93 protein-coding genes and 2 pseudogenes (1 of these 95 running past the window's edge) are annotated in these 115,343 nt (G+C 52.1%); 42 read left to right on the top strand and 53 right to left on the bottom strand.

Features of this window, described 5'->3' with window-relative positions; all coding sequences use genetic code 11:
• Nucleotides 1-192: 192 nt before the first annotated feature.
• Nucleotides 193-465 (bottom strand): YkgJ family cysteine cluster protein, encoded by a 273-nt coding sequence (locus tag HMPREF3119_RS02915; protein WP_170927038.1) that lies wholly within the window; start codon nt 463-465, stop codon nt 193-195.
• Nucleotides 447-1,181, bottom strand: a complete 735-nt coding sequence (gene dnaQ / locus HMPREF3119_RS02920) for a DNA polymerase III subunit epsilon (protein WP_024472710.1) — start codon at nt 1,179-1,181, stop codon at nt 447-449. Before dnaQ ends, HMPREF3119_RS02915 begins: the two co-directional genes overlap by 19 nt.
• 61 nt (nt 1,182-1,242) lie before the next feature.
• Between dnaQ and rnhA the strand changes: the two genes are divergently transcribed.
• Nucleotides 1,243-1,713 carry a ribonuclease HI gene (rnhA, locus tag HMPREF3119_RS02925; RefSeq protein ID WP_032097832.1) on the top strand — a complete coding sequence of 157 codons (471 nt, stop codon included), beginning with the start codon at nt 1,243-1,245 and terminating at the stop codon, nt 1,711-1,713.
• Nucleotides 1,714-1,716: 3 nt separating this feature from the next.
• On the opposite strand, the gene HMPREF3119_RS02930 is transcribed toward rnhA, so the two are convergent.
• Nucleotides 1,717-2,448, bottom strand: coding sequence for a methyltransferase domain-containing protein (locus HMPREF3119_RS02930; protein WP_070578377.1), 732 nt, complete (start codon nt 2,446-2,448; stop codon nt 1,717-1,719).
• A gap of 40 nt (nt 2,449-2,488) precedes the next feature.
• Here HMPREF3119_RS02930 and gloB point away from each other — a divergent pair, with 40 nt between their 5' ends.
• Nucleotides 2,489-3,244 carry a hydroxyacylglutathione hydrolase gene (gloB, locus tag HMPREF3119_RS02935; RefSeq protein WP_004235953.1) on the top strand — a complete coding sequence of 252 codons (756 nt, stop codon included), beginning with the start codon at nt 2,489-2,491 and terminating at the stop codon, nt 3,242-3,244.
• Nucleotides 3,245-3,327: 83 nt separating this feature from the next.
• A complete protein-coding gene (mltD, locus tag HMPREF3119_RS02940) occupies nt 3,328-4,725 on the top strand; it encodes a murein transglycosylase D (RefSeq protein ID WP_070578380.1) in 1,398 nt (465 codons plus the stop codon).
• 227 nt (nt 4,726-4,952) lie between these two features.
• On the opposite strand, the gene HMPREF3119_RS02945 is transcribed toward mltD, so the two are convergent.
• The 8 genes from HMPREF3119_RS02945 to dgt form a co-directional block, all read right to left on the bottom strand.
• On the bottom strand, nt 4,953-6,338 hold the full coding sequence (locus HMPREF3119_RS02945) for an SLC13 family permease (RefSeq protein WP_070578383.1): 1,386 nt from the start codon (nt 6,336-6,338) through the stop codon (nt 4,953-4,955).
• A 334-nt stretch (nt 6,339-6,672) separates the two neighbouring features.
• Nucleotides 6,673-7,971: a phosphopyruvate hydratase gene (gene eno, locus HMPREF3119_RS02950; RefSeq protein ID WP_004235956.1), complete on the bottom strand. Its 1,299-nt coding sequence runs from the start codon at nt 7,969-7,971 to the stop codon at nt 6,673-6,675.
• Nucleotides 7,972-8,044: 73 nt separating this feature from the next.
• A complete protein-coding gene (gene pyrG, locus HMPREF3119_RS02955) occupies nt 8,045-9,682 on the bottom strand; it encodes a glutamine hydrolyzing CTP synthase (protein ID WP_004235957.1) in 1,638 nt (545 codons plus the stop codon).
• A gap of 223 nt (nt 9,683-9,905) precedes the next feature.
• Nucleotides 9,906-10,694 (bottom strand): nucleoside triphosphate pyrophosphohydrolase, encoded by a 789-nt coding sequence (gene mazG, locus HMPREF3119_RS02960; RefSeq protein ID WP_004235958.1) that lies wholly within the window; start codon nt 10,692-10,694, stop codon nt 9,906-9,908.
• A gap of 86 nt (nt 10,695-10,780) precedes the next feature.
• Nucleotides 10,781-13,015 carry a GTP diphosphokinase gene (gene relA / locus HMPREF3119_RS02965; protein WP_004238882.1) on the bottom strand — a complete coding sequence of 745 codons (2,235 nt, stop codon included), beginning with the start codon at nt 13,013-13,015 and terminating at the stop codon, nt 10,781-10,783.
• 9 nt (nt 13,016-13,024) lie between these two features.
• The gene (gene rlmD, locus HMPREF3119_RS02970) at nt 13,025-14,407 is read right to left on the bottom strand and encodes a 23S rRNA (uracil(1939)-C(5))-methyltransferase RlmD (RefSeq protein ID WP_083297242.1); all 1,383 of its coding nucleotides are present in this window, start codon (nt 14,405-14,407) and stop codon (nt 13,025-13,027) included.
• Nucleotides 14,408-14,754: 347 nt separating this feature from the next.
• Nucleotides 14,755-15,876: a glutamate-cysteine ligase family protein gene (locus HMPREF3119_RS02975; protein WP_070578386.1), complete on the bottom strand. Its 1,122-nt coding sequence runs from the start codon at nt 15,874-15,876 to the stop codon at nt 14,755-14,757.
• Nucleotides 15,877-16,085: 209 nt separating this feature from the next.
• Nucleotides 16,086-17,597 carry a dGTPase gene (dgt, locus tag HMPREF3119_RS02980; protein ID WP_070578389.1) on the bottom strand — a complete coding sequence of 504 codons (1,512 nt, stop codon included), beginning with the start codon at nt 17,595-17,597 and terminating at the stop codon, nt 16,086-16,088.
• A 115-nt stretch (nt 17,598-17,712) separates the two neighbouring features.
• Here dgt and mtnN point away from each other — a divergent pair, with 115 nt between their 5' ends.
• The 4 genes from mtnN to HMPREF3119_RS19625 all read left to right on the top strand — a co-directional run bounded on the left by mtnN (nt 17,713) and on the right by HMPREF3119_RS19625 (nt 20,392).
• Complete coding sequence (gene mtnN, locus HMPREF3119_RS02985; protein ID WP_004235964.1) at nt 17,713-18,414, top strand: 5'-methylthioadenosine/S-adenosylhomocysteine nucleosidase; 702 nt, start codon at nt 17,713-17,715, stop codon at nt 18,412-18,414.
• On the top strand, nt 18,411-19,217 hold the full coding sequence (gene btuF / locus HMPREF3119_RS02990) for a vitamin B12 ABC transporter substrate-binding protein BtuF (RefSeq protein ID WP_036417981.1): 807 nt from the start codon (nt 18,411-18,413) through the stop codon (nt 19,215-19,217). Before mtnN ends, btuF begins: the two co-directional genes overlap by 4 nt.
• Before the next feature lie 347 nt (nt 19,218-19,564).
• Nucleotides 19,565-19,906, top strand: coding sequence for a macro domain-containing protein (locus tag HMPREF3119_RS19620; RefSeq protein WP_230679324.1), 342 nt, complete (start codon nt 19,565-19,567; stop codon nt 19,904-19,906).
• 78 nt (nt 19,907-19,984) lie between these two features.
• Nucleotides 19,985-20,392, top strand: a complete 408-nt coding sequence (locus HMPREF3119_RS19625; RefSeq protein ID WP_046024692.1) for a hypothetical protein — start codon at nt 19,985-19,987, stop codon at nt 20,390-20,392.
• Nucleotides 20,393-20,442: 50 nt separating this feature from the next.
• Here HMPREF3119_RS19625 and HMPREF3119_RS03000 read toward each other — a convergent pair whose 3' ends face one another.
• From HMPREF3119_RS03000 to erpA, 7 genes and pseudogenes are all read right to left on the bottom strand, one after another.
• Entirely contained in the window at nt 20,443-21,297 is an 855-nt protein-coding gene (locus tag HMPREF3119_RS03000; protein WP_070578392.1) for a dimethyl sulfoxide reductase anchor subunit family protein, read from the bottom strand.
• 11 nt (nt 21,298-21,308) lie between these two features.
• Nucleotides 21,309-21,850: pseudogene (locus HMPREF3119_RS03005) on the bottom strand (DMSO/selenate family reductase complex B subunit).
• 11 nt (nt 21,851-21,861) lie between these two features.
• Nucleotides 21,862-24,372 (bottom strand): molybdopterin-dependent oxidoreductase, encoded by a 2,511-nt coding sequence (locus tag HMPREF3119_RS03010; RefSeq protein WP_256389772.1) that lies wholly within the window; start codon nt 24,370-24,372, stop codon nt 21,862-21,864.
• Nucleotides 24,361-24,414 (bottom strand): annotated as a pseudogene (locus HMPREF3119_RS19935) (twin-arginine translocation signal domain-containing protein); the annotation flags it as partial. The gene HMPREF3119_RS03010 and the pseudogene HMPREF3119_RS19935, both read right to left, overlap by 12 nt.
• Nucleotides 24,415-24,469: 55 nt before the next feature.
• Nucleotides 24,470-25,156 (bottom strand): TorD/DmsD family molecular chaperone, encoded by a 687-nt coding sequence (locus HMPREF3119_RS03015; protein ID WP_015422495.1) that lies wholly within the window; start codon nt 25,154-25,156, stop codon nt 24,470-24,472.
• On the bottom strand, nt 25,146-26,495 hold the full coding sequence (locus HMPREF3119_RS03020) for a radical SAM protein (RefSeq protein WP_004235971.1): 1,350 nt from the start codon (nt 26,493-26,495) through the stop codon (nt 25,146-25,148). Before HMPREF3119_RS03020 ends, HMPREF3119_RS03015 begins: the two co-directional genes overlap by 11 nt.
• A gap of 714 nt (nt 26,496-27,209) precedes the next feature.
• The gene (gene erpA, locus HMPREF3119_RS03030) at nt 27,210-27,554 is read right to left on the bottom strand and encodes an iron-sulfur cluster insertion protein ErpA (protein WP_004235975.1); all 345 of its coding nucleotides are present in this window, start codon (nt 27,552-27,554) and stop codon (nt 27,210-27,212) included.
• 239 nt (nt 27,555-27,793) lie between these two features.
• Here erpA and hemL point away from each other — a divergent pair, with 239 nt between their 5' ends.
• Nucleotides 27,794-29,074, top strand: a complete 1,281-nt coding sequence (gene hemL / locus HMPREF3119_RS03035) for a glutamate-1-semialdehyde 2,1-aminomutase (protein ID WP_004235976.1) — start codon at nt 27,794-27,796, stop codon at nt 29,072-29,074.
• A gap of 57 nt (nt 29,075-29,131) precedes the next feature.
• Here hemL and HMPREF3119_RS03040 read toward each other — a convergent pair whose 3' ends face one another.
• The 5 genes from HMPREF3119_RS03040 to HMPREF3119_RS03060 form a co-directional block, all read right to left on the bottom strand.
• Entirely contained in the window at nt 29,132-29,368 is a 237-nt protein-coding gene (locus HMPREF3119_RS03040; RefSeq protein WP_004235978.1) for a hypothetical protein, read from the bottom strand.
• A 117-nt stretch (nt 29,369-29,485) separates the two neighbouring features.
• The gene (locus HMPREF3119_RS03045) at nt 29,486-30,058 is read right to left on the bottom strand and encodes a molecular chaperone TorD family protein (protein ID WP_004235979.1); all 573 of its coding nucleotides are present in this window, start codon (nt 30,056-30,058) and stop codon (nt 29,486-29,488) included.
• Between the two features lie 64 nt (nt 30,059-30,122).
• The gene (locus HMPREF3119_RS03050) at nt 30,123-30,971 is read right to left on the bottom strand and encodes a dimethyl sulfoxide reductase anchor subunit family protein (protein ID WP_246829235.1); all 849 of its coding nucleotides are present in this window, start codon (nt 30,969-30,971) and stop codon (nt 30,123-30,125) included.
• Nucleotides 30,968-31,609 (bottom strand): DMSO/selenate family reductase complex B subunit, encoded by a 642-nt coding sequence (locus HMPREF3119_RS03055; RefSeq protein ID WP_004238909.1) that lies wholly within the window; start codon nt 31,607-31,609, stop codon nt 30,968-30,970. Before HMPREF3119_RS03055 ends, HMPREF3119_RS03050 begins: the two co-directional genes overlap by 4 nt.
• Nucleotides 31,606-34,026 carry a DMSO/selenate family reductase complex A subunit gene (locus HMPREF3119_RS03060; protein ID WP_036413944.1) on the bottom strand — a complete coding sequence of 807 codons (2,421 nt, stop codon included), beginning with the start codon at nt 34,024-34,026 and terminating at the stop codon, nt 31,606-31,608. Before HMPREF3119_RS03060 ends, HMPREF3119_RS03055 begins: the two co-directional genes overlap by 4 nt.
• Nucleotides 34,027-34,414: 388 nt before the next feature.
• On the opposite strand from HMPREF3119_RS03060, the gene HMPREF3119_RS03065 reads away from it, so the two are divergent.
• The 5 genes from HMPREF3119_RS03065 to HMPREF3119_RS03090 all read left to right on the top strand — a co-directional run bounded on the left by HMPREF3119_RS03065 (nt 34,415) and on the right by HMPREF3119_RS03090 (nt 40,572).
• Nucleotides 34,415-35,200 carry an AraC family transcriptional regulator gene (locus tag HMPREF3119_RS03065; protein WP_004235983.1) on the top strand — a complete coding sequence of 262 codons (786 nt, stop codon included), beginning with the start codon at nt 34,415-34,417 and terminating at the stop codon, nt 35,198-35,200.
• A 271-nt stretch (nt 35,201-35,471) separates the two neighbouring features.
• A complete protein-coding gene (fdnG, locus tag HMPREF3119_RS03075) occupies nt 35,472-38,519 on the top strand; it encodes a formate dehydrogenase-N subunit alpha (protein ID WP_139144829.1) in 3,048 nt (1,015 codons plus the stop codon).
• Between the two features lie 9 nt (nt 38,520-38,528).
• Nucleotides 38,529-39,419 (top strand): formate dehydrogenase subunit beta, encoded by an 891-nt coding sequence (gene fdxH, locus HMPREF3119_RS03080; protein ID WP_004235986.1) that lies wholly within the window; start codon nt 38,529-38,531, stop codon nt 39,417-39,419.
• Nucleotides 39,412-40,068 carry a formate dehydrogenase-N subunit gamma gene (gene fdnI / locus HMPREF3119_RS03085; protein ID WP_062773070.1) on the top strand — a complete coding sequence of 219 codons (657 nt, stop codon included), beginning with the start codon at nt 39,412-39,414 and terminating at the stop codon, nt 40,066-40,068. The genes fdxH and fdnI overlap by 8 nt, the downstream gene beginning before the upstream one ends.
• A gap of 162 nt (nt 40,069-40,230) precedes the next feature.
• On the top strand, nt 40,231-40,572 hold the full coding sequence (locus HMPREF3119_RS03090; protein ID WP_062773067.1) for a hypothetical protein: 342 nt from the start codon (nt 40,231-40,233) through the stop codon (nt 40,570-40,572).
• A gap of 102 nt (nt 40,573-40,674) precedes the next feature.
• Here the strand turns inward: HMPREF3119_RS03090 and HMPREF3119_RS03095 are convergent, their stop codons facing one another.
• The 4 genes from HMPREF3119_RS03095 to hrpB all read right to left on the bottom strand — a co-directional run bounded on the left by HMPREF3119_RS03095 (nt 40,675) and on the right by hrpB (nt 48,510).
• Complete coding sequence (locus tag HMPREF3119_RS03095; protein ID WP_070578397.1) at nt 40,675-42,639, bottom strand: nuclease-related domain-containing DEAD/DEAH box helicase; 1,965 nt, start codon at nt 42,637-42,639, stop codon at nt 40,675-40,677.
• 359 nt (nt 42,640-42,998) lie between these two features.
• Nucleotides 42,999-43,349 carry a HigA family addiction module antitoxin gene (locus tag HMPREF3119_RS03100; protein WP_062773061.1) on the bottom strand — a complete coding sequence of 117 codons (351 nt, stop codon included), beginning with the start codon at nt 43,347-43,349 and terminating at the stop codon, nt 42,999-43,001.
• A 68-nt stretch (nt 43,350-43,417) separates the two neighbouring features.
• The gene (mrcB, locus tag HMPREF3119_RS03105) at nt 43,418-45,925 is read right to left on the bottom strand and encodes a bifunctional glycosyl transferase/transpeptidase (RefSeq protein ID WP_070578402.1); all 2,508 of its coding nucleotides are present in this window, start codon (nt 45,923-45,925) and stop codon (nt 43,418-43,420) included.
• A 134-nt stretch (nt 45,926-46,059) separates the two neighbouring features.
• Nucleotides 46,060-48,510: an ATP-dependent helicase HrpB gene (gene hrpB, locus HMPREF3119_RS03110; RefSeq protein WP_070578405.1), complete on the bottom strand. Its 2,451-nt coding sequence runs from the start codon at nt 48,508-48,510 to the stop codon at nt 46,060-46,062.
• A gap of 92 nt (nt 48,511-48,602) precedes the next feature.
• Here hrpB and sfsA point away from each other — a divergent pair, with 92 nt between their 5' ends.
• From sfsA to panC, 6 genes are all read left to right on the top strand, one after another.
• Nucleotides 48,603-49,313, top strand: a complete 711-nt coding sequence (gene sfsA, locus HMPREF3119_RS03115; RefSeq protein ID WP_070578408.1) for a DNA/RNA nuclease SfsA — start codon at nt 48,603-48,605, stop codon at nt 49,311-49,313.
• 187 nt (nt 49,314-49,500) lie between these two features.
• Nucleotides 49,501-49,956, top strand: a complete 456-nt coding sequence (gene dksA / locus HMPREF3119_RS03120; protein WP_004238923.1) for an RNA polymerase-binding protein DksA — start codon at nt 49,501-49,503, stop codon at nt 49,954-49,956.
• A gap of 55 nt (nt 49,957-50,011) precedes the next feature.
• Nucleotides 50,012-50,914 carry a tRNA glutamyl-Q(34) synthetase GluQRS gene (gene gluQRS / locus HMPREF3119_RS03125; protein WP_070578509.1) on the top strand — a complete coding sequence of 301 codons (903 nt, stop codon included), beginning with the start codon at nt 50,012-50,014 and terminating at the stop codon, nt 50,912-50,914.
• A gap of 100 nt (nt 50,915-51,014) precedes the next feature.
• Entirely contained in the window at nt 51,015-52,550 is a 1,536-nt protein-coding gene (gene pcnB, locus HMPREF3119_RS03130) for a polynucleotide adenylyltransferase PcnB (RefSeq protein ID WP_370531214.1), read from the top strand.
• The gene (gene folK / locus HMPREF3119_RS03135; RefSeq protein ID WP_004235995.1) at nt 52,547-53,047 is read left to right on the top strand and encodes a 2-amino-4-hydroxy-6-hydroxymethyldihydropteridine diphosphokinase; all 501 of its coding nucleotides are present in this window, start codon (nt 52,547-52,549) and stop codon (nt 53,045-53,047) included. The genes pcnB and folK overlap by 4 nt, the downstream gene beginning before the upstream one ends.
• Nucleotides 53,048-53,081: 34 nt before the next feature.
• A complete protein-coding gene (gene panC, locus HMPREF3119_RS03140; RefSeq protein ID WP_036413930.1) occupies nt 53,082-53,969 on the top strand; it encodes a pantoate--beta-alanine ligase in 888 nt (295 codons plus the stop codon).
• Here the strand turns inward: panC and HMPREF3119_RS03145 are convergent.
• From HMPREF3119_RS03145 to HMPREF3119_RS03175, 7 genes are all read right to left on the bottom strand, one after another.
• Nucleotides 53,941-55,284 (bottom strand): TolC family protein, encoded by a 1,344-nt coding sequence (locus tag HMPREF3119_RS03145; RefSeq protein WP_070578411.1) that lies wholly within the window; start codon nt 55,282-55,284, stop codon nt 53,941-53,943. The genes panC and HMPREF3119_RS03145 overlap by 29 nt on opposite strands.
• A gap of 5 nt (nt 55,285-55,289) precedes the next feature.
• The gene (locus HMPREF3119_RS03150) at nt 55,290-56,597 is read right to left on the bottom strand and encodes an HlyD family type I secretion periplasmic adaptor subunit (protein ID WP_049242431.1); all 1,308 of its coding nucleotides are present in this window, start codon (nt 56,595-56,597) and stop codon (nt 55,290-55,292) included.
• On the bottom strand, nt 56,587-58,293 hold the full coding sequence (locus tag HMPREF3119_RS03155; RefSeq protein WP_070578414.1) for a type I secretion system permease/ATPase: 1,707 nt from the start codon (nt 58,291-58,293) through the stop codon (nt 56,587-56,589). The genes HMPREF3119_RS03150 and HMPREF3119_RS03155 overlap by 11 nt, the downstream gene beginning before the upstream one ends.
• A 70-nt stretch (nt 58,294-58,363) precedes the next feature.
• On the bottom strand, nt 58,364-58,708 hold the full coding sequence (locus HMPREF3119_RS03160) for an AprI/Inh family metalloprotease inhibitor (protein WP_070578512.1): 345 nt from the start codon (nt 58,706-58,708) through the stop codon (nt 58,364-58,366).
• A 52-nt stretch (nt 58,709-58,760) separates the two neighbouring features.
• Nucleotides 58,761-60,215, bottom strand: a complete 1,455-nt coding sequence (locus HMPREF3119_RS03165) for a serralysin family metalloprotease (protein WP_070578417.1) — start codon at nt 60,213-60,215, stop codon at nt 58,761-58,763.
• A gap of 295 nt (nt 60,216-60,510) precedes the next feature.
• Nucleotides 60,511-61,281, bottom strand: coding sequence for an ABC transporter permease (locus tag HMPREF3119_RS03170; RefSeq protein ID WP_004236001.1), 771 nt, complete (start codon nt 61,279-61,281; stop codon nt 60,511-60,513).
• A complete protein-coding gene (locus tag HMPREF3119_RS03175) occupies nt 61,278-62,204 on the bottom strand; it encodes an ABC transporter ATP-binding protein (RefSeq protein ID WP_004238932.1) in 927 nt (308 codons plus the stop codon). The genes HMPREF3119_RS03170 and HMPREF3119_RS03175 overlap by 4 nt, the downstream gene beginning before the upstream one ends.
• A gap of 184 nt (nt 62,205-62,388) precedes the next feature.
• Here HMPREF3119_RS03175 and can point away from each other — a divergent pair, with 184 nt between their 5' ends.
• Complete coding sequence (can, locus tag HMPREF3119_RS03180; RefSeq protein ID WP_004236004.1) at nt 62,389-63,048, top strand: carbonate dehydratase; 660 nt, start codon at nt 62,389-62,391, stop codon at nt 63,046-63,048.
• Nucleotides 63,049-63,106: 58 nt separating this feature from the next.
• Here the strand turns inward: can and hpt are convergent, their stop codons facing one another.
• Together hpt and cueO are read right to left on the bottom strand one after the other, a co-directional pair.
• Nucleotides 63,107-63,646, bottom strand: a complete 540-nt coding sequence (gene hpt, locus HMPREF3119_RS03185) for a hypoxanthine phosphoribosyltransferase (protein WP_015422488.1) — start codon at nt 63,644-63,646, stop codon at nt 63,107-63,109.
• A gap of 153 nt (nt 63,647-63,799) precedes the next feature.
• Complete coding sequence (gene cueO, locus HMPREF3119_RS03190; RefSeq protein ID WP_070578420.1) at nt 63,800-65,404, bottom strand: multicopper oxidase CueO; 1,605 nt, start codon at nt 65,402-65,404, stop codon at nt 63,800-63,802.
• 213 nt (nt 65,405-65,617) lie between these two features.
• Here cueO and HMPREF3119_RS03195 point away from each other — a divergent pair, with 213 nt between their 5' ends.
• The 7 genes from HMPREF3119_RS03195 to fbpC all read left to right on the top strand — a co-directional run bounded on the left by HMPREF3119_RS03195 (nt 65,618) and on the right by fbpC (nt 74,002).
• Nucleotides 65,618-65,962 carry a YacC family pilotin-like protein gene (locus HMPREF3119_RS03195; RefSeq protein ID WP_004236008.1) on the top strand — a complete coding sequence of 115 codons (345 nt, stop codon included), beginning with the start codon at nt 65,618-65,620 and terminating at the stop codon, nt 65,960-65,962.
• Between the two features lie 144 nt (nt 65,963-66,106).
• Nucleotides 66,107-66,736: a response regulator transcription factor gene (locus HMPREF3119_RS03200; RefSeq protein WP_004236009.1), complete on the top strand. Its 630-nt coding sequence runs from the start codon at nt 66,107-66,109 to the stop codon at nt 66,734-66,736.
• Nucleotides 66,737-66,739: 3 nt separating this feature from the next.
• Nucleotides 66,740-68,287: an MASE1 domain-containing sensor histidine kinase gene (locus HMPREF3119_RS03205; protein ID WP_004238936.1), complete on the top strand. Its 1,548-nt coding sequence runs from the start codon at nt 66,740-66,742 to the stop codon at nt 68,285-68,287.
• An 86-nt stretch (nt 68,288-68,373) separates the two neighbouring features.
• Nucleotides 68,374-69,702 (top strand): MFS transporter family glucose-6-phosphate receptor UhpC, encoded by a 1,329-nt coding sequence (gene uhpC / locus HMPREF3119_RS03210; protein ID WP_070578423.1) that lies wholly within the window; start codon nt 68,374-68,376, stop codon nt 69,700-69,702.
• 17 nt (nt 69,703-69,719) lie between these two features.
• Nucleotides 69,720-70,751: an ABC transporter substrate-binding protein gene (locus HMPREF3119_RS03215; protein ID WP_070578427.1), complete on the top strand. Its 1,032-nt coding sequence runs from the start codon at nt 69,720-69,722 to the stop codon at nt 70,749-70,751.
• A gap of 106 nt (nt 70,752-70,857) precedes the next feature.
• On the top strand, nt 70,858-72,936 hold the full coding sequence (locus HMPREF3119_RS03220) for an ABC transporter permease (RefSeq protein WP_032097807.1): 2,079 nt from the start codon (nt 70,858-70,860) through the stop codon (nt 72,934-72,936).
• A gap of 16 nt (nt 72,937-72,952) precedes the next feature.
• The gene (gene fbpC, locus HMPREF3119_RS03225) at nt 72,953-74,002 is read left to right on the top strand and encodes a ferric ABC transporter ATP-binding protein (protein WP_032097806.1); all 1,050 of its coding nucleotides are present in this window, start codon (nt 72,953-72,955) and stop codon (nt 74,000-74,002) included.
• A 69-nt stretch (nt 74,003-74,071) separates the two neighbouring features.
• Here the strand turns inward: fbpC and HMPREF3119_RS03230 are convergent, their stop codons facing one another.
• Complete coding sequence (locus HMPREF3119_RS03230; protein ID WP_004238940.1) at nt 74,072-75,688, bottom strand: amidohydrolase family protein; 1,617 nt, start codon at nt 75,686-75,688, stop codon at nt 74,072-74,074.
• 204 nt (nt 75,689-75,892) lie between these two features.
• Between HMPREF3119_RS03230 and HMPREF3119_RS03235 the strand changes: the two genes are divergently transcribed.
• Nucleotides 75,893-76,375, top strand: coding sequence for a hypothetical protein (locus tag HMPREF3119_RS03235; RefSeq protein WP_036413911.1), 483 nt, complete (start codon nt 75,893-75,895; stop codon nt 76,373-76,375).
• Here the strand turns inward: HMPREF3119_RS03235 and HMPREF3119_RS03240 are convergent, their stop codons facing one another.
• On the bottom strand, nt 76,376-77,404 hold the full coding sequence (locus HMPREF3119_RS03240; protein ID WP_070578430.1) for an AbrB family transcriptional regulator: 1,029 nt from the start codon (nt 77,402-77,404) through the stop codon (nt 76,376-76,378).
• Between the two features lie 149 nt (nt 77,405-77,553).
• The gene (locus HMPREF3119_RS03245; RefSeq protein ID WP_062773040.1) at nt 77,554-78,204 is read right to left on the bottom strand and encodes a TetR/AcrR family transcriptional regulator; all 651 of its coding nucleotides are present in this window, start codon (nt 78,202-78,204) and stop codon (nt 77,554-77,556) included.
• Nucleotides 78,205-78,423: 219 nt separating this feature from the next.
• Between HMPREF3119_RS03245 and HMPREF3119_RS03250 the strand changes: the two genes are divergently transcribed.
• Nucleotides 78,424-79,638, top strand: a complete 1,215-nt coding sequence (locus tag HMPREF3119_RS03250) for a Tm-1-like ATP-binding domain-containing protein (RefSeq protein WP_046024708.1) — start codon at nt 78,424-78,426, stop codon at nt 79,636-79,638.
• An 11-nt stretch (nt 79,639-79,649) separates the two neighbouring features.
• Complete coding sequence (locus HMPREF3119_RS03255) at nt 79,650-80,477, top strand: phosphoenolpyruvate hydrolase family protein (protein ID WP_024472758.1); 828 nt, start codon at nt 79,650-79,652, stop codon at nt 80,475-80,477.
• Nucleotides 80,478-80,613: 136 nt separating this feature from the next.
• Here HMPREF3119_RS03255 and mtr read toward each other — a convergent pair whose 3' ends face one another.
• The 4 genes from mtr to HMPREF3119_RS03275 all read right to left on the bottom strand — a co-directional run bounded on the left by mtr (nt 80,614) and on the right by HMPREF3119_RS03275 (nt 84,844).
• A complete protein-coding gene (mtr, locus tag HMPREF3119_RS03260) occupies nt 80,614-81,858 on the bottom strand; it encodes a tryptophan permease (protein ID WP_070578433.1) in 1,245 nt (414 codons plus the stop codon).
• An 81-nt stretch (nt 81,859-81,939) separates the two neighbouring features.
• Nucleotides 81,940-83,337 carry a tryptophanase gene (gene tnaA / locus HMPREF3119_RS03265; protein WP_015422483.1) on the bottom strand — a complete coding sequence of 466 codons (1,398 nt, stop codon included), beginning with the start codon at nt 83,335-83,337 and terminating at the stop codon, nt 81,940-81,942.
• 134 nt (nt 83,338-83,471) lie between these two features.
• Nucleotides 83,472-83,570, bottom strand: coding sequence for a tryptophanase leader peptide (gene tnaC / locus HMPREF3119_RS19330; protein WP_015422482.1), 99 nt, complete (start codon nt 83,568-83,570; stop codon nt 83,472-83,474).
• A 380-nt stretch (nt 83,571-83,950) separates the two neighbouring features.
• Nucleotides 83,951-84,844 carry a diaminopimelate dehydrogenase gene (locus tag HMPREF3119_RS03275; RefSeq protein WP_046024710.1) on the bottom strand — a complete coding sequence of 298 codons (894 nt, stop codon included), beginning with the start codon at nt 84,842-84,844 and terminating at the stop codon, nt 83,951-83,953.
• Between the two features lie 199 nt (nt 84,845-85,043).
• On the opposite strand from HMPREF3119_RS03275, the gene HMPREF3119_RS03280 reads away from it, so the two are divergent.
• Complete coding sequence (locus HMPREF3119_RS03280; protein ID WP_004236027.1) at nt 85,044-86,390, top strand: MATE family efflux transporter; 1,347 nt, start codon at nt 85,044-85,046, stop codon at nt 86,388-86,390.
• A 422-nt stretch (nt 86,391-86,812) separates the two neighbouring features.
• Nucleotides 86,813-88,120: an L-cysteine desulfidase family protein gene (locus tag HMPREF3119_RS03285; RefSeq protein ID WP_070578436.1), complete on the top strand. Its 1,308-nt coding sequence runs from the start codon at nt 86,813-86,815 to the stop codon at nt 88,118-88,120.
• Nucleotides 88,121-88,232: 112 nt separating this feature from the next.
• On the opposite strand, the gene yjiA is transcribed toward HMPREF3119_RS03285, so the two are convergent.
• Complete coding sequence (yjiA, locus tag HMPREF3119_RS03290) at nt 88,233-89,192, bottom strand: GTPase (protein WP_015422481.1); 960 nt, start codon at nt 89,190-89,192, stop codon at nt 88,233-88,235.
• 139 nt (nt 89,193-89,331) lie between these two features.
• Entirely contained in the window at nt 89,332-91,482 is a 2,151-nt protein-coding gene (locus HMPREF3119_RS03295; RefSeq protein WP_004238953.1) for a carbon starvation CstA family protein, read from the bottom strand.
• A 343-nt stretch (nt 91,483-91,825) separates the two neighbouring features.
• On the opposite strand from HMPREF3119_RS03295, the gene HMPREF3119_RS03300 reads away from it, so the two are divergent.
• On the top strand, nt 91,826-92,341 hold the full coding sequence (locus HMPREF3119_RS03300; protein ID WP_004236033.1) for a DUF3592 domain-containing protein: 516 nt from the start codon (nt 91,826-91,828) through the stop codon (nt 92,339-92,341).
• On the opposite strand, the gene HMPREF3119_RS03305 is transcribed toward HMPREF3119_RS03300, so the two are convergent.
• The 4 genes from HMPREF3119_RS03305 to HMPREF3119_RS03320 all read right to left on the bottom strand — a co-directional run bounded on the left by HMPREF3119_RS03305 (nt 92,336) and on the right by HMPREF3119_RS03320 (nt 96,888).
• Nucleotides 92,336-92,857 (bottom strand): hypothetical protein, encoded by a 522-nt coding sequence (locus tag HMPREF3119_RS03305; protein ID WP_015422480.1) that lies wholly within the window; start codon nt 92,855-92,857, stop codon nt 92,336-92,338. The genes HMPREF3119_RS03300 and HMPREF3119_RS03305 overlap by 6 nt on opposite strands.
• 81 nt (nt 92,858-92,938) lie before the next feature.
• The gene (gene purT, locus HMPREF3119_RS03310; RefSeq protein WP_070578515.1) at nt 92,939-94,117 is read right to left on the bottom strand and encodes a formate-dependent phosphoribosylglycinamide formyltransferase; all 1,179 of its coding nucleotides are present in this window, start codon (nt 94,115-94,117) and stop codon (nt 92,939-92,941) included.
• Nucleotides 94,118-94,218: 101 nt separating this feature from the next.
• Nucleotides 94,219-95,127, bottom strand: a complete 909-nt coding sequence (gene rarD / locus HMPREF3119_RS03315) for an EamA family transporter RarD (RefSeq protein WP_004236036.1) — start codon at nt 95,125-95,127, stop codon at nt 94,219-94,221.
• A gap of 762 nt (nt 95,128-95,889) precedes the next feature.
• Nucleotides 95,890-96,888: a LacI family DNA-binding transcriptional regulator gene (locus tag HMPREF3119_RS03320; protein ID WP_070578438.1), complete on the bottom strand. Its 999-nt coding sequence runs from the start codon at nt 96,886-96,888 to the stop codon at nt 95,890-95,892.
• Between the two features lie 406 nt (nt 96,889-97,294).
• Here HMPREF3119_RS03320 and HMPREF3119_RS03325 point away from each other — a divergent pair, with 406 nt between their 5' ends.
• A complete protein-coding gene (locus tag HMPREF3119_RS03325) occupies nt 97,295-97,924 on the top strand; it encodes a response regulator transcription factor (RefSeq protein WP_004236038.1) in 630 nt (209 codons plus the stop codon).
• Nucleotides 97,925-98,501: 577 nt separating this feature from the next.
• Here the strand turns inward: HMPREF3119_RS03325 and HMPREF3119_RS03330 are convergent.
• Both HMPREF3119_RS03330 and HMPREF3119_RS03335 read right to left on the bottom strand, forming a co-directional pair.
• Nucleotides 98,502-102,047 carry a hypothetical protein gene (locus HMPREF3119_RS03330; protein WP_070578441.1) on the bottom strand — a complete coding sequence of 1,182 codons (3,546 nt, stop codon included), beginning with the start codon at nt 102,045-102,047 and terminating at the stop codon, nt 98,502-98,504.
• Nucleotides 102,044-102,505: a hypothetical protein gene (locus HMPREF3119_RS03335; RefSeq protein WP_004236040.1), complete on the bottom strand. Its 462-nt coding sequence runs from the start codon at nt 102,503-102,505 to the stop codon at nt 102,044-102,046. The genes HMPREF3119_RS03330 and HMPREF3119_RS03335 overlap by 4 nt, the downstream gene beginning before the upstream one ends.
• 945 nt (nt 102,506-103,450) lie before the next feature.
• On the opposite strand from HMPREF3119_RS03335, the gene xdhA reads away from it, so the two are divergent.
• The 3 genes from xdhA to xdhC are packed head-to-tail and all read left to right on the top strand — an operon-like array spanning nt 103,451 to nt 107,117.
• On the top strand, nt 103,451-105,757 hold the full coding sequence (gene xdhA, locus HMPREF3119_RS03340; RefSeq protein ID WP_032099130.1) for a xanthine dehydrogenase molybdenum-binding subunit XdhA: 2,307 nt from the start codon (nt 103,451-103,453) through the stop codon (nt 105,755-105,757).
• Nucleotides 105,758-105,762: 5 nt separating this feature from the next.
• Nucleotides 105,763-106,641 (top strand): xanthine dehydrogenase FAD-binding subunit XdhB, encoded by an 879-nt coding sequence (gene xdhB, locus HMPREF3119_RS03345; RefSeq protein ID WP_049240861.1) that lies wholly within the window; start codon nt 105,763-105,765, stop codon nt 106,639-106,641.
• The gene (xdhC, locus tag HMPREF3119_RS03350) at nt 106,638-107,117 is read left to right on the top strand and encodes a xanthine dehydrogenase iron sulfur-binding subunit XdhC (protein ID WP_004236043.1); all 480 of its coding nucleotides are present in this window, start codon (nt 106,638-106,640) and stop codon (nt 107,115-107,117) included. The genes xdhB and xdhC overlap by 4 nt, the downstream gene beginning before the upstream one ends.
• A gap of 27 nt (nt 107,118-107,144) precedes the next feature.
• On the opposite strand, the gene HMPREF3119_RS03355 is transcribed toward xdhC, so the two are convergent.
• The gene (locus HMPREF3119_RS03355; protein WP_036417952.1) at nt 107,145-107,516 is read right to left on the bottom strand and encodes a winged helix-turn-helix transcriptional regulator; all 372 of its coding nucleotides are present in this window, start codon (nt 107,514-107,516) and stop codon (nt 107,145-107,147) included.
• A 97-nt stretch (nt 107,517-107,613) separates the two neighbouring features.
• On the opposite strand from HMPREF3119_RS03355, the gene nfsB reads away from it, so the two are divergent.
• Nucleotides 107,614-108,267, top strand: coding sequence for an oxygen-insensitive NAD(P)H nitroreductase (nfsB, locus tag HMPREF3119_RS03360; protein WP_070578444.1), 654 nt, complete (start codon nt 107,614-107,616; stop codon nt 108,265-108,267).
• A 70-nt stretch (nt 108,268-108,337) separates the two neighbouring features.
• Here nfsB and HMPREF3119_RS03365 read toward each other — a convergent pair whose 3' ends face one another.
• Nucleotides 108,338-110,188, bottom strand: coding sequence for a sigma 54-interacting transcriptional regulator (locus HMPREF3119_RS03365; RefSeq protein WP_004236047.1), 1,851 nt, complete (start codon nt 110,186-110,188; stop codon nt 108,338-108,340).
• 535 nt (nt 110,189-110,723) lie between these two features.
• Here HMPREF3119_RS03365 and ygeW point away from each other — a divergent pair.
• The 4 genes in view from ygeW to hydA are tightly spaced (at most 59 nt apart) and all read left to right on the top strand, a layout consistent with a single transcriptional unit that may run on beyond the window.
• Nucleotides 110,724-111,911: a knotted carbamoyltransferase YgeW gene (ygeW, locus tag HMPREF3119_RS03370; protein WP_004236048.1), complete on the top strand. Its 1,188-nt coding sequence runs from the start codon at nt 110,724-110,726 to the stop codon at nt 111,909-111,911.
• A 59-nt stretch (nt 111,912-111,970) separates the two neighbouring features.
• The gene (gene dpaL / locus HMPREF3119_RS03375) at nt 111,971-113,173 is read left to right on the top strand and encodes a diaminopropionate ammonia-lyase (protein WP_004238966.1); all 1,203 of its coding nucleotides are present in this window, start codon (nt 111,971-111,973) and stop codon (nt 113,171-113,173) included.
• Nucleotides 113,174-113,192: 19 nt separating this feature from the next.
• The gene (locus tag HMPREF3119_RS03380; protein WP_004238967.1) at nt 113,193-114,410 is read left to right on the top strand and encodes a YgeY family selenium metabolism-linked hydrolase; all 1,218 of its coding nucleotides are present in this window, start codon (nt 113,193-113,195) and stop codon (nt 114,408-114,410) included.
• A 54-nt stretch (nt 114,411-114,464) separates the two neighbouring features.
• On the top strand, nt 114,465-115,343 hold the 5' portion of the coding sequence (hydA, locus tag HMPREF3119_RS03385; RefSeq protein ID WP_070578447.1) for a dihydropyrimidinase. The gene runs 513 nt beyond the window's last position; 879 of the gene's 1,392 nt are visible here — the first part of the coding sequence; its start codon is at nt 114,465-114,467; its stop codon lies off the right edge, out of view.

A 115,343-nucleotide genomic window follows, 5' to 3' on the forward strand; every position in this document is an offset into this window, starting at 1 on the left:
ATTCTAACCAACTGAACTACCGCTCCGTGTGTTCCTTTTCGGGAACGGTGCGGATAATACGATGCCGGTTCCCGTTCGTCAATACCTGATTTGTGTAAATCCATGCAATTGCACAGTTTTTCACCTGAATATACTGTTTTATACGGGTCACCGCACACGACACACGGTCTCCCGCAACGCGCTCATCCGGTTTCAGGGCGCGGTTTGTTTTTCCAGATCAAGCAGATAAATCATGGCCTCATCCCGGCTATCCCCGCACATTTCCCGCGAGGGCTGTAGTCCGCAGCAAACCGCCGGACGCAGCGGTGAGCCGAAAATCAGGCACAAATTCTGCTCCGATAACTGAACGCAGCGGGTATTGGCAGGTTTACCGTCCGGCATCCCCGGAATCGGTGATGAGATGGATGGCGCAGTACAGCAGGCACCACAGTCACTGCGGCAGGCAGTCAGCTCCGCCAGATGCACGGGTTCGCCCCTTTTTTCTCCGCCAGATCCAGACGCGCCTCGTGCGCGGCAATTTCCTCATCCGTGGCATATACCACCCGCAGACCGCTCTGCGGGCGGGTAACGCGCTGAATAGTCTGAACGTTCTCTTCGCCGCTGCTCTCATTATCCGCTGAAAAAGCCAGTGATGTCTGGCCGCCGGTCATTGCCAGATAAACATCCGACAGAATCTCGGCATCGAGTAACGCGCCGTGCAGCAGACGTTTTGAGTTATCTATCTGATAGCGGTCACATAAGGCATCGAGGTTATTACGCTTGCCGGGGAACAGCTGTCTGGCGAGCGTTAAGCTGTCAGTGATGGTACAGAATTCCGCGGTCGGCGGGATCCCCCGGTTCAGCTTGCGGAATTCATAATCCATAAAGCCGATATCGAAGGGCGCGTTATGAATAACCAGTTCTGCGCCACGGATAAATTCAATAAATTCATCCGCAATGTCAGCAAAAACCGGTTTGTCCATCAGGAATTCATCGCTGATCCCGTGCACGCCAAAGGCTTCCGGGTCCACCAGCCGGTCAGGCCGGATATAGAGATGGAAGTTACGGCCGGTCAGGCGCCGGTTGATCACTTCAACCGCACCGATCTCAATAATATTGTGCCCCTCGTAGTGGGCACCCAGTTTGTTCATACCGGTGGTTTCGGTATCGAGAACAATTTGTCGTGTAATATCAGTGCTCATAATGGCGTTTTGTGTCAGACTCAGGTAATTGCCAATCAATCAGAGGAAGAGTCTACCAGAGATGAGTGACAAGGTAGAAATTTTCACCGACGGCTCCTGCCTCGGAAATCCGGGCCCCGGCGGCTACGGCGCGCTGCTGCGTTATAAAGGCCATGAGAAAGCACTCAGTGAGGGCTTTTTTCTTACCACCAATAACCGGATGGAGCTGCTGGCCGCTATTGTGGCGCTGGAAACCCTGAAACGTCCGTGTGATATCGTGCTGACCACCGACAGCCAGTATGTCCGTCAGGGCATCACGCAGTGGATCCATAACTGGAAGCGGCGCGGCTGGCGCAAAGCGGATAAATCCCAGGTGGTGAATGTCGATTTGTGGCAGCGCCTGGATGCCGCCATCACCCGCCATCAGATTGACTGGCAGTGGGTGAAAGGTCACGCAGGGCACCCGGAAAACGAGCGCTGTGATGAACTCGCCCGTGCAGCGGCAGAATCTCCGTCACAGGACGATACCGGTTATCAGCCGGCAACGGAGTAATCCTCAGCGCCGTTTCAGACAGCGCGGCGGCGTCTGCTGGCGTGTCGCGCCCACCACATTGTTCAGTTTCGGCCGCAGCAGGCGCAGCTTCTGCGGTGTGAACGTCAGCGGCACCGTACGTTTACGGGCCACAATCACCCCCAGACAGCCGAAAATCCGCGCATGCCGGTTGCCGAAACTTGCCGGATCACACCAGGGGATCGGCGTGGTCAGCCGGTGATACATAATTTCGTAATTAAGCAGACTGAGCCAGTCGAGCATACGGAACTGTGAAAACATCCGGCTGCACTGCGGCTCCCGGTTCAGACGCCACGGGATCAGTTTGCGTGCCCCCAGCAGGCTCAGCGGGTTAAATCCGCTGATAATCAGCCAGCCGTCCTCAATCAGGACACGGTCAGCCTCACGCAGCAACCGGTGCGGATCACAGCTGTAGCCCAGATTATGTGCCAGCACACAGACATCCGCAGATTTGTCCAGAAACGGCAATTGCGCCGCCTCCCCGAATACCTGTAAGGTGTTACCCTGCGGTGCCACATTCACCTGATGCGGGATCATGCAGCTGCTGCTGTCAATTTCACAGCTCAGCGCGCCGATCTTAATCAGATGAAAACCAAACATTTTCGGCCACCAGGGCGCCAGCTGTGCTTCCAGCGATTGCCGGAAGCGGCGCCCGCAGGGAATATCGCACCACGAGTCCGGCATCATCAGAGTTTTTGTCGCTCGTGCAGAAAACATGGCTTTATCCTTGATTCACACTCAGAAAGGTGAGGTATCTATGGAGCTTATCAGAATTTCCGCGTTATCAGATAACTACATTTGGCTATTACGGGATAATGCGCACACCTGTATTATCGTTGACCCCGGCGTCAGTGAGCCGGTACTGAATACACTGCGGGAGCGGGGACTGATCCCTTCAGCCATCCTGCTGACACACCATCATGCGGATCACACCGGCGGCACGGCAGAGATTGTTTCACATTATCCCGGCCTGCCGGTTTACGGCCCCGCCGAAACCCAGCCGAAAGGCGCAAATCACTGCGTGCAGGATAATGACACGATTACCTGCGGCGGGCTGACATTTCAGGTCATGGCAGTGCCGGGGCATACACTCGGTCATGTGGCTTATTATTGCGAACCTTATCTGTTTTGCGGCGATACGCTCTTCTCCGGTGGCTGCGGCCGTATTTTTGAGGGCACACCGGCACAGATGTTCCGTTCAGTCAGCCGCCTTGCGGCGCTGCCGGATGAGACGCTGGTCTGCTGTGCGCATGAATATACACAGTCTAACCTCGCCTTTGCGCGCGCTGTCTGGCCGGAAAACCGTGATATTCAGGCATATCAGCAATATATTGCAGAATTACGTCAGAATCATGAAGCTACACTGCCCGTCACACTGAAAACAGAAAGGAAAATTAATGTTTTTCTTAACTGTGATAATATTGATCTGCAACATAATTTATCAGTAAGTAAACATACGGCGACGGCTGAGGAAACTTTTACGTCTTTACGCGCAAAAAAAGATCAATTTTAGCCGTAATCGTTGTCAGGGCGGAATAACACCAGTATGATTGCAAAACCTACAGACTGAAGAATAATAATGCTGATTCCGCCAACATGAAAATCAAAGCTACACTCCTTGCCGCCGCAATTTTGCTGGCGGGGTGTCAGACTGCGCCGCAGAAAACTGCACAGGACCCTCATTATCCTTCCGGTAACGGTTTTTTACTGACGGCCCGGCAGATGAACGCAGCAAAGGCATCCTCCGTCAGTCCCGAAGATGATATCTGGGGTTATATCCGCGATGAAATGAAAATGAACATCCCGGACAATGACCGCATACGCGCCGAAGAACTTTCTTACCTCGCCAAAAAGAGCTATCTCCACGATGTGACACTGCGCGCAGAACCTTACATGTACTGGATCATCGGTAAAATCGATGAACGTAACATGCCGATGGAACTGGTTCTGCTGCCCATAGTGGAGAGTGCTTTTAATCCGCATGCCACCTCACCGGCCCAGGCTGCCGGGTTATGGCAGATTATCCCGAGTACCGGCAAAGCAAGCGGGCTGAACCAGAACCAGTGGGTTGATGACCGCCGTGATGTGGCTGCCTCCACCACTGCCGCGCTGGATTTACTGGAGCGCCTGAATACTATGTTCGGCGGAGACTGGGCACTGACCCTGGCCGCGTATAACAGCGGTGAAGGCCGCGTGCTGCGCGCGATGGAAGCAAATGCCGCCGCCGGAAAACCAACAGATTACTGGTCATTATCCCTGCCGAAAGAAACCATGGATTATGTGCCGCGTATTTTTGCCCTGAGTAATGTTATCCGCAACAGTGACCGTAACGGTGTGAATTTACCGGTACCGGATGCAGAGCGCGCCCTGGCACGGGTGAATATCGGTCAGCAGATTTCCCTGGATGTCGCGGCACAGTTGCTGGATATGCCGGTTTCCAGACTGAAAGATTACAACCCGAGCCTGAAACGCGGTGTAACCTCACCGGCCGGTCCTCACTATCTGATGCTGCCGAAAACCAAAGTCGACCAGCTGATGAGCGCGTTATCTGATGACGCAGTACTTGATGATATCCGCACAGCGGTCGCAAGAAACAATCAGCGAACTGAACAGCTGAGTTCGCCGGCTGGCCGTGCACAAGCTGCGAAATATAAAGTGAAAAGCGGTGATTCGTTCTACGCCATTGCCAACCGCCATAAGATGACCGTCGCTGAACTGAAAAAGCTGAACGGACTGAAAAGCGCTGCGGTTCTGAAACCGGGACAAACGTTGCAGGTGAAAGGCAGCCCGGTGGTGAAACCATCTAAAGCCGCCACCAAAAATGCTATGCGTCTGGCGAAGTATAAAGTGCGTCAGGGTGATTCTTACTACAGTATTGCGCAGCGCCATGGTGTGACACTGAAAGAGCTGATGTCCTGGAACAGTAAAGTCAAAATGAAGGACTTGCATCCGGGTATTGAGCTAACGGTTTATGTTGCCAATAAACGCGGCTGATAATCACTGAATCACCACGCTTTATCTGAAGCCCTGCATGACGCAGGGCTTTTTCATATCCGGTGATACCTGAATGTCTTTCCGGGTGCTCTTCTTCTTTCCCGCACTTCTGCGATATCAGTACATCCGCACCGATATTCTTTGTTGCCGGTATAAAAAAACCCGCTGATAAATCAGCAGGTTTTCTGTGTTGAACTTTGCTTTCGTGTTTATTATCAGCTGTGCTGTTATACCCAGAACAACCAGGCAAAGGCTGAGATAACAATGATACAGGCGATATTCAGCACACCACCGACCCGCACCATCTCAGACTGTTTGATAAACCCGGTCCCGAACACTATCGCATTCGGCGGCGTCGCCACCGGCAGCATAAAGGCACAGGATGCACCGATACCGATAATCATGGTCAGTGCCATCACCGGCATTCCCAGACCATCTGCCACACCGGCAAAGATAGGTACCAGCAGTGCAGCACTCGCGGTGTTACTGGTGAACTCCGTCAGCACAATAATAAAGGTGGTGACAGCGATAATAATCACCAGCCAGCTGCTGTTACCAAAGGAGGTTTTCATCCAGTCCGCCATCACTTCACTGGCACCGGAATCTTTCAGGATCATACTCAGTGTCAGACCGCCGCCGAACAGGAACAAAACTCCCCACTCGGTGTTGTTCTGAATCTGTGACCAGCTGGCCACCCCGGTAATACCAATCAGGGCTGCGGCACTCAGGGCGATAATAGTATCGAAATCTTTAATTTTACCCAGCAGATCACTCAGTGGTGCACTGCCGATCCAGCAGATAACAGTCAGACCGAAAATACCAAGTGTCAGCAGACGTTTTGGTGTCCACTGAACCTGTTCCACTTCAATTTCAAAACGGGCATCGAGCTTCGGACGTAACATCAGGTACATAATACCGAACATAATCGGCATCAGGATCAGTACCATCGGAATGCCGTATTTCATCCAGGTGAAGAAGTCCATTCCCAGCTGGTTTGCGGCAATAATGTTCGGCGGGCTGCCGACCATGGTTCCCAGACCGCCGATACTGGCGCTGTATGCCACGCCCAGCAGCATAAACACGAACGTGTTACGGTCGTGACGGATATCGAGGTTCCCCAGAATACCCAGCACCAGCGGTAACATCATCGCGGCGGTTGCGGTGTTACTGATCCACATGGACAGCGCACCGGTCACACTGAACAGCAGAATCACTGCCGCCCATAAACGACCACGGGCAATCAGCAGCAGGCGGTTGGCAATCAGGCGATCCAGTCCCTGAATATGCAACGCCGTCGCCAGCGCAAAACCGCCGAAGAACAGGAAAATAGTCGGACTGGCAAAAGACTGTAATGCCTTACCTGCGCCCAGTAATCCGAGAAACACGGCCAGAATCGGGATCAGTAACGCGGTCAGCGTGACATGAATCGCCTCAGTCAGCCATAAAACAGCGACGAACACCATCAGCGCCAGCCCGGCGTTCTCTTTGTCGCTGTAGGGCAGGTATTTCAGCAGCAGTATCAGCACCACGATGTCCAGAGCCAGTATGATGAGTCCCTTTGTATTAAAAGAACCCAGCCCGGTGGATTGGGTGAGCGTTTCTGAAGCGTCCATGATAATTCCCTCAGTAGGATGAAAAAGTATTCACGAAACCGATTGCTGTCATAGTTTAATAACCGGCATTTTTGCGTGAATGCTAAAAATGTTAAACAATTTATCTTCATGTGAAATATAAAAAGTATTAATAACAAAATACATCACAAATCGTCCGTTTTGCGATCTGAGGCAACAGAATAAGTAAAAAAACTTGTCATAGCATGGTAAATGACCAGTTTTAGTCATTGAGAGAACGGATAGAAAGCGGGGGAATATTCGTAAGATAAGATAACGCGGTCATAAAAAAAGGTGTGCCCGCCGGACACACCTTTTTTAACATTCACAGTAACAATTACTGACCTTTGATCTCTTTGCGGCCGTGGAACGGAGCACGTTCGCCCAGCGCTTCTTCGATACGGATCAGTTGGTTGTACTTGGCAACACGGTCAGAACGGCTCATAGAACCGGTTTTGATCTGGCCTGCTGCGGTACCGACAGCCAGGTCGGCAATCGTGGCATCTTCGGTTTCACCGGAACGGTGAGAGATAACGGCAGTGTAACCGGCGTCTTTTGCCATTTTGATAGCAGCCAGTGTTTCGGTCAGTGAACCGATCTGGTTGAATTTAATCAGAATGGAGTTAACGATACCTTTTTCGATACCTTCTTTCAGGATCTTGGTATTGGTCACGAACAGGTCATCACCGACCAGCTGGATTTTATCGCCCATGACTTTAGTCTGATACGCGAAACCATCCCAGTCAGATTCATCCAGACCATCTTCGATAGAGACGATCGGATACTCTTTGGTCAGCTCTTCCAGGTAGTGAGTGAATTCCTGAGAGGTAAAGGTACGGCCTTCGCCTTTCAGTTCATACATACCGGTTTCTTTGTTGTAGAACTCAGATGCTGCACAGTCCATCGCCAGGGTAACGTCTTTGCCTAACTCGTAGCCTGCTGCTTTAACGGCTTCTTTGATGTCAGCCAGCGCTTCTGCGTTAGAACCCAGGTTTGGTGCATAACCACCTTCATCACCCACAGCGGTGTTCATGCCTTTAGCTTTCAGCACTTTTGCCAGGTGATGGAAGATTTCAGAACCCATGCGGACAGCTTCTTTCAGAGAAGGCGCGCCGACAGGCTGGATCATGAATTCCTGGATGTCCACGTTGTTATCAGCGTGCTCACCACCGTTCAGGATGTTCATCATCGGCAGCGGCATAGAGTATTTGCCCGGAGTGCCGTTCAGTTCTGCGATGTGTGCGTACAGAGGTAAACCTTTTGATGCGGCAGCAGCTTTGGCGTTTGCCAGAGACACAGCCAGAATCGCGTTTGCACCGAAGTTGGATTTGTTTTCAGTGCCATCCAGGTCGATCATGATCTGGTCAACTTTTGCCTGATCTTTGGCATCCTGACCCAGCAGCGCCTGTGCGATCGGACCATTTACCGCGCCGACTGCCTTCAGAACACCTTTACCCAGGAAACGTGATTTATCACCGTCACGCAGTTCCAGCGCTTCACGGGAACCGGTAGATGCGCCTGACGGAGCAGCCGCCATACCCACAAAACCGCCTTCCAGGTGTACTTCAGCTTCTACAGTAGGGTTACCGCGGGAGTCGATGATTTCACGGCCGATCACTTTAACGATTTTGGACATTAGGTTTTCCTCAGTACAAGTTAAATTTTCAGATAAGTAACCGGCACTTACAGCCGGTCACTCACCTCACATCTTATTTTAGCAGACCTTTCTGGTTATCAGAGGCTGCCTTGACAAAACCTGCAAACAGCGGATGACCATCACGCGGGGTAGAGGTGAACTCCGGATGGAACTGACAGGCCACAAACCACGGATGGTTCGGGTTCTCGATGATTTCCACCAGTTTGTTGTCCACTGAGCGGCCCGCAACCAGCAGACCCGCATCTTCAAGACGCTTCAGTAACATGTTGTTCACTTCATAACGATGACGGTGACGTTCAGTAATCGCATCTTTGCCGTACAACCGGCGAACCAGGGAATTGTTCGTCAGGTGGCATAACTGACCGCCGACACGCATTGTACCGCCGAGATCACTCTCTTCGCTGCGGACTTCAATATTGCCGTCTTCGTCGCGCCATTCGGTGATAAGCGCAACGACCGGGTACTTACAATCAGCATCAAATTCCGTGGAGTTCGCGTCATCCATACCGGCCAGGTTACGGGCAAAGTCAATCAGTGCCACCTGCATTCCCAGGCAAATGCCCAGATACGGAATGTTGTTCTCGCGGGCATAGCGGGCAGTCATAATCTTACCTTCCACACCACGGGAACCAAAACCGCCCGGCACCAGAATCGCATCCAGACCCTGTAACAGTTCTGTACCGCGGGTTTCCACATCCTGAGAATCAATCAGTTTGATGTTCACAGTGACGCGGTTTTTCAGGCCGCCGTGTTTCAGTGCTTCGATAACGGATTTATAGGCATCCGGCAGTTCAACATATTTGCCGACCATCCCGATGGTGACTTCACCTGACGGATTGGCTTCCTCATAAATCACCTGCTCCCATTCGGAGAGATCTGCCTCAGGAGCATTAATGCTGAATCGTTTACAGATATAATCATCTAATCCCTGGGATTTCAAGAGGCCGGGGATTTTATAAATGGAATCTACGTCTTTCAGACTGATCACTGCTTTTTCAGGAACGTTACAGAAAAGCGCGATTTTGGCGCGTTCGTTAGCAGGAATCACTCTGTCTGAACGGCAAATCAGCACATCCGGCTGAATACCGATGGATAATAATTCTTTCACTGAGTGCTGAGTCGGCTTGGTTTTTACTTCACCGGCAGCCGCCAGATACGGAACCAAAGTCAAATGCAGATATAAGGTGTGTTCACGGCCGACTTCCGCCGCCATCTGACGGATAGCTTCCAGGAACGGCAGTGATTCGATATCACCGACAGTCCCGCCGACTTCCACCAGCACCACGTCATGACCTTCACCGCCACGGATGATACGATCTTTGATTTCGTTGGTGATGTGCGGGATAACCTGAATGGTGGCACCGAGATAGTCGCCGCGGCGCTCTTTGCGCAGAACTTCAGAGTAAACACGTCCGGTGGTGAAGTTATTGCGGCGGGTCATTTTGGTGCGGATGAAGCGCTCGTAGTGACCTAAGTCGAGATCAGTTTCAGCGCCGTCGTTGGTGACGAAAACTTCCCCGTGTTGGGTCGGGCTCATGGTTCCCGGATCGACGTTGATGTACGGATCCAGTTTCATCATGGTGACATTGAGTCCACGGGCTTCGAGTATAGCCGCTAAAGAGGCTGCGGCAATGCCTTTACCCAGAGAGGATACGACCCCGCCGGTCACAAAAATATAATTAGTTTTCATGCTGAACCTGAAAGTTTAGGTGTAATAGATGATGGATATAACAGGACGGGAAAATAGTATACCCTAACCTTATTTTGGCGACAAATAATCTCGTCACCTCTTTTCGGTTATGCGTCGCTCCCGGGGCGGTAAAAACCGCCTTTTTACACTAACTAATCAACGTCTTACATTTTATAAAAAACTTTTCATTCTCCGGTAAAATCATTAGCTGAAAGCATTAAGCTTACCCCTCACGGGATTTAACATCCTGCCAACTTTTCTCCATTTCATCAAGTGTTGCTGATTCCATGGTCAGTCCGCGGGCGGCAATATCGCTCTCCACCTGACGAAAACGGTTCTCAAACTTACGGCAGGCTTTTTGTAACACCATTTCCGGTTTATGTCCCAGATGACGGGAAAAATTCACCACTGCGAACAGCAAATCACCCAGCTCTTCAGCCACGCGCTCATCATTCACCTGCGGCTGATTCACTTCCTCCATCACCTCATCCAGTTCCTCATACACCTTGCCGAGCACCGGCGGAAGTGTGTCCCAGTCAAATCCGGCAGACGCACAGCGTTTCTGGATTTTATAGGCCCGCATCAGGGCAGGCAGTGTTGCCGGGATATCATCCAGCAGGGAATACTGTGATTTTTCAGCGCGTTCGGCACTTTTTCGCTGCTCCCAGCCGGAAATGGCCGCTTCCGCGCCGATCCCCTGCTCACGGGCAAAAATATGCGGGTGGCGGCGGGTCAGTTTGTCACTGACAGCGGCGGCGATATCCTCAAAATCAAAACGCCCTTCTTCTTTCGCCATCTGCGCGTAAAACACCACCTGGAATAATAAGTCACCTAACTCACCTTTCAGATCGTCAAAATCCGCCCGCTCAATAGCGTCCAGAACCTCATAGGTCTCTTCCAGGGTGTAAGGGGCGATAGTGGCATAGGTTTGCGCTTTGTCCCACGGACAGCCGTTTTCCGGGTCGCGTAACTGCGACATGATCGCCAGCAGGCGCTCAACTGATACAGACATGTGATTAATTCCTGAATATGATTTCCGGGAGTGATAAAAAAAGCAGACCGGAGTCTGCTTTTCAGTGTAACCGATTTCCGGCCGTTTTACTGAGTGTGACGTTTTGCCTCAATCACATCCGGCAGCTGGTTCAGTTTTGCCAGCACACGGCTGAGGGTCTGGATATTGTAGATTTCCATATCCATATCGATGGTGGCAATCTGCTGTTTTACATCACTGTGGCTGCGCACCCCGAGAACATTCACTTTCTCGTTGGCCAGAATGGTGGTGATATCGCGCAGCAGGCCGCTGCGGTCATTTGCCACCACCCGCACCACCAGGGAATAGCCGCTGGAGTAACTCGCACTCCAGACCGCTTCCACCAGACGTTCCGGTGCCTGCTCCTGCAATTCCGCCAGCTGTTCGCAATCCGCGCGGTGGATAGAAATTCCCCGGCCTTTGGTGATAAAGCCGACGATATCATCCCCGGGAATCGGCTGGCAGCAGCGGGCGATGTGATGCATCAGGTTACCGACGCCCTCAACCACAATACGGCCGCTGCTCTGGTGAGCCGGTGCCGGTTTGGCCGGCGGGGCTTTTTCCAGGGTTTTCAGCGCTTCACGATCGGCTTCTTCCGCAGTCGGCTTGTTCAGTTTGCTTTGCAGGTAGTTCGACAGCTGGTTAATGCGGATATCACCCACACCAATACCGGCCAGCACTTCATCCAGCGAGTGAACGTTATAACGGGCGATCAGCAGTTTTTCCGCCTCTTTCAGGCTGATATCCTGCGCGGCCAGTTCGTTGTCCAGCATCTGCCGGCCGGCGATAATATTTTTATCGCGATCCTGCTTGCGGAACCAGTTATGGATCTTGGCACGGCCCCGGCTGGTGGTAACATACCCCAGGTTCGGGTTCAGCCAGTCACGGCTCGGGTTCGGCTGTTTCTGGGTGATCACTTCAATCTGATCGCCCATCTGCAACTGGTAACTGAACGGCACAATACGGCCGCCGATTTTCGCGCCGATGCAGCGGTGACCCACATCGCTGTGGATATGGTAGGCGAAATCGAGCGGAGTGGAGCCTGCCGGTAAATCCACCACATCCCCTTTCGGGGTAAAAACGTAAACGCGGTCATCAAATACCTGACTGCGCACTTCATCCAGCATTTCGCCGGAATCGGCCATCTCTTCCTGCCACGCGATCAGTTTACGCAGCCAGGCGATACGGTTCTCGTAACTGCCGGTTTTGCCGCCGCCTGCGGTACCTTCTTTGTATTTCCAGTGCGCGGCAACGCCGAGTTCCGCATCCTCATGCATCTGCCGGGTGCGGATCTGAATCTCCAGGGTTTTACCCGCCGGCCCCAGTACCACGGTATGAATCGACTGATAGCCGTTCGGTTTCGGGTTCGCCACATAGTCATCAAACTCATCCGGCAGATGACGGAAATGGGTATGAACAATCCCCAGCGCGGCGTAGCAGTCCTGAAGACGCTCCACCACAATCCGCACGGCACGGACATCAAACAGCTCATCAAAGGAGAGCGATTTTTTCTGCATCTTGCGCCAGATACTGTAGATATGCTTCGGCCGTCCGTAGATCTCGGCCTGAATGCCCTCTTCTTTCATATCGTTGCGCAGGGTCGTGACAAAGTTATCAATATACTCTTCGCGGTCAAGACGGCGCTCATGCAGCAGGCTGGCAATGCGTTTGTAATCATCCGGGTGCAGATAACGGAAGCAGTAATCCTCCAGCTCCCATTTAAGCTGCCCGATCCCGAGGCGGTTCGCCAGCGGGGCATAAATATTGAAACACTCTTTGGCGGCCAGAACGCGCTCATCCTCACCGGCATCTTTCACTTCGCGCAGATGGGCTATCCGCTCTGCCAGTTTGATAACCACGCAGCGGAAATCTTCCACCATGGAGAGCAGCATACGGCGGATGTTATCCACCTGCACCGAACTGGTTTCGTCGTTATGGGTGGCTTTCAGCTGACGGATAGCATCCATATCCATCACACCTTTGACCAGCAGCCAGATAGCGGAACCAAAGGCTTCGCTTATCTCTTCCTCTCCGAGGATCTCCGCTTCGGCCAGCGGAAAAAGCAACGCTGCGCGCAGACTGTCGAGATCCATACTGAGGGTGGATAAAATCTCCACCATCTCAATACCGCGCCCGAGCAACAGCGCCGCATCCTGATGTCCATCAACCTTCTGATGACAGTAATGCCAGACCTCTTCCAGTTTTTCACCCGTCACCGGGTTATGCAGCCCGAGGCTGTTAATCCAGTGTGCCGGGTCAAACTCACCGGCCGGTGTTAAATGCGCACTTCTTACCGCGACCATACATTCTCCCTACTGACTGACCGGTGGTGTCTTTGTGAAAAGCACCATCGACTCCAAATGGCCGGTTTGCGGAAACATATCCAGCATACGGACAGCATTCCGGTGATACCCGGCACCATGCAGAACCTGACTATCCCTTGCAAGTGTTGTGGGATTACAGGAAACATAAACGATGCGCTCAGGGGAAAGCGCAACAATATGCGGCATAATCTCAGCCGCCCCGGCACGCGCCGGATCCAGTAATACTTTGTTAAACCCGGAAGCCGCCCACGGCTCCCCGGTAATATCCTGCGACAAATCCGCGTGATAAAATGCGGCATTCGCCAGATTATTGAGACGGGCATTCTCCCGTGCCGTGCGGACCAGCGCATCCACGCCTTCCACCCCGACAACCTCACCGGCGCGTTCCGCCACCGGCAGCGTAAAATTACCCATCCCGCAGAAGAGATCTAACACGCGATCGTGTTTTGTCAGCTCCAACCAGTTCAGCGCCTGTGCCACCATCAGCTCATTCAGGGCACCGTTCACCTGGATAAAATCCTGCGGACTGAACTGTAATTTTAACCCGGCTACCGCGTAATGCGGAGGATACGGCGCACAAACTGCCACAGGCGGTGTACCGGCACTGCCCTGCAGATAAAGCGCGGTATTGTGTTCAGCACAAAACGCCGTCAGTGCGGATAAATCCGCATCACTGAGCGGTGCCAGATGACGCAGCACCAGCAGCGGACCGCTTTCGGTATCTGCCAGTTCCGCGTGACCGAGTTCCGGTGCGGCGGCCAGAGACGACAGACAGCGCTGTAAGGGTACCAGTAATGCCTCCAGACGCGGAACCAGTACCGGACACTGTGTGACAGCAACCGTTGATTTGCTCTGCGCCTGACGGAATCCCATGGTCAGCTGTTTTGTTTTCGGGGAATACACCAGCGCCAGCCGCGCCCGGCGGCGGTAGCCGTACTCTTCTCCGCTCAGAACAGGAACCTCACCGCACGCCTCACCTGTTTCGCGGGTCAGCAGATACGCGAGATACGCCGCTTTGGTTTCCCGCTGCATGGCAACCGGAATATGCTGCTGCTGGCAGCCGCCGCACTGTCCGTAATGACGGCAGGCTGGTTTGCGGCGCGCCGGGTTATCAGACAGGCGTTTCACCACACTGCCTTTGGCATAGTGACGCTTTTCTTCCGTCAGCCTGACCTGTGCGGACTCACCCGGCATCAGATCCGGGATAAAAACAGTTTTTCCCTGAAGGCGGGCAATGCCCTGCCCGAGGGCATCGAGAGAGTCAGCGGTGACTGTGACAGTCCGGGACTGCCGCGGGGTCTGACGGGGCTGAGAATAAAATTGCGCCATAATGATAAAAAACGTTGTCTGTGAGGCCGGTGATTTTCCCATAAAGCAGCGTATTGACCAACGGATTCTTCGGATACACTGCAAATAACACGTCATGGACCGGTAAAAAATGCATGGCGCTGATTATACCATACTGCCGGATAGTGCCTCAGCACTATTTGTTAAAAGGATAAATGATATTTATCGTTACACATCAGTGCTGCCGGTTTCATTATTTATAATGCCTGATACCGCACCACCCGCTGAATAATACGCAATATCAGCCACTGATAAATAATAAATTTACATGAACTTACCGGTGCTGATTTTTTTGGCACAAAAAAAACCGTTATTTAAAAAATAACGGTTTATTGTTACCGGCAATAAAAATGTATCCTGATATGACAGCGTTATGCATCCTGCTCCAGCCACAATCCGCCGAAATGCATTAACTCCCCGCTGACCAGGAAACGGGTGATCATTTCATCCGCCGGGGTCATTCTGTTTGCCAGACGTTCACTGAGTAACTGCAGCCGCGCCGCTTCATTCAGCAGGCCATGCTGCTCCAGCGCGCGCCGGGCGGCGATAAGCAGTGTCTCAACCACCGTGGAAACAGTCAGGTCGGCAAACGGCTCGCGGGCAATCGCATTAAAGCGGGCGTCCGGCTGCACGCTGTAATTAAAGGAAATGGTGTCATCCAGCACCAGCCCGAGGATCCACGCACAGAATGCGCCCATCAGCGCCGGGTCCGGAACCGCATCGAACGCTTTGAATTCAATCCGACCGTGCTCACCCTCGTTACGTGCCGGATAAATAAAGTCATGCGGATACACCGCCGAGTTGGTCAGGAACCCTTTACAGGCCGGACGGTGACAACTGCGCAGTGCGGTACGGCGGGATAAACCGCCCCATAACTGCCCGTTTTCCAGCGGACCGTTCAGCGAAAGCGCCACCAGGTACGGTGCAAAGAACGTCAGTTTTTCAACCGCGTGCACAACACGGGCGTCACTCATTTCCGGCACGGAAATATTGATATCCGGCCCGCAGGTCTGCATTACCAGATCCGCGTGGCGGAAAGCAGCGTGCTCCTCACGGAACGCTTTTTCCCATGCATTCAGCGGCGGATTAAACTGATAGCGCGGCGAAACCGGATGATAAGCACTGATTGCCAGCCCCAGCCCGCACGCTTTCAGACGTTCACTCAGCTGCGCTTCAATAATCTGCAGGGAATCCAGTGCCGCTGTCACCGACTTTGCCGGTGGCGTGCGGATTTCTATCCCTTTGATAACCTGGGCAATGAGTTTGCCTTCCGGTGAAAACCGCTCATCGCCCTCAACATACCAGTAACCGGCTTTAATCCCCGCATCACCCTTATGCAGCGAGGCATCATCCATCCCCGGGCGGTTATTCAGTGCAGGCGCCAGCTCTGACAGGGTAATATTGTCAAAGGATTTAATACCGGCGGCACTTTTATTCCGGTACTGTGTCAGCCAATATTCAAATTCAATCCCGACCCGATACTCTTTTTGCATACGTGATGTAATCCCGGTTAATACTTTTGGTGCGACGGTATAGCCCCTGAAACGAATTCAGGCTGCGACAATATGATGAACAGATCCGCCGCCGAATACAGTGAATCTATTTCAGCAACACCTGCGGATTAATCGTAGCAACAATTCCGGTAATATTGAACCGGAATTGTCATGTCATTTGTGCGAAAGTGCTGTCATTTATCAGCAGCTTACTGACAAACGGAGAAACGCCGGAATTCTTCGTAAGCGTAATGGTCGGTCATACCGCTGATATAATCCTGAATCAGCCTGGCGCGGTAATAAAATTCCAGGATGGTCTGCTCTTCCGGCGGTTTATCTGCCAGTGCGGCAACGGCTTCCCCGTAGGCCGCCCGCTGCTTGCGTGACAGCTTATGTAACAGCCGGGTTTCGATAAAATAGTGTTTGTGGAAGTTTTCACGGACCAGATCGGCGAAATCCGCCTGCGGCATCATTAACAGCGGCCGGTAAAAATCCAGCAGGCCGTTGATGATCCGGAATCCCTGTAATTCAAGCTCTTCCACTTCGTGGTGGGTAAACACATATTTAAACGCGACCCGTTTCAGGGTTTTCAGCAGACGGTGCTCTTCACTTTTATCTTCCAGCAGCGCCTGATTGTAAGTACCCGCAAACACGGCGGGCAGATTATCGATAAAGCGCTGCGCGGTATACGGCACCAGTTTATTGGTGATATAGACCCGCAGATACATAAAAAACTGATCCTGCGGGCTGCGGTGCTGACTGCGGGTAAGCGACTGATACGCCTGCTCAACGGTATCGCGGAACAGCGCGGAATCCGCAGAGCCTTCCAGCGCCTGCCACTCCTGGCGCAGATAGGTCACCAGGGTATCCGGGGTCAGAATACCTTTCTCCACCGCATCATCCAGGTCAGCAATGCAATACGAGATATCATCCGCCGCTTCCATAATATAACTAAGCGGAAAACGGCAGAACTCACCGAGCTGTAATTCATCACGCAGCCGCTGAATCAGGGTATTTTCAGACCAGTAATAGCCCGGTTTTTTGGTGAGATAATCGAACTCCTCCGGCACCGGTTCTAACTGCCAGGCAGGACGGGTATATTTCAGCACACTGCCTATCTGGGCAAATGTCAGATTCAGTTTCAGCAGATGGTGTGCCATCCGCATTCCCTGGGCATTGCCCTCAAACAGGCACAAATCACGACGCAACTGACGGCGCAGATGATCCGATTGCGGTGAGCCGGTCAGGCGCAGTGCGGCAATCTGACAGTTATCCTCATCTCCGGTCTGCGGCTCGCCGAGCAGATTACTGAACCATTTCTGAATCGCCGCCTCCCCGAAATGCCCGAACGGCGGGTTGCCGATGTCATGCATCAGACACGCCATTTCAACCACACTTTCAAAGGCATCCGTACGCTCATCCAGGCCGTATTCTTCCAGTTTTTGTGATTGTTTCAGCTGACTGAGGATCGTTTTGGCGATATAGCGCCCGACCTGCTGCACTTCCAGGGAGTGTGTGAGACGGCTGCGGACAGCGGAATTCTGCTCCAGCGGAAACACCTGAGTTTTCTGTTGCAGACGACGGACAGCGGCAGAATTGATAATACGGCCGCGATCACTTTCAAATGCCTGATTCACCAGAAACTCTTGTGCAGATTCCTCCGCAGAAGCACCAAACTGGCGGTGAAAATTCAGCTTCTTTTTAAAATCAATAACCGGCACGTCGCCTCCGTCTTCTTATCCGCACGGGAAAAGACACCACCCGCCGGGATTCGGTGATAAACTGTTGCTAATCCGTTAATATGCAGTTCAATTTCTATTCAGGGAGTATGACATAATGAAAGTCGGTATCATAGGTGCGATGGAGCAGGAAGTAACCCTGCTGCGTGATCAGATTACCAACATGCAGACCCTCCGCCACGGCGGCTGCGAAATCTATACCGGTCAGATTAACGGTGTTGATGTTGCATTGCTCAAATCCGGTATCGGCAAAGTCGCCGCAGCGATCGGTACCACTCTGCTGCTGGAGCTGTGCAAACCGGACGTAGTGATTAATACCGGTTCTGCCGGTGGCCTCGCCCCGCATCTGAATGTCGGCGATATTGTTGTCTCCTCGGAAGTCCGTTATCACGATGCTGATGTTACTGCCTTCGGTTATGAACCGGGCCAGATGGCACAATGCCCGCCGGCCTTTATTGCTGATGCCGGTCTTATCGCACTGACTGAAAAATGCATTCAGACCCTCGGACTGAACGCCGTGCGCGGCCTGATTTGCAGCGGTGATGCCTTTATCAACGGCGCAGAGCCGCTGGCGCGTATCCGTACCACCTTCCCGTCAGTAATAGCCGTGGAAATGGAATGTGCGGCTGTCGGCCATGTGTGCCATCAGTATCAGGTACCGTTTGTGGTGGTCCGCGCTATCTCTGACGTGGCGGATAAAGCCTCGCACCTCAGCTTTGATGAGTTTCTGCCGCTGGCAGCAAAGCAATCATCTCTGATGGTGGCGGAAATCCTCGCCAATATTGATTCACTGAAATGATAAAATCGTCATTGCGCCTCGCCGGACTACTGCTTCTGCTGGCAGCCTGCGGGGCTCAGGCCGCGGCACAGCGGGTGATCGCACTCTCCCCGTCACTGGCGGAGATGGCGTATGCCGCCGGTCTGGGGGAGAACCTGGTCGGTGTCAGCGCCAATGCGGATTACCCGCCGGAAGCGAAAAACATCGAGCAGGTGTCCAGTTGGCAGGGACTGAACCTTGAGCGCATTATTGCCCTGAAACCGGATCTGATCATGGCCTGGCGCGGCGGCAACCCGCAGCGCCCGCTGAGCCAGCTGGAGCATCTCGGGATCAAAGTCGAGTATTTCGATCCGCGCAATCTTGATGAAATTGCGGATGATCTGGATCGCCTCGCGCCTTACAGCCCGCAACCGGCACTGGCGGAAAAAGCGGCTGCCGATATGCGCAGCGGGATTGACGCCCTGAAAACCCGCTACAGCGATAAACCGGAGAAACTGATTTTTCTCCAGTTTGGTCAGAACCCGATTTTCACCGCGTCCGGCACCACCCTGCAAAGTGAAGTGGTGACCCTGTGCCGGGGTAAAAACGTGTTTGCCGACAGCCCGGTGCCCTGGCCGCAGGTCAACCGTGAGCAGGTACTGACCCGCAGACCGGACATGATCCTTATCTCCGGGGATAACCGCGAAGTGGAGAATGTAAAGCGCTTCTGGTCTCCGCAGCTTGATGTGCCGGTGATTACGATTAATGCCGACTGGTTCCAGCGCGGCACGCCCCGGCTGTTAAAAGCTGCGGAAGAATTATGTGAGAAAATAAATAACACCTGATATGAATATATCATGTTAATAATATGCCGCTTATTATGTGGCATATTCTTTTTTTTATTTTTCTGTATTTAATTCAGCTTTATTTTTCCTGTTATTATTACTTATTTCCCCGTGACTATTATTATTCCGTAAACCCGAGAAGATTCCGATACCCGTCAGCGCCGGAGCAGGCGACAATGTTACAGACTGAATAAAGAAACGGACTGTAACGATGATTAAATACCTCAAAGGTGATTTACTGAGATCTGATGCTCAGGCGCTGGTAAATGCCGTTAATTGTCAGGGCGTTATGGGAAAAGGAATTGCCTATCAGTTCAGACTGGATTATCCGGTAAATGCGCGCGCCTATGAAGCTTTATGCAAAGAAAATAGGTGCCGGCCAGTTATCAGTGACTGATGAACACGGCCATAAAATTATTAATTTCCCGACCCGGAATAAATGGGATTCACCTTCCGGTTATGAATTTATCGAAAGTGGTCTGCGTGAACTGAAAGCTCTGATTAAAAAACAGGGGCTGAAATCCGTGGCAATTCCGGCACTCGGCTGCGGCAGCGGCGGACTGGAGTGGCGTCAGGTGGATAATCTGATCCAGACGCACCTCGGTGAATTAAGTGATACAGAAATAATGATCTATCCGCCGGTCAAATATATTGATGACAGCATCAGCCCGCATCATGTGCTGGTCTGATGGATTGATAACTGTCTGCTGATCCCGTCACGCTACAATCTTTATATTGCCATTTATATTCTGCAACGCCTGAACGACATGAATCTGTTTAATTTCAGCGGCACCATCAGTACCCTCTATTCCGATGATGTTGATCGCTATGTTAATGATCTGCGCGACCGGATTGCTCATTATGGTATTGATTTTAATACCGTGATCGACGTGCAGATTAAACTGAACCGCGAACATCCGGAAAACCCGCTGCCGGTCTTTGATCACTATCTCAACCGGGTTATGGGATCGCTCAATCCGCTGACCTACAGTGACCAGTCGCTGCTGCCGGCGATGATGATTGACGGATTACTGCAGGGTAAGGCGATCAAAGAGATCACCACCATTCTGCGTGAGCGCTATCAGGCGCGGGATATTGATTTTGTGCTGTTCCGGGCGAAAAACGGCGGCCTGCTGAAAGACAATATCTTAGGGGATGTGATTCTGACCCGCTGATAAAAAATCCGGACGCTCTCACGTCCGGATTTTCTGTTTCATACTGCGTGTTATGCGCCGAGTGAGAAGAACACCACACGACCAACCGCTTCACCGGCAAATACACAGATGGCCGCCAGAACCATCATCAGTGTACCGTTAGTGACCTGTTCGTTTTTCTGACACAGCAGACGACCGGCAAAGAACATCCCCAGCCCGATCAGCACCACGCGGATGATATTCAGGTTCAGCAGCCCTTCCGGCATGGTACGCGGTGTCATCCCGGCGTAAATCGGCTCACCGATATTACCGAGCAGTGACAATGCGCCCAGCAGCATCAGAAGCAGTCCGGCCACACCGGCAGCGAGGGAAATCTTCACCACACGCTGAATCAGCACATCCTCACGGGCAAAGCCCAGCGCTGTCACCAGCAGCAGACCTGCGATCATCCCGCCGGTCAGCAGCACTGTGCCGAAGAATCCGGCATAGGTAAACAGCCCGCCCCACAGGTTAAACAGGGTATTCGCATACAGTGCGGACATCGCATACATATATACCAGCCCCGCCGCCGCACTTAACAGCAGCAGGAAACCGTTCACCTTCTGTTTTAACAGCAGCAGCGCGACACTGAAGAACAGCAGCGCCATATAAATGGCGGTCGCCCAGACTTCACGGCTCATCCACGAGGTCGAGACGTGCAGCATGGTGTAAAACATATGGAACGGATTCCCCATATGGAACAGGGAGCCGAGTAACCCGACACAGCCCAGCAGGAAAGAAGCAACCAGCGGAACACGCACCCATTTCATCCCGGTGCGGGCATCCGTGCAGCCGAACAGACGGAAATAACAAAGCAGCGTGATCACCAGGCAGCCGACCGAAGCCTGCATAAATAAGGTGAATATAACAAGAGGCAGTTCATGCATGATAATTCTCCTTATCCTTTGGTGCCGACAACCAGGTTCGGCCGGGTAATGGATGAGCTCGGCAGACCGCCGATATCGGCATTGGTGCCGTATTTTTTGCGCAGTTCGCTGATAAGGCCGAACTCAATGGCGCGCATCGGACAAGAATCCACACACATCGGATTACCGCCCTGCTCCCGCAGATCCAGACAGGTATCACACTTGGTCATCATACCGATCGCCGGATCAAACTGCGGTGCTTCATACGGACAGGCCCAGGTACAGTAACGGCAGCCCACACACTTATCATGATCCACCAGCACCATCCGTCTTCTTCCCGCTTATGCATCGCGGTTGTCGGGCAATGACTGACGCACTGCGGATCGTCACAATGGTTACAGGCAATGGAGAGATGCCAGCGGCGCGGGCGCGGATATTCCCCGGCCTCGATATCATACACACGGCGGAAATTACGCCCGACTTCGAGATCGTTCTTATCCTTGCACGCCACAACACAGGTTTTGCACCCGATGCAGGCGGCGACATTTATATAAAATCCAACTTGGTTATCCATGTCTGTGCCCCTTATCCGATAATCCGCTGCGGCAGACGCGCATCGTCAGTTAATTGCTCACCGTGCCATTTTTCGATGTTACACAGCATCGTGTTCCACCCGGAGGTACCCAGTCCGGTCGGTACCTGAATGGTCAGGGTGTTATCCGCCCCGGCCATATCAATCCCGGTGGTTTCATCCACATTGGTCCAACTGCCGTGCGGCAGTGCAACCACACCCGGTTTCATCGTCTGGGTCACCAGCGCCGGACGCAGAATTTTACCCTGCGGGCTGGTCACCAGAACGGTTTCGCCCTGTTTAATATCCAGACGTTTCGCATCAGAGGTATTAATGTAGATCGGGCTCGGCCACTGTTCGCGCAGCCACGGCACGTTATCCAGGGTACTGTGTGAACGGCGCAGATAGTGCGGGTTATAAACCTGGAACGGATAATCCCCTTTCTCTTTTTTGCTGAAATCTTTAAAGCTGGCTTCATAGCCGCTCGCTGACGGGATGTATTCGGCGATCGGCGGTAATTCTGTCCAGCCGCACTCTTTCGCTTTCTCCACCAGAGTTTCGCAGTAGATTTCAAACTTACCGCTCGGTGTCGGACGCGGATTCGCCTCCGGATCGCGGATAAAGTCCTCATACGCGATATAGCCGTAATTATCATCCGGGGTGCGCTCCACCTGATACTTCCCTTTGGTCAGGAATTCATTCAGCGTGATGCGCCCTTCCTGCGGCGTACCGGTCACCTGCCACTCATCAATATCCGCCTGAGTGATGGTAAACAGCGGCGCTTTGGTGACACCATCCTCAGTAATGATGGTTGCACCGTTGAGTTTATTGAAGAACTGCTGTTTTTCGGAGATCGGGAAGATCTCATCCACATTGACACCCAGACGTTTACCCAGCTCTTTGGCGATCCACTGGTCGCTTTTCGCTTCATACAGCGGCTGAGTCACATTCACCGCAGCAATGATGACTTCACGGTTACTCGGGTTAAGAATGGTTCCCTCGCGCTCCCATTCGGTTGTCACCGGTAGGATCACATCGGAATATTTCGCGCAGGTATGCGGGACATACGCTGCGGTCGCGATAAATTCCACGCCGCTGCGGTAAGCCTCGATTCCCTGCATAATGTTGGCACGGGTCTGTAAAGTGGCGTTAAACGGGTGGAAAATCATCTGAATATTGGCATCCACATCCCCCACGCCACGCTGACGGAATTTTTTCTCCAGCAGGGCACGGTTCAGTTCGTTGTGGTTGATTTTCAGAGTGACCGGGTTTTTCACTGCCGGTAAGCCATTCGCACCGGCCATCACCAGACGGGTACCATTGTTCCCGGCGGCATAGTGACAACACGCGCCGGTCATGCGGCCCGGACGGCCCATATGCCCGGTCATAAACCCGAGTGTTGAGAATGCCTGAACCCATCCCTCACCGTTATGAATACGTGCCGGTGCCCAACCGGTTAACAGCGCCACACGCTGTGTGCCGCCGATCTGACGCGCCAGCGAGCGGATGTCCGATGCGGAAATACCGCAGATGTCTGCCGCCCATTCCGGGGTGGTTGGCTTGCCGGTGTAGGTGCCGAGCAGATAATCCTTAAAGTTTTTCTTCGGATCCGCCCCTGCCGGCATATTGCTCTCATCAAAACCGACAGTGCAGCGTCGCAGGAATTCCCAATCGATCAGCGGATTCTCCGGGCTGTCCATCTCCAGCAGTGCATGCATAATCCCCAGCGCCAGCGCGTGGTCTGTACCCGGGTTGATCGGATACCAGTCCGCATCCATCAGCTCTGCGGTGGCGGTATAACTCGGGTCAATACTGATAAAACGTGCCCCGGCTTTTTTCGCCTGATAATAGTTATAAGTCGGGCTGCCCGGGCTGGACCACGCCGGGTTTGCGCCCCACATCACAATCAGTTGTGAGTTGCGCATATCAAAACGGTCATTGGTGCCGAAGGTGTAGAACCCTTCCAGGAGGCCCAGATGGGCCGGGGTTTCAAACCATGCGCCCCAGGAGGTGGTGCCCCAGTCACCGGTAAAGCCCCCGGCGGCGGAGAACACACTCTGGAAATCCGTACCGTTACCGCCGGTAACCCAGAGGGATTCATTGCCGTATTGTCCGGTGATGCGTTTGGTTTCGGAGGCCACAATATCCAGTGCCTCATCCCAGCTGATACGCACCCACTGGTCACGTCCGCGCAGGGTTTTGTCCCCGCCGCCCGGCGCCCAGTTTTTGCGTTTCATCGGGTATTTCAGGCGGTCGGCCCCGAACACCTGTTTACGCTGGGAACGCCCGCGCAGACACCCGCGCTGCTGCGGGAAGTCAGGGGAATCCGCCACCACATCATCAGTTTTTTGTCTGACCACCACACCATCGGCCACCAATGCTTTGTTAACACAGCGCCCGCCGCAGTTATGCCAGCAGGCGACAGGTTTCCACTGCCCTTTGGCGGCAGGCGCTGCCGCAGAGGTGGCCTGTGCCGGTGCCGGGGTGGCCGCGTGAAGTTGTCTGCTTAACGGCAGTGCCGCCATGGCGGATGCCGCCGACGTCCATTTCAGAAATGAACGGCGGGTTACGCCGGTTTTCTGTCTGACATTGCTCTTACCTCATCATCAGGTTTTTAAATTATTATTGTAAGTTTATTAATTCATTGATTTTCTTATAATCACTCCGGACAAAGACTTCCAGAAGTGTGCTGAGCTGACGATAAAACGCGGTCTCCGCGTGATTATTCAGTTCACGGCAAAACGGCGTGATAAACGCCAGCAGATGTGCCTGCATAAAGTCAGAGGAAACGGCCAGCGGCGCAGTAATGCGCTCACACATCGCCTGTTCCCGGTCGAGCTCCTGTGACGCCTGTTCACTCAGTTTCCAGAGGAAATCAAGCTCATAGCCGATATGATCCGCCGCCTCATACTCCTTTTCCGGCAGATGAAAACCGTTCTGCTGATAAAAGGTTTTCACATTCAGGGTACTTTCCTGAAACAGCAGTTTGTCGCGGGAGACATAAACTGACTCCCACGGCGGTGCAGGCGGCGATTCCGGCCCGATAAACAGGCGTGTGAAATCCCAGTGCAGCGCCTCAAAATCGGCGGCACCGCGTTTAAGCATGCGGGTATTCAGATCATCCTGCATGGCATCGAGCGCACTCTGCATGGCGGGCAGTGCGTCATCTGCCGGAAACAGTGACAGCCCCTCATCACGCAGATAAACCAGCAGTTCCGCTGTCGGTTCGTCCGTCAGCAGACGGCGCAGGACGTCATAAGCAAACTGACGCGCATACAGATAATCCGGATCCCGGTTATCACTGTTCACACATACCTCCGTGGATATCGTCGGGCGAAAATTCAGCGGGTGTGGTGAATTCCACCCGCACTTCTTTAATCAGGGGATTGCCCTGTTCATCGGCTTCCGCAATGTGGGATGTCAGCAGAACAGGCAGTTCAGGGATGTCTGTCAGGCGCATAATCGATTCAGGACTGAATTGTAAAAAACCGTGCAGGAGATCCTCACGGAACGGGACACCCGCCTTACGCAATGCTGCCGCGACGGCAGCACAGTCCTCACCGAACACCTTGGCGCTTTTGAAAAAGTAATCACGGGAAGAAAACAGGTAATACGGCTCCGCGCTGATAAATGCATTACTCTGATACACCTGGCCGGTGTGTTTGTTCTCCAGCGAGCAGTAATGCACACCAACGGAAAGCTGATTTCCGAGGGCAAATTTCAGCACCCGCAGACAGGCCAGTTCACTGTCTGCCACCGCCAGACCGCCTGCGTACCAGTAGTTGTAATAGACTTCATAAGGGGGATTTTTCAGGGCAAAGCCCCGTTCCTGATAGGCAGGGCTGTTGGTCAGCGGGAAACAGAATTCCAGCAGATTGATGCCGTCCACGCCGATAGCATCCAGCTTCAGCAGCAGGTCATACATCTGCTCCTCGCTACCCGGGATCACCGGCATTTCCACCATCACATCCGGGAAAATCTCCCGTGCCAGCGCTATCCGGCTGAGAACCTTTTCAATTTTCTCCGGCGGATCATCAATTTTGATACTGAAACGCACCTCTTTCAGACCGGCTTTCGCCAGTGCCAGCGCAGTATTGCGATCCAGCGGATCACCGGCGGTGTACAGCCGGGTATGAACGCCGGGCAGTTTCGCCTGCACTGTTTCAAAAAAGCGGATACTCTCCTGACGAAACAACAACGGCTCGCCGCCGGTCAGGGCAATATGGGTGAGCGGATACCCTTCTGCGGCAATCGCATTCACCTCACCAATGGCATCCCGCATCTCATTCTGAAAACCGTCGTAATTTTCCTGATTCGGATTGAAGCAGAAATAGCAGTCACGGTGACATTTCAGGGATAAAAACGTGGTGTAACTGCCCTCGCCGGTGCGGCACTGCACACAGGCGGATGACAGCCAGCGGCTGTGGATGCTTTTACCGTTGTTGGCAAAAACCGCACCCAGTGCTTTCACCTCAAGGCGCAGCGCGTCCGTTTCGGCCTGACGCCGGTACGGCGATTCAAAAGACAATCCGTACTGTGCGATGGCCTGCTGTGTCTGTTTTTCAATATCGGCATAACGCCGGACATACCGCTGCAACGCCGCATTATGCTGTAAAACCGGGGTCTGTTCTGTCAGCGGGTAAATCATAGAAGATTCCTTAACGTACGCTGCCGGAAACTCTCCGGCGGGTATCACTGGCTGAGATAAAATAGTCCGGTATATTCCTGCATTTATTTCTCATATTTCAGGTGTGACCGATGTGAACAGGTAATATTTTTACATGTTCAGTGTAAATGAGTGAAATACCGGCATATTGAGCGGGATCAAGATGAAATCAACTTGCCGCTATATATATAAATATGCAGCGATAATATAATCAGACAATGATGAATATAATGGAGCTGACCGAATAAATAAAAATCATTACAAATCAAAGAAATAAACCAACCTCAGCACTATGTTAAAATGCCGTAAATGCGATTGATATTTAATAAATAATTAAATTAAAAACTATATGACAATAAAAAATCTGGATTAAAAATATTAAATAATATATTTTTGTTTCATTTTATTAACTCATCAGTTTATCTGACAAATAATATTAGTATTACACCGTTATATAATATAGTCCGCCGTATTTATATGCTCCTGTTTCAGCCGGAGATCCTGGTTTTTGCAGTGCAGCGGAATAAAATCATCCTGAATGACCGATTTTCTCTATCTGAGGCCGGATATACACAATTATCCTCTTTTATTGTATGTGATACAGGTTGCAGAAAATAACCCTTCTTTCTTTAATGATACTTATCGGCATAAAAACAAAACGGGCGCAAAAGCGCCCGTTTTTTGTCTGCGGATAAATCAGATACTGAAAGAAGAACCACAGCCACAGGTTGTTTTGGCATTCGGGTTGGTGACGATAAACCGCGAGCCTTCCAGCCCTTCGGTATAATCCACACAACCGCCGACCAGATATTGCAGGCTCATCGGATCAACCACCAGCGCCACGCCTTCTTTTTCGATGGTCATGTCGCCGTCATTGATGGCATCATCAAACGTGAAGCCATACTGGAAACCGCTGCAACCGCCGCCGGTGATATACACACGCAGACGCAGGTTCGGATTTTCTTCATCCGCAATTAAGATTTTTACTTTTTTAGCTGCCGCATCAGTAAATTGCAGGGGCATTGCTGAATCATCGCTCATTTATTACTCCAGACTGGCCGCGACCAGTAAACACACGCAGAAGCTGACCGCTTCCGGACACTACTGCTGATTATCCACCACCTCCGGCAATCGTTCAAGTTTCGCCACACAGAAAGCACAGTGTCCACACTATTAATAAGGATATAGTTATCATGAGGATAATGCGATAAGTTGGATTCACCGCCGCTCTCCTTTACAATAGCCGCAATTTCCCGCTCACCGACTGACAGGAGTCCTGCATGAGCCGTTCTGAAAATCTCTATACTGAAGCACAACATTTTATCCCGGGTGGTGTGAACTCACCGGTTCGTGCCTTTAACGGTGTCGGCGGTACGCCGCTGTTTATCGAGCGCGCCAACGGGGCCTATATTTATGATGTCGACGGCAAAGCCTATATCGACTATGTCGGCTCCTGGGGACCGATGGTGCTGGGGCATAATCACCCGGCCATCCGCACCGCCGTCATCAAAGCGGTGGAAAAAGGGCTGAGTTTCGGCGCACCGACTGCCGACGAAGTGGAAATGGCGAAATTTGTCACCGAACTGGTGCCGTCCATGGATATGGTGCGTATGGTGAACTCCGGTACCGAAGCCACCATGAGTGCCATTCGTCTGGCACGCGGCTATACCGCCCGCGATAAAATCATCAAATTTGAAGGCTGCTATCACGGACACGCAGACTGCCTGCTGGTCAAAGCCGGTTCCGGCGCACTGACCATCGGCCAGCCGAATTCACCGGGTGTGCCGGCAGATTTTGCCAGACACACACTGACCTGCACCTACAATGACCTGAGCTCTGTCCGTGAGGCGTTTGAAAAACATCCGCACGATATCGCCTGTATCATTGTCGAGCCGGTCGCCGGGAATATGAACTGTATACCGCCGTCAGCGGATTTCCTGCCGGGCCTGCGCGCTCTGTGTGATGAGTTCGGTGCGCTGCTGATTATCGATGAAGTGATGACCGGCTTCCGTGTCGCTCTCGGCGGTGCTCAGGCACATTATGATGTTGAGCCGGACCTGACCTGCCTGGGTAAAATTATCGGTGGCGGAATGCCGGTAGGTGCCTTCGGCGGCCGTAGTGAAATCATGGAAAAACTCGCTCCGACCGGCCCGGTTTATCAGGCAGGAACGCTGTCCGGTAACCCGATCGCGATGGCGGCGGGTCTTGCCTGCTTACATGAAATCGCCCAGCCGGGTGTGCATCAGCGCCTGACCGAACTGACGGATATGCTGGCAGACGGTCTGTGCGAAAAAGCCCGTGAAGCGGGTATTCCGTTTGTAGTTAACCATGTCGGCGGGATGTTCGGCCTGTTCTTTACCGATGCCCCGGCGGTCACCTGCTATCAGGATGTGATGAACTGCGACGTTGAGCGCTTTAAGAAATTCTTCCACCTGATGCTGCAACAGGGTATTTACCTGGCGCCATCCGCCTTTGAGGCCGGATTTATGTCTGTCGCGCACAGCGACGAAGATATCCGCAAAACCATTGATGCGGCCGCTTACGCTTTCTCTGAGCTGTAATGCCCGCATAACCAGTCACGCCCGGCATCGGTCCGGGCGTTTTTGTTTATGACGGCCTCAGAATTCCCGCTGCTCTGTCAGCCAGCCGTTAAAGTGCACCGAGCACTCATCTTTGTCAGCCAGTCCGGAGGCGATAAAGATATTCTTCTTATTATCTTTATTCACATACGTGATCCGCAAAACCAGGTTATACGGCGGATTAACAGAAAACAGTTTTTTATAGGATTCCGGTGAGCTTTTGGATTTATCTGTCAGGGAATCATAGGTTTCCTGCGCAAGCTGAGAAATCAGCAATTCCCCGGCCGGTGGATGCAGAAAGAAATACGTAATACAACAGATAAAAAAATACGCCTCCGGAGAAAGAGGCGTATAAGATACGGGCAATGTAATCAAACCTTATAACTGTGAATATTATGCTTTTATAAATGATTGCACGGTGGTCAGCGCCAGCCGGGTCAGCGCGGAATAAAACGGACTGTGTCCGTGTGTATCCAGACGCTGCGCATAACGCGGCAGCCAGTTCATCAGATGCTGACTGAGCAGTGTGTTAACCGCCGCGCTCCGCATTTCAGATGCCAGTACCGCCGCCTGGAATAAAATCAGCCCGATATGATCAGCCGGTTCCGGATACGGCGTCTTCAGTTTCAGCCGCTCCTGTTTTAAGAATGCGCTCAGTGCAAGGGTCGAATCCCCCTGCAGTAATCCCTCCGCATCCAGATACACTGAGCCCCAGGGCGGAGCCGGTAACGCTCCCGGCCCGGCAAACAGAGACTGCCATGCGGATTTCAGTACCTCTGTGCCCTCCGCAGCCGTGCGGCTCAGCTGTGAACACAGTGTATTGTCCACCTCACACGGCCACTGCTGTGCAAATCCCGGCAGGGTAAACAGGCGCATAGCGGCCCGGTTGCTGTCATCATCCGGCGGGAACAGATAGCAGATCCCCAGTACGTTAAACGCGGCCGCATAGTGAGCTGTTTTACTCATTACATCCCCCGTCAGATATGAATGTAATAGAACACATAACGCAGCATAAACTCTGCCGCGATGGTCAGCAGACAGCCGCTGATAAACCCGGCGCAGACCGGTAAACCGCTGCGTGCTTTTTTCTGTGCCCGCACCAGAGAGATACCGCAGAGTGCCACACCATCACCGCCGCACCCCAGACACCAATCCGCAGCCCGGCAATACTGTCATACGCTTCAATGGGTGACAGCGGGAATGTGATTGATTTGTGTGTCAGCTGTGTACGGGTCAAGTAATGCGCATAAAACGGCTGATACAGCAGGCGCCCGATCAGACTTACCGCCATCACTCCCCACAGCAGCCACAGCTGTGATAATGATAATGTGTCTGCGGGCAGTGTAATCCCGGCCCGGTGTCCGGCTTTCCGGATCACCATCACCACCGGCACAAACAGGACGGCACCGAGTGTCAGTGTTGTGCCGTAAAACATCAGATAGGTGTTGATGTCATTCCAGGTCAGAATCGAGGTGTAACGGTAAATCGATGCCATACAAAAAATATCAGCCAGCCCGACAGCCATGGCGCCACCGTATAACAGAAAAGAGAATTTTCCTGTCTTCCACAGCCAGAGAAAACTGACACCGAGCGCACCGACAAACGCGGCCGTTACCACCACTTCACGGCTGAGCCAGGCACTGAACACATTATTAACGGCATTCGGCGCATTAAGCGGCACGCCGAGGTGGGTAATTGATGCGACCGAGCCAGCCCCCGCAATGGTGCAGATAATAAAAATCGTCAGCATCATAAAGCGTTTGAAACTGTCCGCCGGGAGGCAGCGGCTGAGATGCACGGCAAACACCCCGCTCATAACGCACAGCCCCGCCGCCGCATTCATCATGTAAGTGAAAATTAAAAGTGACCACTCATTCATTTTTCTTTTCTCTCACTGTTCATGTCATCAAAATTTGCGCCCTGATGCGGATTGATCACCAGATTCGGATGCGTGATTGACGGATCCGGCAAACCTGTCACGTAATCGAGTGAGCCGTATTTCGCCCGCAGTTCCTCAATTGGTCCGAACTGAATCGCCCCGAGGGGACAGGTGCTGACACATACCGGCTGCTCACCTTTCTGCTGAAGATCAATACAGAAATCGCATTTCGACATCTGTTTCGTTTCCGGATTCATCTGCGGTGCGCCGTACGGACACGACCACGCACAGGCACCGCAGCCGACACATTTATCGGTATTGACCATCACAATGCCGTCCCCTTCGCGCTTATGCATTGCGGTTGTCGGGCAGTTGCGCACGCAGATCGGATCTTTGCAGTGGTTACAGGAGATGGAGAGTGTGCAGGCGAACACGTTATTAATCAGCGCACCGTTTTTATTGCGGCTGTAGCCGCCGCCGGTCATTTCATACACGCGACGGAAACGGCGGCCGACATCAAGATTATTTTTGTCCTTGCACGCCACCTGACACGCCTTGCAGCCGGAGCAGCGGGCGGAATCAATATAGAAACCTAACTGTTTGTCACTGACTGCCGGATAAACAATGAATTTACTCATGCTTTTTCCACCTCAACTAATAGTGTCTGGTGCGCGTTGCCGTGGGCGAGCGCGGTACTGCGTGACGAGGTGAGCACGTTGGCACATCCACCCTGATCAATGCCGTTGCTGTCCGGCTGCCACCAGGCGCCGGCCTGTAATGCCACCACGCCCGGCATAATGCGCGGTGTGATTTTCACCGGGATCATGGTGATACCGCGATCGTTATGCACTTTCACTTTCTCACCGTCACTGACGCCGCGATCAGCCGCATCCGCCGGGTTGATCCACAACTCCTGGCGCTGCACTTCCTGTAACCACGGGTTGGCAAACTGCGTGGAGTTCGCGCGGTTGCGCCCTTTCCAGGTGATCAGCTGTAACGGATATTTCGCGGTCAGACTGTCTTCCGGTCCTTCTGTTGCCGGAACATAGTGAGACAGCGCCGGGATCTCCGGATTGTGCATGTCATACAGGCGTTTGGAGAAAATCTCGATTTTGCCGGACGGGGTCGGGAACGGGTTGTTTTCCGGATCCTGAATATTCTGCTCAAACGCGACATTCTGCGTATGCGGACGATGCGTTAATAAATGGCGGCGTTTGACCAGCAGCTCATCAAAGGTTGGAATGTTATCTTCCGGGCGCTTCTGTGCCGCGTCATTGACGAGAAACTCTATCCAGTCGCGATCTGTTTCATGGCCTTCGGTGAAAGCATCACGGACACCCAGTTTCTCTGCCACTTCGCACAGCCAGTCATAATCAGTACGGCGTTCAAACTCCGGCTCAATGGCTTTTTCAGACAGGATCAGATAATCGCCGTAACTCCAGGTGCCGCCGATATTCCAGCGTTCCAGAAAACTGGTTTCCGGCAGCAGCAGGTCAGCATATTTCGCACTCGGAGTGAGATAGAGGTCACTGCAGACGATAAATTCGACTTTCGATTCATCCTCCAGCACGCTTGCGGCATGAAGAATATCGGTGTTCTGGTTGGTCATGTAGTTACCCGCCATCGAGAAAATCATTTTGATTTCGGTGTCGAGTTTGTCTGCATTTTTCAGTCCGTTATCCGGCGTCACCAGGTTTTTGTCTTCGCACGCCTGCACCTGGTTGGTGATGTTGATTTTGGCTTTGACCGGGTTATCAAACAGCACCGGTCCGGCGATGGTTTTACGCAATTCCGGATTCAGCGCCATGCCGTAACCCGCTGCCCAGCCGCCACGCACACCGACATTACCGGTAATCGTTGCCAGCAGCGTGGCCCCGCGCGCACTGCGCTCACCGCAGATATGACGCTGCGGCCCCCAGCCCTGCATCAGCACCGCCGGTTTGGTTGTGGCATATTCACGCGCCAGCTGACGGATAGTGTCCGCCGGGACTTTGGTGATTTTCTCTGCCCATTCCGGGGTTTTGGCCATGCCGTCTTTGCGGCCGGTCAGATACGCCACCAGCGATTCATTATCCGCCACGCTTTCCGGCATCTGATCTTCACTGAAACCCAGGGTGTATTTATCAATAAATGCCTGATCGTGCAGATTTTCTGTCACGATGACATACATCATCGCATCCATCATCGCGTTGTCGGTGGTCGGCAGCAGCGGGATCCACTGATCCGCCAGCGAAGAGGCGGTATCGGAATAGCGCGGATCAACGACAATAAATTTGGTGCCGTTTTTTTTCATCTTCTGGAAATAGTGGTTACTGTGCCCGAAAATCGTTTCGTTCGGATTATGTCCCCACAGGATCACCAGCGGCGTATTTTCCAGGGTATCGAGTGTGCTGCCGCTGGCCGCCGTACCGTAGGTATAGGGCGTGGCCGCCATGGTGTTGCCGTTACTGACGGAATGATAGTTTTCCAGAAAGCCGCCGGTCAGGTTAAACAGGCGGCGCAGCATATTCGCGCCGGAAAAAATCCCGCCGGTCACGCCGGTACTCAGGCTGACAAAGCGCGACGCCGGGCCGTATTTGTCACTGATGCGCTGCCATTCGGCGGCAATCAGGCTGGTGGCTTCTTCCCAGCTGATGCGTTCAAAACGTCCCTCACCGCGCTTACCGACCCGCTTCATCGGATATTTCAGGCGATCAGGATGATAAATAAATTTCCGGTAGCCGCGTCCGCGCACACAGGCCCGCATGATCGGCATCTCTTCATTCAGTTCCGCATCCGGCCGGGTTGTGATGCGGATAGCTTTTCCGTCTTTGATATGAGCGCGGATATCACATTTCCCGCCGCAGTCAAAACTACTGCAGGTCGGTACAATGCGCACGCCGTCATCCGTCTGATGAACCGGAATATGTGCCGGATCGGCCGGCGCTGATGCAATACTTTCGGATGCCAGAAACGGCACTGCAGATAATACAGAACTGACCTGTATAAAGCGGCGGCGGCTTATTTCGCCGGGAGCGCCGGATTTTTCATTATCGTGGCCGGATTGATGACTCATAATGGATTTACCCCGGGTGAGAAACAAAGTGCGGTATTTAAAACATCAGGAAATAATAAATATTATTTAATTTTAAATGACCGGAAATAACTTCACGCCACCGGTAATCGCTTAATAACCGGAAATAATTAAAATCTGTATAAACAGAATGGCGGCAGCAAAATAGTAATGGATTAATATATTGCCGCCATGCGCAAATCAGACAACGACATTTGAATTCCGGCCTGTTTCCGGTTACTGTTAACTGAACGTTTTATGTTTGTTACCGTAATAATACAGATGTGGCATCCGCGTCTGTTATTGTCACAAAAGCCCTGTTTTGCGGTGGCGGGATCTGATATAACACCCGCCGGTTTTTACTTTCAGTCAGATACGGAGCACAGCACTCATGAGAAATATTCCGTTAAAAAGCGTGGATAATATCGCGCGGGATGTCATTGCGCTCGGCACCGATTATCTGCCCGATACCCTGCTGGAATACCACGCTCACCGCCGGGCACAGTTTTTATATCCGGCCACCGGGCTGATTGAAGTCAGTACCGCAGACGGCGAGTGGGTGATCCCGCCGTCCTGTGGTGTGTGGATCCCGGAACAGGTCGCTCATGAAACCCGGATGCTGAATGTCAGCACGCGCAGTCTGTATATCGAACCGGCAGCAAAGCCGCGTCACGCCGTCAGTTGTGAAGTTGTGAGTGTCTCCCCGCTGCTGCGCCAGCTGCTGCTGGAGGCGGTGGATAGCCCGGCGGAATATGATATTCAGGGGCGTGACGGTGTGCTTATGCAGCTGATCCTCTGCGAGCTGGCGCGTATGCCCCCGCTGCCGTTTTTCGCGCCGATCCCGCGTGATGAGAAGCTCGGTCGTCTGTGCCGTGAGTTTATGCGCAAACCGGTTATCACCTCACAACCGGGGGAATGGGCGGAACAGCTGCACAAAAGCGAGCGCTCTTTCAGCCGTTTTTTCCGCACCCAGACCGGGATGTCATTTTCAGAATGGCGGCAGCAGGCGTGTCTTCTGAACTCGCTGTCTCATATTCTGTCCGGAAAATCGATTACCGAAGTGGCGTATGAGCTGGGTTACAACAGTGCGGGGGCATTCTCAATTATGTTTAAAAAACAGATGGGGCAATCCCCTTCCCATTTTAAAAATGATGATTCGGATATCCGCCATTTTTAAATTGTTTTTTAACAAATATAATCTTATTATGTGCCGCCGGTGAAATTTGACTTATTTTTCTTTTTTCTCCGGACGCTTATTTTTTTAATTGATCTGAATCAATATTCTTAATTTTCTCTACCACTTTGTGATTATTTACAAAACACTAAAAACCCCAATTGATAATTATTAAACATCAAAGTTCACTTTCATTGATTTCAGGCAATATAAATTCAACCTTTGCTGATATTCTCCTCACGATTTTTTACAAATAAATAAAAAAGAGGATGCGATGAATTTCAGCCGCAGACAGTTCTTTAAGGTTTGTGCCGGCGGTCTCGCCGGAACAACTGCCGCCGCTTTAGGCTTTATGCCGTCAGTAGCAATGTCTAATGTCCGGGAATACAAATTACTCCGTTCAAAAGAGACCCGTAACACCTGTACCTATTGCTCCGTCGGATGCGGATTACTGATTTACAGCATGGGTGATGGTGCCATGAATGCCAAATCAGCGATTTTCCACGTCGAGGGCGACCCTGATCACCCGGTCAACCGCGGGGCGTTATGCCCGAAAGGTGCCGGTCTGCTTGATTATATTCACAGTGAAAGCCGTCTGCGTTATCCGCAGTACCGCGCGCCGGGCTCGGATAAATGGCAGCGCATCAGCTGGGATGACGCTTTTGAGCGTATCGCCCGTCTGATGAAAGCCGACCGTGATGCCAACTTCATTGAGAAAAACAGCGAAGGCACCACGGTAAACCGCTGGCTGACCACCGGGATGCTCTGCGCCTCTGCCGCCAGCAACGAAACCGGGATGTTAACCCAGAAATTTACCCGTTCCCTCGGGATGCTGGCAGTCGATAACCAGGCGCGTGTCTGACACGGACCTACGGTAGCAAGTCTTGCTCCGACATTTGGTCGCGGTGCCATGACCAACCACTGGGTTGATATCAAAAACGCCAACGTCGTTGTGGTGATGGGCGGGAATGCTGCGGAAGCACATCCTGTCGGTTTCCGCTGGGCGATGGAAGCGAAAAACAACAATGATGCCACACTGATCGTTATCGATCCGCGCTTTACGCGGACCGCTTCCGTGGCGGATCACTACATCCCTATCCGTTCCGGGACCGACATTACGTTCCTTTCCGGCGTGATCCTGTACCTGATGGAAAACGGAAAATTCCACGACGAGTACGTGCGCCATTACACCAATGCACCGTTACTGGTGCGTGAGGATTACACATTCAAAGACGGTTTATTCAGCGGCTACGATGCTGAAAAACGCCGTTACGACAAAACCACCTGGAATTACCAGTTCGGTGAAGATGGCTATGCGCTGCGTGACGACACCCTGCAGAACCCGCAGTGTGTGTGGAATAAGCTGAAAGAACACGTCAGCCGTTATACGCCGGAGATGGTGGAAAAAATCTGCGGCACGCCACAGGCGGATTTCCTCAAAGTCTGTGAGATTCTGGCCTCCACCAGCCCGGCCAACCGTGCGGCAACCTTCCTGTATGCCCTCGGCTGGACGCAGCATACCGTCGGCGCGCAGAACATCCGTACCATGGCAATGATCCAGCTGCTGCTCGGTAACATGGGTGTGGCAGGCGGCGGGGTGAACGCCCTGCGCGGTCACTCCAACATTCAGGGTCTGACAGACCTGGGCCTGCTCTCCACCAGTCTGCCGGGTTATCTGACCCTGCCGTCTGAGAAACAGACTGATATCGACAGCTATCTGAAAGCCAATACGCCGAAAGCCACGCTGCCGGGCCAGGTCAACTACTGGAGCAACTATCCGAAGTTCTTCGTCAGCCTGATGAAATCCTTCTACGGCGATGAAGCAACCAAAGAGAACCAGTGGGGCTATGACTGGCTGCCGAAATGGGATCAGGCTTATGACGTGCTGAAGTATTTCGACATGATGAACAAAGGCGAAATCAACGGTTATATCTGTCAGGGCTTTAACCCAGTCGCGTCCTTCCCGGACAAAAACAAAGTGGTCAGTTGCCTGAGCAAACTGAAATACCTGGTAACCGTTGATCCGCTGAGCACTGAAACCGCAAGTTTCTGGCAGAACCACGGTGATATGAATGATGTGGATCCGGCATCCATTCAGACCGAAGTGTTCCGTCTGCCGTCCACCTGTTTCGCGGAAGAAGACGGCTCGATTGCCAACTCCGGCCGCTGGTTACAGTGGCACTGGAAAGCAGCGGATGCCCCGGGGGAAGCCCGTACCGATGGTCAGATCCTTGCCGGTATTCTGTGGAAAATGCGCGAACTGTATCAGCAGGAAGGCGGTCAGGGTGTTGACCAGCTGATGAAAATGTCCTGGGATTACAAGCAGCCGTTCAATCCGGAATCCGATGAAGTCGCCAAAGAGAACAACGGCGTGGCCCTTGAAGATCTGTATGACGCCAACGGCAATTTACAGGCCAAAAAAGGCGAGCTGCTCAGCTCCTTTGCGCTGCTGCGTGATGACGGTTCAACTGCGTCCTCCTGCTGGATCTACACCGGCTGCTGGACGGAACAGGGCAACCAGATGGCGAAACGGGATAACAGTGACCCGTCCGGCATCGGTAACACCCTCGGCTGGGCATGGGCATGGCCGCTGAACCGCCGTGTTATTTATAACCGCGCCTCAGCCGATCCGCAGGGTAAACCGTGGGATAAAAACCGCGTGCTTATCGAGTGGAACGGCAAGAAGTGGGTCGGTAACGATATCCCTGACTTCAACGCCTCTGCGCCGGAAGCCGGTACCGGGCCGTTTATCATGCAGCCGGAAGGTTTAGGCCGTCTGTTTGCCATCGATAAAATGGCGGAAGGACCGTTCCCGGAACACTATGAGCCGTTTGAAACGCCGATTGGTACTAACCCGCTGCATCCGGAGGTGATATCCAACCCGGCCGCCCGTATCTTTGAGGACGACAAAAACCGTCTGGGCAGTCACACGGAATTCCCGTATGTGGGCACAACCTATCGCCTGACCGAGCATTTCCATACCTGGACCAAACATGCGCGGCTCAATGCTATCGCACAACCGGAACAGTTTGTGGAAATCAGTGAAACCCTGGGCGCAGCCAAAGGGATACGCAGCGGCGATAAAGTAAAAGTCAGCAGTAAACGCGGCTTTATCCGCGCGGTTGCGGTAGTGACACCGCGCCTTCAGACACTGATGGTGGACGGTAAACCGGTCGAAACGGTCGGGCTCCCGATCCACTGGGGTTTTGAAGGTGCTGCCCAAAAAGGCTTTATCACCAACACACTGACGCCGGGAGTCGGTGACGCCAACTCGCAAACGCCTGAATTCAAAGCGTTCTTAGTCAACATCGAGAAGGCGTAAGGAGGAATTATGTCCATGCAATCTCAAGACATTATCAAACGTTCTGCGACCAACAGCATAACGCCGCCTCCTCAGGCCCGTGACGACAAGTTTGAAGTCGCCAAGCTGATCGATGTGTCCACCTGTATCGGCTGTAAAGCCTGTCAGGTCGCCTGTTCCGAATGGAATGACATCCGTGATGAGGTCGGGTTCTGTACCGGGGTTTATGATAACCCGACTGATCTCAGCGCCAAATCCTGGACTGTCATGCGGTTCAGCGAGACCAAAGAGAACGGCAAACTGGAGTGGCTGATCCGCAAGGACGGCTGCATGCACTGTTCGGATCCGGGCTGCCTGAAAGCCTGTCCGTCTGCCGGTGCGATTATTCAGTATGCCAACGGTATCGTTGATTTCCAGTCAGAACACTGCATCGGCTGCGGCTACTGTATTGCGGGTTGCCCGTTCAATATTCCGCGTCTGAATCCGAAAGATAACCGGGTGTACAAATGCACACTCTGTGTTGACCGGGTCAGCGTGGGCCAGGAGCCTGCCTGTGTGAAAACCTGTCCGACCGGTGCTATCCATTTCGGCACCAAAAAAGACATGCTGGAAGTGGCGGACGAGCGCGTACAGAAGCTGAAAAAACGCGGCTTTGCCAATGCCGGAGTCTACAATCCGGACGGTGTCGGCGGCACACACGTGATGTATGTGCTGCAGCACGCGGATAATCCGGAGCTCTATCACGGGCTGCCGAAAGATCCGCAGATTGATACACCGATTGATCTCTGGAAAGGGGTACTGAAACCGCTGTCAGCTATCGGGTTCATCGCTACCTTTGCCGGACTGGTATTCCACTATGTGGGGATCGGCCCGAACAAAGAGACGGACGATGAGGAAGAGGAGGAAACTCACCATGAGTAAGAAAAGCAAAATGATCGTCCGCACGAAGTTTATTGATCGTGCCTGTCACTGGACAGTGGTGATCTGCTTTTTCCTGGTCTCCTTATCCGGTATTGCGCTGTTCTTCCCGACACTGCAATGGCTGACGGAAACTTTCGGGACGCCGGCAATGGGGCGTATTCTGCACCCGTTCTTTGGTGTGCTGATTTTCGTCGTGCTGATGTTTATGTTTTTCCGCTTCGTTAAGCACAACATCCCGGACAGAGAAGATCTGCCTTGGATTAAAAACATTATCGAAGTGCTGAAAGGCAATGAGCATCATGTGGCGCGTGTCGGTAAATACAACGCCGGACAGAAAATGATGTTCTGGAGCATTATGAGCATGATCTTCGTCCTGCTTGCCACCGGGATCATCATCTGGCGTCCGTACTTTGCACACTACTTCCCGATGTGGATGATCCGCTGGAGTCTGCTGATCCACGCAACGGCGGCTATCGTCCTGATCCACGCCATCCTGATCCATATGTATATGGCCTTCTGGGTGAAAGGATCCATCAAAGGCATGGTGGAAGGTAAAGTCAGCCGCCGCTGGGCGAAGAAACATCACCCGCGCTGGTATGAAGAAGTGGAAGCCGAAGAAGCTGCTGAGGAAACGAAGCAGAAGAAGTAATTTTCTCCGGCTTTTAACTGTGAACTGCGCCGCAAACGTTCAATGCAACGAATGCGGCGCAGTTTTTTTATGGTTTAATTTTTGTCCGGGATGGTGACGGGGTTTGCTGGTTGAGAATAATTATTGGTCTGGTGAAGTCTGTACCAGCGTTAAGGAGATGCTATGGGTATTGAATTTCACATAACGAGAGCTGAATTTTGGGCAGAAAATGAGGATGCGCAAATAACCGCTGATGAATGGCTTAACTACATTAATAACGATAATGAATTAAGAAGATGCATCATCAATGGTGATTACCACGCCTTGTGGTCAGGTCACCCGTTGTACGACGATTCATGGCTTGACTGGAGCGAAGGTAATATTTATACCAAATGGCCAGATACATACCTGTACAGAAAGATGTTGCAGATTGCAAAGCACCTTAATGCCTGGGTGATGGATGATGAAGGTACGATTTACAGTGACGAATCACAGTGGGAGTATGATCCGTCAACTTATGCTTAACGCCTGCTATGAGCGAGGAGCGGAAGTTGGTTTGCCGGAAGATACTTAAAAGTAAATGGTCCGGTTAAGCTGACTGTTTACAACTGAGCTGTATAGAATTTTTCAATCCGCATTGATTTCACTGAAAAAATTTTTATATTTCCCTTCACTACTTTTATCTAGGATAATAAGATTCTCAATAGATCGCGTGATCGATGTATAGATAATCTCAGGAGTATCCTTGTCATCCATAATATAAAACACGGTTTTAGACTCCAGACCTTTAAAACTATGTATTGTGGATAGTTTGATTAATCCACTATTCGGATAAAAATGATTTTTTTTTGTCCTTCTTACCCGCTCAATATCAGACTTAATACCAGTATGTTGCTTAATAAAATCTCGCAGTTCATCTTTTGTGAGCAATTTTAATTTATTGATATCGTAACACTCCTTTCTTTCCGGTAGGAGTTCAATTAGTTCTTCATATGTTTCAAACATACAGGTAGTATTTTCAAATTTATTCAACCTTTCATTCAATCGACGAACAAGAAAAATATTAGACGATAGAATAACAATATCATTTGGATTGAAATTATAATTTTTGATGTAACTTTGAATTTTTTCAAAGCATTTATTTTCCCAGTCGGATGGAAAGAAATGATATTTTATAATATCAAAATTCATTCCTGGCTGGATATTTTGTTGTTCAAATAAATCTATATCTGCATGTTTTTCGACCAGATACTTCAATTGATATTCTTTAAAAATTCGATTCAAAGGCGAGTCACTGCTTGTACGATAGGAACGATTTAATTTCTTCCACTCACCAAATCCCTGTGCGATAACGGCAGCTCTTTTGCTATTTCTTTCATAAATATTTTGTGATTCGTCACCAAACAGAATCATTTCACCCTCGTGATTGAGGAAATTGTCACGAATAATTTTAACCCATTCATTTTCAAAGTCCTGAATTTCATCAATCAAAATTGTCCGATACTTATTAACAGAAAAACCACTGAATAAATCACGGTTAAATAATTTATCAAATCCGTATTTTTCAATTAATTCACTGACATCTTGCTCTGTCTCAATCAATTGAGACATGAAAAACTGATGATAATTTGTCACTGCGAAATGTTGATCATCTCGATAACCAAGAGCATCGCTGATTCGGTCTTTAATGAGGTTTTTTAGTGTAATATTGAAAGTCAGAATCAATACAATATCATCATGTCGATGAAATGCATTTACCGCTCGATTTGCAATGATAGTAGTTTTTCCACAGCCTGCTACACCTTTAATTTTTTCTTTTCCAGACACGCTTACCGCCAACTTACTTTGGCGCTTATCTAAGAAGATTTTTTTTCCCTGTTTTAAAATATGGTCGCTTGGCATCAAGCGTCTTTTAAAATCGTCATACACACGATCGTCAAACAGGACATGTGGCTTAAAGCTTTTAATTTTATTAACGAGTTCTTTTATTCGATCTGCGCCGTAAGCCATGGACTTATCTCTAGCTAACTTTCTTTTTAGCTGCGAGATTTTTTCTGCTTGTTGATTGTATTTTTCTATAGGAATTTCTTTATTCCTGTATTGCGCATCAATATACCTAGATCGCTCCATCAATTCACTCTGGGCGTGAGAATATAACAAATCTATATTGGCTTTTTTACCTTTGTGTAAGTAAACAAACGGCTGGACAATGTTAAAAAAATTGCGATTTTTTAGATAAGACAGACCTAATACTGGTAAATGTAGATTATATAAATTTGACTTGTACCTGAAAGCTTGTGATTGAGGTGATGAAATCTTCGACACCCCTTTTTCAGAACTAACTTGCCATTTATTAAAAGCATCGACACTATAATTAACTAGGTTATAGTCCTTCACTTCAACAATAAAAATTGCCGTGTGTTTTTTAAGAATGATAAAATCAGGGCGATCCCCATCAATAAATGGATTAAAGAAAATTTCGTAGCTATCATCCAAGTTCTCCGTAAGGTGGTTTAACAAGTGAAGTTCACCAGGAGTGGGAGCAACCTTTAAACGGAGTATGTTTTCCAAAGTTGGATGAAGGATAGACACGCTAACACTCCCCTTATAGTGAATAGTGAATTGAATAACCATCTATAATTTACTACGTGCTCTATAAGAAACAAGTATGGCATAACAGATTTTTAAATTTACACAAATAACAATATTAGCTACTTCCGCTCCTGGCACAAAGCAGTCCATCAGATTAGATTCACGTCACAATTGTATCAAACCGAATTTGAACTAATACAACCGACAGAAGCAATTGCAGTGGTGCAGACTGGCTTTATTCTGATTCATCCGTTTCGTGAAGGATTAACTATTCACTATCAGACATTATCAGCATCTGTTGTGTTTTCTTACTGTTTTTCATCGTCCGACACTATGGGTCACTTTATGGTCGACCAGTATTATTTCTTTTCAAATTCAGGTGATTCCGTACGTTCATCCGACAGCTCATTAAGCCATACATCTTCTTCAGAATCGCCGTACAGCGTGATCCCCGAAATATCGACTTCCTTTTCCAGGCGGTGCAAATCATAGTTTGCCTGTAAGCGCAGCCAGAATGCCGGGTTACTGCCTAATGCTGCTGCTATCCGGATAGCCAGGGCAGGTGTCAGAGCTGTTTTCCCCGACAAGAACCGGGAAACCGTTGCCGGTGTTACCCCGATATTTGCGGCAAACTGACGGACTCCCACCCCCAGATCAGCCAGTATATTGGCTACGATTTTACCAGGATGTGAAACAATAGCTTGTTTCATCAGTGATAATTCCCAAATTTAAACGCGTCTGTTGCATAAAACAAAACCCGCCTTGCGGCGGGTTACGATTACTGTTCAAACATCTCTTTCAGCCAGCCGGGGGCTTCTTCTCCCTGCTGCTGAGCCGGGGCCTGCTGGCCGCACAGTGCCTGTGCGTCCGTTGTCCAGACCGGTAATGTCCGGGTGACACCCACGCCGTTGCAGACAAAATTGCCATCCGCATTGACCGACATCTCTGCGATATCTTCCGGCGGTGTGAGGTTCAGTGCCAGCGGCGGCTGATTGTCCAGATAACGGCCATAGAGCACCAGGGCACCGGAGCCGCCGTACAGGCCGGACGGGCTGTTATCATCCAGTCCCATCCAGGAGACGGTGACTTCTTTGCCGTCGATTCCGACAAACCAGCTGTCGCGCATCAGGTTGGTGGTCCCGGTCTTCCCGGCCAGATGGTATTTACCGAATTTAGATCCCAGACGACGGGCCGCGGTACCGCGTTCCACCACCTGCTGCATGCCGTACAGCGTCATATAGGCCGCCTGCGGGGCAACAGCGCGCTGTGCCTGCGGGAAGCTCTGATAAATCACCGTGCCGTCTTCCGCAATCACCGAGCGCAGTGCGGACAGTGTCGCGCGGTTACCGCCGCTGCCGATGGTCTGGAACAGCTGAGAGACCTGCAATGGTGTCAGGTTTACCGCACCGAGCAGCATCGCCGGGACTTTCTGGATATTTTTCGCCGGCGCACCGAGACGGACAAAGGTATCCGCCACCGCATCCAGACCAACCGCCATACCGAGGTTAACCGTCGGTACGTTGATAGAGCGCGCCAGCGCATCCACCAGCATCACACGGCCGCTGAAGGTTTTGCTGTCGTTACGTGGTGACCAGGTACCGCCGCCGCCCGGAACATTAATGGTCAGCGGCTGGTCGTCCAGCCAGGTGTTCAGACGATAAGTGTCCGGAATACCAAGCGCGGTGAGATAAGTCATCGGTTTTGCCAGCGAGCCGATAGAGCGTTCCGCTGCCATAGCGCGGTTAAACCCGGCAAACTGTGGCTGGGAGCCGCCGACCATCGCGCGGACTTCGCCGCTGATGCGGTCAACCACCACCATCGCCCCTTCCAGCTCCGGTTTTTTACGCTCTGCACGGATGGCTTTCACGCCTTCCTCAACGGCATTTTCAGCCGCATCCTGGGAAACCGGATCCAGTGTGGTGAAGATTTTCACGCCAGACAGATCATCCACTTTATCGCCGAGCTTCTCGCGCAGTTCCTGACGGACCAGCTGCATAAATGCAGGCTGCGGCGTGATCACACCACTTTTCTCTTTCACACCCAGCGGACGTGCGCTCAGGACATCATACATTTCCTGGTCGATCACCCCGCCCTGAGTTTGCAGAAGTTTCAGCACCACGTTACGGCGCTCAAGGGCATTTTGCGGGTTACGCCACGGGTTGTAGACCGATGCCCCTTTCACCATTCCCACCAGCAGTGCTATCTGGTCAAGACTGAGTTCATTCACCGGACGGCCGAAGTAATAGAGGCTCGCCAGCGGGAAGCCGCGGATTTGCTCATCCCCGCTCTGTCCCAGATATACTTCGTTGAGATACAGTTCCAGAATGCGGTCTTTGTCGTAGCGGTAATCCATAATGAGCGCCATATAGGCTTCATTGGCTTTACGCACCAGTGTCCGCTCATTGGATAAGAACAGGTTTTTCACCAGCTGCTGTGTCAGGGTACTGCCGCCCTGAACCGCACGTCCCGCCGTCAGGTTTGCCAGAAGGGCACGCCCGATGGAGGTGATGCTGATACCGTCATGCTCATAGAAATTGCGGTCTTCCGTCACCAGCAGGGCTTTGACCAGTTCATCCGGGAAGCCGCTGCGGGCCAGGAACAGACGCTGCTCACCATTCGCGGACTGCATCATGGTGATCAGTTTCGGATCAAGGCGGAAGAAACCGAATTCACGGCCGTTATCCACGTTTTCAATTTTTTCCAGTCCGCTGCTGCCGAAAGTCAGACGGGCGTTAATCTGCCCTTCTTTACTGTCCGGGAAATCAAACGGGCGGCGCAGCATCTGAATAGTATTACCGGTCACGGAAAATTCACCGGCACGGGTGATTTTGGTGACTTTGCGGTACTGCATACCTTCAAGCAGTTTCACCATCTCATTCAGGCTGTAATCCATACCCGGTTCGAGGTTTACAGTACGTCCGTAAACCGCAGCAGGCAGATCCCAGACTTTACCGTCCAGGCGGTCACTGATTTTTCCGGCCAGATAAACGCCGTAAATCCCCAGCAGGATAGCCATCACAATGCCGAGTTTGACCAGGAACCAGAACCAGCGCCAGCGCCGTTTGGGCGGCTTGTTTTTGCGCCCTTTTTTACTCATGCGCGGACTATCCTCTTCATCGTCATAATCATCATCATCCGGTTCGTCATCACCGAATTCATCATCGTATTCAATATCATCGTCATAATCCTCATCCCGGCGGCGACGGCGGTCTGAGCGCCCTCTTTTTTTGCCGGCAGAAGCCTTGCTGCCCCTGCGGCCGGTGGGTTCACGATCAAAATCAGACATGGTCTCTCCCGTCAGTCTGTCTGCCGCACAATCATGTGCCGGGCGGGACAGGCGGTTATTTCATCAGTTGCTATTGTCGCCGATTCCGGCAACAGACACAGTAAAAATCCGTTAAACAAAGACTATCTTTGCATTTACATAAACTTTTTTACACGCTTTGTCGGCTGTGCATTTGCCGGATCGTCCGGCCAGAAATGTTTGGGATAGCGCCCTTTCATCTCTTTCTGCACCTCCCGGTAGCTCCCGCCCCAGAAGGCTTTCAGGTCTGCTGTCACCTGTATCGGGCGGTGTGCGGGCGATAACAGGCTGACCGTCACCGGCAGCCGTCCCTGCGCCACCACCGGCGTTTCACGCACACCATACATCTCCTGAATGCGGACTGCCATCACCGGCGGTTTATCCGCCGCATATTCTACAGGGATCCGGGTGCCGGTGGGTACTTCAAAATGACGCGGGAATTGTGCATCAAGCCATTGCTGCTGCGACCAGTCCATCCGCTGACGCAGCGCGCCGTATAAATCCAGTTTTGCCAGCTGCTGCTGATTGCGCACACCGGTCAGATACGGCGACAGCCAGGATCCCAGCCCGGCGAGCAGTGTATCATTATCCGCCGCCGGCAGCGGCTGTTCCGGAAACAGATCATTTGCCAGCTGCTGGCGGATAAGTAACTGCTCACAGGCTTCATTCAGCGGCAGAACGGATAAACCCTGTTCGCGGATCCAACTGAGCAGCGCGTCGCGGACAACCTCATCAGACGGTGCCGCCAGTGGTTTCCGCTCAATAATCAGCTGCCCGCAGGTAACCGCCTGCCACGCCTGCCAACTGCCTTTGTTTTCATCACGGGTCAGGCGGTTTTCTTTTTTCAGCAGGTGCGGTGCCATTTCTGTCAGCTGTGATAATTCAAACGGCACCGCTTTCAGGATCCGTGCATTAGCCTGCTGCTCATTTTGCAGGATCAGCGGGGCGATAAGCCCGGCTTCATTGCTGAGCGGGCTGCTTTCATCTGTTACCGCACCGGTACCGTTTGCCAGTAAAAATGTGCCGGAGCGCCCGCGCTTCCCGGCGATTCTGTCCGGAAAGCCCTGTAATAAGGTGCGGCACAGCCAGCCGTTGTCCGGATCATGAGACGGTTTTCTGACCGGCTGACCGGCAGCCTGTAACAGCTGCTGCGCCCGCTTATCCCATCGTGCGGACGGATGTGTCAGATCATGCAGCAGATTACCGTTACCTTCGCGGGAAGGCTCTTCCAGCGCGGCAATCAGCCGGGCAGCATAGTATATCTGTGCCGGTTCTTCATTAAGGGTATAAAGCCACAACGCAGAGAGACGCGGCTCTGTCCCGGAAGCGGCCATTGCCTCACCTTTGGCAGTCAGTCCGCCGTCAGGCAGAAGACAGCCCATTTCTGTCAGTAGTTTTTTCGCCACCTGTACCGCCACGGCAGGCGGGGTATCAAGCCAGGCAAGCTGTGAGACCTCACGGCAGCCCCACTGCGCCAGGTTCAGCACCAGCCCGGCGAGATCACTGTGACAGATTTCAGGCTCACTGTGAGCCGCAGCGCGTTCGGCTTCCGCCTGTCCGCACAGATGCAGACAGATCCCCGGCGCCAGACGTCCGGCACGACCGGCACGCTGTGTCATCGATGAACGGCTGATGCGGCTGCGCACCAGCCTGGTCAGTCCGCTGCGCGGATCAAACTGCACGGTTTTCTCCAGGCAGCTGTCCGCCACCAGTGTCACACCTTCAATCGTCAGACTGGTTTCGGCAATATTGGTCGCCAGCACGATTTTGCGCATACCGGGCGGCGGCGGTTCAATCGCCTGCTGCTGTTCTTTCAGGGAAAGTGCGCCGTACAGCGGGCAGATAAGGGTATCCGCATCCGTTTTACCGGTCAGTTGCTCCTGTAACCGGCAGATTTCCGCCTGTCCCGGCAGAAACACCAGCACAGAGCCTTCCTCCTGCTGATACAGCTGTAACACCGCCCGGGCCACCTCACTGATAAAAGGCTGATGCGCACTGAGCGGCTGATACCGTCTCTCCACCGGGAAAGCCCGCCCCTCCGCCGTGATCACCTCCGCCTGCGGCAGCAGGGACAGCAGCTGTTCATTATCTAAGGTCGCGGACATCACCAGCAGACGCAAATCATCACGCAGTGAGGACTGCACATCCAGCAGCAGCGCAAGGGCGAGATCAGCCTGCAAATTACGTTCGTGGAATTCATCCAGAATAATGATGCTTACTTCGGATAATTCCGGATCCTGCTGTAACATTCTGACCAGAATTCCCTCTGTAACAACCTCAAACCGGGTGGCTGCACTGATCCTGGTTTCACCGCGCATCCGGTAACCCACGGTTTCCCCCGGACGCTCCCCGAGCTGCGATGCCAACCGGTGCGCCACACTGCGGGCCGCGATACGGCGGGGCTCCAGCATGATAATCCGTCCGGTGACAGATTCGTCTTTCAGCATCAGCAACGGCAGAATAGTGGATTTCCCGCTGCCGGTCGGAGCCTGTAACAACACCTGCGGGGCACTTTTCAGTGCCGTACTGAGTGCCGGATAAATGTTACAAACGGGGGAATATGTCACAAAAACCTCATCATTATCTGCTTAACTTTCGACGCGCAACATTGTAGCATTGCCGCCCCCTGAAAAGTGCAGTCACATTGACAGGAGTTACGATGGAATTTCATCCCCCGTTACAGGCGGGCACGCTGGTGCAGCGTTATAAACGTTTTCTGGCGGATATTATCACGCAGGACGGGCGCACCATCACCATTCATTGTGCCAATACCGGCGCGATGACAGGCTGTGCCACGCCGGGTGATACCGTCTGGTATTCCGAATCCGCCAATGCAAAGCGCAAGTATCCGCACAGCTGGGAACTGACGCAGACACAGGCCGGGCATCTGATTTGTGTGAATACAATGCAGGCGAACCGGGTGGTGGCTGAGGCGATTGCGCAGAACCGAATCCCGGAACTTGCCGGGTATCAGACGCTGGCACAGGAAGTAAGATACGGCAGTGAAAACAGCCGGGTCGATTTTTTACTGACCGATCCGCAGAAAAAGCCCTGTTATGTCGAGGTGAAATCCGTCACGCTGCTGGAAAACGGACACGGTTATTTTCCCGACACCGTAACTTTACGTGGACAAAAACACTTACGTGAGTTACAAGCAATTGCTGAAGCGGGAAATCGTGCTGTTCTGTTTTTTGCTGTACTGCATTCAGGGATTGAGGTCGTATCGGACGCAGCACACATTGATAAAAAATATTCATCACTTTTGCAGCAGGCATCACAGTCCGGAACTGAAGTAATTTGTTACAGAATGCGGATGACACCGGACGGCATCACTGCCGGAGAAAAGATACCCTTTGCATTCATGGGGTGAATATCAATTTTTTTAATAATAAATAGGATGTTTTGTGAGTTGCGGAGTGAATAAACACGCTGTTCTTCACACCTTACAAAACTAATGAAAGCAAGGGTTGCATTATCCATAATCATCTGCTATCTATAGCGGCCTATTTTTCCCCTCTAAGGGATATTGTCAGACATGCGTGTGTAGGAGAAGCATTATGCAAGAAGGGCAAAAACGTAAAACCTCGTCCCTGAGCATTCTTGCCATTGCCGGCGTGGAGCCGTATCACGAGAAGGCAGGCGAAGAATACATGAACGAAGCCCAGTTGGCCCATTTCAAGCTGATACTTGAAGCATGGCGCAACCAACTCAGGGATGAAGTAAACCGCACTGTCACGCACATGCAGGATGAAGCAGCTAACTTCCCGGACCCGGTTGACCGTGCCGCTCAGGAAGAAGAATTCAGCCTGGAACTGCGCAACCGTGACCGCGAACGCAAACTGATCAAAAAGATCGAAAAAACCCTCAAAAAGGTTGAGGACGACGATTTTGGTTTTTGTGAGTCCTGCGGGGTTGAAATCGGTATCCGCCGTTTAGAGGCGCGTCCGACCGCAGATTTATGTATCGACTGTAAGACGCTGGCTGAAATCCGCGAAAAGCAGATGGCGGGCTGACAGATTTACCACAGACGGCGCTTTGACAGCGCCGTCCGTTTTTATGCCACTACAGATGACGGAATATTCTGCCGGCTCAGCGCCCGGTTATACCGGCCGCTTCGCACCATCACCTTCCGGTGCACTTCATTTCGGCTCTCTGGTGACCGCACTGGGGAGTTATCTTCAGGCCCGTCACCTCGGCGGACGCTGGCTTCTCCGTATTGATGATATCGACCCGCCCCGTGAAGTCCCGGGTGCTGCGGATGCCATTCTGCGTATTCTTGACCATTACGGCCTGCACTGGGACGGCGGTGTGCTGTATCAGTCGCGCCGCCATGATGCTTACCGTGACGTGATTGCACAGCTGAAAGCCACCGGGCTGTGTTATTACTGCACCTGCACACGGCATGATGTCCATGACAGCGGCGGCCATTACCCCGGCACCTGCCGTCAGCGCGGACTGCCGCCGGATAACGCCGCACTGCGGCTTATCAGGACGCATCAGGTGTACCATTTTACCGATGGCCTGCGGGGTGATGTGTTTACGGATAACGCCACGGCAGAGGAAGATATCATTATCTTCCGCAAAGATAAGCTGTTTGCCTATAACCTGGTGGTGGTGCTCGATGATGATTATCAGGGCGTGACAGAGGTGGTCAGAGGCGCGGATTTACTGTATCCCACCTCACATCAGCTCTCATTATACCGCCAGCTCGGGCTGCCGGAGCCGCATTATCTGCATTTGCCGTTGATGCTGGGCCCGGCGGCGCGTAAACTCTCCAAGCAAAATCATGCCACTCCGGTGCCGCTCAGTGATCCGCGCCCGCTGTTATGGCAGGCGTTGCAGGTACTCCGGCAGCCGCTGCCGGAAACGGACCCGCTGTCGCTTTCCCTGACTGAACTGCTGGCATACAGTGTACGGAACTGGGATATTACGGCCGTACCGCGTGATGATGTGGTGACGGACAGGGAATAATTCCGCAATATCCGGGCTAAGGCATTCTCAAAAAACCAAGTGTACGATATTATTAGTCGCTTATTTTTTAGATCATTTAATTGTTATACAGAGGTGTACCATTTTAAACCGAGTCGCAAAGTTCTGTCGCAGTCTGATTTCCCGCGAGAATAAGGCAGATTGCACAGAGGCTGCCAGTGAAAGGCCGGCCCCGAATGCTGACCATACGCCGCAGAATCCGTCACCCCGTGAGGCTTCCCCCGCGCGTCCTGCCGCTAAACGCAAAAAACCGGCAAAAAATATGGATAACAGCGGGACAGTCAGCGCAACGGTAATTCCCCGCAACAGTCACTCTATTTCCCGTCAGGACATCAGCGAGAATGCGCTGAAGGTTCTGTACCGCCTGAATAAATCAGGTTTTGACGCCTATCTGGTCGGCGGCGGTGTCCGTGATCTGCTGCTGGAGCGCAAACCCAAAGATTTCGATATCGCGACCAATGCCACGCCGGACGAAGTGAGAAAACTGTTCCGCAACTGCCGTCTGGTCGGCCGCCGTTTCCGTCTGGCTCACATTATGTTCGGCCCGGATATTATCGAAGTCGCGACCTTCCGTGGTCCGCATGACAATAACGAACCGGCTAATGACGGCAAAGCCCGCTCTCAGCAGGGCAAAAACGGCATGCTGCTGCGCGATAATATTTTCGGCACCATTGAAGAAGATGCCGTCCGCCGCGATTTCACCATTAACAGCCTTTATTACAGCGTGGCTGATTTTACCGTCCGTGATTACGTCGGCGGGCTGGCGGATTTACAGCAGCGCATTATCCGTCTGATCGGCGATCCGGAAACCCGTTACCGCGAAGACCCGGTGCGTATGCTGCGCGCCATCCGGTTTGCCGCCAAACTGGATATGACCATCGAACCGGAGACCGCCGCGCCTATCCGCACGCTGAGCACACTGCTGCGTGATATCCCGCCTGCGCGTCTGTTCGAGGAAGTTCTCAAGTTATTACAGGCCGGTGACGGACACCGTACGTTTGAATTATTACGTGAATACGATCTGCTGGATATGCTGTTCCCGCTGGTTGCCGGGCCGCTGAAAGAGAACCCGGACACCCCGCTGTCCCGTATCGTGGATCAGGTACTGAAAAATACCGACTACCGTATTCATAACGATCAGCGCGTCAATCCGGCCTTCCTGTTTGCCGTGATGCTGTGGTATCCGCTGTGCGAACATGCGGAAAAACTGACCCAGGAGAGCGGGCTCGCCTATTACGAAGCCTTCGCGATTGCCATTAATGACATCCTGGATGAACAGTGCCGCGCGATTGCTATTCCGAAACGCCTGACCACCACTATGCGTGATATCTGGCAGTTACAGTTACGTCTGCCGCGCCGTCAGGGCAAACGCGCGATCCGTCTGATGGAAAATCAGAAATTCCGCGCCGCCTTTGACCTGCTCGAACTGCGTGCGAATGTGGAAGGCCGTCATGAGTTACAGGAACTGGCTCACTGGTGGGCAGATTTCCAGCAGGCGAATGCCCCGCAGCAGCGCTCTATGGTAACAGAATTGGGCAGTGATCCGGTCAAACGCCGTCCGCGCCCGCGCCGCCGCCATCCGCGTGCCCGTCAGGGTAACGGAAACAGTGAATCATGATTCCGGTCTATATTGCGATCGGCAGTAATCTTGCCGACCCGCTGGATCAGGTCAACCGGGCGATTGCCGCGCTGGGAGCTGTCCCGCAAAGCCGCCTGGTGCGCCACTCCGCTTTTTACCGCACCGCGCCGATGGGACCTGCCGGACAGCCTGATTATCTTAATGCGGCTGTTCTGCTGGAAACTGACCTGACACCGCACCAGCTGCTCGATGCCACCCAGGCTATCGAACTGGCGCACGGCCGTGTCCGCAAGGATGAGCGCTGGGGTCCCCGCACGTTAGACTTAGATATCATGCTGTTTGGTGATATGGTCATCAGTGATGCGCGGCTGACCGTGCCGCATTACGGCCTGAAAGTGCGTGAATTTATGCTGTACCCGCTGGCTGAAATCGCCCCCGGGCTGATTCTGCCGGACGGCGAACCACTTGCGGCGGTTGTTGCCCGCACCCCGGAAAACGGGCTTGGCCTCTGGTCATCATCAGAGCCGGTACGCTGAACTTTCTGCTCAACAGACAGACAAGGAGACACTGATGCGGATTATTGAAACTGCGCTGATCCTGCGCAAAGAGATTGCCCGTCTGCGGACTGACGGCAAACGTGTTGCGTTTATCCCGACAATGGGAAACCTGCATGACGGCCACCTGGCACTGATAAAAGAAGCCCGTAACCAGGCGGATGTTGTCGTGGTGTCTGTCTTTGTGAATCCGCTCCAGTTCCCCCGCGAAGATGATTTGCAGCGCTACCCGCGCACTCTCCAGGCAGACTGCGAAAAACTGAGCAAAGCGCAGGTGGATCTGGTGTATGCCCCGGCGGTCAGTGATGTCTATCCGCACGGTTTGGCTCACCAGACTCAGGTGATGGTACCGCCGCTGCTCAGTCAGTGTGATGAGCCGCATCAGCGCACCCGTCTGCGCGGTATCGCCACCGTGATGTGCAAGCTGTTCAATCTGGTGCAGCCGGATATCGTTTTCTTCGGCACCAATGACCATCCGCGTTTCCTGACTATCCGCCGTCTGATCCGTGACCTGAATTATGATATCGCACTGGCCACCATTCCGACCGTCCGGGAAAAAACCGGGCTGGCACTCAGCTCCTGCAATACCCTGCTGAATAAAGAGGAAAAAGAGGCGGCGCCGCGTCTGTATCAGGTTATGCAGACCCTCGCGGATATGATCCGTGAACGCCCGAGTGCTATTGCCGAAAGTCTGGATAATGCCCGTGATGATTTAAGCCGTGCCGGATTCCGCGATATCAGCCTGGAAATCTGTGATGCTGATGACCTGGAAGCGGTGCGCGTCAACAGTGAGAAGGCGGTGATTCTGGCCTCCGCCTGGCTGGGAAATATCCGCCTGATCGACTGCCTGCATGTCAACATGCCGAACCCGGCGGTCAGTGAGACGGCCTCTCCGTCACTGTAAAATAGTCCTCAATCTGCCTGAAAAGCCCGGTTTCCGGCGCGCTGCTGTAATGACGCAGCCGGAACCAGGCCAGAAGCCCGTCATAGCGGGCTTTTATCAGCTCCTGCTCCGCCTGATAATACTGATCCCGGGCATGTGCCACCTCCGGCTGACTGTTCTGCCCCGCCGCATACCCTTTTTCCGCCGCCGTTACCTGTAACCGCGCAGCCGCTGCGGCCTGCTCCAGCGCCGCCAGCTGTATGCCGCTGTGGCGGAACACCTGATACTGACGCGCCAGGTCACGCCGGAGTGTCTGTACCAGTGCATCCTGTTCATACTGCGCCTGCTGAATCTGAGCAGACACCTTGCGCATCCCCGCCAGATCTTTTCCGCCGCTGAACAGCGGAACTGAAAGATGGATCCCGGCACTGAGATTACGGTAACGCTGACCGACAGTATCATTGCTGTCCGATCGGGTATCTGACCAGGCAGCAAAGAGCTGTGCCGACGGCATAAACGCCCCGCGCTGTACCTCTGCCGCCGCTTTTGCCAGTGAGGTTTCCTGTTGTGCCGCTTTGATTTCCGGATGCACTGCCTGCATCTGCTGTTCCTGAGCCGCATAATCACCGTCATTCAGGTGCGGTAACCGGAAATCCCCCGCTTTCAGTGCCGGAAGATCCTGCATCCGCAGCTGCGGCAGACCGGTAAGATCAGACAATATCAGCAGCGCATGCAGGCTTTCCGCTTCTGTTTCCGCGAGCTGCGCCTGACGCTGCCGCAGACGGGCACGGGCGGATTCAACCTCTGTCACAGTGCCCTCCCCGAGCTGCAAAAGGCGCTGTGCAGCCCCCAGCTGAGCAGTATTCAGTGCCAGCCGGAGCCGGTCTGTTTTCTGTAGTTCCAGAGCACAGGCCAGGTTCAGATACGCAGAGACCAGCCGGTTGATAAGCTCTGCCTGTTGTATCTGCAAGCGGCTCTCTGCGGCAGTACCGCGTATCTGTGCTGCCCGGTACTGATGGTATGCTGTGTAATCAAACAGCGGCTGTGTCACCACCAGGTTGAGGGAATGGCTGCTGTAATGCCGCTGAGAGGTCACCGGTGCCCGCTGTGTCAGCCGGTTATACGGCGTGTTCTGATAACTCAGCCCGACGGACGGCAGCAGGTGCGATTTCCCGGCGGCAACCTCCGCCTGTTCCGCCTCATAAGCCTTTCCCGCAGCACGGAATGACAGATCATTATTCAGCGCGGACTGACCGAGTTCAGACAAGGTCACCGCCTGTACACCGGCGGAAAACAGACACAACAGTGCCGCAAAAAGGCGTTTTGCAGAATGCATAGGGATCACTCCTCGGTCAGCGCGAAAAAGAGCCGGTCAGTTACAGGCTTAAACAGATAACTGAGCAGTGATCGCTCACCGGTGCGGATAAAAATCTCAGCGGGCATACCGGGTTTGATCTCCTGAGCCGCCGCCGTTTCCGGCACTGCGATCTGAATCTGATAGTAAGGTTCCCCGTTTACCGGATTTATCAGACGATCGGCTGAGATCATCGTCAGTTCGCCGCGCAGTTTGGGAGTCAGGTTCTGATTGAAGGCGGTAAACAGCAGATCCGCAGACTGACCGGGAGCGACTTTATCTATCCATTGCGGTGATAATTTACCTTCAATAATCAGCGTCTGTTGTTCCGGCACCACCGACATCAGTTTTTCCCCGGCTTTCACCACACCGCCTGCGGTAAACACGGACACATCCATAACAGTACCGGTCACCGGCGCGGTAATGACATGCTGTTCCAGCCGCTCGTTTTCGATAATCTGTTGTTTTTTCAGCTCACTGCGCTGAACTGACAAACGTGATAACTCCTCGCGGATCCCGCCGTGAAAAGCTGCCCGCCGCTGTGTGATCTGCTCTGTCTGCGCGGCTTTTTCTTCCTCTGCACGGCTTATCTGTAACCGGGTGTCATCCGCCTGATTGCGCAGTGCCGCACTTTCCCGGCGAATTTCCTGATAGCGATGGCGCGGCAGATACCCCTCATCCGCCAGCGATTTAAGATTTGCCGCCTGTGCCGTCAGGCTGTCCGCCTGTTGCGCAGTGCTGCGGGCAATCTCCCGCAGAGTGATAAGCCGCTGCGTCAGGCCGTCGACCGTGACCCGGCGGGCCTGAATCTCACTCTCCAGTTCAAGCCGCCGGTCTGTAAGCAGTGCATTCTGCGCCTGTAACTGTGCCCGGCCATACACGGGCGGCGCATAAAAGACATCATCCGCCGCCGGGGTAAATGCCGCTTCACCACGCAGCTCTGCCTCCAGCCGCCGCTGTATCAGCAGTGTGCTGTCGAGCTGCTCTGCCAGCGATACTGCCTGAGCCTGAGACTGCACCGGACGCAGCCGTACCAGCACCTGATCTTTTTCCGCCCGCTGGCCGTTTTGCACATAAATCTCAGAAATCACGCCATCCGCCGGAGACTGCACCTGCTTGATATTACCGGCAATCACAACCGTTCCTGATGCGGCAACGCCCTGATCAAGCGGTGCAAATCCCGCCCACAACAAAAAACCGGCAAGGCCCAGGACAACCCCATATTTCCCCGCGCGCTGATACCCGCCGGTATCGGTTTTTACCCCCGGCGCCGCAGATAACCATTTAGTGATCATTATTTTTACCCGCCTGATTATTAAGTGTTTCAATGACCTTCTCCGCCGGGCCAAAAAGCTGCATCCGTCCGCCTGTAAGCAGCAACAGCTTGTCCGTCACGGATAGCAGCGGTTTATGGTGAGTAATAAGCACAATGGTTTTTCCCTGTTTTTTCAGCGTATCCATGGCAGCTAACAGCGCACTGAGCCCGGCATCATCCAGCGCGGCATTGGGTTCATCCAGAATGATCAGTGCCGGTGAGCCGTACAGTGCCCGCGCCAGGGCGATCCGCTGCCGCTGACCGCCGGAAAGGCCGGTGCCGTCTGCCCCGGTCAGGGTTTCATAGCCCTGCGGCAGTTGCAGGATCAATTCATGTACCTGTGCCAGTTGCGCCGCACGGATGATATTTTCCGGATCAGCATCAGGATCGAAACGAGCGATATTATCGGCGATTGTGCCGGGAAAAAGTGCAATTTCCTGGGGAAGATAACCGATATATTTGCCGGACACCGCTTTGTCCTGCTGACAGAGCTCGGCCCTGTCCAGCCGGACAGCCCCGCGTGTTGCAGGCCATAACCCGGCGAGCAGTTTTGCCAGTGCCGATTTTCCGGCACCTGACGGACCGATGATCCCCAGCACCTCCCCCGGTACAAGGCTGAAATGCAAATTGTGCAGCTGCGGTGTGTCAGCGCCGGGATAACCCGCCTGCATCACGGAGACGGACAAATTACCCTGCGGAACCGGCAGTGCCAGCTTCTGCGGTGGTTGCGGGTGAGCCGCCAGCAACGCAGTAATCCGCTGATACGCCAGCCTGCTCTCTTTGGCACTTTTCCATACGCCTGTGACCTGTTCGACCGGTGACAGCGCGCGTCCCAGCAGAATCGACCCGGCAATCATCATGCCCGGCGAGATGGTATTATCCAGCGCCAGCCAGCCGCCCAGCCCCAGCATCAGGGATTGCAGGATCAGGCGGATGGTTTTGGTGATTGTCATGATTTTTGCTGAATAATCACTGGCCTGTGTCTGTTTCTTCAGGCTGTCGCAGTGCCGGTTCAGCCAGCGCTGACGCAAATACTGCTGCATTCCCATCGCCTCTGCGGGTTCAGTATGGGCAAAATGGCTGCCCTGCATGCCCTGTGCGGCGGCGGAAGAGCGGTTTGCAGCGGTCAGCGGCGGCCCGGAAAGCCGTTCATTGAGCAGCGCGAGCACGATCAGCACGACGGCACCGCCACAGGCAAACAACCCGAGCCACGGATTAAACAGGGCAATCACCAGCAGATAAAGCGGAAACCAGGGCAGATCGAGAAAAGCAAAAATACCGTTGCCGGTGATAAAACGGCGCAGGATCATCAGATCGGTCTGTGCCTGTAACGGCAGGTGCCCCGGCGTGCGGTGCAGCTTTGCCTGAAACGCCGCATCATAAACCCGGCTGTTCAGCGCCAGATCAAACTGGTTACTCATGCGGATCACCAGCATATTGCGCAAATAATCGAGACCGCCGGTCAGTGCCAGTAATCCGGCCATTATCAGCGTCAGCATCAGCAGCGTCATTTCATTGCCGGAGGGCAGAACGCGGTCGTACACCTGCAGCATATACACAGACGGCACCAGCATCAGCAGATTAATCAGTCCGCTGAATAATGCCAGTGAGGTAAACAGGGACTTGCGGGCGGCAATAAATGCCGTAATGTCATTTCTGGTTTTCCCGGAAAGCATACACAGGGACTCCGCCCGGCATGTCTGCCGGGATTGATAATATTGTTCACCAGGTAAAAAAGAGAGGTAATTACTCTTTCAGAAGACAGGCGCCATTTTCATGCCAGATTTCCGCGCGGTAACGGCCGGGGGCTTCAGCGGAAAAGAAATAACGTGTGGTGCCGTCTGCGGTAAGAAACGCAATGCCGTCCGGCGCCGGGCGCCAGGCCGTTATTTGCGGCTGTGCCGTGAAATGCAGCTGAAACCCGTCTGCCGCGCTGTCGGGAACCGCTGTGAGTCCGACCGGCAGCGTCTGCCCGTCCTCCGTAAACTGCCAGTTGCCCTGAAGATCATCTGCGGCGGGGATTTTCAGGCTGATGGCCGCACTCTGCCCTGATAACAGTAACGAAAACAATAATGACCGGGAAATTTGCATAGTGAATTCCTGAATTCTGCGGACGCCGCACCGGCCGCGCCCGCCTGCTGCGTTAAACGATAAAATCAGTGTGAACATTCACCATACCGGTGATATCCACTTTAAAATCAGGCTGGTACTGATTTCCGCTGACATTAATCAGCAACTCTGTCAGGTTCAGTCCGTCATCATAGCGGAGCATCGCTTCCCCGGCCGCACCGGTAAATTCATCGGTGAAATAAATGAATTTTTCCCCGGCGCTGTTCTGATTCAGTCCCTGTAAATCAATACGGTCCAGCCCGGTTGAGAAATCACGGATATGGTCAGGCCGGTCATACAGCGAATCCGACACAGCCGAGAACACAAAGATATCGCTCCCGGTGCCGCCCCAGAGCTGATCCTGCCCGGCGCCACCGTACAGCACATCATTCCCGCCGTTACCCATCAGGATGTTGTCTGCATCATTGCCGATAATCACATCATTTCCGCGCCCGCCGAAGGCATTTTCAATCACCACACCGTGTGCGATTGACACATTGCCGGTCAGGCCACCGACATCTGAAAAATCGCCTTCACGCAGCGAAATTTTCTGATCCTGCTTATAACGGGAAAAATTCAGGGTGTCATTACCGCCGCCGTCCCAGACAGTAAAAATAAGTTTATCTGTGGCATTTTGGGCAGAGTAATAATCGCGCCCGGTATTGGAATCAAACCCATAAACAGTGTCATCAGTGCGGATGTTATAATTTGCACCGTACAGTTTCTGAATCGCCGTAATGTCATCCAGCAGCGGCGCGGAAGCGTAGTAGCCTTTGTGGTCCGCACCGGTGATTTTTTCACTCCAGTAACTCATTACACTGTACTGCCGTGTATCTTCGGCGTAATCCGCATCTTTATAAGAAGGACGTCCTTCACCGGCGTTATAGTTGCCCGGATGATTTAACCCGAGGGTATGACCGATTTCATGGGTAAATGTCAGGCGGCCATAGTTTCCGGTCACCGGTGTCACATTCAGCGCCCCGGGTTCTGAGCTGTACCAGGACTGGCCGGAGACATCAAAACCCCGCGAATCGGTCACCACATCACCCGAATAATCTTTGGTGTGCGGCAGCCAGGCATAGGCCTGAGTGTATTTATCATTGATATAACCAAAGGTGATATTGGTATAGATTTCCCCCCGGCCGGCATCCACTTCCTTAAAGGTAATATTTGCCACATCAGCCCATGACTGCAGTGATAAACGGGCCTGATCTTTCTGATAGTCATTAAAACCCTTCAGGCCGGTGTTTCCTGCGCCGTTATAATACATTCCCTCCCATGTCGGGAATGAATAGGTTACTTCCGCGGGCTGCCCGAGCACACCCGCGCCATTCCAGCCGGTATTGGCTCTGACAATCTGACTGCCCGCATCAAAGGCATCATATGAAATTTTATTATTAATCCAGCGTCCGTTACCCCGTCCCGGGCTGCTTAACACATCATCGATAAACGACCATCCGTCTTCCCTGTCGTATGTAGCGATACCCATAAAAATATCTCCGAATGTAATAATGAAACAGAATGAAATTTATCCTTAAACATCAGTACACAGCCGGTTTTTACCAGCCCGCACACGATAAACACATTAATTTAATTAATCTATGCAGCAGGAGATAAACGCATACTAATTCTGTGATTTAACTTTGGCAGTGGCAGGAACGGGAGAAGGTCTGTATTAATCGGAGATAAACCGAGGAAAAATAATTACATAGCGCAGGAAAATAATCAGGACAGATACAAAAAGCCCGGCAACCATGTGCCGGGCGGATGATCAGAAAGCAGGGTCAGGTTCTCAGACCGCGCCCTTTCTCAATCAGGCGCCAGGTGAGCAGATAAAACACCGCAATAAACAAGCTCAGTACCCCGAGGGTGGTGGTCAGAGAGACATCACTGATACCGAGGAAACCATAACGGAAGCCGCTGATCATATAGACAATCGGGTTCAGTTTGGACACCGCCTGCCAGAACGCCGGTAACAGCGTCAGGGAGTAAAACACCCCGCCCAGGTAGGTCAGCGGCGTCAGGACGAACGTCGGGATAATGCTGATATCATCAAAGCTTTTCGCAAACAGCGCGTTAAGCAGCCCCGCCAGCGAGAACAGAATCGAGGTCATCAGCAGCGTGGCAATGATCATAAACCAGGAGTGGATCTGTAACGGCACAAAGAACAGAGATACTAATGTGACCAGGATCCCGACCAGCACACCGCGCGCCACACCACCGCCGACAAACCCGGCGATAATGACATGGGTCGGCACCGGAGCCACCAGCAGTTCCTCGATACTTTTCTGGAATTTTGCCCCGAAAAAAGAAGAGGATACGTTGGCATAGGAGTTCGTAATCACTGACATCATAATCAGGCCCGGCACGATAAACTGCATGTAACCGACACCGCCCATTTCACCGATCCGGTTACCGATAAGATTACCGAAAATAATAAAATAGAGTGACATGGTGATCACCGGCGGGATCAGCGTCTGGATCCAAATCCGCATAAAACGGGTGATTTCTTTGCGCCAGATTGTTTTCAGCGCCACCCAGTACAGCGACATCATTTTGCAGCCTCCAAATCATGATTCACCAGATGCACAAATAATTCCTCCAGCCGGTTCGCTTTGTTGCGCATACTTAACACATCAATGCCCTGCGCATTCAGCTGGGCAAAAACACCGTTCAGCCCCTGTTCACGGCGGACATCCACCTCCAGCGTTGAGGTGTCAGTCAGCCGGAATGTATAACCCTCAAGCTGCGGCAGCGGGTTTTTCGAGCCCAGATCGAGGATAAAGGTTTCCGATTCCAGCTTACCGAGCAGCGCTTTCATACTGGTGTTTTCCACCAGTTCACCGTGCTGGATAATCCCGATATTGCGGCACAGCATTTCCGCTTCCTCGAGATAGTGCGTGGTGAGAATGATCGTGGTGCCCTGCGCATTCAGGGTTTTGAGGAACCCCCACATGGAGCGGCGCAGTTCGATATCCACCCCGGCGGTCGGTTCGTCGAGGATCAGCAGTTTCGGCTGATGCATCAGTGCGCGGGCAATCATCAGCCGGCGCTTCATCCCGCCGGACAGACGCATCGCGCGCTCATCACGTTTTTCCCACAAATCCAGCTGCGTTAAGTAGGTTTTCGCCCGCTCCTGCGCCAGTTTGTGCGGCACCCCGTAATAGCCCGCCTGCTGTAAGACAATCTGCAGTACGGTCTCAAACGGGTTGAAGTTAAACTCCTGCGGTACCAGGCCGAGCTGACGTTTGGCTAAAACCAGGTCGGTATCGATGTCATAACCGAACACGGAGACTTTGCCGCCGGTTTTGTTCACCAGTGAACTGATGATCCCGATGGTGGTGGATTTTCCCGCGCCGTTCGGACCCAGCAGGGCGTAGAAATCGCCGGCACTGACTTTCAGGTCAATTCCCCGTAAAGCCTGCACGCCTCCGGCATACTGCTTGGTTAATTGTGATATTTCCAGTGCATAGGTCATAACAGAAAAATACCTTTTTAATTTAGAAATTTGGGTGCAATATAAACCGAAATAATACCTGCGAACCGGAATCGGTTCTTGACAATTTGTCTTCTTTGCTGAAATTATTTAATAACAATTTATTAAAATTTAAATTTTTTATACAAAAGATTCTAGCTAAAGGATCTGCAACAGGCTATCCGTCATGATGAAAAAAATCGAAGAGCTGTTTGCCAATAACAAACAGTGGTCCGAATCTGTAAACGAAAAAGATCCGGAATTTTTCAAAGAGTTAGCACAGGCTCAAAAGCCGCGTTTTCTCTGGATCGGCTGCTCCGACAGCCGTGTTCCCGCTGAAAAACTGATCGAAGCAGCACCGGGCGATCTGTTTGTTCACCGTAATGTGGCAAACCTTGTCATCCATACCGACCTGAACTGCCTGTCCGTCATCCAGTATGCCGTGGATGTGCTCCAGGTTGAACATATTATCGTCTGCGGTCACTACAACTGCGGTGGTATTCAGGCCGCGATTGAGGGCACCGAACTGGGGCTTATCAACAACTGGTTACTGCATATCCGTGATATCTGGTATCAGCACAGCTCCCTGCTGGGCGAACTCGCACCACAGGACCGCATCAACCGTCTGTGTGAACTGAACGTGGTGGAACAGGTGTATAACCTGGGTCACTCCACCATTATGCAGGCAGCGTGGAAACGCGGCCAGCGTGTGATGATCCACGGCTGGATCTACGGGATTAACAACGGCCTGCTGCATGATCTGGATATCAGCTCTGACAGCCGCGAAAAAATGGAACTGGCTTACCGCCAGGCCGTGGCCAAACTTTCAAATATGCCGTCGTCCTGATCACCGTAAAAGCAAACGGCACCTTTGGGTGCCGTTTTTATATTCACAACCGGACACATTACTCTTCCAGCAGTGTCACATGGCCGATATACGGCAGGTGGCGGTAGCTCTGGGCGTAGTCGATGCCGTAACCGACCACAAATTTGTCTTCGATTGCGTAGCCGACCCAGTCAACCGGCACATCCACTTCACGGCGGGACGGTTTATCCAGCAGGGTGCAGATAGCCACAGAGTTCGGGCCGCGCAGAGACAGAATGTCGCGCACGCGGTGCAGTGTATTGCCGGAATCAATGATATCTTCCACGATCAGCACGTCTTTGCCGCGGATATCTTCGTCCAGGTCTTTGACAATTTTCACATCACGGGTGGACGAGGTGCCGCTGCCGTAACTGGATACCGTCATAAAATCGACTTCATGCGGAACATCAATTTTACGGCACAGGTCGGCCATAAAAATAAAAGATCCTTTCAGTAACCCGACTAAGACCAGCTCTTTGTTGCTGTGACGATAGTGTGCGGAAATTTCGCTGCCGAGATCGGCAACGCGCTGCTGAATCTCAGCTTCGGAGATCATTGTATCTAAGGTGTGTTTCTTCATGATTTTTTTGTCGTCAACGGTACGCTGTTTCAGTGGTTCGGCATTAAACCCGGTTTAATACCGGTCAGAAAGCGCGTTAGTTTAGCATACCACGGACAGATAAACAGTATCCGCGCCATGACTGACGCGGATTGTCGACGGTTAATTTTATATTCAGGCCGTGACAGTAAAGCCGGTCATCATACCGGTATCTTCATGTTCCAGCAGGTGACAGTGCGCCATAAACGGATGCGCATTGGTGGCCGGATGGTCGAATTTCACCAGCACTTCGCTGACATTGCCTTCGATCCGCACCATATCTTTCCAGCCCTGCCGGTGGGCCGCAGGTGTGCGTCCGCCCTCGCTGAGAATACGGAAACGGGTACCGTGAATATGGAACGGGTGCAGCATCATGTCGCCGACACCGGAGATAATCCAGCGCTCCGCCTGCCCCTGTTTCACATCAAAGGCACTTTCGGTCATGGAGAACGGGATGCCGTTGATACTGTTGGCATTCATCAGATCAACCTCACCGGAGCCACAGTGGCCGCCGCGCATACCGCGCCCCATACCATTATTATTCATTCCGCCCATGTGTCCGCCGCTCATATGGCCGCCCATGCCGCCGTGCATGCCCATCCCGGCCATCGCCTGCGGGCCGTATTTGTCGGTCAGCATCATCATGCCCTGCATGTCGAGGCGCATATCCATCATCAGACGGAACTCACGCACCGGCAGACGGGAGGTCTCGATCAGGGCAGGCATGGCTGCCAGCACATCCGGCAGCTTACCACGCGCGGCATCGAGAGTCGGGCGGATGGACAGCACCGGCAGCGGAGCATCAAACGGTGCCAGAGTCATCCCCATCTGACGAACCGGCAAGGTGACAATATCAAAGACTTTTCCGTCTGATGTATCCACCAGCACTTCAAACCGTTCCCCCGGCAGCATCGGCAGCTCCTGCACTTTTACCGGTTCGGCCAGCAGGCCGCCGTCACTGCCGACCACATACAGCGGACGCCCGTCACCGGCTGCCATCTGCAGACTGCGGGCGTTACAGCCGTTGAGCAGCCGCAGACGCAACCAGCCGCGCGGGGCCATATGCTGCGGGTAAACCGCACCGTTGGTGAGCATAGTGTCACCAAACCAGCCGACCGCCGCTGACATCACATCCAGCTGATAATCAATTTCGCCGTCTGCAGTCAGACGCTTATCCTGCAATACCACCGGGATATCATCAATGCCCCACTCACCCGGCAAGCCGGTTGAAGCGGTATTGTCATCCTCAATCAGCACCAGCCCGGCCAGTCCCATCGCGACCTGATGGCCGGTTTTGCCGTGGGTGTGCGGGTGGAACCAGCAGGTGGCTTCCGGCTGATCCGGCGTGAAACTGACCGTGCGGGTGCCGCCCGGGGCGATAATGGCCTGCGGCCCGCCATCCTGCTCTCCGCTGATCTCCAGACCGTGCCAGTGAACAGTGGTCGCTTCCGGCAGTTTATTGACGATATCCACCGTCACCGGTTTACCGCGCCGCAGTTTCAGTGCCGGGCCCAGTAAATCACCGTTATATCCCCAGGTTTGGGTGGTTTTGCCGGGAATAAACGCCATTTTCCCCTGCTGAATATTCAGGGTGATTTTTTGGGCATTATCCGCTGTTAACAGGGGCGGAATACCGAGAGCCGGGCGTTCCTGTGCCGCAAAAGCAAACCGGCTCCATGCCGGCAGCATCGTGGCAGCACCTAAGAATGCGCTATATTTCAAAAAATCGCGTCGTTGCATGATATGCTTCCTTTATCATCAGTGGTGATATGCTATGACAAAATGATTGGGTTCTGTTATAGCGCAGGCTAAACCCTGCCCTAAGGGCAAGGTCAATGTATTCCCTTCTCCGGAATAAGGGCTTTACACCACTTTAGTCAGCGGATGACATTCGCGACAAAACTATTAAAATCTTCACATAAACTGACAGGCGCCACCGGTAAACTACTTACTATGAAAATATTCATTCACGCTTTATTCAGCTGTGCCCTGCTGCTTTCCCTGCCCGCGAAAGCGCTGACGCCGTCACAGGCTGAAGACCTCGCCGGACTGACTGCGGTTTTTATTTATCTGAAAAATGATTGCGGCTACGGGGATTTACCGAATGCCCGTATCGAAAAAGCGATCTTACTGTTTGCCAAAAGTAACCGCTGGGATATGAGCAATTATGATACCCGGCAGATGGCGGAAATGAATAAAGAGAACTATTTCGACATCAAACATATAAAGCTGCCGGAAAACTACAAATGCACCGCACTGGCCCGTGATTCACTGCCGTTGCTTGCCTATGTGAAATAATTTACCTGCAACCGAATCGGTTAAGCGGTAAAAAAACAGCCGGGGAGCGGATTTCTGTATGAATATCCTCGATTATCACCCGCTATATTGATATAACCTCTGTCAATAATTGATCCCTTTCTGCTGATAATACGCTGTCCGGACATGATAAAAATAGCGCTCATCGATGACCATGTAGTTGTGCGATCCGGTTTCGCCCAGCTCCTGACACTGGAGCCGGATATTACCATCGCCGGACAATATGCCAGTGCGGCGGAAGCCTGGCCCGCACTGACCCGTCCGGATATTGATGTGGTGATCATGGATATTTCCATGCCGGATGAAAACGGATTACAGCTGCTCGCCCGTCTGCGGGAGCGCAAAACCTCCTTCCGTACCATCATTCTCAGTATTTATGATACCCCGGCCTTTGTGCAGAGCGCTCTGGACGCCGGTGCCAGTGCGTATCTCACCAAACGCTGCGGCCCGGAAGAGCTGGTTCAGGCTGTGCGTTCCGTGCATCAGGGCGGCTGCTATCTGTGTGCGGATGCCATGCGTGCACTGCGCCAGTCACCGCCGGAAAACCGGGCGCTGGAAGAGCTGACCCCGCGTGAACGTGAGGTGTTTGATCTGCTGGTGGCCGGGATGAGTGTGCGGGCGATTGCGGATAAACTCGAACTCAGCCATAAAACTGTGCATGTCCACCGCGCCAATGTGCTGGGCAAACTGCAGTGCGACAGCACGATCGATCTGGTTCATTTTGCCCTGGCGCACCACCTTATTGCGGGACAATAGGCCATGAGGCGCGGCGCTCGTCTGCTGTTACAGTCGGTATTTCTGCTGTTTACCTATTCCCTGACCTGGATTGGTCTGTGGATCATCGGTTTTTACCTCAGTCAGAACAGTGTGCTGTCCGCCTTTTTCCTGCCGGAAGGGTTGCGGCTGGCGCTGATGATCCTGCTGTGGCGGCGCTTCTGGCCGACCCTGCTGCTGGCGGAGCTGCTGCTGAATATCTGGCTGGCACAGGAACAGCTGCTGTCACAGCCGGTGATCCTGCTGTCGCCGCTGCTGAGCCTTATCACCGCTTTTATTATCCAGACCACCTGGTGGCGCTACACCCTTTACTGGCAGCGCCTGTTACTGCTGATCGCCGGTGTCGGTATCAACAGCCTGCTGCATACCCTGGTGTTCAGTCTGCTGACGCCGCTGAGTGTGACTCAGATTTTCCTCACCACGCTGACCGGCGGTATCCTTCTGACACCATTTGTCTATCTGATCTATGAATATCTCCATGAACAGCATTTCCGCCTGATCCTGGATTACGGCACGCCGGATCCGCAGCTGCGCACTTCGCTGCTGATGTGGTGTTTTCTGTTCTGTCTGGCCGGGCTCAGCGCCCAGCTCTTTTTTACCCCGGAAATTGAGCGCCTGCTGGTGCTGCTGGTGTTTATCCCCAATGTCTTTATGGCCTACCGCTACGGCTGGCAGGGCGGCGTGCTCTCTGCCCTGCTCGGCAGTCTGATCATCACCTTTGCCCGCCAGTTTAACGGCGCATTTGCCGATTTACAGGAATTGCAGATGTTTATGAGCACCCAGGCACTGATTGGTATCGGCCTCGGGATTGCCATCAGCCGTCAGCAGCAGCTGTCGCGTAATTTACAGCGCTACCGCGAACGGCTGGAGCAGGAATTACAGGCGCGGCGTGACCTGATGCAGCAGTTGGTGCATACGGAAGAGGATGTCAAAAAAGCGATTGCCCGCGAGCTGCATGATGAAATCGGCCAGAACATCACGGCGATTCAGATCCAGTCTATGCTGGTCAGAAAAACCGCGCCGGATCCGCAAAGCAGCCGTGCGGCGGCACAAATCAATGAACTGGCACAGAAAATTCATCAATCCACCCGCCAGCTTTTACGGGAACTGCGTCCGCCGGTGCTGAGTGAAATGTCTCTTGAAAATGCGCTGCGCCATCTGATTACGGAATTTGCGTTCGGGGAAAACGGCATTCAGTGCGAGTTTCATTATGAACTGAAACAGCCGCCGGAAAATGAAACTGTGCTGTTCACGCTTTACCGGCTTGTGCAGGAATTGTTAAATAACATCAGCAAGCATGCCGGCGCCACCCACATCCTCATCATACTGAGACAGCAACGTGACACGATACAGCTTCACGTCTCAGATAACGGTATCGGTATCCCGGAGAGCAAACGCCGCGGCGGCTTTGGTCTGCGCGGTATTGAGGAACGGGTCAGGGCACTCGGCGGCGACTGGACACTGACCACCACCGGCGGGACCCGGATTATTGTTAACCTGCCCACATTTTCTGATGAAAATCACGAAAACTAAGACTTATTCCTAGTCATCTACTACCTTCTCTCATCCTTTTTATTGACAGATTGATTACATTTGCAGCCTGAACGGGACATAACGTAATGGCCGGAAAACAGACCAAAACCATGGATAAAACCTATCGATTCTGGCGCAATAAACTGATGTTATCGATGATAATCGGTTACGCCACGTTTTATCTGACCCGCAAGAGCTTTAACTTTGTGATGCCGGTGATGCAGACAGAACTGCATCTCGATAAAAGCGATATCGGCCTGATAGCGACCGCATTTTACCTGAGTTACGGCATCTCAAAATTTGTATCGGGGATTTTCCACGATATCACCGGTTACCGCTGGTTTATGGGCGCCGGGCTGTTTATGACCGGCGTGCTGAATATTGTCTTTGCCTGGTGCCTGTCATTTCCTGCCCTGCTGATTGTCTGGACACTGAACGGGTTTTTCCAGGGCTGGGGCTGGCCGCCGTGCGCGCGCATCCTGACACACTGGTATTCGCGCAATGAACGCGGCTTCTGGTGGGGATTGTGGAATATCTCCATCAGCCTCGGCGGCATTACCCTGCCGCTGCTGACCGCCTGGCTGGCAACCCGTTACAGCTGGCAGACCGCCCTGATAGTGCCGGGTATTATCGGGATGGTGACCGGCCTGTGGCTGTGCAGCCGCTTGCACGGCACGCCGCAGGAAGAGGGATTACCGAGTGTCGGGCAATGGCGGCATGACCCGTCAGAACTGCGTCAGGAGCAGTTATCCCCGCCGCTGCCGATGCGGGTGATCCTGAAAGATACAATTTTATGTAACCGGATGATCTGGTTACTCGGTTTCTCCTACATTCTCGTTTATCTCATCCGGATGGCGATCAATGACTGGGGAAACCTGTGGTTATCCGAAACACACGGCAGCAATCTGCTCAGTGCCAATGCCACATTGTCACTGTTTGAACTGGGCGGTTTGCTGGGTGCGGTCTGTGCGGGCTGGGGGTCGGATATTTTATTCCGTGGTCAGCGCGCCCCGATGATTCTGCTGTTTTCCCTCGGCCTGTTTATTGCTGTCAGCGCCCTGTGGTTAATACCGATTCATCACTACGGACTGCTGGCGGCGTGTTTCTTCAGTACCGGCTTTTTTGTATTCGGGCCGCAAATGTTAATCGGACTGGCGGCGACAGAATATTGCCATAAAAAAGCCGCCGGTACGGTAACGGGTTACCTTGGTCTTTACGCCTACTTAGGGGCGGCAATGGCCGGGTGGCCGCTCGCACAGGTCATGGCACATTACGGCTGGCAGGGCATGTTTACCCTGCTGACCAGTGCCGCGGCACTGACGGGATTACTGCTGATGCCGCTGCTGATAGCTAATGTCAGCAAGCGGGAACATCTGGCAGGCTCTGTTTCACTCTCCGATGACAGAACCCTATAATAAGGAATGAACTGATAATGAAACTCAAGACCCTCTCTGCTCTCGCTGCCGCCGGTTTATCACTGGCTGCTGTTACCACATCCGCTAATGCCGCCGGTCGTCTGGTGGTTTACTGCAGCGCGACCAACGCCATGTGTGAAGCTGAAACACAGGCTTTCGCCAAAAAATACGATGTGAAAACCACATTTGTCCGTAACGGTTCCGGCAGCACCCTGGCCAAGATCGAAGCGGAAAAACGTAACCCGCAGGCTGACGTCTGGTACGGTGGTACATTAGATCCGCATTCACAGGCGGGTGAGATGGATCTGCTGGAGGCGTACAAATCCCCGAATTTAGATCAGATCATGCCGCAGTTCCGTGATCCGGCCCAACGCAAAGGCAACTACTCTTCTGCGGTTTATGTCGGCATCTTAGGTTTTGGTGTGAACAAAGATCGTCTGAAAGAGAAAGGCCTGCCAATCCCGACCTGCTGGAAAGATCTGACCAAGCCGGAATACAAAGGCGAAATCCAGATTGCTGACCCGCAGAGCTCCGGTACGGCTTACACTGCGCTGGCGACATTTGACCAGCTGTGGGGCACCGATCAGGCATTCGATTACCTGAAAAAACTCAACAGCAATATCTCCCAGTACACCAAATCCGGTATTGCCCCTGCGCGTAACGCCGCCCGTGGTGAATCCGCTATCGGTATCGGCTTCCTGCACGACTATTCCCTGGAAGTGGAAAACGGTGCACCGCTGGAGTTAATTTCCCCGTGTGAAGGAACCGGTTATGAAATCGGTGGTATCAGTATCCTGAAAAATGCCCGTAACATGGACAACGCCAAACTGTTCGTGGATTTCGTGCTGTCCAAAGAAGCCCAGGAAATCAGCTGGAAAGAGGGTAAATCTTACCAGATCCTGACCAATACCACGGCTGAATCCTCACCAATGTCACTGAAACTCTCTGATCTGAAACTGATCAACTACGATATGGATAAATACGGTGATGCTGAAACCCGTAAGAATCTGATCAACAAGTGGGTCACCGAAGTCAAAATGAGTAAGTAATGTTGTCTGCCGCGCGGTGTTCTGCCGCGCGGTCTTGTTTTTATTATAATAATTATATTGTCTTGTCTCATTCTCCTGAATGAAGACGGGCAAGGGAGATTCTTTAATGTCTGAAACCCTGACTCTGCCTTCAAAACAGGGACGGGATTCCATCTTCTTATGGCTGCTGATCGCGTGGCTGGGCTTTGCCCTGCTGCCGTCCTGGAGCCTGGATTATGGTTTAACCGACTCCACATCAGATGAAATTCTTGCCGCTTACGGCTGGCACGGGCTGAATGTCAGCTGGCTCTGGTATCTGCTGCCGTCAGTACTGTTTTTCCGCTCACTGACACCGGCTTCCCGCGACCAGCGCGGACGCCACTATACCGATATTGCGGTAGCCGTTCTGACGGCAGTGGTGGCGGTAGTCAGCGCCGTATGGGAAGGAAAAGGTCTCGGCTATTCCGCCATTGTGCTGTTTATCTCGCTCGGCATGATTATGACCCTCGCCCTCAAACGCCTGGAATGGCTGGGCGGCGACCAGTTTGTTATCGGCTCACTGATTGCGGTGGTCGGGCTGATTGCGCTGTTTATTGTATTCCCGAGTGTCGCGATTTTTATCCCGATGTTCACCGACAATAACGGGGATTTCGCGCCGTTCGCGTTTGTGTCGATTCTCACACAGTCCCATATTGTGCAGGTCATCTGGAACTCCGTGATGCTCTCACTGGCAGTCGGTGCGGGCTGTACCTTCTTCGGTCTGATTCTGGCGATTTATACCAGCCGTATCGCAAAACGCTCGGCAATTATCGGCCGAGTGTTCTCCATCCTGCCGATTGTCACCCCGCCGTTTATTGTCGGCCTGGGTGTCACCCTGATGATGGGACGTTCCGGTTATGTGACCGAATTCCTCGCCACTTATGCGGGGCTGGAAAATACCAACTGGCTGTACGGCTTTACCGGGATCTGGCTGGCCCAGGTGCTCGCCTTTACGCCGATGTCCTTTATGATCCTCGACGGTGCCATCAAAACCATTCACCCGTCGCTGGAAGAAGCGTCTTACACCCTGCGCGCCAACCGTTTCCAGACGTTCTTCAACGTCTTTATGCCGCTGCTGAAACCGGCGCTGGCTAACGCCTTCCTGATTGTGATTGTACAGTCACTGGCAGACTTCAGTAACCCGCTGGTCCTCGGCGGTAACTTTGACGTGCTTGCCACCCAGATTTACTTCTATATCACCGGCTCCCAGCTCGATTATCAGGCGGCCAGTACCCTCGGCGCCTCCCTGCTGGTCTTCTCGCTGCTGGTCTTCTGTGTGCAGTATATGTGGATCGGCAAACGTTCTTATGTCACGGTGTCCGGTAAATCTTACCGCGGTGATGTACAGCCGCTGCCTGCCGCGCTGGTTGCGTTTGTCACCACCTTCCTCACCATCTGGGTTGTCTTCAACCTGGTACTGTACGGCAGCATCTTCTACGGCAGCTTTACCGTGAACTGGGGCGTGGATTACACCTTAACCCTGGATAACTTTATCAAGCTGTTCGGTCAGGGCATGAATGACGGCGCATGGCCTTCACTGCTCGATACCCTGCTCTACGCCGGGATTGCCGCACCAATCACCGCCGTGCTCGGCCTGCTGATCGCCTACATTGTGGTGCGCCAGGAATTCCGCGGCAAAAAGACCATCGAATTTACCACGATGCTCTGCTTCGCGGTGCCGGGAACCGTGGCGGGTGTGTCTTACATCCTCGCCTTTAACGATTCTCCGTTCTATTTAACCGGGACGGCGGCAATCGTGATTATCTCCATGACGATGCGAAATGTGCCGGTCGGGATCCGTGCCGGTATCGCCGGTCTGGGGCAAATCGACAAATCCCTGGACGAGGCGTCACTCAGCCTGCGTGCCGGTTCGATGCGGACAATCTTCCACATCCTGCTGCCGCTGCTGCGTCCGGCGATTCTGTCGGCACTGATTTACAGCTTTGTCCGCGCCATCACCACGGTCAGTGCCATTGTGTTCCTCGTGACACCGGACACCCGTGTGGCAACCGCCTATATTCTGAACCGCGTGGAAGACGGCGAATACGGCGTGGCCATTGCCTATGGCTCAATCCTGATCGTCGTCATGCTGGCGATTATTTTCCTGTTCGACTTTTTGATTGGCGAAGCCCGTGTTTCACGTTCCAAAGCCAAAAATGCACAGTAATCATGGAGTAACCGACATGACACAACAAAGTTTTGTTGAATTAAAAAATGTGACTAAACGCTTTGGCACCAACACGGTCATCGACGATTTAAGTCTTTCTATTCCGGCGGGCAGCATGGTCACCCTGCTCGGCCCGTCCGGCTGCGGAAAAACCACCGTGCTGCGTCTGGTGGCGGGGCTGGAAAAACCGACCGAAGGTAAGATGTTCATTGACGGCGAAGATGTCACAGACCGTTCCATCCAGCAGCGTGATATCTGTATGGTGTTCCAGTCTTACGCACTGTTCCCGCATATGTCCCTCGGCGATAACGTCGGTTACGGGCTGAAAATGCTGGGCCGCCCGAAGGCGGAAGTGAAAGAGCGGGTGGAAGAAGCACTGGAGCTGGTGGATCTGGCGGGATTCGCGGATCGCTTTGTCGATCAGATCTCCGGTGGTCAGCAGCAGCGTGTTGCGCTGGCCCGCGCCCTGATCCTCAAACCGAAAGTGCTGTTATTTGATGAGCCGCTGAGTAACCTCGATGCCAACCTGCGCCGCAGCATGCGGGAAAAAATCCGTGAATTGCAGCAGCAGTTTAATATCACCTCTCTGTATGTGACCCATGACCAGAGCGAGGCCTTTGCGGTCTCGGATATGGTACTGGTGATGAACAAAGGGAAAATCATGCAGCTGGGATCGCCGCAGGAGCTGTATCGTCAGCCTGCCTCGAAGTTTATGGCGAGCTTTATGGGTGATGCCAATATCTTCCCGGCGACACTGACCGGTGATGCCGTTGAGATTTTCAGCTACCGCCTGCCGCGTCCGCCGCAGTTTTTCACAGAAAAAAGCAGTGTTACTGTCGGTGTCCGTCCGGAGGCCATTACCCTGAGTTTGCTGGGTGATGAGAGCCAGCGCTGCACCGTGTCTCATGTGGCCTATATGGGGCCGCAGTATGAAGTGACCGTCGACTGGCACGGCCAGTCCATGCTGCTGCAGATTAATGCCACACAATTGCAGCCGTCTGTCGGCGACAGTCTGTTCCTGCAAATCCACCCTTACGGTATGTTTATTCTGCCGGAAGAGCAGTAATTTTCCTCTGAAATACAAAACCGCTTCCTCACGGAAGCGGTTTTTTGTGTTGCTCACACTGCCGGTCAATTATTTTTTATAGCTGTAACCGGCTGAGAAATTCTCACGCGCCTGCTCCTGAGCGGCATCGAAGAAGGTTGCCACCTCTTCTGCTGTCTGTTTCGGCAGCTTTTTCGCCGCTTTCTGAATACGGCGCAGTGCTTCTGTCGCATCAGAACGGATTTTGTCGGTATTCTGCTGTGTCAGCTTACCAAAGCGTTTTTTCACATCGCCGTTGATAATCACCGTATCCACACCGGATGATGTGGTCTGCAGAACCACTGAGCCCGCCGGATAACTGGACGGTACGAAGGCTTCTTTCTGGGAAACGATAATAATATCCGCTTTTTTACCTTTGGTAATCGAGCCGATCTCTTTCTCCATCCCCATCGCTTCCGCACTGCCGTGTGTTGCCCAGGTCAGCGCATCGCGCACACTCAGGTCAATTTTGGTGGTGGTTTTGCCGGTGCGGTTTGCTTCTGCTTCGCTGTCCATACAACGCTGGAACTGAAGACCCAGACGCATCTGCGAGAACAGGTCACCGGAGCCGACACAGACAATATCGCTGCTCAGGCCGGGTTTAAAACCGTGGTCAAGACTGGCGCGGAACGGCGGACGCCCCATCCCCATCTGCATTTCAGTTTCCGGCGCGATAGAGACTTTACCGCCGGTCTCTTTCAGGATTTTCCACTCGCTGTTATCCAGCGAAGTACAGTGAATGTGGAGATGGCCGGGCTTCAGCAGATTATTGTGTTTCAGCTCATGTAACCCTTTCAGCAGAATGGATTTTTCTGCCGCACCGGTATGAGATGCCACAAAGATACCCAGGTCATTGGCCAGCTCAATCTCTTTCGCGGTATGTGCAAACGGAATGGTACCGAAATCACTCAGCAGTACCCCCATCTGATTCAGGGTTTTATTACCGGAACCATAGTATTGCTGATGAATATTTTTCATCACATCCAGGCGCTGCTGATGGCTGCGGAACCGGTTACTGCCTTTATAATCATAGGCCTGCATACCATAAGCATAGATACTGCGGATCCCGGAGGCACGCAGGGATTCAATCGCCGCCGGCGCATGATCCGGTGAGTTAACACAGTCACAGCAGTCAAGAATGGTGGTTACCCCGGCATTCAGTGCCTCAACCGATCCCACCAGTGCCGCCATGCGGATATCTTCCGGCTCCATGACTGAACCGATGCCGTAGAAAGTAGAGCCGAGGAAACCGGCCAGTGACATATCCGCGGAGATCCCGCGCAGCAGTGACATCCAGGTATGACGGTGGCTGTCGATAATCCCCGGCAGGATAATACCGCCGTCCGCATCAATCAGTTCCGCATCAACCCCGGCAAATTTGGACACCGGGCCGACATCGACGATTTTATCGCCGTCAACCAGCACCGCACCGTCTTCAATATCACCATACTGCTCATCCATAGTGATAAGATAGCCGTTATAAATCAGCTTCTTACGCTTATCTGTTTTGATATAACTTTTATTTTTATCATCTGCCCCTGTCAGCACGGCATTGCCGCCTGCTAATGCAGAATGGCTGCCGAGCGCACCGGCCGCCAGCCCCATTGTGCCGAGACCGGCATTTTTCAGGAAAGATCGTCTTGAAGGATCCTGCGCTTTTTCTGTCATTTGATTATTACTCCTCACACGGTTAACAGACACCACAAGTGTACTAATTAGTACAGTTCTTAAAGTCTAACAAGACTCATTTGTATTAACCAGTACATATTGTGTGATTTCCTGAATTGACAGATACCGGGCACAGTTTTTGTTGTGATCTTTTTTTATACTGGCAAACTTATTTTTTGCATGAATATCAGGGAAGAAACCATAATGCGCCTGTCTCATTCATTTCTCAGGGGAACCGTTGTACTGCTGCTGTGCGGGATGTTAAGCGGCTGCGGGGTGTTTTATGGTGCCATGTGCGGCGGTATGGCTATATTTACGCCGTCAGAATTGGTGACCAAAATCCCGGCACCGGATGCGGTGGCCGGTCAGCCGTATGAGCAAACGATTGAAATCCCCCGGCACACAGGAATGATCCCGTTTTATGTCAGTGAGAAACCGGACTGGATGACGGTCACACTGATGTCAAAAAATGAGGCCGGGGAATGGATACCGCTTATCACCGGTGAGGAGTGGCAGACACGGGTGATGAAAGCCGATCAGCGCCCGCTGATCGCTGCCCGTTTGCAGGGAACACCGGCGGAGCGCGGGAAAGTCAGGGTAAATATCAAAGGAATGTCTTACCGCAACATGTGCGGAAACTCAGACCCGGTCTATTCTGTGCGGCTGACAGTGAAAAAAGCGGAGTAATTACTTACTCCTCCGTTCCTGAATATACAGCACCACTGACGGCACGCTCTGAATAATCAGCATGCGGAAAATATGGTTAAGCATGACAAAACCCGCATCTATCCCCATCGCAATTGCGGCGAATGTCATGGCTTCCATGCTGCCGGGCGCCCAGGAGAGCAGCAGCATCGGGAAGGAAAAACCGGTCAGGTGAGACGCCCCGAATGCAATCAGTGCAGTCAGCACAATATTGATCAGCACCACCTGAGCGGACGTCACCATATTGCGCAGCAGTGATCTCAGCGGAAACAGAACAAAATAGCTCCCGATATACATGCCGATCAGCGTCATACTGATATCATTCAGCGGCAGCGGGAAAACAATGTAAGTACTAACCATGCTCTGCACCGCAATCGCCGTGCCCAGTGATGTCAGCATAAACGGTGCCGGGACATTGATTTTTTCCAGCGCTTTGCCGGACAGATACCCGCACACCACAATCACCAGCAGCCACAGCACGGACACCAGACTCTGCGGCGGAATATCCGCAGGCGGCGGGACAGGATGATCACTGCCGACCACCACACCCGCCAGCATAATCAGAATAATCAGGCGGATAGTATGAGAAATCACTACCTTCTGCGGCGGTGTACCGGTGTGATCCATCAGCGCCAGAATTGCCGCCATTGCCCCCGGCACCGCTCCCAGCAGAGATTCCTGAACTGACCACCCCACCCGTTTGCGGAACCAGAGAAAACTGACGGTAAACTGCACCGCCAGACACGACACCATGATGAGCATAATCAGCAGAAGATGATCAAACTGACTGAGATCGACACGGGTAAACATCAGCCCGACGGATGTTCCGAGCACCATCTGAACAAAGGTTAATGTTCCCTTAGGAATAGTGAGCGAAACATTGAAACGGTGCGCAATAATAATCAGAATGATGGGGCCGAACATCAGCGCCATCGGCACGTTCAGGTATGCCAGCAATAATCCGGCCGCAAAACAGGCCGAAATCCCTGCTGCAGTTTTGATAATATTCATATTGTTATAATGTCAGCCGGTTGCCGGAACAGAAAATCAGTCTATCACCGGAATCAATTAATTACAGGGGATATAATTATGCGCGTAACTTTCTCACCGTCAGAGGCGGAAATCAGTGTGGTGCACGGAAGATAAGAGAACAGCCGTGATTACGGCTGCTCATCCTGTTGTGCCCGGCTGTCCGCCATGGCCTGATTCAGAATCGCTTTTGCCATCCACTGGGTAATATCGATGACTTCACCGTCATTCATCTTCCAGATATCTTTCATCACCAGGAACACTTCCGAACCGTACACCAGCGAGAATGCACGGATCACTTTATCCAGTGTTTCCTGATCCACATGCGCCTTCAGCGGCTCGGTGACATTAGCCAGAATCGCCTTGCGGTGCCCTCTGACCAGTTTTTTCTCATCATTAGTCTGGGATTTGGCCGAAGCCGAGCGATCCTGCGCCCACTGCTGCAACGACACATACAATGCCGCACGCAGTGCACCTTCGTGGCGGAACATCTGCGGATAAGCGAAAGCCAGCAATTGCTCCATCCGGTCGCGGGTTTCCGGGCTGTCGGAGCGCCAAGTCAGAATCGGGCCGAGGCTCGCATCCACGGTGGCGGCGATTAAATCACTTTGTGCCGGAAAATAGCGGTAAGCCGTTGCCCGTGACACACCGGCTTCCGCTGCCAGTTCAGAGACTGACGGCATCGCGCCCTGTTCAAACAGTGCCAGCGCGGTATTAACCAGCAGATTAAATGTCCGCTTCCGTGTGCCGGAGTAAGGTGCCCCATCATCAGTACAGGCCATAACTGATTTTCCTTTAACAATTTTCTGTGAATTTTGCGCGGCTATCTTACACAACATCCCCGCCGGCAACACCCTTATGGTGTTTTTTTTATCAAAAAACTGATTTAAAGATAGACAAATTGAGATGCATGTCTCAAAATCAGCCAAACAAAATGATACTACAGTCTCATTCTGGTTATGATGCGTTATCAGACATCCGATATCCCTTTGAGGTTAACCATGAACAGCAATAAAGGCGCTGTCTATATCGCCACAACGCTCGATACCAAAAGTGATGAGATTTTTTATGTCAGTGAGCTGATCCAGCGCACCGGCCTGGCTGTAAAGACTGTGGATTTAACCACAAAACCCGGTCAGCTGACCCGGGAAGCGGATGTCTGCGCCCGCGACGTCGCCGCTTGTCACCCTGACGGCGAAAGCGCGGTTTTCTGCGGCGACCGCGGCCGTGCTATCGCGGCAATGGCTGTCGCCTTTGAACGTTTCCTTGCAAAACAAAATGATATTGCAGCACTTCTCGGTTTGGGCGGATCCGGTGGAACGGCACTGATTACACCAGCAATGCAATCCCTGCCTGTCGGCATCCCTAAACTCATGGTTTCCACCATGGCCTCCGGTGATATTTCCGGCTATATCGGCGCAAGCGATATTGCCATGCTCTACTCTGTCACTGATGTCTCCGGCCTGAACCGAATTTCACGTAAAGTTCTCCGTAATGCGGCTAACCAGATTGCCGGGGCGGTTTACTTCTGTCAGGAAGAGCAGGTTACTGATAAACCCGCCATTGCCCTGACTATGTTCGGCGTCACCACACCGTGTATCCAGCAAATCAGCAAAGAACTGGAAGCGGATTACGATTGTCTGGTCTTTCATGCGACCGGCAGCGGCGGTAAAGCGATGGAGAAACTGGCGGATGACCATCTGTTCGACAGTATCCTTGACCTGACCACCACGGAAGTGTGTGACTATCTTTTCGGCGGCGTTCTGGCCTGTGATGAAGACCGTTTCGGCGCCATTGCCCGTTCGCAGACGCCGTATATCGGCTCCTGCGGCGCACTGGATATGGTCAATTTCGGCCGCCCGTCCACCGTACCGGAAAAATACGCCGATCGTCAGTTCTATCACCACAACGCCCAGGTCACCCTGATGCGTACCACCCCGGAAGAAAATGCACAGATGGGGCGCTGGATTGCGGAAAAACTCAACCAGTGTCACGGCGATGTCATTTTTATCATTCCGGAAGGCGGTTTCTCCGCCCTGGATGCTGAAGGTATGCCTTTCTGGTCGCCGGATGCAGACCGCGCCTTTATTGAGGCGTTCGAAACTCATTATAAACAAACAGAAAAACGTATTTTACGCAAATGCCCGTATCACATTAATGACCCGGAATTTACCCGTTTTGTCATTGATCAACACCAGCAATTACGGGCGAAATAAGGAGACACAAGATGCCACTTTCCCGTGACGCATTACTGAAAAAATTCAATGACATGATTTCACGCGGCGAGCCGATTATCGGCGGCGGTGCCGGTACCGGTCTGTCAGCAAAATGTGAGGAAGCCGGCGGTATCGATCTCATCGTTATCTATAACTCCGGCCGTTACCGCATGGCAGGACGCGGCTCACTGGCCGGTCTGCTGGCTTACGGTAATGCCAACGAAATCGTCATGGATATGGCAAAAGAAGTGCTGCCGGTCGTGAAACATACGCCGGTTCTGGCGGGTGTCAACGGCACGGATCCGTTCTGTCAGTTTGATAAATTCCTGGACGATATCAAAGCCACCGGGTTTTCCGGCGTGCAGAACTTCCCGACAGTCGGCCTGATCGACGGTAAATTCCGCGCCAATCTGGAAGAAACCGGCATGGGTTATGCGCTGGAAGTGGAGATGATCCGCAAGGCACATGAAAAAGATCTGCTGACCACACCGTATGTCTTCAGTCGTGAAGATGCCATTGCCATGACCGAAGCCGGTGCGGATATTCTTGTGCCGCATATGGGTCTGACCACCGGCGGTAATATCGGGGCGGAAACCGCCACCACGCTGGATGACTGTGTTGAGATGATCAATGACTGGGCGAAAGCGGCCAAAGCTGTCCGTCCGGATATTATTGTATTGTGTCACGGCGGCCCTATCGCGACCCCGGAAGATGCACAATACATTTTAGATCGCTGCCCGGACTGCCACGGTTTTTACGGTGCCAGTTCCATGGAGCGTTTACCGACAGAAGTGGCATTAAAAGCCACCACAGAAGCGTTTAAAAATATAACAAGATAATTAAATTATTTATTTTTTAAGTCAACACCGGGTGCCTGCAATATATATTGCAGGCATTTTTTATATCAAAAATCCGCCCTCATGAGTCAGCGGACAGGATCATTAATCTCAACAATCCTGCCGCTTACGTAATGGCTTACCGGTAAACCGGCAACAGGCTGAAACTCGACAAAATATGTACCACCGCGTTCAGTACCCCGAAGCCCAGGATCAGCCAGATCATGGGCTCACCGCCCCAGACCCGGAACTGCGGGCTGCCGAAGCGTTTACGGGATGCACGGGCCAGCAGTGCCGGGACAATAGCCGCCCAGACCGTCGCCGCCAGACCGGCAAAACCGATGGCGTAAATAAAACCGTTCGGATAGATCAATCCGCCCAGCATCGGCGGGATAAAGGGGACCCCGGCGGTTTTCAGGCGGCCAATTTTGCTGTCATCAAATTTGAACAGATCCGCCAGATAATCAAACAGCCCCAGCGTCACCCCGAGGAACGAACTGGCCACCGCAAAGTTCGAGAACACAATCAGCAGCAGCTCCAGTCCCCGGCTGTGCAGTACACCACTCAGCGCCTGAACCAGCACATCAATATTACCGCCCTTCTCCGCAATCGGAATAAAGTCCGGACGCGGAATATTCCCCATCGTGCCGAGCATCCAGATGATATAGAGCACCAGCGCCATCAGTGTGCCGATTGTCAGACAGCGGCGGATCTTACCGGGCTCTTTGCCGTAATATTTCATCAGGCTCGGCACATTACCGTGGAACCCGAAAGAGGCCAGGCAAAACGGCAGGGTAAACAACACATAAGGCAGATAAGAAGCATCCGGCTGTGCCACGTTCAGTAATACCGCCGGTTTCACATTCCACAGCAGACCGCCGAATGTCATAAAGAATGTCAGGATTTTGGCACCGAGCACAATCGTCGTCATCCGGCTGACCGCTTTGGTGCTCAGCCAGACAATAAAGGCAACCGCCAGGGCAAACAGAAATCCGCCCAGCCGTGCAGGAAGAGTGATCCCCGCCTGTGCAAAGGTGTGGCTCAGCACCGATCCGCTGGCGGAAATATAGGCATAAGTCAGAATATACAGGACGAACGCAATGGTCAGGCCGTTAATAATATTCCAGCCGTTTCCCAGCAAATCGCGGGTGATCGTGTCGAAACTGGAACCAATCCGGTAATTCAGGTTGGCTTCGAGGATCATTAATCCCGAGTGCAGCATACAAAACCAGGTGAATACCAGTGCTGCAATCGACCAGAAAAACCATGCACCGGACATTACCACCGGCAGGGAAAACATCCCCGCACCAATGATAGTTCCGCCGATAATCATTGCTCCGCCGAATACGGACGGCGAAACAGAGGACGCAGGAACAGTAGCCATAAGAGTACCTCTGGTGGCTTAGTATTACCATTATGTTTGAAATCAGGAGGATGCAGCGCATCCTCCTGTAAGACGACAGGGTTACATGACAGGTTTCAGGCGAGCGACAAAGTGACGCAGAACCGGTGGTTCATAGGTGAATGTCAGCCCTTTGATATCCGCCGCTTTCTCTTTCAGCCGGATAAAGGCATCCGCGATATAATCCATATGGTCATTGGTATAGACACGGCGCGGAATTGTCAGGCGCAGCAGTTCCATCGGTGACGGCTTCTGAATACCGGTTTCCGGGTCACGCCCCAGCAGCAGAGAACCAATTTCCACCCCGCGGATGCCGGATTCCAGGAACAGCTCATTGTTCAGGGCATGCGCCGGGAACTGATCGCCCGGGATATGCGGCAGCATTTTCTTCGCATCGACAAAGACCGCGTGGCCGCCGACCGGATACTGGATCGGGATCCCCGCTTCGCGCAGGCGCTCTCCCAGATATTCCACCTGGGTGATACGGTAGCGGAGATAATCCTCATCCATCCCCTCTTCCAGCCCGATAGCCAGCGCCTCCATATCACGTCCGGCGAGACCACCGTAGGTGACAAAGCCTTCCATCGGCACACAGCGGGTGCGCACTTCGTTAAACAGATCTTCGTCATCACGGAAACAGCACAGACCACCGATATTCACCAGTGAGTCCTTTTTCGCCGACATTGTCAGCATATCGCCGTATTTATACATCTCTTTGACGATCTCTTTCACCGACTTATCCGCATAGCCTTTTTCGCGCTGTTTGATAAACCAGGCGTTTTCACAGAAACGGGCGGAATCAATCACCACCGGAATATCATGCTTTTTGGCAATGTCATACACGGCTTTCATATTTGCCAGTGATATCGGCTGACCGCCGGAGCTGTTACAGGTCACGGTGGTGACAATTGCGGCCACATTTTTTGCGCCGTGCTCTGCGATTGCCGCATTGAGCAGATCTAAATCGAAATCCCCTTTCCAGTCATAATAGGTTGTTGTATCAAAGGCTTTCGGTGTGACCACATTGATCGCTTTCGCGCCGTTTAACTCCACATGGGCGGCAGTGGTATCAAAGTGGAAGTTGGAGATAAAGACCGGTTTATCCGCCCCGGCTTTGCGGCGGCGGGCGATCAGTGACGGGAACAGAATTTGCTCGGCACCGCGTCCCTGGTGTGTCGGGATAGTGAACGGGTAGCCAATCAGTTTTTTCACCTGATCACAGAGATGATAATAGTTACGGGAACCGGCATACGCCTCATCCCCCATCATCAGCCCGGCCCACTGGCGGTCACTCATGGCACCGGTACCGGAATCGGTCAGCAGGTCAATAAAGACCACATCGCCCGGTAATAAAAACGGGTTATATCCGGCTTCTTTCAGGGCAACTTCCCGCTCATTACGGGTTGTCATACGGATATTTTCAACCATTTTAATACGGAACGGTTCTGGAATACGTTTCATTATTTTATTCTCCGGTTTCGGGCTGCCGGATATATTTATCCGCTGCATTTTTCTGAAAAGAAAATACAGGAATGCAGCCACGTTATATCAGCGTGTTTTTAATTAGTTCTCGTGGTAAATACGCAAACGGAGAATCACTCAGGGAAGAAGTTGGAAATGCGGTGATCAATATTAAACCATGCCTGCACAAAGCAGACACCGGCAAGACGACTTGGGATGGATAAGAAATTCATACACAAAGCCCTCTGGGTGGATAAGTAATGCACAAAATTACATTGAATAATCCTTTTGTCTATGATGAACATCTCAATTATTATACTTTGATATATTAAATAATCATGATGATTTCATAAAAAAATCAAAATACATTAAGCACAGCTAATCAATTGCTTCGGTAATTAATTACGCGTTCTTTTTTTATCTTCAGCCGGCACGGAGAAAAATAAGAATAACATCAGAAAGCGTCCGGTTTGTTTACCCTTTTTTGTATTCACAGAAAAAATAAACAACAATAACATTACGTATATAACAGTTAATTTAATTATCGGTTTTGCAGGCAATAAAAAAGAGGTTCTCACCTCTTTTTTATTGCTGTTTTGTGACTGAAATATCACTACACCAGTTTGCTGATCCAGCTGTTGATATCCCCGGCCAGGAAGTTTACCGGCGGGATTTCGATCACACTGTATGCGCCCGGCTGCTGACGGCAGGCAGCCCGTGCCGAAGACACCATAAACTGGGAGGTCAGTGCCGGGTTATTGATGCGCATGCTGTATTCAAACAACTGGTTATGGGTTTTACCCGACACGCCTTTGTGCGTCATGGAAACACCGTGTCCCACATCTTTCAGGGCATCCACGCTGTCCACCTGACGGACGTGCGTCTCATCAGAGGCAAAATAGCTGTCGGCTTTCAGCGCGGCGGTCACGGTATCAATATCATGCCCCGGCTCCAGCTCAACATAGACCATGCGGCGGTGAACACCGGTACCCAGCGGGATTGTCATGGAAAGTGCATCCTTCACACCGGGAATCGCTTTGGCGGCAACACTGTGCCCCATGCTCATCCCCGGCCCGAAGTTGGTGTACGTCAGCCCTTTCGGCGCCATTGCCTGCATCAGCGTGCGGATAATGGAATCCGAACCCGGATCCCAGCCTGCGGAGATGATTGCCGTACACTCACCGGCGCGGGCAATCGGGTCAAGGTGCTCTTTCAGCGCGACAATTTCACTGTGAACATCAAAACTGTCCACGGTATTAATTCCCAGTGCGAGGATCTCTGAAGCAACCGCACGGATGGCGCGGGTCGGCGAGCACAGCAGTGCCACATCCACCTTGCCCAGTTCACGGATATCCGCCACCACCGGATACACGGAATCTGTATCAGCGGCAGACGGGTTGCGGCGCACAATCCCTGCAATCTCAAAATCAGCGGCAGCTTCCAGCGCCTCAATCGCATACTGTCCGATATTGCCGTAACCAACGACGGCGGCTCGTATTTTTTTCACGGAATTCTCTCTGTCATCATTGATTAGTCTGATAAGGAAATCATACTTATTTATGAAAGGAAACATTGATTTCTTAATTAGTTATGAAAAAAATGTTTTATTTTTCACCTTTCGCTATTCTCAGTAATATTATCCTGGTAGAATCCGGCTCCCTGTATCCGTCCCGGAACAAAAATCACACTCTTTACAGAAGGTCGTCATGCATCAGTCTGATGTGACAGAGCGCGGGCTCTTTTCCTTAAGCTGGCCGATTTTTATCGACCTGTTATTACACTTTTCCACCTTCCTGATTAATACCTGGATGGTCAGCCATGTGTCGTCAAAATATCTGGCGGCAATGGCGGTCGGCAACCAGGCGTTTGACCTGTTTATCACTATTTTCAATTTCATCAGTGTCGGGTGCAGTGTGGTGATCGCCCAGTATATCGGAGCGGGCAGACGGGATAAGGCCAGTCAGGCTATTCATATTTCCATCGCGTTTAACCTGCTGCTGGGATTATTGTCCGCCGGGTTTACCATTATTTTCGGCTATAAAATTCTGGAACTGATGAATACGCCGGAACATCTGATGGAAGATGCCTTTAATTATCTGCATATTCTGGGGATCTGTTTAATTCCGGAAGCAGTGACCATCATCCTGGCGGCCTGTCTGCGGGTTTACGGCAGAGCCAAACCGGCGATGTATGTCACGCTGATCGCCAACGTGGTGACTGTCGTCGGTAACTGCATTGTGCTGTACGGTCTGTTCGGGCTGCCACAGTACGGGCTGGTCGGTGTCGCCTGGTCCACGGTGGCCGGACGTCTGATCGCGGTGGCGCTGCTGTGCGGCCTGCTCTTTTACGGCCTGCGGATTAAATTCGTGCCGCGCATGCTGTTTCACTGGTCCAGAAATATGCTGAAGCAGATCCTGCATGTCGGTCTGCCGTCTGCCGGGGAAAACCTGGTCTGGATGCTGCATTATATGGTCGCTATCGCCTTTATCGGGCTGATGGGCGAGACCGCACTGGCCGCTCAGACCATCTACTTCCAGCTATCACTGTTTATTATGCTGTTCGGGATAACCATCAGTATCGGGAATGAGATTCTGGTCGGGCATCTGGTCGGGGCAAAACGTTTTGAGGATGCCTATCAGCGCGGCATGAAAAGCCTGAAAACCGGCTTTTTCAGCACCATCCCGATTGTCTTTCTGTTCTGGCTGTTCCGCGACCACCTCGCTTACGGGCTGAGTGATGACCAGGCGGTGATAAAACTGCTGCTGCCGCTGTTCCTGCTGTCAGTCTTCCTCGAGCCGGGCCGGACCCTGAATATTGTGATGGTGAACGCCCTGCGTGCCGCCGGTGACGCCCGCTTCCCGCTCTGTACCGCCCTGTTCTTTATGTGGTGTGTGGCACTGCCGGTCGGCTATGTGCTGGGGATCAAACTGGAAATGGGAATACTGGGGATCTGGATTGGTTTTCTGTGTGATGAGTGGCTGCGCGGGCTCGTCAATACCTGGCGCTGGCGCTCGAAAAAATGGCAGTCAAAACGGCTGGATATTGAGGGCTGATCCTCCGGCAAAATTCCTGCTGCGGCTGCGCAGCGGGAATTACCTGGTAAACCAGCGGATAACACCACAACAAAGCAAATAAAAGAAAAAATACAGAGTTATACTCTGATAAACAGCCATTAACGCAGTTTTTCGTGACTACTGTCACGGGGTCTCATCACACTTTTTTATTTATGCATAACATAATGCATACAAATCATATTCAATACTATATTTAAATCAAATAGTTAGATAAGTATTTTTATCTCTTTCCATAGCCGGACAATTTCTTGCTTTTTTCCCCCCTATCCGCCCTATTTTTTATTTCCGGGAGAAAGTTTTTCTCCGGATTCTGCAAATACCCCTGAATTGTGAAAGGATTTTTCTGCTTCCCTTTCGGTACACTGAGCCGCATAACGGATTCGCGTATTTAAGGCTGAAAAATGGCAACACATCACACCCCTGCTCAATGGAACAATTTTGTCGCGGCACTGCGTCAGTCAGTCAAACCGGCGACAGGCTGCACCGAGCCGATTTCTCTGGCACTGGCCGCCGCAAAAGCAGCGGCCTGCCTCAGCGCTGCACCGACTCAAATCCGCTGCTATGTTTCCCCGAACCTGATGAAAAACGGCCTCGGCGTGACCGTTCCGGGAACAGGCATGACCGGCCTGCCGGTCGCTGCGGCACTCGGCGCTATCGGCGGACAGCCGGATGCCGGTCTGAATGTCCTGTGCGGGGTGACTGCGGACGATATCGCCGCCGGGAAAACCTTTCTCGCCTCCGGCGCGGTGTCTGTGGAAATCAAAGAACCGTGCAGCCACGTGCTTTACTCTGAAGCCACCGTATACAGCGGCGACGATCAGGCCACCGTCACTATCTGCGGCGATCATACCCATGTAACGGAAATCAGCCATAACGGCACGATTATTTATCAGGATGATGCGATCACGCATCAGGGCGGCAGCGATAATCCGTTCGCGGATGCCTGCGCCCGTGATATTTATGATTTCGCCACTCAGGCACCGGTTTCGATGATCAATTTTATGCGTCAGGCCGCTGATCTGAATGATGCCCTGGCCCGCGAAGGCATGTCCAACCCGTACGGGTTACAAATCGGCCGTTCGCTGGAGAAACAGCGTGAGCGCGGATTGCTGTCAAAAGATCTGCTGTCCGACATTATGATCCGCACCTCGTCAGCCTCGGATGCCCGTATGGGCGGCGCGCAGCTGCCTGCCATGAGCAACTCCGGTTCCGGTAACCAGGGGATCGCCGCTACCCAGCCGGTGGTGGTGGTCGCGGAATATTTACAGGCGGATGAAGAGCAGCTTATCCGTGCCCTGACATTGTCCCACCTGATGGCGATTTATATTCACAGCCAGTTCCCGCCGCTTTCGGCGCTGTGTGCAGCCACGACCGCCTCAATGGGGGCCGCAGCCGGTATCGCATGGTTATTTGAAGGGAAATATGAGCCGGTGGCGATGGCTATCAGCAGCATGATCGGGGATATCACCGGTATTATCTGTGACGGTGCCTCCAACAGCTGCGCGATGAAAGTCTCCAGCGGTGTCAGTGCAGCCTATAAAGCGGTGCTGATGGCGATGAATCAGCAGTGTGTCGGCGGTAACGACGGCATCGTCTGTACCGATGTGGATAAATCCATTGCTAACCTCTGTGCGCTGGCCAGCCTGTCTATGCAGCACACCGACGTGCAGATTATTGAAATCATGGCAAACAAGGCAAAATCAGCCTGATTTTTCCGGGTTTGGCTTTTTAAGGAAGCCCCCTTTCCTTTACCGGCCGCACCGGCCGGTTTTTTCATGCTTTATTTTTACAACGACCTGAGCGGGTGAATACCCGCTGTTATCATGCCGTCAGCGTGGCAAATGCATTGCGGATTTCCTGCTCCGGCAGTTGCATGCCGATAAAAATCAGCACACTCTGTTTTACATCATCCTCACGCCATTCGCGGTCAAAATCCGCACTGTAAAGACGCTGAACGCCCTGGAATAACAGGCGGCGCGGCTCATCTTTAATCCAGAGTAACCCTTTGTAACGCAGCATATTATCAGCATAGCTGAGCAACAACGTTTCCATGGCGCGGGAAATGGCGCTGATTTCCACCGGTTTATCCATGGTGATCACCAGAGACTGAATGTCATTCTGCTGTTTCGGCGCAAAGCGGAACAGCGGTTTGCTGATTTCCACATTGTCATCCAGCATAAAACCGCCGACATTAAACAGCAGGTTCATGTCGATATCACCGTTAATCACCTTATACACCGGCGCTTTGGCATTAATCCGCTGCAAACGGGCAAGCAGCGCCTCATTATCCGGCTCGACGTCCGTTTTGGTCAGCAGAATGCGATCCGCGTAGCCAATCTGTGCCTGGGCGATAGTGAACTGATCCAGCTGCTGCTGTGCATGCACCGCATCCACCAGCGTGATAATGCCGTCCAGCACATAGCGTTCACACAGTTTTTCATTGGAGAAGAAGGTCTGTGTAATCGGGCCGGGATCAGCCATACCGGTGCATTCAATCACCAGGCGGTCAAAATCGATTTTGCCGCTGTCCAGGTTTTCACACAGGTCGAGCAGCGCATCTTCCAGCTCACTCGAGCGGCTGCAGCAGATACACCCGTTGCTCAGGGTTTTTATCTGCGTGGCGCGGTCACCGATAATTTCATCATCGATAGGCACCTCGCCGAATTCATTTTCAATCACAGCAATTTTCTGCCCGTGCTCCTCGTGGAGAATATGGCGCAGCAGTGTGGTTTTACCGGCACCCAGGAAACCGGTCAGGATAGTCACGGAGATAGGTTGCATAATCGGGTCCTTCTTACAGACAGACAGCGGAACAAAGGCTGTCAGAGTAACAAATAACTCGGATAATAAAAAATATCCCCCGTACAATGTGACTGACATCATACGGGGGATGAGACTTCAGCGTTACTGCATGCTGTTATCAGTGTGAGGAGGAGACTTTAATTCCCTCTTCCGGAACCGGGATATACGGAGTTTCGTTATCAGTACGTTCCGGGTTTTTGCTCGCTTTCATCGCAGTACGGATGCCGTAGAAGATGATGCTGTACACAACAACCAGGAAGATAATGCTCAGACCGGCGTTGGTGTAGTTGTTCACCACGATGTGCTGCATATTGGCGACCTGCTCAGGCGTTAACGCCACGCCTTCCGCAATGCGGCGTTTGTACTCATTCGCCAGCCAGAAGAAGCCTTCCAGTTGCGGGTTGTCACTGAACAGTTTCAGACCCAGCGCCCATGTGGTACAAATCAGCAGCCATACCGCAGGGATAGTGGTTACCCAGATATATTTGCTGCGCTTCATCTTAATCAGAACAACGGTGGACAGAACCAGGGCAACAGCCGCCAGCATCTGGTTGGAGATACCGAACAGCGGCCACAGGCTCTTAACGCCGCCCAGCGGATCGACCACGCCCTGATACAGCAGATAACCCCACAGACCCACGCAACCGGCAGTACCGATCACCCCGGCAATGAAGGAGTCAGTTTTCTTCAGGAACGGAACGAAGTTACCCAGCAGATCCTGGAGCATAAAGCGGCCGGAACGGGTACCCGCATCCAGTGCAGTCAGGATAAACAGTGCTTCAAACAGGATCCCGAAGTGATACCAGAAGCCCATATCCGCTGCAGGAATGATTTTGTGGAACACATGCGCGATACCTACCGCCAGTGTCGGTGCACCACCCGCACGGTTCAGAACAGACGGCTCACCGATATCTTTGGCGGTCTGTAAAATTTGCTCCGGCGAAATCACAAAGCCCCAGGAACTGACCGTCGCGGCCGCCTGAGCGGTCACATCTTTCAGCTGTGCCATGATCATCGGTGCATCTGCGGTACCGAGGTTATGCAGATCCGGCATCGTGATACCCAGCGCCGCTGGCGGGGTGTTCATCGCAAAATAGAGACCCGGTTCGATAATGGAGGCTGCAACCAGCGCCATAATCGCCACAAAGGATTCCATCAGCATAGCGCCGTAACCGATATAACGGGCATCGGTTTCACAGGCCAGCAGTTTCGGTGTGGTACCGGAAGCAATCAGGGCGTGGAAGCCGGAAACCGCACCACAGGCAATAGTAATAAACAGGAACGGGAACAGAGCACCTTTCCAGACCGGACCGGTTCCGTCAACGAACTGTGTCATTGCCGGCATTTTCAGATCCGGGTTGAGGATAACGATACCCACAGCCAGACCGACGATAACACCGATTTTCAGGAAGGTTGCCAGATAGTCACGCGGAGCCAGAATCAGCCACACCGGCAGCAGAGCGGAAACAAACGCATAGCCGATCAGGGCATAAGTGATAGTGGTATCTTTAAAGGTCAGCGCAGGGCCCCAGTACGGGTCGTGTGCAATCACACCACCGAACCAGATAGCCGCCACCAGCAGCACAATACCGATGACAGACACTTCACCGACACGTCCCGGCCGGAGATAGCGCATGTAGATCCCCATAAACAGGGCAATCGGCACAGTGGATACGACGGTGAACACACCCCACGGACTTTCTGCCAGCGCTTTCACCACAATCAGTGCCAGCACGGCGAGGATGATGATCATAATCAGGAAGCAGCCGAAGAGCGCGATAGTGCCCGGCACGGTTCCCATCTCTTCTTTAACAATCTCACCCAGAGATGCACCATTACGGCGCGAGGAGATAAACAGCACCATAAAGTCCTGTACCGCCCCCGCCAGCACCACACCGGCCAGCAGCCAGAGTGTGCCCGGCAGATACCCCATCTGCGCGGCAAGTACCGGTCCGACTAACGGACCCGCACCGGCGATCGCGGCAAAGTGGTGGCCGAACAGAACGTTACGGTTAGTCGGAACATAGTTCAGACCATCATTATTAATCACCGCCGGTGTTGACCGGGTCGGATCCAGTTTCATAACCTTTGTTGCGATATACAGGCTGTAGTAGCGGTACGCCACCAGATAGACTGATACCGATGCAACAATGATCCATAATGCACTGACATGCTCGCCGCGGCGTAATGCGACAACGCCGAGACAGAAAGCACCTATAATCCCCAGGATAAACCAGGGAATGTGCTTAAATAAGCGATTAGAGTTCATAACGCACCTTAAATGTGACTGTGATAATCAAAATGATCCGTATCCGTACGGAAAAAGTGTTTCAGCCGAATAAAATAGAAACTTCCTGCAAGTGTGTTTTATGATAGAAAAATCAAGGCGGGAAACGGGGATTATCCCGTAAGCGGTTGTATAGCAGATTAAGCGGTCACTTTTTACAGCCGGGCGGTTTTATCCGCCTCCCGGGACGGTAAAATTTGTGATCGGGTTAACGTTATGTTTTTTAAATTTTTTCGTGCTTTTTGTTAATTTTTTATGAAAGCGTGCTTTTATCCGCTTTTCTCCGTGATTTATGACCTGAAACCGACAGAAGACAGTAACCGATATGACTAAAAAACCCGGCACACCTCCCGGCAACTTCCGTGCTTATGCTGATAAGCAGACACAACGCAATATGCTGTTTCAGCGGGTTCTCCGCCTGCTGACCTTCAGTGTGGTTTTCCTCGCCGGATTTATGATTTATCAGACCTGGCAGACACAACAGAATGATGTCTATGCTGACGGGCAGATAACCGGTTATCTGCGGACAGAAATGCGCGATACCCGTTCGGGACAGCAACTGGTCGGCTGGCCGGTGGTGAAATTCGTGACAGCGGATAATAAAATCGTGACCTTTACCTCAACAGATCAGTTGCTGTGCCAGTCACAGTGTGAAAACGGTCCGGTGGGTGTTTATTATCAGAAGGATAATCCGGGCAAAGCACAGATAGCGGACTTCGGTGCCCGCTATGGTGAAATGATTGTCTGGGGAGTGGTCGCCTTTATTCTGCTGGTGACCTATATTCTGCACAGCTGGCGCCTGCGGATTCTGGCCCGCCGCCGTTACGGTGCAGCATCATAAACGGCTGTCCGGCGGTGGTGTCCGGCCGAATCCGGTGATAAGGCCGTAAGGTGAAATACGGAACCAGTGACCGCCGGTCCACCAGGAGTGCTCGCCGTCGGTTTCCTCTTCACACCCCACGCCAACCTCGGCGGTACCGCTGACAAAGCCGTACGTGCAGTCATAAATGGCGGGGATCACCACCCGCCCGGTGACGCTGTCCGCATAACCGATTTTATTGCCGGAGCGGATACGGTAACGCCCGTCTTCCGGTTCGTCCGGCGCACTGTCGAAATAGTACGGCTGATACGGTTCCTGCAGATTACGGTCAACGAAATGGCTGCCGAAGGTATCTTTATCCCGGTACAGACAGAGCTCAAAGGGATTATCCGGCCTGAAGCAGTTATCCGCCACTGACGGTTCATCCGCGCGGGCCCGCACCCATTCACGGGCTTTTTCTGCCTGCACATCCGTACCGGCAAATGCGGTCAGCGGCAGCAACATTACAAATACGATTCCCGGTATTCTGCATCTCATCGGTTATTCCTCTGCCTGACCACGGTCTGTGATGCCTTCCTCTTTATATATACGGGAAGGCCATCACAGATATTACCCCGGTCAGCCGGTGACGACTACTGATGCCGCCGCCTGTTTTGCAGTATTTACCGCCTCCTGAACAGAAGGTGCCAGCGCCAGGGCAACGCCCATGCGTCGGGAGCCGTCAATCTCCGGTTTGGCAAACAGACGCAACTGCACAGTCCCGGTCAGGGCGTGCTCCAGCCCGCTGTAACGAACATCATCGCTGCGCAGTGACGGCAGGATCACCGCTGAAGCAGCCGGACGGTACTGAACTATCTCTCCGGCCGGTAATCCGAGAAACGCCCGCACATGCAGGGCAAATTCAGAGATATTCTGTGAAATCAGTGTGACCAGCCCGGTATCGTGAGGACGCGGAGAAACTTCATTAAAAATAATATCCTCACCACGGACAAACAGCTCAACACCGAACAGACCATAGCCGCCCAGCCCGTTAACGATAGTCTCCGCCACCTGTTGTGCCCGTGCCAGAACAGCATCCGGCATGGCCTGCGGCTGCCAGGATTCACGGTAATCCCCGCGCTCCTGACGGTGCCCGACCGGTGCACAAAAATGCACACCATCTGCCGCACGGACAGTCAGCAGGGTGATTTCATAATCGAAATCAATCATCCGCTCGACAATCACCCGCCCTTTTCCGGCGCGTCCTGCTTCCTGAGAGGCCAGCCAGGCATCGTGCAATGTGCTTTCATCGCGGATAATGCTCTGCCCTTTACCCGATGAACTCATCACCGGCTTGATAATGCAGGGAAATCCAATCTCACCGGCGGCACGGATAAAAGACGCCTCATCATCCGCAAAACGGTATTCTGATGTCATCAGCCTCAGCTCTTCTGCGGCCAGGCGGCGGATCCCTTCGCGGTTCATGGTCAGTTTTACCGCATTGGCACAGGGCACGACATGAAAACCCTCCTGCTCCAAACGGTATAATGTATTTGTCGCAATCGCTTCAATTTCCGGCACAATATGGTCAGGCTGTTCTTTCCGGATCACAGCTTCCAGCTCCGCGCCGTCCAGCATGTTGATCACATAGCGGCGGTGTGCGATATGCATGGCCGGCGCGTTGTCATAACGATCAACAGCAATCACTTCAATACCGAGCCGCTGGCACTCAATCGCCACTTCTTTGCCTAATTCACCTGCGCCCAGCAGCATCACTTTTGTGGCCCCCGGGCGTAATGCCGTACCTAATGTTGTCATCACTGTCACCTGTTCAGAAATACCGGAAAATTTGCGCGCCATTATATACGCAATCGTTTGCTTTAGTCACGAAATAAGCAAATCACCGGCTGTCACAGCGCTCAGCGGGGTTTTATACCCAGACCGGCTTTTGCTGTATTTTTCCAGTGATGGCGGATAAGAGACAGGATACAGAACAACAATCCCAGCCAGATCAATGAGAAACTGACGCCTTTGACAGCATCAAAATGCTCATTAAAGAGGAACACCGCCAGCAGGAACTGAATGGTCGGCTCGAGATACTGTGCCAGCCCGATAGTGGTCAGTGTGGTGGAACGCACCGCCGCCGTGAAGAACAGCAGCGGCAGCAGCGTGACAGGTGCGGTCAGTATAAAACAGATGCGGGTAAAGGTATCTGCGGTGCTGAATGTGCCCGCTCCGCTGTTTTCAAGCCAGAAATACAACACAATAGCCACCGGCAGCAGCCAGAGACTCTCAATCAGCAGTGAAGTCGTCAGGTCATAACGGATAAATTTGCGGATAAAGCCGTACAGTGCAAACGCAGAGCCCATCATCAGCGCCAGTTTCGGCAGGCTGCCGTACTGATAAAGCTGATAACCCACCCCGGCACAGACAAAAATCAGCGCGGTTTTCTCTGCCGGTTTCAGGCGTTCATGCAGGAAGATGACACCCAGTAAAATAGAAAACAAGGGGGTGATGAAATATCCCATGCTGGCTTCCAGCACCAAATCATGGGTCATTGAATAGGTAAAGGTGCACCAGGATATTGCCATCACACTGGTACTGAGCAGACAAAGCAGCAGCGAGCGTTTATCCGCCCATACCGCTTTTACCCGGGTACGGTTTTTTAAAAAGAAACGGACAAATATTAACAGCGGAATTGACCAGAGGACACGCTGGGATAATAACTCCAGCGGCTGCACCCCCGGCAGCAGGCGGTAAAAAAGCGGTGTGATCCCCCAGAGAAAATAAGAAAAAATCGCCAGCATCGCGCCGGATCGTAAAAACATGGTTCAGCCAATCCTGTTTATCATTATGTTATGACTATCATACCCCCCTGCATTAAAAATCCCATGCGCCTGCTCAATTTATTTCCCGTCACCGGTCTCTCCCGTATACATCATATTATGTTCACTGAAACCACGCTGTTTACTACGCAGATATAACTATAAAACACCAGTCTCGCTTGATTTTCATATTGATAACGTTAACATTATAAGTATCATTAACAAATCATTTTTGGGTATAATTCATAACATTTGATGTTAACGTTAACTTTGAGTGATTATAGCCAAATAGATCCCCTGATTTTTTATACTCTGGAAACTACAACCTCTCGTAATGCATTGATTACAAACGATAAATAATCATTTAATGTTCATTGCCACGATAAACAGAGCAACACGTCAGACATTTCCCTCCGGAGATTGAAAAATCTTTCGTGCGGTAGCTTTGTCTCTGAAAAATATCATTACCTTTTTTTAATTAACTATTTTAACGTTAACATTGAAAGGTAAGTAATAATAATTACCACTACGAACCAAAAATCAAAGAAACAACATTAAAATACAACATTGAAAGTTTTGTGTTTAGCTAAAGCGAAATTTACGCTTAATGTTGCACTCAAAACGACAGATAAGTCCGTAATTACAAAAATAACGCTGCGCTGATTTTTTATCCGGCAGCCTGCCTTTGGTTAATTAAAAAAATTAACCAAACGTGAACGGATAAAAATCAGGAAAAAAGAGAAAGGATTGTGTAACAGCCGGGGATCAGAGTGACTCTCTGCTGAGCATCCGGCAGGGGACATAAGTCCGCCCTGACGAAACCCGTTCCTCAATAAGATGCAGTGCCGCTGTTTCACCCAGCAGGCGATACGGAGAGCGGATAGTGGTCAGCGGGGGATAAAAAAGTTCTCCGGTACCGGTCATATTTTCACAGCCGAGAATACCGGCCTGCTCCGGAACAGAAATACCGCGGGTTAATAAAACCTGATACACAACAAAGGCTATCTGATCATTACCACAGATAATACAGTCAAATAACGGTGAATTACCGTCAATGTATTGATCTATCAGTGTCACAACGTCCCGGTAATAAATATCAGATAATGTGATGTTGTGCTGATTCAGCTGACCGGCTGACAATCCCGCATTCAGCCACGCATTCTGAACCGCATCACGGCGCAGACCGGATGAAAGGCATTCCGCCGGCGGCCAGATACAAAGCGGGCGGCGGTAACCCCGCTGAATAAGATATTCTGTTGCATCATACTGAGCATGATAATCATCCGGAATATAAAACGGTAACGCTGTATTTCCGGGATCATAGCAGTTCGTTAATACCAGGTTTCTGTCGCGGAGTAACTCAGGAATGTTTATCTCACGCAATTCTGCACTGGTAATAATAATACCGTCAGGGCGGCGGGATAAAATCTGGCGGACAGCCGCAACCGGGTCATCTCCGGATGAAATATTAACAACAAAGTGGTCCCAGCCATATTTTTCTGCACACTGCTCAATAGCCAGCAGTATTTCAACAGAAAACGGGGCTGAGGCGGTATCAATTGCTAATACCCCCATGCACGACAGATTTGTATTTTTACCTCTGATTTTCCGGGCTGATAAATCCGGTACATAATTCAGAACATCAATAGCATGCTGAACCTGTCTCAACGTCTCAGGCTTCAGCAGTTCCGGATTATTTATTGCCCTTGAAACAGTCATCAGTGAGACTGATGCCAGGCGGGCAACATCTTTCAGTGATGCCATATTATTATCAGTAGAAAATAAGTGTTTGTTCTGTCGCGTGAAAAAGAAAAAATGTGAGCTGCCATTTATAACATATTGTGTCTGTAACCCCAAGAGCAAATGTAAATGTTTATTTCATAAAAAACCCCTTACTCCATAAATTAAACGAACTTTAAACAATAGCAACATATTGTTTTATAAAAATAAAAATAAAAATAAAAATAAAAAACATCCACATTATTTTGCTTTTATTAAAAAACATACACCGATTCCGAAATGAAATTTACTTATCCATTTAAACATTTCCTCGACGTTATCTTATCTACAATACATAAAATTTGCGTAGATAAACCTAAGTAATTATGCCCTTATTTTTATCCGTTAATATCGGTTTGTTTTGTGTCCTATTTTAATTGAGGAGTAACTTATGGATGCCGTTATTCATTTAATCAACTGTGCTGATTTACCAGGCAACAATATCAATTTCATGCTTGATAATATGAATTGTGAAGTAAAATCTTATTCATCTGAGCAGGCTTTTCTGAAATATTATGTTAATACGCCAAAAGAGCATGCCCGTGAATGTATTATTCTGGAAGTGGGAGAATCATCTGCTGAGGCATTCTATCTTATCGATGAACTCAAACGCCTGAAAAGCATTATTCCTGTGATTGTTATCACCGCTTATCCGTCTTTTGAGACCTGCCGTCGTGCATTTAAAGCGGGTATTCTGGAATTCTTCAAGAAACCGATTAATTCAGAGCTGTTAGTTAATGCGATTCATGACGCATTTAATCAATATGAAAATAGCCTCACTAAGTACCATAGATATCAACGCTTTAAAGATAAATTCAGCAAGTTATCTGCCCGTGAGAAAGAGGTCATGGATATGATTCTGGAAGGAAATACCAGTAAAGAAGCTGCACAAAAATTATCATTATCGCCGCGTACTGTTGAAGTACACCGTTCTAATATGTATACCAAGCTGCGTATTAAATCATTACTACAACTGGTGCAGGAATATGATTTCTATAAAAACTATTCAGATTCAATCTGAGCATTTCCGTTTTTATAATAAACTTTATATTCCGCTTTTGTAGTTAATAAATATACCGATGATTTTACCTGCTTCTGCTTGCTTATTTAACTGCTTCTGATGTTTCACTGTTAATACAGATTGTCATTTCTATCATATTCCGGATTGCGCCAGTGTTACCACTGGTGACAAATTGTAATGTAATGATAATACACCAGGGTATCACTCTGATATTAACGACACATACCGGCAGTCATATATTCCGGAAAACCTGACATAATGAGATCTGACATCCTGTAATACAGATATAAAACTTCATTAATAGTATTTAATACCTGATTACTCATTTTAATATTTTGTTACAAATGAAACAAAATGCACTTTACCCACCTTATGGGTAAACCGGAGTTGTGTGCTGCCTGAAAACTCCCTTCTCTTTATACCACTCTTCCCCTGCGTGTTTTCATGCTGATACTGCCAATCAGCAATAATGACATGCCCCGCTGTTATTCCCTGAAATTCGCTGTCTTCCTGTAATAATACGCCATAAAAAAAGCATCCGTTACAGGATGCTTTCAGTATTCACATAATCGCCGGATTATTCTATTTTCAGCACGTTCAGTTTGATCATAGACATTGAGTTCGGTGGTATCTGCCCTTCAATACCGGCGACACCATAACCGCCTTCCGGTTTTATATACACATCAACCGCACCGCCTGCGCCGGCAAGTGAAACGAATTTAGCCAGGTCACCCGGTAATTCATTGAACGGAATAACCGCCGGTGCATTTACCGGATATGACACGGTTACTTTACCGTCAGTTAGTTCCTCATGCATCGCAAATGTGACTGTTTTTCCTTTCAGCGCTTTATATTTCTGTCCCTGTTTGGTGATACGGTAATAAACGTCCGGCGTCATTTTGGAATAATTCTGGCGCTCCAGGCGGGCGATCAGCTCCTGGTTTTTCCGTTTATTCAGCTCACCAACCTGCTGGAAAGTATAAGCCGCCACGGCTTTATTTTTTTCTTCTGCTTTCGCAATTTGTGTATTCAGCGTGGTATTTTCTGTCCGCTGTGCACTGACAACCGCCTTTTGCTTATCTATTTCTTTCTGCAATGCGGTGTATTTTGCCGAGAGATCGGCATTTTCTTTCAGCTTAGCCGCCGCTTTGGCGAGTTCTGCATCTTTATCTGCCAGCTGCTTTTTCTGGTTATCAAGCTGAGTATTCAGCTTAATTAATTCCGCATCAGATTTCGCCAGTGCTTCAATCTGCTGTGTTTTTTCTTTTAAGGCTTTATCCAGCTGAGCAGCCCGCTGCTGTTCTGCCGCTAATTTTTTATTCAGTCCGGCATTATCCGCCTGAACAGTACTGCTCTCTTTATCTGCACCAGATATTTTTGCCGACAGCAGTTGCTTATCCGCCGTCAGCTGCGCAATTTTTTGTTCCAGTGTGGCTTTATCCACGATCAGCGCAGCCACCTCTTTTTTCAGATTATCGCTCTGACGGGCATTATCCGCCTCACGGCTCTGTAACTGAGCTGTCAGCTTAAGTTTATCGGCCTCACGCAGCTGTAATTCTTTTTCCAGTGTCTGCAACTGAGCTGCCATTTTTGCGTTATCGGTATTTTTGGCGTTCAGTTGTGTAATCTGTTTTTCCAGCGCGGTTTTATCGGCGGCCAGAGTGCTGAGGTCTTTTTTCAGCTTGTAACTCTGTGCTGCCGCATCTTTATTCTGAACAGCCAGTTGATCTGCAAGTTTCTGCTTTTCTGTTTCGGTATTTTTCAGCTTCTGCTCAGTATCGGTCAGGCTGCGGGTGACTTTCGCCAGATCGGAATTTTTATCATTCAGCAGTGCCGCATTTTTCTCTGACTGTGCTTTCTCTGCCGTCAGCTGTGCAATCTGTTTTTCCAGCGCAGTTTTATCCGCAGCCAGGGCAGCGAATTCTTTTTTCAGCTGTGCGCTCTGTTTGTCACTGTCAGCATTACCGGCCGCAATCTGTGCCGCCAGCGCCTGTTTTTCGGTATCACGCTGTTTCAGTTGCTGCTCCAGCGTACTCAGTTGCTGAACCATTTTTGCCATATCTGCATTTTTACTGCTCAGCTGTGCGATACTTTTTTCAGCCTGTGCCTGCTCTTCGGTCAGCCGGGTGATTTGCCCGGTCAGTGCCGTTTTATCAGCGGTCAGTGCGGTCAGATCTTTTTGCAGCTGCGCATTCTGCTGCTGGTTATCGGTGGTTTTCTGCAGTAATTCAAGCGCGATACGCTGTTTTTCCGCTGTGCTTGCTTTCAGCTGTTTTTCCAGCGCTGAAACCTGCGCGGTGGTTTTCTGCATTTCCGCTGTTTTCGCATTCAGCAGTTCGGTATTTTTGGCTGAGGCGCTGTTTTTATCTGCGGTCAGTGCAGAGATCTGTTTTTCCAGTGCTGCTTTTTCTGCCGTCAGTCCGTCGAGAGATTTTTTCAGCTCCGCGCTCTGTTTCGCACTTTTACTGCCCTGTTCCGCCAGTTGTGCGGTCAGTGCCAGTTTTTCGGTATCACTTTGTTTCAGCTTACTTTCTGTTGCCGTCAGCTGTTGCGTAAGTTTTGCGAGGTCGGCATTTTTACTGCCGAGCAGCGCGAGGTTCTCGTCAGCCCGGCTCTTCTCTGAATTCAGCTGCGCAACCTGTTTTTCAAGCGCCGATTTATCCGCTGTCAGCGCAGTGATCCTTTTTTCCAGATCGGCTGATTGTTTGCCGTTTTCGGTTTCCTGAGATTGCAGTTTTGCTGTCAGGCGCTGTTTTTCCGCATCCCGCTGAGCCAGCTGTTTTTCCAGTTCCGTCAGCTTCTGCGTGATTTTTGCCATATCGGCATTTTTGCTTTCCAGCAGCGCGAGATTTTTATCTGCCTGAGCATTATCGGATTTCAGCCCGGTAATCTGCTTTTCCAGTGCCGCTTTTTCTGCCGCCAGTGCTGCCAGGTCTTTTTTCAGCGCGTCGCTCTGTTTGCTGTTTTCACCGGTCAGCGCGAGGATTTTGTCATTCAGCTGCTGTTTTTCCGCATCCCGCTGAGCCAGCTGTTTTTCCAGTTCCGTCAGCTTCTGCGTGATTTTTGCCATATCGGCATTTTTGCTTTCCAGCAGCGCGAGATTTTTATCTGCCAGCGCTTTTTCTTTATTCAGCGCCGCAATCTGTTTTTCAAGATCGGCTTTTTCGGCTGTCAGAGCCGTGACCTGACCTTCCGCCTGACCAAAACGGGCCAGGTTTTCGCTTATCTGCTGATTGAGTGAATCAATCGTTTTGCGGTTCTGTTCCAGCTCGGCGGTCAGTTTGGCGCTGTCGCTTTTTGCCGCAGTCTGTAACTCATTATTTGCCAGAGTCAGATTGCTGAGCTCTGTCTCTTTTTTCGCAATATCCGCGAGCGCCTGTTCATAATTATGCTGAACATTCCGGTACTTTTCGTTCAGTGACGCGAGTTCACGCTTCACATCCTGTAATTTCAGGCGGGTGAGGCGCAGTTGTTTCTGCAGATCAGACGGCGTAAACCAGGTTTTCGGTTTCAGCACACGGGCAACCGTCAGCGGCAGATCAGAGAAATACGTCATTGAACGGAAAGGTTCACCCAAAATGGCAAACAAGGCTTCCGGTGTGAGAGTCAGTGAGGAGGTCATACGGGAAGGAACCGGCGAAAACACAAATCCCCGGTGATTTCCGCCCCATTTCTGGCTGTCACGGACCAGATAAGCCGGAGACCACTGCGGGTATCCGACCGGAACAGGATTGGTCACAACAACCGGTTCCCTGACCACAATATTTTCGCATTGTGCCGGTACGGAGATCCCCGGGGTTGTTGTGTCAGTTTTCTGTGCGGCAGCTGTTTGTGTCCGGCTTTCCTGCGCGGACGAAACAGTGCGTTTTCCTGTGCGGGCAGCTTTACGTGTGCCCTGACGCTGTGACTGAGTGGCCTTACCCGCCGTATTTACCGGCGGTGTAACCCGGGTTTCGGGAGACCTGCCAGGTTGCTGCACTGATACCGGAAAATTGCCTGATGCTTTTTCAGCCTGAATATAACGGTCAAAATCTTCAATAACCTGATTAAATTCAGATGCAGTTGCCGGTTGCACTGCCGCAAACAATGCGACAGTAATACACAACCTGATGTTCAGTCTCATAACCCGTTAACCTTCTCCAGGGTATTCTCAATAGACAGAACAGAATAATAACGAACCTGGGCACACATCACTTTGGTTTTCGCTTCAATCGACATCTTCAGTAATTTAAGCGTATCCGGGCTGGCGGTTCTTTCGAGCTGACGATACAGTCTGTTGATCTGGCTGATTTCGCTGAAACCGGCGACCATCTGACTGTAATCTTTCGGAGAAATAGTTTTGAGCGAGTCGAGTTCTTTAACACACATACTCAGCTCAGGCGAAATCTGTCCGGAGGGTTGCTGTAATTCAGGTCTTGGCAAAGGTGCAGTCGTTCTCACCGGCTCCTGCTCCGCCGGCTGAACCGGTTGTGCCGCAGGCTTCGGCGCAGAGGGTGTCGTTAATGAACAGCCGGACAGGGTTACAACGCCTCCCAACAGGAGTATCCCCGCCATTTTGTTCAGTGCTGTCTTGGATAACATAGTTTCACCTTAGAGAAATAATTTGGCCACTGCTGCGTTGTGCAAAAATAGGCACCAATTGTATAGCCAGAGCCGTGGAAAATAAACTCTGACGTGTCACAACTCAGGCTTATGTAACATACACTACGTCGCGGGCGAGTCTGAACTATTCGTTTTTTGTTATCCGAACACCTTACTGCAGCCGCACAATCTGAATTCTCACGCTTGTCATCGTCAACGATTTGGCTTCATTATTATTCTGCTCTGCCGGTCTGTTTCTTACAGGCCGAGAACATAAATTAGTCAGTTTACCTTACAAAACGGTACCGGAATATTTGCCGGACAGTTTGTAACAAGTCTTAAAAATAAGTATCACCCGGTATCTGTCCATCATAAAAAGAATATAAGCACAGTTGTACCTGAGGCGGCATTATATCTTATTCACGAATAAAATCGATTAACCGCCGCAGACAACCATTCTGTAAATATGAAAATAAAACGACAGACACAGAACAAATACATAACCCGCTGTTATCCCGGATGATTCACGGCAGTATAAATGAATAATTCCGTTATGGATTCTCTTTTTTTCAATTATGCGACCGGGATTCCGTTCCTTTTTCCGGGTTGATTATTATCATTATTTTCTTAGTAATCTATTATCTTCTTATAATTTAAAAGCGACAGAATTTATCAGGTTTATTACGCATTATATGATTAGTAACGCTATCAAACTATAAATTATCATTCTGCTTCTGCGGTACTCCGGGATTATCAATACAGACACATTTTTCTCTCAATATGAGAGAAAGCGGGACAGGAAAATCCGCCGTTTCCTGCCGGACACCCTTATTTTTTTTACCTCAGTCACAAATCCCCCGATAAATTGCTGTTTTTCTCCCTGCTGGCGTATTTATTGCTTGTTTTTATGCATGCTTACTTTTTCCTGAAGCCGGAGAAATAATAATGTCTGAAGCAGTCGGAAAACGCGCGCTGGGTACGCCTTACCTGCGCGTTGATGCCCTGAGCAAAACATCAGGGCGGGCGCGCTACACGGATGATCTGCCGATGCCGGGTATGCACTACGCCAAATATGTCCGCAGTACCATTGCCCACGGGATGGTAACATCCGTTGATGCGTCACAGGCGCTCGCCATGCCGGGTGTGGTCGCGGTATTCACCTGTAACGATGTGCCGCAGATCCCGTTCGCCACCGCCGGTCACGCCTGGTCTCTGGAACCGGCCAAACGTGATGTGGCAGACCGCCTGCTGCTGAACCGCCATGTGCGCCACCACGGCGACGGTGTGGCGATTGTGGTTGCCCGTGACGAACTGACTGCCGAAAAAGCGGCGGCACTCGTCAGCGTCACTTATGACGAGCTGCCGGTTATCACCTCACCGGAGGCGGCACTGGCCGCAGATGCCCCGCAAATCCACAGCTGCGGTAACCTGCTGAAACGTACCGCTATCAATGCGGAAAGCGCCAGAGCGACAGTCAGTCAGTCGCCGTTCCGGTTCCGCGGCCATTTTGATACCCCGGTGGTTCAGCATTGCCATATGGAAGGCGTCACCTGCTACGCCTGGCAGGAGGCGGATAATAAGATTTCCGTGGTATCGAGTACCCAGATCCCGCACATTGTGCGCCGTGTGATAGGCCAGGCGCTGGATATGCCGTGGTCGCATATCCGGGTGATTAAGCCGTATATCGGCGGCGGTTTCGGTAATAAACAGGACGTGCTGGAAGAGCCGATGGCCGCCTGGCTGACCCTGAAACTCGGCGGTATTCCGGTGAAAGTGGAGCTGAGCCGCGAAGAGTGTTTCTTTGCCTCGCGCACCCGTCACGCCTTCCATATTGATGCGGAGATGGGACTGACCGCCGACGGCACACTGAACGGTTATCATCTTGATGTTCTGTCCAATACCGGCGGCTATGCCTCTCACGGACACTCCATTGCGGCTGCGGGCGGGAACAAAATCCCGTACCTGTATCCGCGCTGCGATTACGGCTATTCCGCCGCCACCGTCTATACCAACTACCCGTCAGCGGGCGCAATGCGCGGCTACGGAGCACCACAGGTCACGTTCGCCCTCGAATGCCTGATGGATGATGCCGCCGCACAGCTGAATATCGACCCGGTGGATATCCGTCTGCGTAATGCGGCGCGGTCCGGTGACTGTAACCCGGTCAATAAGAAAACGATTTACAGTGCGGGGCTGATTGAGTGCCTGAAACGCGGTAAAGAGCTGTTCGGCTGGGATGAACGCAAAGCAGAGGCGCTGGCAACACGCGGGGATATCCGCCGGGGCGTCGGTGTGGCCTGTTTCAGCTATTCATCCAATACCTATCCGGTCGGCGTGGAAATCGCCAGTGCCCGTCTGCTGATGAACCAGGACGGTAATATCAATGTGCAGGTCGGCGCGACAGAAATCGGCCAGGGCTCGGATACCGTGTTCTCGCAGATGGTGGCGGAAACCCTCGGCGTGCCGGTCAGTACCATTCAGATGATCTCCACCCAGGATACGGATATCACCCCGTTTGACCCGGGCGCGTTCGCGTCACGGCAGAGTTATGTCACCGCACCGGCGCTGAAAGAAGCGGCGCTGTCACTGCGGCAGAAAATCCTCGATCACGCCTCGCTGATGACACATCAGGCCGCGTTTAATATGACCATTCTCGACGGCAATGTGGTGCTTGAGGCGCAGCCGGACGTGGTTGTCACCACCGTCGCGGAAGTGGCAATGCACAGTTTTTATCATCAGGAGATCGGTGGTCAGCTTTCTGCTGAATCCTCTCATAAAACACAGACCAACCCGCCGGCCTTCGGCTGTACTTTTGTCGATGTCACCGTGGATATTCCGATGTGTCAGGTGACCATTAACCGGATCATCAATATGCACGATTCCGGCCGGATCCTGAACCCGCAGCTGGCGGAAGGCCAGGTCCACGGCGGGATGGGTATGGGGATCGGCTGGGCGTTGTTTGAAGAGATGCTGATCAACGAAAAATCCGGAGTTGTTCATAACCCGAACCTGCTCGACTACAAAATGCCGACCATGGTTGACCTGCCGGATCTGGAGTGCGGGTTTGTCGAAACCTACGAGCCGCAATCCGCTTACGGCCATAAGTCCCTGGGTGAGCCGCCGATTATTGCGCCGGCTGCCGCTATCCGTAACGCCGTGCGTATGGCGACGGGTATTTCTGTCAATACTATCCCGCTGACACCAAAACGGCTGTACCGGGAATTTGTTAATGCCGGGCTTATCAGGGGGTAACTGCCATGTATGATTTTGAAACTTATCACCGCGCGGAGAGTGTCGCACATGCCGTCTCACTGCTGACGGCAGATCCGCAGGCCAGATTGCTGGCGGGCGGAACGGATGTGCTGATCCAGCTTCATCACCTTAATGAACGCTTCCGCCGTATTGTGGATATCCATGATTTACCGGAGCTGCGCGGGATCAGCTGTGATGATGCGGGGCATATCCGCATCGGCTCCGCGACCACCTTCTCCGAACTGATCGACAGCCCGGTGATCAACAAGTGCCTGCCCGCGCTGAGTGAAGCGGCTGCCACCATTGCCGGACCGCAGATCCGCAACGTTGCCACTTACGGCGGCAATATCTGTAACGGCGCCACCAGCGGCGACTCCGCCTGTCCGTCCCTGGTTTATCAGGCAGAGCTGGAGATAGCCACCCCGGACGGCATCCGCCGCAGACCACTGCGCGGCTTCCATACCGGTCCGGGTAAAGTGGCCTTTGAACCGGGTGAACTGCTGATCGCATTCCATTTCTCACCGGAGAATTACCGCGGTAAAGGCTCCGCCGCTTACAAATATGCCATGCGCGGCGCGATGGATATCGCCACCATTAACTGCGCGGCACTGTGTGATATCAGAGAAGGACGTTTTGAGGAACTGCGCCTCGCCTTCGGGGTTGCCGCACCGACACCGGTCCGCTGTGAACACGCGGAAGCGGCTGCGATCGGAAAACCGGTCACCGCAGACACCCTGAAAGCCGTCAGTCAGGCGATTGAACAGGATGTGGCACCGCGCACGTCATGGCGGGCAGAGAAAGAGTTCCGTTTACACCTGATCCGCGTCCTGAGCGAGCGGGTGATCCGCGCGGCGGCTGAACGTCTGGGAGAAAAAATCGCATGAATATCAAAGAATGGAAAACCATCAGTTGCACACTCAACGGACAGGTACGGGAACTGACGGTGTCACCGGCGGCACGGCTGTCCGATGTCTTGCGTGAGCAGGGGCTTATCAGTGTCAAACATGGCTGCTCTGTCGGTGAGTGCGGTGCCTGCACGGTACTTATCGACGGTATCGCGGTGGATACCTGTCTCTATCTGGCGGTCTGGGCGGACGGTAAGCAGATCCGCACCGCCGAAGGTGAGATGAAACACGGTAAGCCGTCTGCGGTACAGCAGGCTTATGCGGACAGCGGCGCGGTACAGTGCGGATTCTGCACCCCGGGCCTGATTATGATGACCACCGCCCTGCTGGAAAAACACAAAGGGCAGACCCTGACCATCCGTCAGATCCGCCACGGCCTGGCCGGTAACCTGTGCCGCTGCACCGGTTATCAGATGGTTGCCAATGCAGCGGATAAACTCCAGCGTAATCAGTAAACCACAGAAAACAGACACCGCCCGTCTTCAGGACGGTGGTGTCTGTTGCTGTAAAAGTACCGGCAGGGCATGTTCTTCCCCCCAGCTTTTCAGCATCAGTAAGATCGGTACCAGCGACTGCCCGGCGTCCGTCAGGCTGTATTCCACTTTCGGCGGCACCTCCGCATAGACCTTGCGGTGGACAAGCCCCGCTATCTCAAGCTCCCGTAACTGTTTTGTCAGCATACGCGGGGTAATAAATATCAGCAGCCGTTTCAGCTCGTTAAAGCGTTTGATGCCGCTTATCAGATGGTAAAGGATCATTCCCTTGCCCTTCCCGCCCATCATTTCCAGTGTTGCCTCAACCGGACAGGCCTCATAAGCATACGACTCGTAACGCGTCTTTCTGACAGTATCCATTTTGTACCTATATACCAAAAATGTACGTACTTGTTAAAAACATATCATAGTTTATCATTGCGCCGGTTAATGTAAATTACCTTATAAGGATGCCATCATGACCATCACTCAGGCTGTAATGCAGCGTTATTCAACCAAATCCTTTGATCCGGCGAAAAAAATCAGTGATGAGGTGATGAACAGCATCAAAACATTGCTGCGCTATAGCCCGTCCAGCGTCAATATCCAGCCGTGGCATTTTATTATTGCGGCCAGTGAGGAAGGGAAAAACCGGATCGCCAAATCCACCCGCCCGGGCTTTGAATTTAATACCGCAAAAATCACCGATGCCTCTCATGTTGTGCTGCTGTGCGCAAAAACAGATGTGGATGAAGCCTATATGAACAGCGTGCTGGAGCAGGAAGACAAAGACGGCCGTTACGCCACGCCGGAACACAAAGCGATGAATAACGGCGGCCGGACTTTCTTTGTTAATCTCCATAAAGAAACACTCGGTGATCTGCCGCACTGGGCGGCAAAACAGGTTTTCCTGAACATGGGGACATTACTGCTGGGTGCGTCCGCGCTGGGTGTGGATGCTGTTCCGATGGAAGGAATGGATTTTAATACCCTGGATACCGAATTTGGTTTATCCGCCAAAGGGCTGGCACCGGTAGCCGTTGTGTCGCTCGGTTACCGCAAAGAGGATGACTTTAACGCCGCGCTGCCGAAATCCCGCCTGCCGGAAGAGCAAATCCTGACCGTTATCTGATACGAAAAAGCCGCGCGGACCGGTAACATCCGTGCGGCTTCGGCACACACACATTTTCTTCCGCTTTCTGCTACCCGGCGGATAACTCGTACTTCTTAATCTTCCGGTACAGAGTGGCAATGCCGATCCCCAGCTCCTCTGCCGCCTGACGTTTGTTGTCATAGCGCTGCAGTGCTTCGCGGATCATCTGTTTTTCCATCTCTTCCAGCATGGTTTCCCCGTGCAGTGCCGGATCCTCATCCGCTGCTGCCGCAGGTACACTTCTGACCGGAATGGTAATTTCGCTGCGGTGAATATCCCCGGTATTCTGAACCGGTGCGGCAGTGCCGCTTATCATCTGCGCCGCATGTCTGGCGAAGTTCGGCGGCAGCAGTGAGATATCAATCACCTCACCCGGCGGCACCACGTTGACCAGATATTCCACCAGGTTACTCAGCTCACGCAGGTTGCCCGGCCACGGCCATGCATTAATGACCGCCATCACCTCATCCGAAATGCCCGGATACACCAGACCGAGACGCCTGGTATGCACATTGAGGAAATGGTGCACCAGCAGCTCCACATCGCCGTGACGCTCACGCAACGGCGGCAGGGCAATCGGGATAACATTGAGGCGGTAATAGAGATCCTCGCGGAATTTACCTTCACTGACAAACTGTTCCAGATTCTGGTTGGTCGCGGACACAATCCGGATATCGACCGGGATGGTCCGGCTTGAGCCAATCGGCTGCACTTCGCGTGATTCTATCGCACGTAATAATTTCGCCTGAACAATCAGCGGCATATCGCCGATTTCATCCAGGAACAGCGTGCCTTTATCTGCCGCCTGAATCAGACCCTGTTTTCCGTTGGCGGACGCGCCGGTAAACGCGCCTTTCACATAACCGAATAATTCACTTTCCAGTAACTGCTCCGGTATCGCCGCACAGTTGATGGCAATAAACGGTTTTTCACTGCGGTTACTCAGCTTATGAATAGCCCGCGCCACCACTTCTTTACCGGTGCCGCTCTCGCCGGTGACGAGAATACTCGACGGGCTCGGTGCCACGCGGGAAATCAGGTGTTTCAGCTGACGGATAGGTTCGGATTCCCCGACCAGGTGTTCAATCAGCAATCCGTTTTCATCACGGCGCACTTCATTCATATCAATCGCCGCGTGGGACTGATGAAACGCCATCAGGAACATCTGACAGCCGTTAACCACATGAAGCTGCCCGATAATAATATTGCTCTCCCCTTCCCAGGAGACAATATGCTGTAAATGCCCGCGGTTCAGACTCTTGAAATAGGTCAGCGGACGGATGGCAATGGTTTTGCCGGAAATCTTTTCATGCGGGACATTGAGGATCTTCAGAGCATGCGGATTGGCAAATTTCAGGTGGTTTGCCTCATCCAGGATCAGAACGCCCTGATCCATAAACTCTATCAGGCTCAGTAATACCTTCTGCGCGGCATTACGGCCTTCCTGTTCATCCAGCAGCTTAGCCACAAAAATATTGGAAATATGCTGCACATAATCCGAGAAGTCATGGATGTTATCCCGGATCCGCTCCTGCTGTTCAGAGGTGACAGCCACCAGGCTGATAACCCCGATACAGCGATCCTGGAAGATGATCGGTGTACCGATAAACGCTTTCTCCTTACAGTTATCTTTATCCGCGCAATTGAGGCAGAGCGGATCAAAACAGGAGTGCGTGACTATCTTTTCTTTTTTGGTATCCAGCACATAGCGGAGCAGCTGGGAATTATTGGTCAGACGATGTCCGAGGTGCTGGTTAAACAGCCCTGTTCCGGCAATCCTTGTCAGTTTGTCATCAACGATTTCAACATCAAGCTGTAACACACTGGCGAGCATTTTGCTGAAGTGAACAATCGTCGGCTGTATCTGCATCAGCACAGATGGTGATTTTTCAGTGATCATGCTTACGACTTCCTATGCTCTTAAAACGACATATCGAAAAGAAAGTTCATAACGCGACAAATTAATGATTTTATTATAGTTATTTATCAACGGGCTGAATTATCACCCACCGATAGCACAAGATTGCCAGATCTTTATCACCGAAACTCTAACGTATGTACAAAAATCACACTTTTCTTCAGATTTGATAATGAAACTGGAATCTCCGTCACTCTATTTTATCAATATGATAAATCCGCCGGGGTGTTTATCATTCTGGCCCCGCTTCCGGCGGTTCCGCCCTCTCACCGGTCTGATACCGGCGACTTTTCACCCTTGCTGAAAATAACTTTTATTCGCATTTGTCACACATAACCCGGCCATCAGCCCCTGATAATTGTGATCACCCTCCCGAATCCGCCCTGCATTTCACCCCCGGAAGATCATTCCGGCTGATTTGGCATGCTTATTGTTAATAGTCACAGTACACATGCAGAAATGCCTTCTTCTCACTGCATATTCAATTGTCACCGGCCATTTCACATAGGATTTAAAGATGAAAAACGTTAATGAATTATTGAAAGATATCGCCAGACTGAAATCTAATCTTCATCAAAAGGATTTTTTGCTTACCTGGGAACAGAGTCAGGATGAACTGACGATGGTGCTTGATATTGCAGCTGCACTGAAAGGGCTGCGTGCCGATAACATCGCAACCAACGTATTCACAAATGGCCTTGGCATCTCTGTTTTCCGTGACAACTCCACCCGTACCCGTTTCTCTTATGCTTCTGCACTGAATATGCTCGGCCTGGCCCAGCAGGACCTCGACGAAGGTAAGTCTCAGATTGCTCACGGTGAAACCGTACGTGAAACGGCCAACATGATTTCATTCTGTGCGGATGCCATCGGTATCCGTGACGATATGTACCTCGGTGCCGGTAACGCCTATATGCGTGAAGTGGGTGCGGCACTGGATGAAGGTTTTGAGGAAGGCGTTCTGCCGCAGCGTCCTGCGCTGGTTAACCTGCAGTGTGATATCGACCACCCGACACAGTCTATGGCTGACCTGGCCTGGTTACGTGAGCACTTCGGTTCACTGGAAAACCTGAAAGGCAAGAAAATCGCCATGACCTGGGCGTATTCACCAAGCTACGGTAAACCACTCTCTGTACCGCAGGGCATCATCGGTCTGATGACCCGCTACGGTATGGATGTGACGCTGGCGCATCCGGAAGGTTATGACCTGATCCCTGACGTTATCGATGTGGCGAAAAATAACGCCAAACAGTCCGGCGGCAGCTTTAAGCAGGTTACATCAATGGAAGAAGCGTTCAAAGATGCGGATATCGTGTATCCGAAATCCTGGGCACCTTACAAAGTCATGGAACAGCGTACCGAACTGCTGCGTGCCAATGACCATGACGGCCTGAAAGCCCTTGAGCAGCGCTGCCTGGCACAGAACGCCAACCATAAAGACTGGCATTGTACTGAAGAGATGATGAAGCTGACCAAAGACGGCGAAGCGCTGTACATGCACTGTCTGCCTGCGGATATCACCGGTGTTTCCTGTAAGGAAGGGGAAGTGGAAGAGGCTGTATTCGAGAAATACCGTATCGCCACTTACAAAGAAGCCAGCTGGAAGCCGTATATCATCTCCGCCATGATTCTGGCCCGTAAATTCCCGCAGCCTGCCCTGGTTCTTGAGCAACTGCTGAAAAACGCACGTAAACGTATTTTATAAATCCGGATCCCGGCCGTCGCCGGCCGGGTTCTTTTCCCGATGATATGAGGTGAGGCTCTATGTCTGTCTTCTCACTGAAGTTAGATATTTCAGATAATCGTTATTTCAACGGTAAACACTCCCCGCTTTTTTCCCGTGAAGAAGCACATAAGGCGCTGAAGTTTCATGAGAAAATTACGGGTTACCATCCGACACCACTGTATGACATGAAAGATCTCGCCGCTCTGTTCGGCGTGCGTAATATCCTGGTGAAAGATGAGTCACAGCGTTTTGATCTGAATGCATTCAAAATTCTGGGCGGCTCTTATGCTATCGCCCACCTGTTGTGCGAAAAGTACAACATGGATATTAACGATTTCTCTTTCGAGAAACTCAAAAGCACTCTGACTGAAAAAATGACGTTCGCCACCACCACTGACGGTAACCACGGCCGCGGTGTGGCCTGGGCGGCACGCGCACTCGGTCAGAAAGCGGTGGTGTACATGCCGAAAGGCTCCGCACAGGAACGTGTGAATCACATTACCGGCCTCGGGGCGGAGTGTATCGTCACAGATATGAACTACGACGATACCGTCCGTCTCACCATGGAAAATGCCAAAAAACACGGCTGGATCGTGGTTCAGGATACCGCCTGCGAAGGATACACCAAGATCCCGACCTGGATTATGCAGGGCTACACCACACTGGCTGCCGAAGCGGTTGCCCAGATGAAAGAGATGAAGATTCAGCGTCCGACCCACGTGCTGTTACAGGCCGGTGTGGGTGCGATGGCCGGCGGTGTGCTGGGCTATCTGGTCGATGAGTTCGGGGCAAAAGATCTGCATTCCATTATTGTCGAGCCGGATCTGGCTGACTGTCTCTACCGTTCCAGCCTGAAAGGCGAAATCGTCAATGTCGGCGGCGATATGGCCACCATCATGGCGGGTCTGGCCTGCGGCGAGCCGAACCCTATCGGCTGGGATCTGATGCGTAACTGCGCGACACAGTTTATCTCCTGTGAAGATGCGGTGGCTGCCCTCGGCATGCGTGTCCTCGGTAACCCGTACGGCAAAGACAGCCGCGTGATTTCCGGTGAATCCGGCGCGGTCGGTCTCGGTGTGCTGGCTGCGGTTAACTATCATCCGGAACGTGCGGAACTGATGGCAAGACTCGGCCTGAACAGTGATTCCGTCATCCTCGTGATCAACACCGAAGGTGACACAGATACCAAACATTACCGTGAAGTTGTCTGGGAAGGTAAAAACCCGGCGCAGAAATATTAACTAATTGGAGTATTGAAATATGGCTAAGCAAATCCCGTTTGATGAAATTGTCAAAAAAGCTGAACACTATAAAAAAGATATGACCCGTTTTCTGCGCGACATGGTGGCAATTCCCAGCGAAAGCTGCGACGAAAAACGCGTGATTCACCGTATCAAAGAAGAAATGGAAAAAGTCGGCTTTGATAAAGTGGATATCGACCCGATGGGTAACATTCTGGGTTATATCGGTCACGGTCCGCACCTGATTGCCATGGATGCGCACATCGATACCGTGGGTATCGGTAACATCAAAAACTGGGAATTCGACCCGTACGAAGGCATGGAAAACGACGAAATCATCGGCGGACGCGGTACCTCTGACCAGGAAGGCGGCATGGCCTCTATGGTCTATGCAGGTAAAATCATCAAAGATTTAGGTCTGGAAGATCAGTACACCCTGCTGGTGACCGGGACTGTTCAGGAAGAAGACTGTGACGGTCTGTGCTGGCAGTACATCATCGAGCAGGACAAAATCAGACCGGAATTCGTGGTCAGTACCGAACCGACTGACTGCCAGATTTACCGCGGCCAGCGCGGCCGTATGGAAATCCGCATTGATGTTCCGGGGATCAGCTGCCACGGCTCCGCACCGGAGCGCGGTGACAACGCAATCTTCAAAATGGGTCCGATTCTGGGTGAACTGCAGGAGCTGTCAAAACGTCTGGCCACTGACGATTTCCTCGGCCAGGGCACACTGACTGTTTCTGAAATTTTCTACACCTCACCAAGCCGCTGTGCTGTTGCTGACAGCTGCGCAGTCTCTATCGACCGCCGCCTGACCTGGGGCGAAACCTGGGAAGGCGCACTGGAAGAAATCCGCGCATTACCGGCTGTCAAAGCAGCGAAAGGCGTGGTCTCTATGTACACCTATGAGCGTGCCTCCTGGACCGGTCTGGTCTATCCGACAGAGTGCTACTTCCCGACCTGGAAAGTGGAAGAAGATCACTTCACCGTGAAGACACTGGATCGCGCTTACCGCGGCCTGTTCAACAAAGAGCCGGTTGTTGATAAGTGGACTTTCTCCACCAACGGTGTTTCTATCATGGGTCGTCACGGCATTCCGGTTATCGGTTTTGGTCCGGGCAAAGAGCCTGAAGCTCACGCACCAAACGAAAAAACCTGGAAAGATCACCTGGTTACCTGTGCGGCAATGTATGCGGCCATTCCGTTAAGCTACATGGCTGAACTGAAAAAATAATCTTGTCTTACCGGCCCCGTACTGATGTGCGGGGCTTTTTCAGGAGTAACCCCTATGCGCACACTGATTATCAACGGCACCGTTGTCAATGCGGACGGACAATACCGGCAGGATATTCTGATTGAAAACGGCCTGATCTCACAGGTTGCACCGGATATTGCACCGGAGACAGATGACCGCGTTATTGATGCACAGGGATGTTATGTTTTTCCGGGCGGTATTGATGTTCACACCCATTTTAATATTGATGTCGGCCTTGCCCGCAGCTGTGATGATTTTTACACCGGCACGCGTGCGGCAGCCTGCGGCGGTACCACCACCATTATCGATCATATGGGATTTGGTCCGGCGGGTTGTTCACTGCACCACCAGCTTGAGAATTATCACCGCTACGCCAAAGGACGCGCCGTTATCGATTACAGTTTTCACGGCGTGATCCAGCATATCAACGACGATATTTTAAATGAAATTCCGCTGATGGTGGCGGACGGGATCAGCAGCTTCAAACTCTATCTGACTTATCAGTACAAGCTCGATGATCCGGATATTTTACGTGCCCTGCAACAGCTTAACCACGCCGGGGCGCTGACCACCGTGCATCCGGAAAATGATGCGGTGATAGCACAGCGCAAAGCGGAGTTTGTGAAGAAAGGACAAACCTCACCGATTTTCCATGCCCTGAGCCGTCCGGCAGAATGTGAGGCGGAAGCAATCGGCAGGATGATTAATCTGGCGCATATCTGCGGCAATGCGCCGCTCTATATCGTCCACCTTTCCAACGGATTGGGTCTCGATTACCTGAAGATGGCGAAAGCCCGCCACCAGCCGGTCTGGATAGAAACCTGTCCGCAGTATCTGTTCCTTGATGAACGCTGTTATGAGCGCGATGACGGCCTGAAATTTATTCTCAGCCCGCCGCTGCGTAACCGCCGG

Source organism: Morganella sp. HMSC11D09, from assembly GCF_001807955.1.
GTDB lineage: Bacteria > Pseudomonadota > Gammaproteobacteria > Enterobacterales > Enterobacteriaceae > Morganella > Morganella morganii.

Coding starts and splice junctions, on each gene's coding strand:
- dnaQ (WP_024472710.1), bottom strand. CDS start 1,181: ATGAGCACTGATATTACACGACAAATTGTTCTCGATACCGAAACCACC.
- rnhA (WP_032097832.1), top strand. CDS start 1,243: ATGAGTGACAAGGTAGAAATTTTCACCGACGGCTCCTGCCTCGGAAAT.
- HMPREF3119_RS02930 (WP_070578377.1), bottom strand. CDS start 2,448: ATGTTTTCTGCACGAGCGACAAAAACTCTGATGATGCCGGACTCGTGG.
- gloB (WP_004235953.1), top strand. CDS start 2,489: ATGGAGCTTATCAGAATTTCCGCGTTATCAGATAACTACATTTGGCTA.
- mltD (WP_070578380.1), top strand. CDS start 3,328: ATGAAAATCAAAGCTACACTCCTTGCCGCCGCAATTTTGCTGGCGGGG.
- HMPREF3119_RS02945 (WP_070578383.1), bottom strand. CDS start 6,338: ATGGACGCTTCAGAAACGCTCACCCAATCCACCGGGCTGGGTTCTTTT.
- eno (WP_004235956.1), bottom strand. CDS start 7,971: ATGTCCAAAATCGTTAAAGTGATCGGCCGTGAAATCATCGACTCCCGC.
- pyrG (WP_004235957.1), bottom strand. CDS start 9,682: ATGAAAACTAATTATATTTTTGTGACCGGCGGGGTCGTATCCTCTCTG.
- mazG (WP_004235958.1), bottom strand. CDS start 10,694: ATGTCTGTATCAGTTGAGCGCCTGCTGGCGATCATGTCGCAGTTACGC.
- relA (WP_004238882.1), bottom strand. CDS start 13,015: ATGGTCGCGGTAAGAAGTGCGCATTTAACACCGGCCGGTGAGTTTGAC.
- rlmD (WP_083297242.1), bottom strand. CDS start 14,407: ATGGGAAAATCACCGGCCTCACAGACAACGTTTTTTATCATTATGGCG.
- HMPREF3119_RS02975 (WP_070578386.1), bottom strand. CDS start 15,876: ATGCAAAAAGAGTATCGGGTCGGGATTGAATTTGAATATTGGCTGACA.
- mtnN (WP_004235964.1), top strand. CDS start 17,713: ATGAAAGTCGGTATCATAGGTGCGATGGAGCAGGAAGTAACCCTGCTG.
- btuF (WP_036417981.1), top strand. CDS start 18,411: ATGATAAAATCGTCATTGCGCCTCGCCGGACTACTGCTTCTGCTGGCA.
- HMPREF3119_RS19620 (WP_230679324.1), top strand. CDS start 19,565: ATGAAGCTTTATGCAAAGAAAATAGGTGCCGGCCAGTTATCAGTGACT.
- HMPREF3119_RS19625 (WP_046024692.1), top strand. CDS start 19,985: ATGAATCTGTTTAATTTCAGCGGCACCATCAGTACCCTCTATTCCGAT.
- HMPREF3119_RS03000 (WP_070578392.1), bottom strand. CDS start 21,297: ATGCATGAACTGCCTCTTGTTATATTCACCTTATTTATGCAGGCTTCG.
- HMPREF3119_RS03010 (WP_256389772.1), bottom strand. CDS start 24,372: ATGGCGGCACTGCCGTTAAGCAGACAACTTCACGCGGCCACCCCGGCA.
- HMPREF3119_RS03020 (WP_004235971.1), bottom strand. CDS start 26,495: ATGATTTACCCGCTGACAGAACAGACCCCGGTTTTACAGCATAATGCG.
- erpA (WP_004235975.1), bottom strand. CDS start 27,554: ATGAGCGATGATTCAGCAATGCCCCTGCAATTTACTGATGCGGCAGCT.
- hemL (WP_004235976.1), top strand. CDS start 27,794: ATGAGCCGTTCTGAAAATCTCTATACTGAAGCACAACATTTTATCCCG.
- HMPREF3119_RS03045 (WP_004235979.1), bottom strand. CDS start 30,058: ATGAGTAAAACAGCTCACTATGCGGCCGCGTTTAACGTACTGGGGATC.
- HMPREF3119_RS03050 (WP_246829235.1), bottom strand. CDS start 30,971: ATGAATGAGTGGTCACTTTTAATTTTCACTTACATGATGAATGCGGCG.
- HMPREF3119_RS03055 (WP_004238909.1), bottom strand. CDS start 31,609: ATGAGTAAATTCATTGTTTATCCGGCAGTCAGTGACAAACAGTTAGGT.
- HMPREF3119_RS03060 (WP_036413944.1), bottom strand. CDS start 34,026: ATGAGTCATCAATCCGGCCACGATAATGAAAAATCCGGCGCTCCCGGC.
- HMPREF3119_RS03065 (WP_004235983.1), top strand. CDS start 34,415: ATGAGAAATATTCCGTTAAAAAGCGTGGATAATATCGCGCGGGATGTC.
- fdxH (WP_004235986.1), top strand. CDS start 38,529: ATGTCCATGCAATCTCAAGACATTATCAAACGTTCTGCGACCAACAGC.
- fdnI (WP_062773070.1), top strand. CDS start 39,412: ATGAGTAAGAAAAGCAAAATGATCGTCCGCACGAAGTTTATTGATCGT.
- HMPREF3119_RS03090 (WP_062773067.1), top strand. CDS start 40,231: ATGGGTATTGAATTTCACATAACGAGAGCTGAATTTTGGGCAGAAAAT.
- HMPREF3119_RS03100 (WP_062773061.1), bottom strand. CDS start 43,349: ATGAAACAAGCTATTGTTTCACATCCTGGTAAAATCGTAGCCAATATA.
- mrcB (WP_070578402.1), bottom strand. CDS start 45,925: ATGTCTGATTTTGATCGTGAACCCACCGGCCGCAGGGGCAGCAAGGCT.
- sfsA (WP_070578408.1), top strand. CDS start 48,603: ATGGAATTTCATCCCCCGTTACAGGCGGGCACGCTGGTGCAGCGTTAT.
- dksA (WP_004238923.1), top strand. CDS start 49,501: ATGCAAGAAGGGCAAAAACGTAAAACCTCGTCCCTGAGCATTCTTGCC.
- gluQRS (WP_070578509.1), top strand. CDS start 50,012: ATGACGGAATATTCTGCCGGCTCAGCGCCCGGTTATACCGGCCGCTTC.
- folK (WP_004235995.1), top strand. CDS start 52,547: ATGATTCCGGTCTATATTGCGATCGGCAGTAATCTTGCCGACCCGCTG.
- panC (WP_036413930.1), top strand. CDS start 53,082: ATGCGGATTATTGAAACTGCGCTGATCCTGCGCAAAGAGATTGCCCGT.
- HMPREF3119_RS03145 (WP_070578411.1), bottom strand. CDS start 55,284: ATGCATTCTGCAAAACGCCTTTTTGCGGCACTGTTGTGTCTGTTTTCC.
- HMPREF3119_RS03150 (WP_049242431.1), bottom strand. CDS start 56,597: ATGATCACTAAATGGTTATCTGCGGCGCCGGGGGTAAAAACCGATACC.
- HMPREF3119_RS03155 (WP_070578414.1), bottom strand. CDS start 58,293: ATGCTTTCCGGGAAAACCAGAAATGACATTACGGCATTTATTGCCGCC.
- HMPREF3119_RS03160 (WP_070578512.1), bottom strand. CDS start 58,708: ATGCAAATTTCCCGGTCATTATTGTTTTCGTTACTGTTATCAGGGCAG.
- HMPREF3119_RS03165 (WP_070578417.1), bottom strand. CDS start 60,215: ATGGGTATCGCTACATACGACAGGGAAGACGGATGGTCGTTTATCGAT.
- HMPREF3119_RS03170 (WP_004236001.1), bottom strand. CDS start 61,281: ATGATGTCGCTGTACTGGGTGGCGCTGAAAACAATCTGGCGCAAAGAA.
- HMPREF3119_RS03175 (WP_004238932.1), bottom strand. CDS start 62,204: ATGACCTATGCACTGGAAATATCACAATTAACCAAGCAGTATGCCGGA.
- can (WP_004236004.1), top strand. CDS start 62,389: ATGATGAAAAAAATCGAAGAGCTGTTTGCCAATAACAAACAGTGGTCC.
- hpt (WP_015422488.1), bottom strand. CDS start 63,646: ATGAAGAAACACACCTTAGATACAATGATCTCCGAAGCTGAGATTCAG.
- cueO (WP_070578420.1), bottom strand. CDS start 65,404: ATGCAACGACGCGATTTTTTGAAATATAGCGCATTCTTAGGTGCTGCC.
- HMPREF3119_RS03195 (WP_004236008.1), top strand. CDS start 65,618: ATGAAAATATTCATTCACGCTTTATTCAGCTGTGCCCTGCTGCTTTCC.
- HMPREF3119_RS03200 (WP_004236009.1), top strand. CDS start 66,107: ATGATAAAAATAGCGCTCATCGATGACCATGTAGTTGTGCGATCCGGT.
- HMPREF3119_RS03205 (WP_004238936.1), top strand. CDS start 66,740: ATGAGGCGCGGCGCTCGTCTGCTGTTACAGTCGGTATTTCTGCTGTTT.
- uhpC (WP_070578423.1), top strand. CDS start 68,374: ATGGCCGGAAAACAGACCAAAACCATGGATAAAACCTATCGATTCTGG.
- HMPREF3119_RS03215 (WP_070578427.1), top strand. CDS start 69,720: ATGAAACTCAAGACCCTCTCTGCTCTCGCTGCCGCCGGTTTATCACTG.
- HMPREF3119_RS03220 (WP_032097807.1), top strand. CDS start 70,858: ATGTCTGAAACCCTGACTCTGCCTTCAAAACAGGGACGGGATTCCATC.
- fbpC (WP_032097806.1), top strand. CDS start 72,953: ATGACACAACAAAGTTTTGTTGAATTAAAAAATGTGACTAAACGCTTT.
- HMPREF3119_RS03230 (WP_004238940.1), bottom strand. CDS start 75,688: ATGACAGAAAAAGCGCAGGATCCTTCAAGACGATCTTTCCTGAAAAAT.
- HMPREF3119_RS03235 (WP_036413911.1), top strand. CDS start 75,893: ATGCGCCTGTCTCATTCATTTCTCAGGGGAACCGTTGTACTGCTGCTG.
- HMPREF3119_RS03240 (WP_070578430.1), bottom strand. CDS start 77,404: ATGAATATTATCAAAACTGCAGCAGGGATTTCGGCCTGTTTTGCGGCC.
- HMPREF3119_RS03245 (WP_062773040.1), bottom strand. CDS start 78,204: ATGGCCTGTACTGATGATGGGGCACCTTACTCCGGCACACGGAAGCGG.
- HMPREF3119_RS03250 (WP_046024708.1), top strand. CDS start 78,424: ATGAACAGCAATAAAGGCGCTGTCTATATCGCCACAACGCTCGATACC.
- HMPREF3119_RS03255 (WP_024472758.1), top strand. CDS start 79,650: ATGCCACTTTCCCGTGACGCATTACTGAAAAAATTCAATGACATGATT.
- mtr (WP_070578433.1), bottom strand. CDS start 81,858: ATGGCTACTGTTCCTGCGTCCTCTGTTTCGCCGTCCGTATTCGGCGGA.
- tnaA (WP_015422483.1), bottom strand. CDS start 83,337: ATGAAACGTATTCCAGAACCGTTCCGTATTAAAATGGTTGAAAATATC.
- tnaC (WP_015422482.1), bottom strand. CDS start 83,570: ATGAATTTCTTATCCATCCCAAGTCGTCTTGCCGGTGTCTGCTTTGTG.
- HMPREF3119_RS03280 (WP_004236027.1), top strand. CDS start 85,044: ATGCATCAGTCTGATGTGACAGAGCGCGGGCTCTTTTCCTTAAGCTGG.
- HMPREF3119_RS03285 (WP_070578436.1), top strand. CDS start 86,813: ATGGCAACACATCACACCCCTGCTCAATGGAACAATTTTGTCGCGGCA.
- yjiA (WP_015422481.1), bottom strand. CDS start 89,192: ATGCAACCTATCTCCGTGACTATCCTGACCGGTTTCCTGGGTGCCGGT.
- HMPREF3119_RS03295 (WP_004238953.1), bottom strand. CDS start 91,482: ATGAACTCTAATCGCTTATTTAAGCACATTCCCTGGTTTATCCTGGGG.
- HMPREF3119_RS03300 (WP_004236033.1), top strand. CDS start 91,826: ATGACTAAAAAACCCGGCACACCTCCCGGCAACTTCCGTGCTTATGCT.
- HMPREF3119_RS03305 (WP_015422480.1), bottom strand. CDS start 92,857: ATGAGATGCAGAATACCGGGAATCGTATTTGTAATGTTGCTGCCGCTG.
- purT (WP_070578515.1), bottom strand. CDS start 94,117: ATGACAACATTAGGTACGGCATTACGCCCGGGGGCCACAAAAGTGATG.
- rarD (WP_004236036.1), bottom strand. CDS start 95,127: ATGTTTTTACGATCCGGCGCGATGCTGGCGATTTTTTCTTATTTTCTC.
- HMPREF3119_RS03320 (WP_070578438.1), bottom strand. CDS start 96,888: ATGGCATCACTGAAAGATGTTGCCCGCCTGGCATCAGTCTCACTGATG.
- HMPREF3119_RS03325 (WP_004236038.1), top strand. CDS start 97,295: ATGGATGCCGTTATTCATTTAATCAACTGTGCTGATTTACCAGGCAAC.
- HMPREF3119_RS03330 (WP_070578441.1), bottom strand. CDS start 102,047: ATGAGACTGAACATCAGGTTGTGTATTACTGTCGCATTGTTTGCGGCA.
- HMPREF3119_RS03335 (WP_004236040.1), bottom strand. CDS start 102,505: ATGTTATCCAAGACAGCACTGAACAAAATGGCGGGGATACTCCTGTTG.
- xdhA (WP_032099130.1), top strand. CDS start 103,451: ATGTCTGAAGCAGTCGGAAAACGCGCGCTGGGTACGCCTTACCTGCGC.
- xdhB (WP_049240861.1), top strand. CDS start 105,763: ATGTATGATTTTGAAACTTATCACCGCGCGGAGAGTGTCGCACATGCC.
- xdhC (WP_004236043.1), top strand. CDS start 106,638: ATGAATATCAAAGAATGGAAAACCATCAGTTGCACACTCAACGGACAG.
- HMPREF3119_RS03355 (WP_036417952.1), bottom strand. CDS start 107,516: ATGGATACTGTCAGAAAGACGCGTTACGAGTCGTATGCTTATGAGGCC.
- nfsB (WP_070578444.1), top strand. CDS start 107,614: ATGACCATCACTCAGGCTGTAATGCAGCGTTATTCAACCAAATCCTTT.
- HMPREF3119_RS03365 (WP_004236047.1), bottom strand. CDS start 110,188: ATGATCACTGAAAAATCACCATCTGTGCTGATGCAGATACAGCCGACG.
- ygeW (WP_004236048.1), top strand. CDS start 110,724: ATGAAAAACGTTAATGAATTATTGAAAGATATCGCCAGACTGAAATCT.
- dpaL (WP_004238966.1), top strand. CDS start 111,971: ATGTCTGTCTTCTCACTGAAGTTAGATATTTCAGATAATCGTTATTTC.
- HMPREF3119_RS03380 (WP_004238967.1), top strand. CDS start 113,193: ATGGCTAAGCAAATCCCGTTTGATGAAATTGTCAAAAAAGCTGAACAC.